We start from the raw sequence: 88,426 nt of genomic DNA, 5'->3' as shown, positions 1-88,426 counted from the left end.
TCCGTGGGCCCGCCGCGAATGGGCCATCCATGGCCCACGCGGCTCTCGCGGCATCCATGCCGCTCGGCCCACTGCGCATCGCCTGCGTTCGGCCTGCTGGGACGGGACCCCAAGATCAAGATCAAAAGCTCTGTGTCCGGCTTGCCAGCGGTTGCGATTTCACGGACGCCACCGCCGGCAAGCCGGACTGCTACGGGCCGGTGTGTGCCATCTGCCTTTGATTCTGGCCGAAGGCCGTGGGAGGGATCCGAGTTTGCGAGGGTCGCGAAGGCGGTATGTCAGGCAAACTGCTGTCGTCCGTAGGTAACCTCAGCCCCGTCCGATACCCTCCGCCCCCATGTCAACTACGCTGCTGCCTACCATCTTTGTAGGATCCTGCGACATCTTCGCGGTTGGTGATGACACACCCCGACACGTATGATTTCTGACATTTTTTTGCAGATTAGAAGCCTATGTCCCTGATAGTTCTACTGCTTCTGCCGTTCATTGGCAGCTGTCTGGCGGCGTTGTTGCCGCACAATGCGCGTAACGCCGAATCCATTCTGGCCGGTCTGATTGCCCTGACCGGTGCGGTTCAGGTTGCTCTCTGGTATCCGCAGATCGCTCACGGCGGGGTGATTCGCGAGGAGTTTTTCTGGCTGCCGAGCCTGGGCCTGAATTTCTCGCTGCGGCTGGATGGCTTCGCCTGGCTGTTCTCCATGCTGGTACTGGGCATCGGCACGCTGGTGTCGCTGTATGCGCGCTATTACATGTCGCCGGACGATCCGGTGCCGCGGTTTTTCTCGTTTTTTCTCGCGTTCATGGGGGCGATGCTGGGGCTGGTGATGTCCGGCAACTTGATCCAGATCGTGTTTTTCTGGGAGTTGACCAGCGTCTTCTCGTTCCTGTTGATCGGCTATTGGCACCACCGCGCCGATGCTCGACGGGGCGCTTACATGGCGTTGATGGTCACCGGCGCCGGGGGCCTGGCCTTGTTGGTGGGGGTGATGCTGCTCGGGCATGTGGTCGGCAGTTACGACCTGGATCGGGTGCTGGCTGCTGGCAATGTCATCCGTGCCCACGCGCTGTATCCGGTGCTGTTGACCCTGATCCTGCTCGGCGCACTGACCAAAAGCGCGCAATTTCCCTTCCATTTCTGGCTGCCCCACGCCATGGCCGCGCCGACGCCGGTGTCGGCGTATCTGCACTCGGCGACGATGGTCAAGGCCGGGGTATTTTTGCTGGCGCGCTTGTGGCCGGCGTTGTCCGGCAGTGAACAGTGGTTCTGGATCGTCAGCGGTGCCGGCGCCTGTACGTTGGTGATCGGCGCCTACGCGGCGATTTTCCAGACCGACCTCAAGGGCCTTCTGGCCTACTCGACCCTCAGCCATCTCGGCCTGATCACTCTGCTGCTGGGCCTGAACAGCCCGCTGGCGGCAGTCGCTGCGGTGTTTCATATCCTCAACCACGCCACCTTCAAAGCGTCGCTGTTCATGGCCGCCGGGATCATCGACCACGAAAGCGGCACCCGCGACATCCGCAAGCTCAGCGGGCTGGCGAAACTGATGCCGTTCACTGCGACCCTGGCAATGGTCGCCAGCGCCGCCATGGCCGGTGTGCCACTGCTCAACGGTTTCCTGTCCAAGGAAATGTTCTTCGCCGAAACCGTGTTCATCACCTCCACCGCCTGGGTCGAAGCGGCGTTGCCGGTGATCGCCACCGTGGCCGGGACGTTCAGCGTCGCCTACTCGCTGCGTTTTACCGTCGATGTGTTTTTCGGCCCGAAGGCTACCGACCTGCCGCACACGCCCCACGAACCGCCGCGCTGGATGCGTGTGCCGGTGGAATTGCTGGTGCTGGCGTGCCTGATCGTCGGCATCTTTCCGGCGCACTCGGTCGGGCCTTTGCTGGCTGCCGCCGCGCAGCCCGTAGTGGGTGGCACGTTGCCCGAATACAGCCTGGCCATCTGGCACGGTCTGAATGCGCCGATGGTCATGAGCCTGATCGCCATGGCCGCCGGTATCACCCTTTATCTGCTGCTGCGCGGGCCGTTTCGTCGTGAGCGTTTCGTCGGCCCGCCGTTGATGTGGCGCCTCAACGGCAAGCGTCTGTTCGAGCGCGTGCTGGTGATCAAGATGCTCTCGGCACGTCGCCTGGAACAACTGCTGACCACCCGCCGCCTGCAGGCGCAGCTGTTTCTGATGGTGTTCGTCGCCGTCGTCGCCGGTTTCGTGCCGATGTACGACGGCGGACTGACCTGGGGCGACCGGCCGAAGATTCCGGGTTCCGGGGTGTTCGTCATGCTCTGGCTGATCGCGATTGCCTGTGCCCTCGGCGCGGCGTGGCAGGCCAAGTATCACCGCCTAGCGGCCGTGACCATGGTCGGCGTCTGTGGCCTGATGACCTGCGTGACCTTCGTCTGGTTCTCGGCGCCGGACCTGGCACTGACCCAACTGGTGGTGGAAGTGGTCACCACGGTGCTGATTCTGCTCGGCCTGCGCTGGCTGCCACGGCGTAACGAAAACGTCGCCCCGCCAATCCGCTCGCGCAATCGCGCCCGGGTTCGCCGGGTGCGCGACTTCATTCTGTCGGTGGCGGTGGGTGGCGGCATGGCGCTGCTCTCCTACGCCATGCTGACCCGACCAACGCCCAACACGATCTCGGAGTTTTACCTGAGCCGCGCGTTGAGCGAGGGCGGCGGCACCAACGCGGTCAACGTCATGCTGGTGGACTTCCGCGGCTTCGACACCTTCGGCGAAATCACCGTGCTGGCGGTGGTGGCGTTGACCGTGTTCGCCCTGTTGCGACGCTTCCGCCCGCCGAAGGAAAGCATCCTGTTGCCTGCGCAGCAGCGTCTGCTGGCGCGGGACGTGGTGACCGATCTGGTCAACCCGCGCCATGCCACCGACACCGCACTGGGCTTCATGATGGTGCCGGCGGTGCTGGTGCGCTGGTTGCTGCCGGTGGCCTTCGTGGTGTCGATGTACCTGTTCATGCGCGGCCACAACCAGCCGGGGGGCGGCTTTGTCGCCGGGCTGGTGATGTCGGTGGCGTTCATCCTGCAATACATGGTCGCCGGCACGCAGTGGGTCGAGGCGCACATGAGCCTGCGACCGCTGCGCTGGATGGGCACCGGTCTGTTCTTCGCCCTGGCGACGGGCATGGGTTCGATGGCCCTGGGTTATCCGTTCATGACCACCCACACCGCGCATCTGCACCTGCCGCTGCTGGGCGACGTACACATTGCCAGTGCGCTGTTCTTCGACATCGGCGTGTACGCCGTGGTGGTCGGTTCGACCCTGCTGATCCTCACCGCGCTGGCTCACCAGTCGGTGCGCGCCCATCGGCCGACCTCGCTGCCACAGCCCGTCGAGCCAGCCGCCCCCACCTCTTCACAAGGAGCCCTGTGATGGAAGAAGTCATCGCGATTGCCATCGGCGTGCTCGCCGCCTCCGGTGTGTGGCTGATCCTGCGCCCCCGGACATTTCAGGTGGTCATGGGCCTGTGCCTGCTGTCCTACGGCGTCAACCTGTTCATTTTCAGCATGGGCAGCCTGTTCATCGGCAAGGAGCCGATCATCAAGGACGGCGTGCCGCAAGACCTGCTCAATTACACCGACCCGCTGCCCCAGGCGCTGGTGCTGACGGCCATCGTCATCAGCTTCGCCATGACCGCGCTGTTTCTGGTGGTGCTGCTCGCGTCCCGTGGCCTGACCGGCAACGACCATGTCGACGGCCGGGAGGGCAGTGAATGAGTGTGATGAATCAGTTGATCGTCGCGCCGATCCTGCTGCCGGTACTGACCGCCGCGCTGATGCTGTGGCTGGGGGAAAGACACCGTCCGCTGAAAGCGCGGATCAACCTGCTGTCCACCGCGCTGGGCCTGGGCATCGCCGTCACCCTGATGATGTGGGTGCAGAAAACCGGCACCACCGGCGCCATCGGCGTGTACCTGCCGGGCAACTGGGAATCACCGTTCGGCATCGTGCTGGTGGTCGATCACCTGTCGGCGCTGATGATGGTGCTGACCGGCATCGTCGCCTTCTGTGCCTTGCTGTTCGCCCTGGCCCGCTGGGACCGCGCCGGGGCCAGTTTTCATGCGCTGTTCCAGATTCAATTGATGGGCCTGTACGGCGCTTTTCTCACCGCCGACCTGTTCAACCTGTTCGTGTTCTTTGAAGTGCTGCTGGCCGCTTCCTATGGCCTGATGCTGCACGGATCGGGACGCGCGCGGGTGTCGGCGGGCCTGCACTACATCACCATCAACCTGCTGGCTTCGTCGCTGTTTCTGATCGGCGCAGCGCTGATCTACGGCGTCACCGGCACGCTGAACCTGGCCGATCTGGCGGTGAAAATTCCACAGGTCGCGCAGGCAGATCTGGGCCTGCTGCATGCCGGCGCGGCGATTCTGGCAGTGGCATTTCTGGCCAAGGCCGGCATGTGGCCGCTGAACTTCTGGCTGGTGCCGGCCTACTCGGCAGCCAGTGCGCCGGTGGCCGCACTCTTCGCCCTCATGACCAAGGTCGGCGCCTATACCCTGCTGCGCCTGTGGACGCTGCTGTTCTCCGGGCAGGCTGGCGCCTCGGCGTTCTTCGGCGGTGACTGGCTGATCTGGGGCGGCATGGCGACACTGGCGGTGGCGGCGATTTCCGTGGTCGCCGCTCAGCGTCTGGAGCGCATGGCCAGCCTGAGCATCCTGGCGTCGGCGGGCATCCTGCTGGCGGCCATCGGTTTTGCTCAGCCGAGCCTGACCGCCGGCGCGCTGTTCTATCTGGTCAGCTCGACCCTGGCCCTGAGCGCGCTGTTCCTGCTGGCCGAACTGGTCGAACGCTCGCGCTCGGCCAACGACCTGGCTCTGGAAGACGACGCCGACCAGTTGCCCAAGGCGCTGGAGTCGTTGCACCCGGTGCCGGGCACCAACCTCGACGACGAACAGAAAGCCGTGGTCGGCCAGGTGATCCCCTGGACCATGGCCTTTCTCGGCCTGAGCTTCATTGTCTGCGCGCTGCTGATCATCGGCATGCCGCCGCTGTCGGGCTTTCTCGGCAAGCTGACGTTGATCAGCGCCCTGCTCAACCCGCTGGGGCTGGACGTCGCCAAGGACGAAGCGATTCGTGGCGACAGCTGGACGCTGGTGGCGCTGTTGATCATCTCCGGGCTGGCGTCGCTGTTCGCCTTCGTGCGCGTTGGCATGAAGCGTTTCTGGACGCCTCAGGAGCGGCCGTCGCCCGCCCTGCGCCTCAACGAATGCATCCCCATCGTCCTGCTGCTGGGCGCCTGCATCGTGCTGACCTTCCAGGCCCAGGCGCTGCTGCGCTACACCCAGGACACCGCCCAGGCGCTGCATGACCCGCAGCAGTACGTGCTGTCGGTCACCGCTGCGCGTCCGGTGCCGGGGCCAGACACCGCCGCCGTGGAGGTGCAGCCATGAAGCGTCTGTTTCCCGCGCCACTGTTGTCGCTGGCCCTGTGGGGGTTGTGGTTGTTGCTGAACCTGTCGCTGAGCGCGGGCAATCTGCTGTTCGGCGCCCTGCTGGCGTTCCTCGCCCCGCTGATGTTCGCGCCGCTGCGCCCGCAACCCGCACGGCTGGGCAAGCCTTTAGTGGCGATCAAGCTGTTTTTCCGGGTCGGTCACGACGTGCTGATTTCCAACCTGCAAGTGGCCTGGGGCGTGTTGCGTGCCGGCCAGCGACCGCCGCGTTCGGCCTTCGTCAAGGTGCCGCTGGACCTGCGCGATGCCCACGGCCTGGCCGCCCTGTCGATGGTCTGCACCGTGGTGCCCGGCACCGTCTGGTCGGAGCTGGCGCTGGATCGCAGCGTGTTGTTGATGCATGTCTTCGATCTGGATGACGAAGCGCGTTTCATCGAGCACTTCAAGACCACCTACGAACGCCCGTTGATGGAGATCTTCCAATGAGCGAGCTGCTCGCCAACACGATTCTGTTCAGTCTGTTCGTCTTTGCCATCGCCATGGTCCTGACCCTGATCCGCCTGTTCAAAGGCCCCTCGGCGCAGGACCGCGTGCTGGCGCTGGATTACCTGTACGTCCTGGCGATGTTGATGATGCTGGTTCTGGGCATCCGTTATGCCAGTGACACCTACTTCGAGGCGGCGCTGTTGATTGCCCTGTTCGGCTTCGTCGGGTCGTTCGCCCTGGCCAAATTCCTCCTGCGTGGCGAGGTGATCGAATGAATGCCCTGCCGATGTGGGTCGAGGCGCTGGTCGCCCTGCTGTTGCTGCTCGCCAGCCTGTTCGCGCTGATCGGAGCGCTGGGGCTGCTGCGCATGAAGGACTTTTTCCAGCGCATGCACCCGCCGGCGCTGGCCTCGACCCTCGGCGCCTGGTGCGTGGCGCTGGCGTCGATCCTTTACTTCTCTGCGCTGAAAGAAGCCGTGGTCCTGCACGCGTGGCTGATTCCGATCCTGCTGGCCGTGACCGTACCGGTCACCACCCTGCTGCTGGCGCGCACCGGTCTGTTTCGCAAGCGCATGGCCGGCGATGCCGACGTGCCGCCAGAGGTGAGCGAAGGGTCGCGGGAGGGGCATTGATTTCGGAATCGACAGCAGCGGCTGCACGCTGCTTTTGATTCTGGCCGCAGGCCGTGGGAGCCGGCTTGCTGGCGAATGCGGTGGATCAGTCAACGCTGCAGCGTCTGGCCTGACGGGTTCGCCAGCAAGCCGGCTCCTACAGATTGGTTGGCGGGCCTGACCCACTTGCGCCACTTTGTCGCACCCCGTCCATCGTAAAACTTCTGTTACATTCCCCGGCCATGAAAATGGCCCGTTCAGACCGACACCTGATTGCATGGATGCTCTATTGCTGCGTCCTGTTCAACGTGTTCGCCTGCAGCATCGGTCATGGTCAGATGGTCGGCATGCAGCTCAACGGTATCGGCGGCGAAGTCTGTTCCACCGATGGCCGCGCCTTGAAGACCGTCGATGCCTTCAAGCCCGGCGAGCAAAAGCTGCCGACGCTGTCCGCCGCCTTCGGTTGCCCGCTGTGCTCGACCGGCGGCATGGGGCCGGCGCTGAATTCCAGCCTGACCCTGGCCATCCTCCCCGAGCAACACAGCCCGCCGCCTGCGGTGGTGGCCTCCCTCGACATCCCTCCGGCCTTCCATTGGCCTGCGGCCCATCCACGCGCGCCGCCCTTCGCCTGATCTGACTCCAGCACTCAATCGACCCGTTTTCCGGATGCCGTGAACGCCGCGATTTCCCGTGGATATCGTTTTGGCGACACCGACGAAAAGTCAGACATCAATCTCTGTGGGAGGGAGCCCTGCTCGCGAAGGCGTCAAGTCAGACGCCACAGTATCGACTGGCACGACGCTTTCGCGAGCAGGGCTCCCTCCCACATTGGGACTGGTATTGGCTGATCAGTTCGGCGTCTCCAGAAGCGCCGTTACAGGCGCGCGCTGCACACACCGAAAAACCGGGTTCCGCTCGACCTCATTTCAGGTTTTCACCATGAAACGTATCCCCCTGCTCGCCGGTCTGATCGGCGGCCTGTCTCCGCTCGTCCACGCACAATCGGCCATCGACCTGGCCCCCGTCACCATCAACGACGAACAGAGCGCCGCCCCCACCGGGCTGAACCTCGAACAACAGGCCGCCAGTGCCACCCGCCTCGGCCTGAGCCTGCGCGAAACACCCGCTTCGGTTGCCGTGGCCAGTCGCGCCGACATCGAACGTCACGGCGCGGAAAACTTTCAGGACGCGGCCAACTTCCTGCCCGGCGTCAACGCCAGTGCGCCGCCGGGCTTTGGCGGGTTCATTTCCTATCGCGGTTTCACCAGCAGCCAGGTGACGCAGATGTTCAACGGCATCAACGTCGCCACCGGTCTGGCGCGGCCGGTGAACAGTTGGATCTATGACCGGGTCGAGTTGCTGGGCGGCCCGTCGTCATTGATGAACGGTGCGGGCTCGGTCGGCGGCTCGCTGAATTACGTGACCAAACTCGCCAGCCGCGACGAAGAGCACGCCGAAGGCCGGGTCAGCTACGCCAGCTTCGACACCACGCAGACTGCCTTCGGCGTCAACCACGCACTCAGCGACCCGACCGCCGAGGTGCAGCATTACGCCCGGCTGGACATCAGCCACAGCACCAGCAACGGCTACATCGACCGTCAGGAAAACGATGCGTGGAACGTGGCGTTTTCCCTGCTCAGCGATATCACGCCGAACCTGTCCCACACCCTGGCGCTGGAATACCAGGACGAACACGAGGACAGCCCGTACTGGGGCACGCCGGTGCTCAACCCCAAGGCCGGCGAATTGAAGATCGACAGGCACAACCGCTTTCGCAACTACAACGTCGACGACGGCCTGTACGAACAGCGCACGCGCTGGGTGCGCTCGATCATCGATTACCGCCTCGACGACGCCACCACCCTGCGCAACACGCTGTATCACCTGGACAGCCAGCGCGATTACCGCAACCTGGAAACCTACCAGTACAACGCCGACAACAGCGCGATCAACCGCTCGACCGCCTACCTGGTGCGGCACGAAGGTACTCAGGGCGGTGATCAGTTCGAACTGCGTCATGAAGGCACATGGCTGGGCCTGCCGACCACCTGGGCCGGCGGTTTCGAATACAAGATCAACAGCACCACCAACAATCCATGGAACGTGACGGCGCCCAACAGTGTCGATCCGGATCATTTCGATCCTGGCCATTTCTACGATCTGCCGGGCACCCGCCAGGGCTTCGTCAAGGACAAGACCAACGAAGTGACCACCCGAGCGGTTTTCGTGGAAAACCGTCTGGCCCTCACGCCACAGTTGTCGCTGGTAACCGGGCTGCGCTACGACGATATCGACCTGGACGTGACCAACCACCGCGAGATCACTGCCAGCAACCCGCGTCACCTGCGCCGCGACTGGCAGCCTGTCACCGGGCGTGCCGGGTTGACCTGGCAATTCCTGCCCCAGGCCAACGTCTATGTGCAGTACAGCACCGCCGCCGAGCAGCCGAACGGCACGCAGAATTTCGACGTTTCCACCGGCAAACAGTGGGAAATCGGCAGCAAGTTCGATTATTTGCAAGGGCGCGGCTCGGCCACCGTGGCGGCCTACACCATCGAGCGCAAGGACTTCGCCGTCACCGACCCGCAGGACCCGACGTTGAGCATTCCGGTCGGTCAGCAGTCTTCCCACGGCATGGAGCTGGCCAGCTCGCTGCACCTCACGCCGAGACTGCTGCTGGAAGGCAATTTTGCCTGGGTCGATGCGCAATACGACGAGTTCAACGAAAAGAACGCCGCCGGGGTGGTTGTGTCACGCAAGGGCAATACGCCAACCAACGTGCCGGAGCGGGTCGGCAATCTGTGGCTGACCTACGATTTTTCTCCGGCCTGGCAGGGTGGCATCGATGCGCGCTACGTGGCGTCGGTCTACGCCGACAATGCCAATACTCAGACCGTACCGTCGTACACGCTGTACGGAAGTTTTCTGACCTTCAAGGTGGATAACCACACATCGATCACCGGGCGCGTGCGCAACCTGACCGACGAGGTCTACGCTCGCTTCGCCCACGTCTCACCGGCGTATTACCTGGGAGAACCGCGCACCTTCGAACTGGCCGTGCAGACGCGCTTCTGACGCGACACAGCCGTTCAGGGCCGGCGTATCACTCGCTGGCCTTGAACGCCAGTTCGCCCTTGCGCCATTTGGCGGCCTTGGCGGTCGCGGCCTTGAGCACCTTGCTCAGGCCCAGCTGGATCTGCTCATGGGCGGCAAACACCATGAACACGCTGTTGGATTCCTTGAAAACGATGCCGTGGCCTTCCGGCACATCGACGAAGGCATATTCGCCCAGACCGTAGACGGTCATCTTGATTTCGCGAAAACGGATTTCGAACTTGCCGCCTTCACGGCTCGGCAATACCGCCGCGCGGAAGTGATCGCCGACTTTCAGTTCCAGACGCGGTTTGTCATCGACCACCAGAGCGCTTTCGGTGTCGATTTCGGACATGTAAACGCCTTCGGGGGATTGCTCGATGACATAAACGAAACGTGCCTGGAACTGTTTCACCAACTTCGCGCGCAGATCCCCGAGCACGAATAACGCATGGGTATCCAGATTACTGACTGCCAATGTACCAACTCCCAACCTGATATGAGCTCGCCCGGCGTCGAGGCCAGGCAAGGAAAAAACGAGAAAACGGTGCGCCCCGGATGCCGGGCGCTGGCATGGGCAAGGATTCTACCGGCTGAGAGTCTATACGGGATATATACCTTTCGTCCGTTGAATCGCTGTTTTTTGTACACGAATCCAGGGCAGAAACGGTATGCAGTCCGCACCTGTGCCCGAAAAACACGCGCTGAATCGTTAACGCCGATATTTAGAACTCCCGGCCTTGCCAGACACTCACATGCAGCACAGAGTTGTAACTCCCCACGCCCATGCGGGCCACGCGCCCGAGGAGGAACAGATATGGAACTGCATACCCCGACACTGGTGACACTGTTTGAACAACTGGGTCTTGCTTCGGATCAGGCCAGTATCGATGCCTTCGTCGACAAACATGCGCTGCCGGAAAACGTGAAAGTGTCCGAAGCCGATTTCTGGACGCCGCAACAGGCGCGCTTCCTCAAGGAAGAACTGCGCGAAGACGCCGACTGGGCGCCGGTTGTGGATGAACTGAACGCATTGTTGCACCCGCACAGGTAAATCGGTGGGAGCGGGCGTACGACAAATATCCTGAACCCGCCATAACCGTGTAGGAGCCGGCTTGCTGGCGAACGCGGTGGATCAGTCAACCTTGTGGTGTCTGACCTGACGGGTTCGCCAGCAAGCCGGCTCCTACGAGTTCAGTCTCGGGCAAAAATTCTGACCCCACCACAAAACCTGTGGGAGTCGGCTTGCCGGCGAATGCGCTGGGTCAGTCAATCAATGTGTCTCAGACCGATTGCAATCGCGGGCAAGCGCGCTCCTACAGGGATAACGGCGGCGCCCCTTGCGTCTGGCCCATATTGAAAAACATCTCCCGCCCATTCCGGGCCGGGGCATGCACAAACAGCACCTCGGCCAGGGTTCCGCGGCGGAACAGAGTGCGATTCCAGTGCGACGAACAATGGATGTATCGCCGGTACAGCATCTGCATTTCAGCGTCGCTCAGCGGCTCGCCACGGCCACGGGCGAACGCCACCAGCTTGAGCGCGATGTCCTGCAGTTCGGCGGGCAGGCTCAACTCCGGGGTATCCGGCACTGGTTCGAACGGCACCCCTTCATCAAGGGCCAGCGCATGCATGACCCGCAGATAGACCCGTGACAGATGCCCGAACACCTGACGTTCGAGCACCACACTGGCTACCACGGTTTTCACCCCATGACTGCGTTGCCCCATGCGCTCCACGCACTCCACCGCAATCGAGGCGCTGGCATCGTCGGCGTCGAGCCAGTGCTGGCCGTCGACATCGGCGAGGTCGGCATGGGTCTGCAACCACACCTCGGTTTCATCGAACGGCGTACCCACGCTGACCAGACTGCGCCGCGGCCGGGTCAGCGCGACCTTTTCCCGGGCCTGAGGGTGATAACCACCGCCGATATCGGAGTGGCTACCCGGTAGCACGATTTCCTTTGGCCAACTCGGCGTCACACTGTTGAGGGCGAAATTGCGCCGGTGCTCGTCGGCCGCCACAAGATGCAGCACCTGTTGCGCACAACCGGGCGACAGGTACAGGTTGACCCGGGAATTCACACTGTCGCGCACATTGCCCAGATCGGCGATGCCGCCGATAGCGGCCACGGTATCGAACAGGCCGATGACCTTCAGCCGGACGCTGCCATTGCCCCAGGAAAAGTCCGCAGCCAGTGGCAACTTGCGCTGATCGAGTACCGCATCCATTGCGCCACGGCATTGTTTGAGTACTTCGTTGGCCAGATGGCGGGCCGATGCGGCGCCTCGGCTGAAGCCGAAAATGTCCAGTTCCAGAGCGGCAATCACGCACCCCGGATTGTCCTGTTCGAACCCCGCCAGCACCTCGGCGATCTTTTTTACCGCCCGCGACACCTTGGCCAGCACACCGGTCGCCCCTCGCCCCCAGCCCAGCCCCGACACCGAATCACGGCGACCGGACGTGGTACCGGCGCCGCTGACATAGACGGCGGCGTATACCTTGAACCCCTCGCCCCGATTGATCGCCTTGGGTTGTTGCCGATAAAGCGTTACCAATCGGGCGATATTGGTGAAGTCATTGCTGTAACTGCTGTTGGGGTCGCTGTGCCGACCGCCGCACTCCTTGATATGTGCATGGTTGTAAATCTCTGCCATGGCCTGACAATCGGCGCCAATCTGGCTGTTGACACGATTGTTTCCGGTTCCGTCGAAAAATATGCCGATCCGCACTGTAACGCCCAGCGCACCGGCCGCAGAGCCTGAGCTCCGGGTTGAACGGTGTAGTGCTGTCATTTGAAAAACCACCTGTGAACACAATTAACACCCGAACAGTTAAATATTCGGAAATATGTTTCACAGAATGATGTATTGACCCCAGCGTCAACAGGCAGAACGGAACTTCAGAAACTTCCCACCGATATTTAGGACACATAAACAACAAGTAGAAAACAGCCTTACAACAGCACAATGGTGCTGTACAGCCCGGACATCGTTGTCTGTCGGAAAGGGTAAAAAAACTGCGATCTGTCTGGCATTGCGCACAGCAGCGGGAAAACCGGGCGGGAAACCGATCGACTGCCCGGTGAGGGCAGTCGATCCAGAGAATCAGATCTGACGCTGGTGGCGATCGATCTGTTCGTGACGCTCCTGCGCTTCGATGCAGTAGCGGGTGGTCGGGCTGATCAGCAGGCGTTTAAGGCCGATAGGCTCGCCGCTGTCGTCGCACCAGCCGAAGGTGTCTTCGGCAATCCGGGTCAGGGCCATTTCCAGCTGCGGCAACATGCGCTGGTCACGGTCAATCACGTTCACCAGCCAGTGACGCTCTTCTTCCACGGAAGCGGCGTCGGCAGGATCGGCCGGGGTGTCCAGGCTTTCGATGGCAATTCGGCTCTGCTCGATGCGCTCGTGGATTTCCACCTTCATGTTTTGCAGCAGCTCAATGAAGAAAGCGTGCTGCTCGGCGTTCATGTAGTCATCGGCCGGCATCGCCAGCAACTTTTCCTTGGTCATTGATTTCTCTATAAAAAAACGTGCGTTAAGGCGAATCAAAGGAGCGCCTTGACGTCACCGTAAAAGCGCCATGCTCTCCAAGCGCCACCTGGCACTCAATTTACGAGGGGCGGCAGTCTAAGGCCGGGTTCCGTACTCGGCAACATAATTGAACAGAAATCGCCCAACAAGCCCCCAAAACCCCGTAAGCGTTGGCCGAAAACGTTGTCTTCCGCACCATTTGTGGGGGACCCCACCCTCGTCATCGCGGGCAAGCGTGCTCCTACAATCATGCGCGCACCTTTGTAGGAGTGAGCTTGCTCGCGATAGCGACAGATCAGGCAACACGTCATCACAACGCCTGAAGGGGTTGTCTGACCGGCCATCGTCCATTCGGTTCACGCCTGTGGCAAAAACAAAAAGGGCCAATGAAGGCCCTTTTCGATGAACGGCAAGTTTAACGTTTTAGCTTGCGCTTGTTACGGTACTGGTCGATGACCACTGCCACCACGATGATCAGGCCCTTGATGATGTCCTGCACGTAGGCATCGACGCCGACGAAGGTGAAACCGCTGGCCATCACGCCGAGGATCAGCGCGCCGATCACCGTACCGGTAATCCGCCCCACGCCGCCAGCCAGACTGGTACCGCCGATCACCGCAGCGGCAATCGCGTCCAACTCGTAGGACACACCCATGCCGGCCTGGCCGGTCGCGGCCCGTGCCGATGCCACCACGCCGGCCAGCCCCGCCAGCAGGCCGGCGATGCTGTAAACAATCACCAGGTGGCGCTTGACGTTGATCCCCGAGGTGCGCGCCGCCTGCATGTTGCCGCCGATGGCGTAGGTGTATTTGCCGTACTTGGTATAGCGCAGGGCGATGTGGAAGATCACCGCCACCACCAGAAAGATGATCACCGGCATGGCGCCCTGCCCGATGGCGGTATAGGAGTCGTTGAGCATGCTCACCGGCTGGCCTTCGGTGTAGAAGCGCGCCAGGCCCCGGGCCGACACCATCATGCCGAGGGTGGCAATGAACGGTGGAATACCGGTGATGGCGATGATGCTGCCGTTGATGGCCCCGGCCAGCAGACCGACCCCGAGCCCAGCCACGATGGGTATCCACACTGGCAAATCGGTCAGCGAAGGGAACACTGCGCGGGTGTAGTCAGAGGACTGCGCCAGACTCGCGGCGATCATCGCTGACAGCGCCAGCACCGAGCCGGACGACAGGTCAATGCCGGTGGTGATGATCACCTGGGTCACGCCGATGGCCAGCAGACCGATGATCGACACTTGCAGAATCATCAGCACCAGACGCTGGGAATTGAGCAGGAAGCTCTGATCGCGAACGATCCAGCCGAACACCTCGAAGATCAGACCGATACCGATCAACACCAGGAAGATGCTCAGTTCCGTGGGCATCCGGCGCTTGTGCCGGTTCGGGGCCAGAGCGGGTTTGTTTTCCAGTATCGCGTTCATTTTCATACCTGCCTCTTGTTCTTGTTGCGACCCGGCAACGGGTCGTCGGCCAGCCTGTCGTCAGTGCACGGCGTTTCCCGATGCCAGGTGCATCACCCGCTCCTGCGTCGCATCGGCGCGGTCGAGGGTGCCCATCAGTTCGCCTTCGTGCATGACCATGACCCGATCGCTCATGCCCAGCACTTCCGGCAGTTCCGAAGAAATCATGATCACCGCCATGCCTTCGCTGGCGAGCAGCGAAATCAGTCGGTAGATTTCCGCCTTGGCGCCCACGTCGATGCCACGGGTCGGCTCATCGAGGATCAGCACCCGCGGGTTGGTCATCAGCCAGCGCGCCAGCAGGGCTTTCTGTTGGTTGCCGCCGGACAGCGTGTCGATGCACTGCTCCAGCGACGGGGTCTTGACCCGCAGCTTCTTGCACATGTCTTCACAGAGCGCGCGCAGGGCCTTCTGGTGCACGAAACCCTTGCCGACGTAATGCGGCAGCACCGCCATTTCCATGTTTTCCAGCACTGACAGGCAGGGGAACAGGCCGGTCAGCTTGCGATCCTCGGTCAGCAGGGCGAAGCCCTTCTCGATGGCGAAGTGCGGATCAGTGACATTGATCGGCACGCCGTCCAGGCGAATCTCGCCCCGGCTGCACGGGGTGATGCCAAAAATGGTTTCCGCCACGTTGGTGCGCCCGGAGCCCATCAGCCCGGCGATGCCCAGCACTTCGCCAGCATGCAGGTCGAACGACACGCCGTCGAACACACCGTTCAGTGACAGGTCGCGGACCGACAGCAACAGCTCGCCTACCGGCTTTTCCCGCTCGGGGAACAACTGGGTCAGTTCGCGGCCGACCATCATCGAGATCAGCCCGTCGCCGTCCATGCTGTCGGCGCGTTGCAGGCCGATGTAGGCGCCGTCGCGAAACACCGCCACTTCGTCGGCGATGGCGAACACTTCGTTCATCTTGTGGGTGATGTAGATGATGCCTTTGCCCTGCGCCCGCAGGTCGGCAATGATCGAAAACAGGTGGGCCACTTCCTTTTCGGTAATGGCCGAGGTCGGCTCGTCCATGATCAGCACGTCGGAGTCGTAGGACACCGCCTTGGCGATCTCGACCATCTGCCGTTCGGCGATGCTCAGGTTGCCGACCTGCTCTTCAGGATCGAGGTTGATGCGCAGCCGCTCCAGCAACTCGGCGGTGCAGCGGTGCATGGCGCGGTGATCGACCATGTGCAGGCTGTTGAGCTGCTCGCGGCCGATCCAGATGTTCTCGGCGATGCTCATGTGCGGCATCAGGTTGAGTTCCTGGTGAATCATCGCGATGCCCGACTGCAAGGCCGCCAGCGGCGTCTCGAACACCACCGGTTTGCCGCGCAGGCGGATCTCGCCGCTGTCGGGCTGGTAGATGCCGGCGATGATTTTCATCAGGGTCGATTTGCCCGCGCCGTTTTCGCCCATCAGCGCCAGCACGCTGCCGGGACGCACGCGCAGTTCCACGTTATCCAGCGCCACCACACCGGGGAAGCCTTTGCTGATGTTGCTGATTTCCAGCAGGTAAGGATGCTCGGCAGCGCTGACCGCGAGCTCGGGGGTTGCGTCGGTTCTGCCGGCAGTCGAAGCAGTAGCTGAAGCGAACATGGTCACAGGCTCCTCAAGTGACAGCGGATGCAGAGGCCCGGCGGGCCGGGCTCTGCGTCCGGTCAGTTGTCGTGATGTGAACGTTATTTGAAGGTGCTGACGTTGTCGGGGGTGATCAGCTTGAACGGAATCACGATGGCCTGTTCAGGCAACGCTTCCTTCTTCGCCATCTTCACCGCTGCGTCGATGGAGCCTTCGCCCTGCCCCTTGGCGTCCTGGAACACCGAAACCGTCAGGTCGCCCTTTTTCACCGCGCTCAGGCCGTCCGGCGTACCGTCGACACCGGCCACCAGCACGTCACCCTGTTTCTTGCCGGCCTGTTTCAAGGCCATGGCGGCGCCGATGGCCATTTCGTCGTTGTTGGAAACCACCGCCGAGAAGTCACGACCCTGGGTCAACCAGTCGTTGGTGATGTCCATGCCCTTCTGCCGCCCCCAGGCACCGGTCTGCTCCTGGGCGATCTTGATGTCCGGGTATTTCTTCAGGACTTCCTTCACCCCTTCGGTGCGGTCGCGGGTGGAGTTGTTCGACAGCTCGCCCAGCAGGATCACGATGCTGCCCTTGCCGTCCATTTTCTTCGCCAGGTACTCCATCTGCAGCCGGCCGGCTTCCTTGTCGTCGGACGTCACCGAGGCGACACCGGCCGGCAGCTTCGGATCATCAGGACGACGGTTGACGTACACCAGCGGGATGCCGGCAGCCGTGGCGGCCTTGGTGATGCGCGCCGTGGCAGCGGTGTCGACCGGGTTGACGATCAGCGCGTCGACTTTCTTGCCGATCAGCTCCTGCACTTGATCGAGCTGCTTGTTCACATCGTTGCGGCCGTCGACGAATTGCAGATCGACGCCGCCCATGGCCTTGGCCTTGTTACCCATGTCTTCGCGCATGTAGGTCAGGTAGGTGTCGTCGAACTGCGACATGGCCACGCCGATTTTCAGATCGGCCGCCAGGGTGGCGCCGCTGCCGAGCATCAGGGCCAGTGCCAGAGAGGTAAAACGGAGCTTGGTGTTCATGAACGGTCTTTCTCCAAATTCTTTTGTTGTTGTAGTGAATTGGCTAACGACTGCGGGTGATCACTGGGTATTGCGGTGATTCGTCAGATGCGCGACCGAAGCCGACGACGGGCCGGCGGTCATCACCCCGTGGCTTTCCACGCACAGCACACGGGCGGCGGTGTGCAGCGAACGGTCAATGGCGGTCTCGAAAGCGGGGCGGATACGGGAAACGAAAAGAGGGGAACGTGATGCGGATCGGCAAGCCTGGACGGCATGTTTAAGGATGTTCATCGACGGTACCTGTCTACTGTTGGCGTTCTTGTTTTTGTGTCGCTCGCCGTGCCCGTTGTCTGAAGATTCCGACAGCGGACCGACGTCGATAGTCGGCAACCTGGAAATGACTCTATTGGAAAATAATTTCTACTTCAACAAATTTTAGAATTTATTTCTATTTTGTTTTTCTAGCGCATTTTGCACGCGATTCATGGATGCCACACGGCCCCTTGTGGGAGGGAGCCCTGCTCGCGAAGAGGCCGGATCAGACACCACTGCGTTGCCTGATCCTGCGCCTTCGCGAGCAGGGCTCCCTCCCACGGGGATCGGTTAAACCGTTACAGACTCACCACCCTGCCCTGCAACGCACTGACCCGCGCCGCATCGAGGATCTTCGCCGAGGCCACGGCATCCCGCGCGTCCACCGGGTTGCGGCCACGGTTCATCACCGCCTCCTGCAACTGCCGATAGAACTCGGTCCAGCAACCGCGCTCGGACGGCACCCGTTCGCGGTGCTCGCCCTGCTCGAACCAGCCCCAGCGTCGATGCTCCTCGACACCCCAGCGATCCCCCTCGGATTTTGGCGACAGGCCGGCCAGCGCCGCGTCCTCCTGACCGTCCAGCCCGTCAACGGTATAGCAGCCCTGGGCGCCATTGACCCGGAAGCGCGGCCCCTTGGCGTTTTGCAGACAATTGCCCCACAGGTGGGAAATCACGCCATTGGCGTGGGTTAACGAGACAAAAAAGCCGTGATCGACTTTTTGTGTCGGCGTGGCGAATTCCAGTTCCGCGTACACCCGCGTCACCGGGCCGAACAGCAACAGCGCCTGGTCCACCAGATGGCTGCCCAGATCGCGGAGGATGCCGCCGCCGCTTTCCTTGCCCACCGACGACGGCGAGTAGCGCTCGACCCGCGATTCGAAACGGCTGACCTCGCCCAACACACCCTGATCGATCAGTTTGCGTACGGTGAGGAAATCCGAGTCCCAGCGACGGTTCTGATAAACCCCGAGCAATACGCCACGGCGTTCTGCGGCATCGACCAGTTCCTGGGCTTGTTGTGCATCGGGGGCGAAGGGCTTGTCGCTGACCACCGGCACGCCCAGCTCGATGGCTTGCAGAATCAGTTCGCGGCGAGAGGCCAACGGCGTGGAGATCACCACGGCATCGACGCCAGCGGTGACCAGATCGGCGAGGCTGTCGAAGGCCGGCACCTTGGGATGATCGTTGCGCAGTTCCGCGCGACGCTCGGGGGAGCGTGTCACCACCCCGGCAAAGGTGGCGCCGGCCATGCTGGCGATCAGCGGCGCATGGAAATAACGCCCGCCCTTGCCGTAGCCGATGAGTCCGATTTTCATATCAACCCCTCTATCCACTTTTCTGGATGAATGCTTGCAACTGTGGGAGCCGGCTTGCTGGCGAAAGCGGTGTTTAATTCAATATCGCAGCGTCTGACCTGACGCATTCGCCAGCAAGCCGGCTCCCACAGGCTGTGTCTCGTCAGTATTTACGGGCCTTGGCCAGCATCGTCATTTGCCGCTGGTACGCCTCGGCGGTCTTGTCGCTGGTCGACACCTCGGCCACGCCCACGCGCCACCACGACAGGTAGCCGTGGATCATGGTTTTCGGCAGCACCTTGATGTCGATCAGGGTCGACACCGTCTGTTTGCGCGCATCGGCCAGCGCCGCCTGCAACTCCTCGACCGTCTTCACCTTGTAGGTCTTGCAGCCATAGGCCGCCGCACTCATGGCGAAATCCACCGGCACGAAGTCACCGTCCAGCTGCCCGGTTTCAGGATTGCGGAAACGGAACTCGGTGCCGAAGCTGCCCATGCCGTTGCCCATCTGCAGGTTGTTGATGCAACCGAAGGCCATGTTATCCAGCAGCACCACGTTGATCTTGCGTCGCTCCTGGATAGAGGTCGCCAGTTCCGAGTGCAGCATCATGTAGGAACCGTCGCCGACCAGTGCGTAGACCTCACGCTCGGGCGCAGCCATTTTCGCGCCCAGCGCGGCGTTGACTTCATAGCCCATGCACGAATAACCGTATTCGACGTGGTAGCTGTCGACGCTGGTGCTGCGCCAGGCTCGCTGCAAGTCGCCCGGCAGACTGCCCGCCGCTGCGACGATCACCGCATCGGTCGGCAACTGCTGGTTGAGCAGGCCGAGCACGCGGCTCTGGGTCAAGCACGAACCGGTCATTTCAATGAAATCGCGCAGCACCTGTGGGTCAAGGTGGCCGCTGACTTCCGGCTCGAAATCCTGGGTCTGGTATTCCACGGCATACAGCCGGTCGACTTCAGCATCCAGCGCTGCCCGCGCCTGCCGAGGCTGCTCGCCCCAGGCCGCACGGTAATCGCCGAGACGATCGGCCAGCGCCGTCAACGCCACCTTCGCGTCGGCCAGCACTTGCACGCCGTCGAGCTTCTGCACGTCGAAGGCACCGACATTGAGGTTGAGGAATTGCACCTCAGGGTTCTGGAACAGCGATTTGGAACCGGTGGTGAAGTCGCTGTAACGGGTGCCGACGCCGATGATCAGGTCCGCCTCGCGGGCCAGGGTGTTGGCGGCCAGCGAGCCGGTTTCACCGATGCCGCCCATGTTCAACGGATGGGCCGACACGATGGCGCTCTTGCCGGCCTGGGTTTCCGTGAAGGGGATGTCAAAGCGTTCGGCAAACGCCTGCAACTCGGCCGCCGCACCCGAGTAACGCACGCCACCGCCACAGATCAGCAGCGGCTTGCGCTTGCCCTTGAGCAGCGCCAGCGCGTCACCGAGCATGGCTTCGCTCGGTGGACGGCGGTCGATGCGGTGCACGCGCTTTTGCAGGAAGGTGTCGGGATAATCGTAGGCCTCGCCCTGCACATCCTGCGGCAGGGCCAGGGTGACTGCGCCGGTTTCCGCCGGGTCGGTGAGCACGCGCATGGCATTCAGCGCCGCGCTCATCAGTTGCTCGGGCCGGTTGACGCGGTCCCAGTATTTGCTGACGGCCTTGAAGGCATCGTTGGTGCTGATGCTTAGGTCATGGAACTGTTCGATCTGTTGCAGCACCGGGTCGGGTTGGCGACTGGCGTAGACATCGCCGGGCAGCAGCAACAGCGGAATGCGGTTGGCCGAGGCGGTTGCAGCGGCGGTGATCATGTTCGCCGCGCCCGGCCCGACCGAGGAAGTACAGGCGTAGATCTTGCGCCGCAGGTGCTGCTTGGCGAAGCCCATGGCCGCGTGGCACATGCCCTGCTCGTTGCGGCCCTGGTGGACGATCAGGTCGCCGCTGTCCTGTTCCAGCGCCTGACCCAGGCCCAATACGTTGCCATGACCGAAGATGGTGAACACCCCGGCGACGAACTTGCTCTGCACGCCGTCGACTTCGACGTACTGGTTATCGAGAAACTTCACCAGGGCCTGGGCCATGGTCAATCGTGTCGTGGTCATGCTTGCACCTTGTTTTTATTGGAGGCAGCTTTCGAAAATCTGTGGCTGTCCGGCTTACCGGCGGTAGCGATTTCAAAGCTGCCACCGCTGGCAAGCCGGACGACTACCTGTGGGAGCGAATTCATTCGCGAGAGGCAGGGGCAATAGATACACATGTTGCGCTTGTACCGCCGCCTCGCGAATGAATTCGCTCCCACAATCAATCGCGTTTCAAATGGAGACCGCGATCACTTCGCCGTCGGCATGCTGAATTCCGCGCCCTTGGCGATGCTGTCCGGCCAGCGTTGCATCACGCTCTTGTAGCGGCTGTAGAAGCGCAGGCCTTCTTCGCCGTAGGCGTGATGGTCGCCGAACAGCGAGCGTTTCCAGCCGCCGAACGAGTGCCAGGCCATCGGCACCGGAATCGGTACGTTGATGCCAACCATGCCGACCTTGATGCTGCGGGCGAAGGCCCGGGCGATGCCGCCGTCGCTGGTGAAGCACGACACACCGTTGCCGAATTCATGCGCGTTGATCAGCGCCACGGCGGAAGCGAAGTCCGGCACATGAACGATGCCCAGCACCGGGCCGAAAATTTCTTCCTTATAGATAGTCATCTCGGGGGTCACGTCGTCGAACAGCGTGGCGCCTACGAAGAAGCCATTTTCCGCCCCCGGCACCTTGAAGTTGCGGCCGTCGACGATCAGCTTCGCGCCCTCTTTCACGCCTTGGTCGATGTAGCCTTCGACCTTGGCCTTGTGGATGGCGGTGACCAGCGGGCCCATGTCGGAATCGGCGTTCATGCCGTTGCCGACCTTGAGCGAGTCGATGCGCGGCAGCAGCTTGTCGATCAGTTTCTGGCCGACATCGCCGACCACCACGGCAATCGAAATCGCCATGCAGCGCTCGCCGGCCGAACCGTAGGCAGCGCCGATCAGTGCATCGGCGGCCTGATCCAGATCGGCATCGGGCATGACGATCATGTGGTTCTTCGCCCCGCCCAGCGCCTGCACACGCTTGCCCTGCGCGGTGCCTTGCTGGTGGATGTACTCGGCAATCGGCGTCGAGCCGACAAAGGACACCGCTTCGATGTCCGGGTGCTGCAACAGCGCGTCCACCGCCACCTTGTCGCCCTGCACCACGTTGAACACGCCGTCCGGCAGCCCGGCCTGCTTGAGCAGGCGTGCCATCAGCAGGCTGGCGGACGGGTCACGCTCAGACGGTTTGAGGATGAAGCAGTTACCGGTGACCAGCGCCATGGGAATCATCCACAGCGGCACCATCACCGGGAAGTTGAACGGCGTCACACCCGCGCACACGCCCAGCGGCTGACGCAGGTTCCAGTTGTCGATGCCGCCGCCGATGTTGTCGCTGAAATCGCTTTTCAGCAGGCTCGGCGCACCGCAGGCGAACTCGACGATTTCGATGCCGCGCACCACTTCGCCCTTGGCGTCGGCGAACACTTTGCCGTGTTCGCGGCAGATGATTTCGGCCAGTTCGTCGTGGTGCTGGTCGAGCAATTCCTTGAACTTGAACATCACCCGCGCGCGGCGCAGCGACGATTGATCGGCCCATGCCGGGAATGCGGCTTGAGCGGCGGCGACCGCCTCGTCGACAGTCTTCAGTTCAGCCAGCGCCACCCGCGCCTGCACCGCGCCGGTGGCCGGGTTGAACACGTCGCTGAAACGCTCGCTGGCGTCCTGTACCTGGCCATTGATGTAGTGGCCGATGATCGGGGTATTGCTCATTACAGAACTCCTTGAAAAAAGGTCAAGCCTCTTTGAATGCTGTTTTTTTTGCCTCTGGCCGCAGGCCGTGGGAGCCGGCTTGCTGGCGAATGGCGTTGAGTCAATTAATGTTGTGCTGCCTGATCCGACGCCTTCGTCCGGATGCGGCCCAGACCCTCGTAACCTCGGATCCCTCCCACAGGAAAAGGTGTAACCGACCGATCTGCGCCATCACACCACTCCTCCCATAGAAAAGCCTGTGATGACACCGATCTGCCCCATCACACCATCCCTTGTGGGAGAGAGCCCTGCTCGCGAAAGCGTTAGTGCATTCACCGTTGTGCTGCCTGATCCGACGCCTTCGCCAGCAAGCCGGCTCCTACACACAGGATTCGTGAGCGTTTTAGAGATCCAGCAGCCACTCATGCTGCGGGTCGTTGTGGAACTGCCAGGCGCGTTTCGGGCCGGCCATCACGTTCAGGTAATACGACTCGTAACCGTACGGCACGCTGACTGGATGGTAGCCCCTGGGCACCGTGACCAGATCGTTGTTTTCCACGGCCATGGCCTGATCGATGCTGCGGTCGTCGGTGTAGACGCGCTGGAAGATGTAGCCCTGGGGCGGGTTGATCTGGTGGTAGTAGGTTTCTTCAAGAAAGCTTTCGTGGGGCAGATCATCCTTGTCGTGTTTGTGCGGCGGGTAGCTGGAGGAATGGCCCGACGGCGTGCGCACTTCCACCACCAGCAGCGAATGGGCCGGTTCGGAATCCGGCAGGATGTCGCAGACATAACGGGTATTGGCCGCCTTGCCGCGCACGCTGCGTTTCATGGTTTCCGGACGAATCAGCCGCGCCGGCAAGTCTTTGCCGGCATCACCGGGCGCTGCGCAGACGGCGATCTGCACCGCGCTCAAGGCGGTGACCTGGGCCTGGCTGTTCGGCGGCAGGTAAACCGCGAACGGCGATTTGTCCTCGAACACCGATTGCCGGTCGCCGATGTTGTCCCAGGCGAAACCGCCCTGCCCCGGCGCTTCGCCGCTGACGCTGACCCGGCCGCTGAGCAGCACCAGGCACAGTTCCTTGTCCGCCGAATGAACCGGCAGACGCTCACCCACCGTCAGGCGGTGGGCGGAAAAACCGACGTACTCCAGCACGCCTTCGCCCAGCGCCACGACATCACGGCCCTCGGCCTTGCTCTTGACCAGCAGATTCATGTTCACAGGCTCCTTTGTGCAGGGTTCTGTTCCTGCGCGGCCGCAAGCAGGTTGCGCAGGGTCTCATAGCCTTTTTTGGCGTAGACGTAACTCGGCGCCACTGCCGGATCCTGCTCGGCCTCGACCACCAGCCAGCCTTCATAACGTGCCTGCAGCAGCACATCCAGCAACGCCGCGAAATCGATGTCGCCATCACCGGGCACGGTGAAGGTGCCGTTGACGATGCAATCCGGGAAGCTCCACAGGTTGTTGCGCGCCAACTGCACCACCGGCTTGCGCACGTCCTTGAAGTGCACATGGCAAACCCGATCAATGTGCTTGCGCAGCACCTGCAACGGATCGCCACCGCCCATGTAGCAGTGGCCCGAATCGAACAGCAGGCCGACTTCGCTGCCGGTCAGGACCATCAACCGGTCGATGTCTTCCGGCGACTCGACGTAAGCGCCCATGTGATGGTGATACGCCAGACGCACGCCCTGAGACAAGGTGAAACGCGCAAGCTCTGTGAGCTTGTCGGCGTATGCCTGCCACGCCGCGTCGCTGTGAAAGCGCGGGCGCTCGACCAGGCGGATGCGCTGGCCCTGAATCGAATCGGCCACCTCGCCATACACCAGCACCTTGGCGCCGTTGTGCTTGAGCAGTTCGACGTGCCCGGCGATGGCGTCGATTTCCTCGGCCACCGAACGCTGCGCCAGACGGCTGGAGTACCAGCCCGACACCAGCGCCAGATCGTAGGGCCGCAGCACATCGGCCACGCCCTTGGCGTCCTTGGGAAACTTGCCGTTGAGTTCGAAACCTTCGTAGCCGATTTCCTTGCCTTCGCTCAGCGCGGTGCTCAGCGGCGTTTCACCACCGAGCGCCGGCAGGTCGTCGTTGCTCCAGGAAATCGGGTTGATGCCAATTCGGATTGCGGAAGCGGGCATGGCTGCACCTTTTATTGTGTACTGCGGTCTTTCTGTACCGCAGCATTGTTGTTCTGCCGTGAAAATGATCCTGCAATGCGGCGGCTCAGGACCGCGCATCGCGCCACGATTCGATGAGGAAACCAAAGGTGCTCTGCACCCGGCTGATCAGGCCGGCGTCATCGATTTCACCTTCCAGCCACGCACGGCTCGGTTCGTGGAAAATCGTCCGGCCCACGGCGAAACCACGGCAGGTGGTGCTGCGCCCGGCCTGACGGAAACCGGCGGCGAGTTCTTCGGCCGGTGCGTTGAGGCCCAGCAGTACCACGCCACGGCAATAAGGATCGCGTTCCTGAATCAGCGCATCGAGCTGCTCCCAGACCTCGGCCGGTTGCGACTCGATCTTCCACCACGCCGGGTAAATGCCAAGGTTGTACAGGCGCTTGAGCGAGCGGTAGATCACGTCCGGGTGCGGCGACGGATGATCCTTCGGCGGGATGATTTCCAGCAGCAGTTCATGACCGCTGGCCTGGGCCGCCTGATACAGACCCATCACCTGCGCTTCCTGCTCCAGGCGCAGCATCGGCTCGTCGTCGGGGTGGTATTGCACCAGACACTTGATGATCTGCTCTTTCGGCCAGGCCATCAGGTTGCTGCCGATGGAGCGGCCATGCTCGAAGGCCAGCGGCCGCGAGCCCTGCACTTCAACCGGACGGGCAATCCACCAGTCGCGCCCGGTGGCCGCGTTCAACGCGTCCTGACCAAAGCGCTGGTCAGCCAGCAGCCCGACATCGGCGGCGATGCCGCGCTTTGCCAGATCGGCTTCGACCCGCTCCACCGCCTGAATGAACAATTGCTTGAGTTTCGGCAGGCAGGACAGATCGCGGCCGGCCTTCTGCGCCAGCTCCACCAATTGTCCGCGATGGTCGAAGGCAAAGATGAACAGTTGCTGCCATTGCTTGCGCGGCACGCTGACCTGATGCAGGCGCTGCAGGGTGACGTCCTGATCCGGGCGGGTGATCGGCACCGGGCTGTTGAACAGGTATTCCAGTTCCACCGGGGTCGGCATGGCCGGCGCGCAAGCGTGGCGCGACACCACCAGACCGCCGCAGGCATTGGCCAGCTGACAGCAGCGCTCGTCGCTTTCATCGTTGAGCCAGCCCTTGAGGAAGCCGGACATGAACGCGTCGCCGGCCCCCAGCACGTTGAGCACTTCCACCCGCACGCCGGGATAGATCGCGCCGTCTTCCAGATTCGCCGGAATCGCGCCATGAATCACCGTGCAGCCCTGCGGGCCGAGCTTGACCACCAGCGTCGCGGCGGTCAGTTCGCGGACCTTGCGCAGCGCGGTCAGCAGGTCGGTGGAACCACCGGCGATAAGGAATTCTTCTTCGGTGCCGACGATCAGGTCGAAACGCGGCAGGATGCGCTGCACGTGCTGGCTGACGTTCTGGTCGGCGACGAAACGGGTTTCACCGTCGGCCTTGCCGGTCAGCCCCCAGAGCACCGGGCGGTAGTCGATGTCGAGGACGCGGCGCACGTTGTGTTTCTCGGCGTAGTCCAGCGCCTGACTGCTGGCCTTGAACACCTGATCGGTGGAGAAATGCGTGCCGGTGATCAGCAGCGCCTTGCTCGACGCGATCTGCGCTTCGTCGATGTCGTCGCTGGCAAGAGCCATGTCGGCGCAGTTTTCCCGGTAGAACACCAAGGGGAAGGTTTCGCGGTCCTTGATGCCGAGCAGGACCATGGCGGTCAGGCGTTCGGCATCGACCTTGATGCCGCTGACGTCACAGCCTTCGCGGGCCAGGGACTCGACCAGAAAACGGCCCATGTGGTCGTTGCCGACACGGGTCAGCATGGCCGACTTCACACCCAGCCGCGCGGTGCCGAAGGCGATATTGGCGGACGAGCCACCCAGGTATTTGGCGAAACTGCTGACATCTTCCAGACGCGCACCGATCTGCTGCGCGTACAGGTCGACACCCAGACGCCCGAGACAAATCACGTCCAACTGACGCCCACTGGCAAAACGAGTCTGGCCCATGCCGGCTCCTCTTATTCTTATTAAGCCCTGCCCCGGGCGTGAGTGCCCGGTGCCTTGTTCGTGGATGCAGACTAGAACGCCGTGCGACAAGGATCAATGATTTTTTCTAATTTCTTTTCATGTGGAATATTTTTTCCACTTTGTGCAAATGCTGGCACAGCGTGCTAAACAGGCAGGATATAAATGCGAACACCTGTAAACTGCGCGCTCGGCGGAACCAGCCCATGACCTTGTGGGTGCGAATGCATTCGCGATGCGATTTCTGCCGATAGATGGGGTACCTGTGCCAGCTCTTCGCGAATGAATTCGCTCCCACAGCAATGTCTGTTGAACTGGCCACCTGCGTTTCACAAGAACAAGCCAGAGGATGCATGCGTATGTCCAGCACTGATCAGTCTTCCGTCGAAGCCGCCGCCGATGATGCGCAGGCTGGCCTCGCGCCGCCGTCCAGCGCCGAAGCGCTGCTCAAGCTGATCACTGCCGAATACGACAGCCTGCCGCGCCAGCTCAAGCGCATCGCCAGCTACATGAGCCAGCAGAGCGACCGGATCATGGTCGACCGCATCAGTGATATCGCTCGCGAATGCGAGGTGCATCCGTCGGCCATCGTGCGTTTTTCCCAGCGTTTCGGCTTCAGCGGTTTCAGCGAAATGCAGGCGCTGTTCCGCGAGGCGTATACGCACAAGGCCACGCCGGTGCAGAACTATCAGCAGCGCATCCGCAGCATGATCGCCAACAAGTCGCAGAAGGCCAGCGGCGGCGACCTGGCCCGTGAGTGCGTGAACGCGACGCTGTCGGGGCTTGAGCGCCTGGCCCTGGAGCTGGATGACGAGGCCTTTGAGAAGGCGGTGGATCTGGTGGTCAATGCCGACAACATTTATGTGGTCGGGGTGCGTCGTTCGTTCGCGGTGGCGGATTATCTGGTTTACAACCTGCAGCACACCAACAAGCGTATCCATCTGATTTCCGGTCTGGGCGGCAGTTATCGCGAGCAGATGCGTAGCGTGCGTGCCAACGATCTGGTGATCGCCATCAGCTTCACGCCGTACGGCAAGGAAACCCAGCATTGCTTGCGTATTGCCCAGCATCATCAGGCGAAGACGCTGATCATCACCGACAGCAACCTGTCGCCACTGGCCAAGCGGGCCAATTCGGTGTTGTTGGTCAATGAGGGCAGCTCGTTTGCGTTCCGTTCCTTGAGTGCGACGTTGTGCCTGTGTCAGGCGCTGTTTATTGCAGTGGCCTACCGGTTGGAGCTGAAGGTGGATGAGATGTCGGAGCAGGTGGGGTTTGAGGATTGACTGACGTCGCTCAAACGCCATCCGGCTTCTGAACGAACGCAATCCCCTGTATCTGACACGCAACCTTGTTTCGCCTGGCGGCGAGTTACGCGGACCCTTGTAGGAGCTGGCTTGCCCTGCGAGCGGCGAGGCACTCGTCGGTCGCAGGGCAAGCCAGCTCCTACAGACCGGCGGTTAAGCTACCGTTCCCGTGCCTCATTCCTGCTGCGCAGCGTCTTCGCGCGGTTTTCCAGGATCAAATACACCACCACTGCCAGCAGCAGCGGAATCAGGAAATAAATCACCCGATAGCCAATCAGCGCCGCCAGCAATTGGCCTTTGCTGAACTGGTGCTGCATGAGGGTGATGAACACTGTTTCCAGCACGCCGAGCCCCGCCGGGATGTGGGCGATGACGCCAGCGATGCTGCTGATCAGCAGTATTCCCAGCACCGCGGGATAGAACGCTTTTTCCGGCAGCAGCACGTAGATCAGCAGCGCCATCAACCCCCAGTTCAACGCACCGAGGCTGGCCTGGCGCAATGCCTGGTTAAGCGAAGGCAACACCAGTTGCTGCCCCCTGATCGTCCAGGTACGGCGGCGAGAAAAGCGACACGCGAGGAAGTAACCGAAGCACACCGCCAGCAGCACAAAGCCGATGGCCTGCAAACCGGTGTCGCCGATTTTCCAGCCTTCGGGCAGGTCGATGAAACCGCCAGCAAACACAAAACCGGCCAGCAGCATGTAACCCAGCCAGTTGGTGATCAGGCTCAGGCTCAAAATGCGGGTGATGGTCGGCACGTCCAGCCCCAGCCGCGAATACAGCCGGTAACGCAGGGCGATGCCGCCGACCCAGGAGCTCAGGTTGAGGTTGAACGCGTAGCAGACAAACGTCACCGGCACGATCTGCAGTACCGACAGTTTGTGTTCGGTGTAGCGCCGCGCCAGCACGTCGAAACCGCAGTAGGTCAGGTAACTGGCGAAGGCGATGAGAAACCCGAGGATCAGGGTCATGGCCTTGTACGACGCCAGCGCGTGGGTCACTTCCTTCCAGTCGAGGTTCTTCACCAGCATGAACAACAGCACCGGCACGGCGATGAAGAAAAACAGGGTCAGGCCGCGCTTGGCCCAGGTCAGCCAGATCGAGTGGTGGCCGCTTGCAGAGGTTTTGCCCCGCTCTGCCGAGGCGTGTGACAGACCGCTCATAGCGACTTCTCCTGATCAACGGAAAGCTCTTGCTTGAGGGCCGCCGCTTCCGGCATGACGTCCGGAGTGCGCACCGGTTTCAGCCGTGGGCCGTGTACCGGAAACAGCCCGGCCAGCGCCGGAAAATGCCGCAGAAAGTGAAAGCTCAAAAAGATCATCGGCGCGCGCCACCACTGCCCTTTCGCCAGGCCCTTGAGGCTGGCCTGTTTGCTGTGGGCAGCGATCAGTTCCTGCAGATGCTCGTGCAGTTGCCGGTTAAGGGCGCGGTCATGAATGAACAGATTGGCTTCCAGATTCAGCGCCAGGCTCAGCGGGTCGAGGTTGCTGGAACCGACCGTCGACCATTCCTGGTCGATCAGCGCCACCTTGCCGTGCAGGGCGCGCTGTTTGTATTCGTGGATGACTACCCCTTCGCGCAGCAGCCAGGTGTAGGTCAGCCGCGAACACATGCGCACGAACGGCATGTCCGGCTGGCCCTGCAGAATCAGCGTGACCCTGACCCCGCGCCGGGCAGCGCTGCGCAGTTCGCGCAGGAAGCGGTAGCTGGGGAAGAAATAGGCGTTGGCGATGGTGATGCGCTGTCGGGCGTTGCGCATCGCCAGCAGGTATTGCTCTTCGATATCGGTGGTGTGGCGATGGTTGTCGCGCTCGGCCAGCAGCATGCGCGCACTGCCCGTCTGACGGCTCTGCACCTTGAGCGGGGTGAAGGTCTTGCGCACTGTCGGGCCGAGCATGTTCAGGGTCGAGCGGTAGATGTCGGCGACGATCGGCCCGCGCACGCGCACGGCGTAGTCCTGTTTGGCGGTGATGCCGGTGTCGGCCATGTGGTCGACGCTGTAGTTGATGCCACCGACATAGGCCAGTTCACCGTCGATCACCACCACCTTGCGGTGCAGACGGCGAAACAGGTTGGTACGCATGCCCATGAGTTTCGGGCGCGGATCGAACAGTTGTATCTGCACACCGGCGGCCAGCATCTGCGCGACGAACGCCGAGCTGAGGTCGCTGGTGCCGTAATCGTCCACCGTGATCACCACGCGCACGCCTCGTGTCGCAGCGTCGATCACCGTCCGTTGCAAAGCCTCACCGATACGGTCTTCGAAGATGATAAAGGTCTCCAGCAGCACTTCCTCGCGGGCGCCGCGGATGCTGTCGAAGACGCTGGCGAAAAAGTCCTCGCCATTGATCAGCAGCTCCACAGCATTGCCGTCCTGCCATACACCACAGCGGTCATCGAGGGACTTCACAGGGTGACCTCCACTGCCAGCGGCGCATGATCGGACAGGTGCGACCAGGGTCGATTGGACAGCACCAACGGCCCGCGACAACTGACATTGCGCACATAGATGCGGTCCAACCGCAGCAGAGGGAAACGCGCCGGAAAGCTTTTTGCCGGAGCGCCGAAACGCTCAACGAACACCTCGCGCAGGCCCACCGGTTCGAGCACGGCATCGGCCTTCTGCCGCCAGTCGTTGAAGTCGCCGGCGATCACCACGGGCGCGTCCGCTGGCAGGCGCGTCACCAGATCGGCCAACAGGCGCAGTTGCTGCTGGCGGTGAATTTCCTTCAGGCCCAGATGCACGCAGATCGCATGCAATTCACCAAAACCCGGCACCTGCAGTACGCAATGCAACAGACCGCGCTCTTCAGTGCCGAGGATGGAGATGTCGAGGTTTTCGTGGCGCAGGATCGGGTATTTCGACAGCAGCGCATTGCCGTGATGGCCATGGGGATACACGGCGTTGCGGCCGTAGGCGAAGTCGTTCCACATGCTGTCGGCGAGGAACTCGTACTGGGAAAGGGTCGGCCAGTTCTTGACCGTCTGTGCGTGGTTTTGCTGCTCGCCATGGACCTCCTGCAAAAACACCACATCGGCGGACACGCTGCGCACGGCGTCGCGCAGTTCCGGGAGGATGAAGCGCCGGTTGAGAAAGCCGAAGCCCATGTGCATGTTCATGGTCAGCACGTTGACGGTGACCGCAGCCGCCGTGGGTTGTCGTCGGTTGTCCAGATGGTCGGGGGTCAATGCGCTGGTCACAGGCTCACTCCTTGCAGATCGCCGGGGGCGACTTCCAGTTGTCCGGCCAGGTCGAAACGCTCCAGCAGACGGCGGGCGTCGTAGGGCGCGCGGACTTTGATGTCGTTGTCGAAGTAGCAGTAGATGTCCCGCGACTTGCGTGGCCTGGGTTTGCGGCTGGAAACCAGTTGCGCGTCGTCGGGTTGCCCACCGTGCCGCCAGGCCTCGATGCGGTCGCCCCAGCGGTTCAGCGCCTTGGCGGTGTAGCCACTGGCGTAGAGTGCTTCGTCACCATGCAGGCGCAGGTAGACAAAATCGCTGGTGAGGTCTTCCAGATAAGGCCACTTGCCAGCGCTGTCGGCCACCACCAGGGCGACCTTGTATTTGCGCAGCAGGTCGATGAAGGCGGCCACGGCGAAGCTTTCATGGCGTATCTCCACGGCATGGCGCAGGCGGGCTTTCGCGGGGATATCCAGATAGCCGGGCTTTTCCATGCGGGTCGCGCAGTGTTTCGCGCAAGCCTTGGCGGCCTCGCCGTCGTGGGGCAATTGGGCGAGAAAATGCTCGAAACGGTCGGCATCGAAACGAAAACTCGGGGGAAATTGCCAGAGGATCGGGCCCAGTTTCTGGCGCAGCTGGAAGATGCCCGAGGCGAAGAAGTTGGCCAGCGCTTCCTCTATCCCGTTCAGGCGGCGGACGTGGGTGATGTAGCGCGGTGCCTTGAGGCTGAACACGAAGTCTCGCGGTGTGTCGGCGAACCAGCGGGCGTAGAGATCCGGCGACTGCAGGGAGTAGAACGAGCCGTTGATTTCGATGCTGTTCACCGCCCGGGAGGCGAATTTCAGTTCATTTTTCTGCGCCAGTTTTTCCGGGTAGAAATCGCCGCGCCAGGGCACGTAGCGCCAGCCGGATATGCCGATACGGATATCGCCCATGCTTCTGCTCTCTGCCTGTGGGGCCGTGCCGACCGCAACGGCCCTGAACAAGAGATATGAAGCCTGGGGTTTTGAGCGGTTCCCTGTTTTTGTCGTTGGGCGGGTGGGCGGTGGTTTGGCAGGTCGCCCCCGGCACATTCCGCAGCCCCTTGTAGGAGCTGGCTTGTCCTGCGACCGGCGACAAAGTCGTCGTAAAACCTGTGCACTCGGTTTGTCTGATGGATTGCTGATCTGCTAACGCAGCTCTGTTTCGCCTGACGGCGAGTTACTTGGACCTGTAGGAGCGTGGCTTGCCCGCGATCGGCGACGAAGTCGTCGTAAAACCTGCGCACTCGGTTTGTCTGATGGATTGCTGATCTGCTAACGCAGCTCTGTTTCGCCTGACGGCGAGTTACTTGGAAAAGCCCCAAGTAACCAAGGGCTCTCTACCCCGCCATACGGCACCTCGCCTAGGCTCGGTGTTCCCTCACTCCGGCGACGCTCCGTGGGCACGCCGCGAATGGGCCATCCATGGCCCACGCGGCTCTCGCGACATCCTGTCGCTCGACCCACTGCGCATCGCCTGCGTTCGGCCTTCTGGGACGGGGCCCCAAGATCAAAAACCAAATCAAAAGCCAGATCAAAAGCCGGCGAAACCCACACTCCCTGTGGGAGCGGGCTCGCCCGCGAAGGCGCCCTCAACATCGCCGCCGCCGGCAAGCCGGACTGCTACGGGGTTCGGCGGCGTGCTGAAACCAGCCAGACATCCTGAATTCGCTCCCACAGTAGATCGGCGTAACACAGCCCTGTAGGAGCCGGCTTGCTGGCGAATGCGCCGTATCAATCAACCGTGCGCCGTCAGGCCTGACGCGTTCGCGACCCTCGTAACCTCGGATCCCTCCCACAGAGGTCTGCGGTGATTCTGCCGAATGCATTGCCATGCCGAGATCCCGCAAACACCACATACCTGTGGGAGGGAGCTCTGCTCGCGATAGCGTCAATCCAGACAACGCTGCATCCACTGCCCCACCGCTATCGCGAGCAGAGCTCCCTCTCACATGGATTTGTGCTGATCTCAACTTTGCTGATCTGCGCAAAATCAACACCGCCGGCAAGCCGGGCTGCTACAGATTCACAAACGCCGCTGCACTGGCTTCTGGCCGAAGGCCGTAGCAGAAAGCCCTCAGCTCACGCCTGTTCCAGCGCCCGCCTGGCTTTCTCCCGCGCGCCGCAGACGTTCATCTGGCACCAGCGGCGTCGGCCGTTTTTCGAGGTGTCGATGAACAGCCAGTCGCAGTTGGGGGTGCCGCAGACTTTGAGGCGGAGGATGTCGGGGGATGTGAGCAATGCCGCCGCCTGCACCGCCAGCCGGCTGATGAAACCGTCGGTCATGGCTTGCAGGCTGTCGCAGGGGCGCCAGTGCCAGAGGGCGCCCAGGGGGGTGGGCACGAGGATGCGCTGGCCGGCAGTGCGGGCCAGTTCGGCGTTGAGGGTGTCGAGCTTGAGCGGGTCGACGCCATGGCCCAGTGCAACCGGCAGCAGCAGTTGGTACAACGACTCGCGAAAGTCGATCAACTGGCGGAACGCCGTCAACCCGTGCCATGACGCCGCCTCGACCGTGCCGAGCAGGTGTTCGTGCTCGTCGGCCTCGATCAGGCCGGCGTGCAGGAACCAGTGCACGATGTCTTGCAGACACGACAGTTTGTCGACCACCTCCCCCAGCGCGCTGCCCGGGCGGCGGCCGTCGCAGGTGTTCAGGTAGTCGAGCACGCCGACGCCACCCACCAAACGGATGGCGTTGATCTTCAATTGGCCGATAGACATCGCACATCCTCGGAGTCGAGTGCAGAAATTAATCATGGCAGAGAAAATCATTCTCACCGGACTTTCTGACTAACACTTTCGCGGGATGTGCCCTGTACGACGCCGTTCGCTCTACATCGCCGCTGATCGCCTCAACCATTCGTCGATCATATCCGCGGCAACCGCCGCACTGACCCGGTCGCTACGGATATGCACTTCCGGGAAGACCGGCGTCTCATACGCCGAATCCACCCCGGTGAAGCCTTTGATCTCGCCACTGCGTGCCCGCCGGTACAGGCCTTTGGGGTCGCGGGCTTCGGCCACCTTGAGCGGCGCATCGACGAACACTTCGACGAACCGCTCGGTGCCGACGATCGAGCGTGCGTAATGCCGGGCCGCGCGCGTCGGCGAAATCAGCGCGACCATCACCGTCAGACCGGCATCGGCCATCAGGGCCGCGACTTCCGCGACCCGCCGCACGTTTTCATCGCGGTCGTCGGCGGAAAAGCCCAGATCGCGGCACAGCCCGGTGCGCAACGAATCGCCATCGAGAATGCAGGTCGCCACACCACGCGCTCGCAGCAGCGGGTTGAGGCTGTCGACGATCGTCGATTTGCCCGCCGCCGACAGGCCGGTGAGCCAGACCACGTGGGACTTTTGCGCAGCAACCGGCATCAGGCTGCTGAACGGGTGTGGAAACAGGTTACGTTCCGGGGCCATGACCCCGCTGTCGATGTTCATGACAACTCTCCTCCTTGAGCCAGGCCCCAACGTTCAAACGTGGGCCTGGTGAATGATGAAATCAGCGCGCATCGGGTCGTAGATGCATTTGAAATCGCCGTAACTCTTGTCCACGACAAAGCCAGCCGACATCAATTCACTGCGCAGTTGCCGTGGCCGCACCGGGAACACCCGCAGGCGGTACACCGCGCCGTCGGCGAAGCTGTAGACGAACTCGCACAGCGAGTCGTGCAGCTCGCCCAAGGTGACCTTGGCGGTCTTGCCGCAGTAGTAATACTGACCGGAGGACGAGAAGCGGCCTTCCAGAATCGCCTGAAAGTTGCGCTGATCGACCAGCATCAAGCCACCGGGTCGCAGCAGGCGGCGAAAGCCCTTGAGCACCGCGATGCGTTCGTCTTCGTCGAAGACATGGCACAGCGAACTGCCCAGACACAGCACTGCATCGAAGGTGCCTAACTGGCGCGGTTCGAGGTCGTGCCAGTCGCTGCACAGCAGCGGGATGTCGACGTCGTGTTTGATGAAGTTGGCCCGCGCCCGCTCGACCATGGTCGGGCTGCCGTCGCAGGCGGTGACGTTGAACCCGGCCTTGCGCAGTTGCACGGCATGAAAGCCGCTGCCGGTGGACACATCGAGGACTCGACAGACGCCGGCCTTGAGCAGCAGGTCATTGAAGAATCCGCTCTCGCCGGCGGCACGTTTGTCCCAGTCGATCAACTCGTCCCAGCGGCTGACGAAGTCGGCGTTGTATTGCCGGGCGTAATCCCGGTCACGGCTCTCAGCCGTACTGACGGGCGAGGATGAGCGGCGAAGGAACATGGCGTGGTACTCCCTTTTGAGCGACGCTGGCGGCGAATGCCTGATATTTGTGGCCCAGTTCCCGGGCACGGTCAGCGGCTTCGCTGACTTTCATGTCGGTCACCCGGTAATTCAGGTATTGACTCATCACATCCATCTGTTGCGCGGCAAACAGCACCGTGCCATCGGCCATGATCGACTTGATGCCGTCCTGGCGCTGTCCGGCTTCATTGACCCGGATCGCCTCGTCGCGCTTGACGCCGTACGGCAGATCGAGCAACACCTGGCCCATGCCGACCTTGAGCGGATAGCCACCGGGCAAGCCGTGAGGACCGGGGGCATGGACATGGACCTCCTTGTCGGCGAAGAGGTTTTCCAGCACCGAAATCGCCGACATCGCGGTCAGGTACTGGCCGTCCACGCCACCCAGACGGCGGAAGTTGTCGGCCACGCGGCCAAAGATCGCTTCGGCGCTGAACTCGTCGCTGCACTCATGCCCGTCGACCCAGTAACACAGGCTGAAATTGGCTTGGGTCGGCAAGCCGAGGCGCGGCACGTAATGACTGAAATAGTGCTGACCGACCAGCTTGACCTTCACCTGCATCGGCTCGCAGCTCGCCAGCCGGGCGATGGCACAGCGGGTCGCCGGGATCAGGTTGGCGACGTTGCCGATGCCGATGTCCGGCGCCATGCCGACCTTGTACAGCACCGCGTTGACCGCATCGGGGAACGCCGCGTTGACCACCAGGCATTTCGGGCAGGCCTGTTTGACCGCGCGCATCAGCGCATAGGCCGGCGCCAGGTGCATCGGCAGCCATGGCCCCAGTTGCGCCTGATCCAGCTCGTCAAAGGTGGCCTTGGGCAACTGGGTGATGACCCGCCACGATTGCAGCGACGCGCAGTTGAGGATGATGTCCGGTCTGATCTTGGCCAGCGTTTCGGCATTGCGCTCGATATTGGCCTCGGTCAGGTTCATCTCCCAGCCGTGGACCTGTGCCGGTACGTCCTGTTGCAGCGCCGCCAGGCGCACCAGATTGCACAGCCGTCCGGTCTGTTCCGGATTGCGGCTGGCGACGTGGAACTCGAACTGATTGCGCGGCACCAGAATCTGCAGGATCTGCAGACACAGGTTGCCCCCACCGACGATAAGCAGCTTTTTCCGTTGCATGAAACTGTCTCCCTGAAAGGTCCGGGTGCTGCGCGACTAGCGCGGGTAGGCACCGTTATCCACCGCAATGACTTTTCCGGTCAGATGGCGACTCTGGTCAGACAGCAAGAACATGATCACATCGGCCACGGCGCCGGGTTGAATCGGCTCATCGAGGACTTCCTGTCGTTCGTACTCCTTGCGTCGATGCTCGGGGATCCGGTCATGGATCGACGTATTGCGGACCAGCCCCGGCGACACCGCATTGACCCGCACGCGGGGCGCGAAATTCCAGGCGTTGGCTTTGGTCAGGCCGATGACCCCGGCCTTGGTCGCCCCGTAAAGGGCATCCATACTGCCCACCTCGCCCGCCACCGAGGTGATGTTGACGATGGCACGGGCATGGGGTGCCTGCGGCTCCTGGCGAGCGAAATCCCTGGACAGGTAGACCAGCGACTTGAGGTTGACCGCCCAGATTTCCTCGATGTCTTCATCGCTGTAGTCGTACACGCTTTTGCCGTGATACAGCCCGGCGTTGTTCACCAGCCCGTGCAAGGCGCGATGTTTGTGGATTTCGTAAAGGTCGCTGATGAAGGTCTGGTATACCTCGGGCCGGGAAAAATCCACCAGATGGGTTTCCAGCCGGTGCGACGGCAGATTGCTCTGCAAATCCTGCAAGCCCTGGCGATCCTTGTCGGCCGCAATCACATAAAAGCCGGCTTCCACACAGGCGACAGTGGTCGCTTTGCCGATGCCGTGAGCAGCACCGGTGATGACGATCTTCTTCATGTTCATGCGCTCGTCCCCTGAGCAAACTGGTTCATGCGTTCGTAGAAAGGCCGATGGGCCTGATAAAAGCCGAGCAGGCGTGGGTGCGGGTCGAGCTGGCGTGCATCGAAATCATCCGTCGGCGCCACGATGCCGGTGCTCTGCTCCGCCGTCGCGTGCCAGCTGCGCCAGGCCTGCCATTGCGGCGGGCAACACGGCTCCCAGTGCAGCGCTTGCGGGCAGTATTCCAACTGCAGGTGGTCGCAAAGCCGGCGCAGGGTGTCTTCAGGCTGGCGGGCGAGGTCTTCGGCGTTGATCACATAGGGGATCTTTCCACTGAGCCGGGTGACCTGGCAGAACACTTCATACAGCGCCTTGTGGCCGATGGCCTGCTCCGGCATCTGCTCATAGATGGCGAAGTGCGAGAGGATGGCGCGCCCCGGCTCGCGAATGATGAAAACGTTCTGCTGTTCGAGCAAAAATTCAGCGTCCGCTTTCAGCGCATCCAGGCAGTGGTAACCCATGTCCTTGTGGAACACGTGGTGGTGCTGACGGCTTTTGCGCAGCAGCGCCTTGACCCCTTCGTAGGTGCGCGGCAGGCCGCAGTCCAGATCGTCGTGGGGAATCGCCGACTGCTCGTTGAAGGCGACATGGGCGAAGGGTTCGTGGAACACCTCGAAATCGCCGCGCTCGATGAACACGCGCTCAAGCACCGTGGAGCGGGAACGGGGGTGGGCCCAGAGGGCGATCATGCGATTCATCGCACACCTCCCGCCATTGCCTGAGCTCTGGGGGCGGCCACTGCAGCGACCGGTCCGGCGTCGGCCGATTCGATGAAATCCAGCAGGCGATGCTGGCCGAGGCTTGCGTCGTAACCTGCGGTCCTGAAGGCCGGGTGTCCGGCAAAGCTTGCGGGCGGCAGTTCGCCGTCGAAGTAGGCTTGGGTGAAATAAGGGATCGCCATCAGCCGGTTCATGATCCGTTTGGGCACCTGCACCCAATCGAGGGCAGGCAGAATCGGCCGTTTGCATTGCTGGCGGCGGATCAGGAATTCGATGATCTGCGGGGTCATGGTGTAGAGCGTGGTGTCCGCGCCGGTGCGCTGCAGGTGCCAGCAGTGCTCGCGGCCCTGGGCATCGGTGTCGACTTTAAGGCTGCACAGCAACAGCCGTGCCGGTGTCTGTGAACGCCGCAGCATCGCCTGCATGGCCTGATAGACCGCCAGTTCGCCCCAGCGCCGGTCGTCGTCGGTCAGCCGTAGACGCCGGGTTCTGGCCTGATCGGCGAAGGCGCTTTCGGCGCCCAGCCGACCGATCATGTAGGAGATGACATAGCGCGCCTTGTCGGTGTCGATGCCGTGAATGCGCGCCCGCAAGCGGCCGTTATGCACGGCTCTGAGGCCTGCCGAGAATTGCGACACGGTGAAGCAGAAGGTGTTGTTGACCGAACAGCCCCATGACACCAACTGCTCCATCGCCTGATAGCCCTGCTCGCTGCCGGGCACCTTGACCATCACGTTCGGCGCCAGTGCCGCCAGCTGCAGCCCGCGCGCCACAATATCTTCGGCGCGCATGGCGTGACCGTTTTCGACTTGCGCCGACAGCCAGCCGCAGCGCTGCTGCGAGGTGATCCACAATGGCCGCAGCTGTGCGGCGCCCAGGCGGATGGCCCGGTCGTACACGTCACGGGCCTTGTCCTGGCAGGACAGGCCCGTGGGCAACGTGTCGATGTAGCTCTGCCATTGCCGTGGTTGTTCAACAATGGCACGACTGATGAGTCCGGGATTGGTGGTGGCCCCGCTGATACCTGAAAGAGCGCCGATAAAGTTATCCGGCAATAAACTCTCGATGGCATCGAACATGTCCGGGTACTGCTGAATCAATTTAGTTTTATAGTCGCCATATAAAGCGGGAGATGAATCCCACCAGACTTCCGAGTCAACCGTGTGTTGTTTTAATAGACGAGCAAACCCCGGAACATCCATGAGAAGGTCCTTTTGCCGATTACCAGGATGTGGTGAAGAGGGTCCCGGAAACATTCGGGCAATAATGCCAACCCTTTCAGGCTGATAGTCAGACAAACTGAACCTTCGGCGTTAAAGATGGATCCAAGCGGATCCCCTGTCAAATCCATTTCAGTGGATTGTTAATCACGAATACGTCTAAAAAAAGAATATTTGATACCTCAAAAAATATCGGCTATTGCCCGTTTTCAAACATACTCATTTGAATAACTTCAATTGAATACTTCAGGGTATCGACGGCGATATAACAATAAGCGTGCTAACAAAAGTGCAAAGCTCTTCTGCATTCGTCTTTTCGCGAATGCGTTTTTTGAAAAAACCGTCGACGCGTTCAACTATAAAAAATTATTTAATTTTCACTGTGCATATTTTTCCTGACTGGCGTGTTCTTTTACCTTCGGGCACAGATGTTGCGAGCATTCCATGCCTGTTGTGGTCCGAATCCGGAGCGAATGGCGCGCCAAGACGTCTGAGCTTTACTCTGAAGAAAAACGAGGAACCCCTACCGTGAATACACCGTCCGACCGCTTCACCTCGAAAGCCCGCTGGTTTCACTGGGTCATGGCCATCCTGATCGTGCTGGCCTACGTCCTGATCCTCAGCCGCAGTCAGTTCGCCAAGGGCAGCGATCCGCGGCTGTTCGTGATACAGAGCCATTTCTGGGTAGGGATCGTGGTACTGGTGCTGGCGTTCTTTCGCCTGGCCGAACGGCGCCGTCATGCACCACCGGCCATTACGCCGCCCCTTGAAGGTGCCTTGCACACCGCGGCGACCGTGACCCATTACGCGCTGTACGCGTTCTTCTTCGCCCAGCCGCTGCTGGGACTGTTCACGGTTTTGCTGGAACGCGGCGCGCTGCCGATACCGCTGACCTCGATCACCATCCCAGCGCCCTTCGGCATTTCCAAGGACACCGCTGAAGTGCTGGAGCACTATCACGTGCTGCTCGGCACTATCTTCTACTACGTGATCGGCCTGCATGTGATTGCCGCGCTCTGGCATCACTTCGTGCGCAAAGACAACACCGTGCGGCGCATGGTGTGAGAGATCGTCTGGCCTGCTCCGGGGAATATCTGTTCCCATGATGTGAGCGCGATCCATTGTGGGAGCGAATTCATTCGCGATTCGGTGTTCCAGTCGCTGTATCGGCTCGACCGGAAACCTTTTCGCGAATGAATTCGCTCCCACAGGCCCCCATACGGCGGATCGGAGGTCGTTGTTACTGCTGGCTTTCCTTGAGCAATTGCTGGATCACCTGCTCCTGGGTGTCATAGCCGCCTTCGCCGAAATGGGTGTAACGGATCTGCCCCTTGGCATCGATGATGTAGTGCGCCGGCCAGTACTGGTTGTTGAAGGCGCGCCAGATTCTGTAGTCGTTGTCGATGGCGATCGGGTAGTTCAGGCCCAGCTTCGCAACGTTCTTGCGCACGTTGTCGATGACCCGTTCATAGGGGTATTCGGGGCTGTGCACTCCGATCACCACCAGACCGTCCTTCTCGTACTTCTTCGCCCACTCGTTCACGTACGGAATGCTGTGCTGGCAGTTGATGCAGTCGAAAGTCCAGAAATCCACCAGCACCACCTTGCCGCGCAACGACTCCTTGCTCAGCGGCGGCGAGTTGAGCCACTCGACGGCGCCCGACAGCGACGGCATTTCGCCTTTGGCGCTGACATCCGGCGCGGTCGCAGCCTTGACGCTGTCGACCAGGTAGTCGATGACCTTCGGCACGCCGCTCAACACGCCCTGCTCCAGCGCCGCAGCGCCCTGAGACGAGGTTCCGGCAAGCAACTGACCCTGGGAACCGCTGGCGATCGTCACCGCCACCAACAGCGCAGCCAGACCGGCGCCGCGACGCAGCCAGGCGGTGACCGGCAGCGACAGTTTCATCCGCGTCAGCAGGCCACGTCCGGCAAAGATCAATGCCCCCAGCGACACGGCACTGCCCAGACCGTAAGCGAGCAACAGCAGGCTGGTCTGCGCGCTCGGCCCTTGCAGCATGGCGCTGGTCAGAATGATGCCGAGGATGGGTCCGGCGCACGGTGCCCACAGCAGGCCGGTGGCGACACCGATCAGCAGCGACCCCAGCGGCCCGGACAGGCGACGCGTTGCCGGATCGAGGCGATTGCCCAGCGCCACCAGTGGCCAGGTCAACCAGTGACCGACCTTCGCCGACAGCAGCGACACCGCGAACAGCACCAGCACCACCAGCGCAACCTGACGGCCGATGCCGTTGGCGGTTACCACCCAGTCACTGCTGACCACCGCCAGGCTCGACACCAGGGCGAAGGTCAGGGCCAGACCGAGCAGGGTCAGCAGCACCGAGGACGCCGAGCGGTCGGCGCGGGCGAACAGAAACGGCACCACGGGAAGGATGCAGGGGCTGAGAACGGTCACGATCCCGCCCAGAAATGCGATGAGGAACATGGGGGCTACCTGCGATCAGTGAGAGGGTCAGGGGCGAATCAGTTGTCGTGGCAGCCGCCGGAGAAGCTCTGGTAATCCAGCACACGCACCTGGTCGGTGGAGTCGAGGTAGGTCAGGCGCGAGGTGACCACGCTGCAGGCCGGGGTGGTGCCTTCTTGCGAGGACAGGACCTTTTTGATGTCGAGGTGAGTGCCGTAGCGGTAGGTCTCTGGCTTGACCTCTTGCGCCTGTGCCGACAGGGCACCCAGGCTGAAGGCGGCGAACAGGGTGGCGATTGTCAGGTTTTTCCAGTTCATGGCGGTTCTCCAGGACGTTGTGATCACGGCGGGATGTGATCTCTCGATGGCGCCTATTGAACGTTCCGGAGGTATCGCGGATGTGTCGGTAAAGCGGTCAATTTAATCGGTACGTGTCCGTGGGGGGCGGGGATACATTGGGATACAAAAAGCGCTCTCGGGTTGCGTCAGGTTACGCGGCCCCTTGTAGGAGCTGGCTTGTCCTGCGGCCGGCTGTAGGAGCTGGCTTGCCCTGCGACCGGCGACGAAGTCGTCGTAAAACCTGTTCATGCGGTGTGTCTGGTGTATTGCTGGTCTGCTAACGCAGCTCTGTTTCGCCTGACGGCGAGTTACTTGGAAAAGCCCCAAGTAACCAAGGGCTCTTCTCCCCGCCATACGGCACCTCGCTAATGCTCGGTGTTCCCTCACTCCGGCGACGCTCCGTGGGCCCGCCGCGAATGGGCCATCCATGACCCACGCGGCTCTCGCGGCATCCATGCCGCTCGGCGCCACTGCGCATCGCCTGCGTTCGGCCTTCTGGGACGGGGCCCCAAGATCAAAATCAAAAGCCAGATCAAAAGCTGGCGATACACACACTCCTTGTGGGAGCGGGCTCGCCCGCGAAGGCGTCCTCAAGATCGCTACCGTCGGCAAGCCGGACTGCTACGGGGCGGTGTGTGCCATCTGCTTTTGATTCTGACCGAAGGCCGTGGGAGGGAGCTCTGCTCGCGAAAGTATCTCCAGACAACACCGCATCAACCGCCCCTCCGCCATCGCGAGCAGAGCCCCCTCCCACATGGATTGATGCTGGCGCCAGCCTTGTTTGGCGCCCATGAAATCGCCACCGTCGGCAAGCCGGGCCGTTAAGGAATGAAGGGTGTCGTCAATGCTGCGTATCAATCGTCCCGTCCACCGGATCCGGCGGCACCGGGCCGTCCTGGCTGGTGTCGATGCTGACCACCACCGACATCCCCGGGCGCAGTCTGTCGACGGCTTCCTGATCGTTGTCGACGGTGATGCGTACCGGGATCCGCTGGGCGATCTTGACGAAGTTGCCGGTGGCGTTGTCCGCCGGCAGCAGGCTGAATTCGGAGCCGGCGGCTGGCGAGATGCGTTGCACGCGGCCACGCATCTTGCGGTTTTCCAGCGCATCGACGGTGAAGCTCACCGGCTGGCCCAAACGCACGTTGGCCATCTGGGTTTCCTTCATGTTGGCGATGATCCAGCGCGGTTTCGGCACCAGCGCCATCAACTGCGCACCGGAGTTGACGTAGGCGCCCAGGCGCACGCCGATTTGCCCCAACTGGCCGTCACGGGGCGCGGTGATGCGGGTGTTGCTGAGGTCGATGCGCGCCAGTTCGATGGCCGCTTCGGCGTTCTTCACCGAGGCTTCCAGCGAGCCGCGATTGACGATCACCGTTTGCAGATCCTGCCGGGCGATTTCCAGCGTGGCCTTGGCTTCGGCCAGTGCGGCACGGGCCTGGGCGTCGGCGGCGCGGGTCACGTCCAGTTCGCTTTTCGACACCGAACCGTCGGACACCAGCGCAGTGCTACGACGCAGATCGGCGGCGGCTTTTTCGCTCTGGGCCTGAGCGTTGGCCACGGTGGCCTGACGCTGCACGATGGTGGCCTCGGCACTGCGCCGTTGCTGCAGGTTGTTTTCCAGCGCGGCCTGCTGCACGCCCAGTTGCGCCAGGCCCTGATCCAGATGCTGCTGGTAGATGCGGTCGTCGATACGCACCAGCAAATCGCCCTCCTTGACCCACTGGAAATCCTGCACCGGCACCTCGTAAACGTAGCCGCTCAGTTGCGGGCCGATGATGGTGGTCTGGCCGCGTACCTGGGCGTTTTCGGTGCTTTCGATGGGGCTGCTGAACGGCGGCAGTTGCCAGGCATAAAGCACCACCAGCACACCGGCCAGGGCCACGCCGCCAAAGAGGATCGACGAGACGAAACGGATCCGCGCCGAACGCGGTTGCGTCGTGGCCGGCATGGTTGCCGGGGGTGGCGCGGCAGCCGGCGCAGAAGTCTGGGGCGGGTTCGGGTTACTCGGTTCGGTCATGAAGATTGGGCGCCGGAAGGTTGAACGGGAGCGGCGGTCGCTGTTGGGGCCGCAGGACTGAAGGGGGCCACCGGTTCGGTGGTGATCCACAGCCAGGTCGCGCGGCTGGTGATCCAGATCATGGTCAGGATGGCGATCAACGCGATGAGCATGAAGACGTCGTTGTAGGCCAGCGTGTTGGCCTCACGGGTGGCCGCAGCAGCCAGCGAACGGATGCCTTGATTGGTACGCGCCGACGGATCGGCAATCGCCGAAATGTACGAGGCGCTGGTGCCGGTCAGGCGCGATTGCACCTGCGCATCGAACAGGGTCACGTGCTCGACGATATGCGCTGAATGAAACTTTTCGCGCCAGACCTGGAACGTGCCGAGCAGCGCCGAACCGATCAGGCTGCCGACGTTCTGGCAGATCCCGAACATCACCGAAAAACTGACCATGTTGCGCGGGTTGCTGAGCACCCCGCTCATGCCCAGCACCAGGGTCGGACCGAGGAAGAAGGTGCCGCCGAAGGCCAGCAGGAACTGGCTGAAATACATCTGCGGGCCACGGGTAAGACTGGTGGAAAAACTGTCCATGATCGCCCCGGCCGCCACCATGCCCAGCGAGATGATCAGCGGCTTGAACAGATGCTGTGGATCGATCGTCAGGGCGCTGACCGCCAGCCCCGCCACGCTGCCCAGCAGCATGAACAGGTACAGCGTATGCAGTTGCTCGGTGCCCTGATTCATCCCTTGCAGAAAACCCACCGCGCCGGTGGCCTGTTCCGACAGCACCAGGCGGGTCAGGGTCACGCCCAGAGCGAAACGCAGCATGCGTCCGCTGCCCAGCCAGCGAGTGATCAACAACGGGCGCGTGCGGTTGTGTTCGATGCCGATGCCAATCACGATCAGGGCAATCGCTGCCGCCAGCGCAACGCCGATCCAGGGTTCCTCCAGCCACCATTCGATACGCCCCAGCGACAGCACCGCACACAGCGCGGCAAAGCCCGAGGCAAGGATGGCGAAGGTCAGAAAGTCGAGTTTTTCAAAAGCCTTGAAGCGATCTCCCGGCGGCAGTTTCAGGAGCAATACACAGCCCAGCGACAACAGACACATGCCCAGCTCGAACAGATACAGGCCGCGCCATTCGGCGATCTGCAGCAGGTCTTCGGACACCAGTCGCGCCAGCGGCGTGGCCAGTTGCGCGGTGCCGAGGCCGAGCACCAACGCCTTCATCCGCCACCTCTGCGGGAAGGCCTGGATCATGTAATACAGGCCCAGCGAGCTGAGCGCGGCGCCGACCATGCCATGGGCAGCACGCACGGCGATGGCCGAGTTGATGTCGTTGACGAACAAGTGGGCGAAGGTCACCAGTGCGTAGAGCAGCAGGAACACTTCGGTGAAGGCGCGCAGGCCGAACTGTTGGCGGAATTTCACCAGCAGCAGGTTGATGGAGACGTTGGTCATCACGTACGCCGCCGGCAACCAGGCGATTTCGGCCTGGGTCGCGCCCAGCGCGCCTTGCAGGTATTGCAGGTTGGCGACGACCAGCGCATTGCCCAGGCCGCCGGTCAGCGCGACGATCACGCCGACAACGGCGAACGCCAGACGTTTGGGTGTGGGATGCAGCGGCGTCGACGGTGAGCCGGGGATCGACGGTCGTTCGTGGGGCGCCCATTCATGGGGTTTGTATTTGTCGTTCATCGAGCAGGCCTGATGGATTCTGTGCTGAGACCGTGACCGAGGGGAAATGACTCACCGCTCGGTCCTGCCCTGTGACGATTCGGGGTGTTGGGAGTTTAGTTAATCGTTGGCAGACTGCAGGGCGGTTACAACCGATGATCTGTAGACGCGGGCTTGCCGGTGATCGTAGCCGGTTTGATCTTCGGCGATCTACGCAAACCTGTAGGAGCGCGCTTGCCCGCGACCGGCTGTAGGAGCTGGCTTGTCCTGCGAGCGGCGACGGAGTCGTCGTAAAACTTGTGCATGCGGTGTGTCTGATGGATTGCTGATCTGCTAACGCAGCCCTGTTTCGCCTGGCGGCGAGTTACTTGGAAAAGACCAAGTAACCAAGGGCTCTTATCCCCGCCATACGGCATCTCGCTGATGCTCGATGTGCCCTCACTCCGGCGACGCTCCGTGGGCCCGCCGCGAATGGGCCATCCATGGCCCACGCGGCTCTCGCGACATCCTGTCGCTCGGCCCACTGCGCATCGCCTGCGTTCGGCCTTCTGGGACGGGGCCCCAAGATCAAAACCCAAATCAAAAGCCAGATCAAAAGCCAGATCAAAAGCTGGCGAAACACACACTTCCTGTGGGAGCGGGCTCGCCCGCGAAGACGTCCTCAAGATCGCTACCGCCGGCAAGCCGGACTGCTACGAGACGGCATGTACCATCTGCTTTTGATTCTGGCCGAAGGCCGTGGGAGCCGGCTTGCTGGCGAAGGTGGTGCGTCATAAAGACCGCCTTCGCGACCCTCGTAATCTCGGATTCCTCCCACAGGGGTTGTGGTGTGCGGGTTGTGTTGCCGTACCAAGACTGTGCAAACACAACACATCCGTGGGAGGGAGCTCTGCTCGCGATGACGTCACTTCAGCCATTGCGACATCCACTGACACACCGCCATCGCAAGCAGAGCCCCCTCCCACAGGTTTCCATCGTACCCAATCGAACCCCTACCCAATCATCCGCAATCCCGGCGCCTGGGCCATTCGTGGGTCGACTGCATGAATACTCGCCTGACGATGCCGCAGCATGCCGCCTTCGCGGTCGTTGAAGACGGCGTTGATCTCGGCAAGGATCGACAGGGCCACGCTGTGCGGTGCGTCGCCGCCCAGGTCGAGGCCGACCGGGTAATGCAGGTTGGCGCTGGCCACCGCTTCGCGGGTGTGCTCCGGGAGTTCGTCGAGCAGGCGTTCGGTGCGGCTGCGTGGGCCGAGTTGACCGATGTAGCGCGGTGCCCCTTGCAGCACCTGGCCCAACCAGTGGCGGTCTTGGGTCAGGCTGTGGGTCATCAGCACCACGGCGGCATCGGCGACCATCGCCTGCAGTCCCGCCAGTGGCGCCAACGGAACAGCCAGCACCGCATCGGCCTCGGGGAAACGCGACGCACGGGCGTAGTGCTGGCGAGCGTCGATCACCGTGATGTGCCAGCCCTGTACACGGGCCATGTTCACCAAAGGGACGGCATCGTGACCGGCACCGAAAATCACCAGTCGGCGCGGCGCCGGAATGTACTCCAGCAGCACCTCGACTTCGCCGCCCGCCGTTTCATACGTACGTGTCGCCGAGCGTCGCGCCGCGCGCACGGCGTACAGGTCTTCGGCAATCGACGCGGCCAGCCAGCGGTCGCGCATACCGCTTTTCACGCCCTGCTCAGCGGTCAACGCGACCCGCTCGCCCGGTGCGGTAAAACGCTCGTTGTGCGAACCGATCACCGTTGCCAGCGCCCCATGCCGGCCGCTGTCGCGCACGCCTCTGAGCACGTCCACCACCAGTGAAACGCTCCCCGCTGGCACACGCTCGAACAGGATGTGCACCGTACCGTTGCAGCCCAGACCGAAACTCAGCTCGGCCTCTTCCAGATCGTCATCGTCCTGGCCAGTGGTGTAAACCCTGATCGACGGTTTGCCGCTGGTGGTCAGCCACCAGGCTTTTTTGCTGACATCGCTTTCCAGGCAACCGCCACTGACGGTGCCGGTAAATGCGCCCATCTGCCCGATGACCATGCGCGCCCCGGGGCGTCGGTAGGCCGAGCCTTCGACCTTGACCACGGTGGCGATCACCGCGTCCTGCTGCCCGGCCTGCGCTTCGTCGAGCGCGGCGAGCAGGCTGGATAAATCATTCATGCGCCCCTCCACACGGGTATCTGGCCGGTCGTATATTCAGCGTATACGCTAGATATCTGCAAAGGGATAGCAGATTGCGTGCCGGATTCAAAACCCTCCTGCTTCACCTGTTTACCCTGTGGGGGCGAATTCATTCGCGAGAGGGCTGTCCGGGCCGACACATCCCCGTCGCCTTACACATCCCATCGCGAATGAATTCGCTCCCACAGTTGAGAAGCCTGTGTGTATCAACCAATCAGCTGACCATGAAGCCTCACGCCCTCGACCGTACATCCCGCCATTCCCAAAAATACGGGCGTCCATATTCATCCCGTCTACACTCCCCAACCTCACCTGAACGCCTGTGTTGCAGGAGTTGCCGCCATGAAAATCCCCGGTCCCGACCACCCCATCACCATCGCCCCGCTCAAGGGCCGCGTCACCGTGCAATTCAAGGGCGTGCGCGTGGCCCAGAGCGACCGCGCGCTCGAATTGCGTGAGTCCAGCTATCCCCCGGTGATCTACATCCCCCGCTCGGACATTTCGATGGAACATTACGAAAGCAGCGAGCATCGAACCCATTGCCCCTACAAGGGCGATGCCAGCTATTTCACCCTCAACGCCAACGGTGAAACGGCAGTGAACGCAGTCTGGACCTACGAACAGGCGTACCCGGCGGTCAAGGAGATCGAGGGGCACGTGGCGTTCTATCCGGACAAGGTGAGCCTGGAAGTTCACTGAGCGGTTCCACGGTAGGACGGTTTCAGTTTCAACGTTGCATGACACGCCGCCAGGCCGCGAACCCCATGTCGCGCTGGCGATGAGACGACCTCTGCGCCCGGCGGCCCTTGGCCTACCGGCGCCGGCAGACTCCGGAGAAGCACCGATGACGCGCCCTTCACGCCAGCTACGCGAAACACCTGCCAGCCACCCGCTCTGCCAGCGCTACCAAAGCGTACGCAGCCACACCGAGCGGCTGGTGGCGCCGCTCAGTGCCGAGGACATGGTCGTACAGTCGATGCCCGACGCCAGCCCGGCCAAGTGGCACATGGCGCACACCACCTGGTTCTTCGAGACCTTTCTGCTGGCCCCGAACATTCCCGATTACACCGCGTTCGATCCTGCATTCGGCTACCTCTTCAACTCCTATTACGAAGCTGTCGGCCCGCGTCATCCGCGTCCGCAGCGCGGCTTGATGACCCGCCCCGGCGTCGAGCAGGTGCTTGCCTATCGCAAACATGTCGACGAACACATGGCGGCGTTGCTGATGAGCGGCGTCTCTGCCGAAATGACCAGCCTGATCGAGCTGGGTCTGGCCCACGAAGAGCAGCATCAGGAATTGCTGCTGATGGACATCCTTCACCTGTTCAGCCTGTCCTCGCTCAAGCCGGCCTACAACCGTGACTGGCCGGCGGACCAGGGTGGCCGGCGTGGTCGCTTCAAGCCGCTGAGCGCGGGCCTGACCCAGATCGGCCATGGCGGTCGCGGGTTTGCCTTCGACAATGAAGGGCCGCGGCACACCACCTACTTGCAATCGTTCGAGATCAGCGACCGGCTGGTGACCAATGGCGAATGGCTGAGCTTCATCGCCGACGGCGGCTACCACACCGCCGCGCTGTGGCTGTCCGAAGGCTGGACGCTGGTTCAGGAAAACGGCTGGAATTCCCCGCTGTACTGGCAGCATGACGACACCGGCTGGAAGCGCATGAGCCTGCGCGGCCTGGAAGCGATCGACCCGACTGCGCCGGTGACGCACATCAGCTATTACGAGGCCGCCGCTTTCGCCACTTGGGCCGACGCGCGCCTGCCCACCGAAGCCGAGTGGGAAGCGGCCGCCCGGGCCGGTCTGCTGGAGCAGGTCGACGATGTCGCCTGGCAATGGACCCAGAGCGCCTACAGCCCCTACCCCGGCTTCAAGCCGTCAGCCGGTGCGGTGGGCGAGTACAACGGCAAGTTCATGGTCAATCAGATGGTCCTGCGCGGCGGCGCCAGCATTACCTCGCCCGACCATTGCCGGCTGACCTATCGCAACTTCTTCCATGCGGAAAAACGCTGGATGGTGTCCGGCCTGCGTCTGGCCCGCGACAGTCGCCAGCCAGGGGTGGTCAACGCCCATGACAGCGAATTCGCCCGCGACGTGCTGGCCGGGCTGTCGGCGCCGGAAAAGCAGCTGTCGCCGAAGTATTTCTACGACGCCACCGGCTCGGAACTGTTCGAGGCGATCTGCGAGACGCCGGAGTATTACCCGACCCGCGCCGAAACCGGTCTGCTGCAGGAGATCGCCGGACAGATCGCCGATTCGATTCCGGTCGGCGCCGCGCTGGTGGAGTTCGGCAGCGGCGCCAGTGAAAAGACCCGGCTGCTGCTCGACGCCGCACCGCACATTGCGGTCTACGTGCCGATCGACATCAGCGCCACTGCGCTGAACAAGGCTGCCAAGACGCTGCGCCAACAATATCCGGCCCTGACCGTGGCGCCCCACGTCGACGACTTCACCCGTGTGCTGACGCTGCCCGACGCCGCCAATGGCCACACCCGCGTAGGCTTCTTCCCCGGTTCGACCATCGGCAATTTTACCCATGAGCAGGCGGTGGAGTTTCTTCACTCGGTGCATGACGTGCTGGGCGAGAACGCTCACTTCATCGTCGGCGTGGACATGGTCAAGGACGCCGCCACACTGGTCGCCGCCTACGACGACGCTGCCGGCGTGACCGCGCGTTTCAACAAGAACCTGCTGACCCGCATCAACCGCGAGCTCAGCGGCAATTTCGACGTCGACGCTTTCCAACATCTGGCGCAGTGGAACGACGCCCAGGCGTGCATGGAAATGTATTTGGTCAGCCAGCGCGACCAGCAGGTCAAGGTGGCCGGGCACAGCTTCCACTTCGCCGCCGGCGAGAAACTGCACACCGAAAACTCGCACAAATTCACCGTGGCGTCGTTCACCGCGCTGGCGGCACTGGCGGGCTGGACAGTCAGTGAATACTGGCTCAGCGAGGCGCCGCAGATGGCGCTGTTCAGCCTGCGCGCCTGAAGGTGGCTGCGGCGCGTGATCGGGCGCGCCGCAGTCGCTCATCCGCCAGTCGACGAGGTCAAGCCCGACCTGCTAACGTCCCGCGACTTTTTTTCACGGATGACTCACCACGCCATGGCCAAGCCCTCGCATCGCGACAAGATACTCACGGAAGGACTGAAAATCGTCCACGAGCGCGGGTTCGCCGGTGCCAGTGTGCGCGACATCGTGCAGGCGGCCGGCGTACCGCAAGGCTCGTTCACCAACCACTTCGTGTCCAAGGAAGCCTTTGGCCTGGAGATCATCGACCTGTATTTCGACAGCGCCCGACAACTGGCCGCTGCCACCCTGCTCGATGCGCGGTTGACGCCGGTGGCGCGGGTGCTGGCGTACGTCGATGCGCACCGGAGCCTGCTCGAAGGCGGCAGCCTGAACAAGGGCTGCCTGTTCGGCAATTTCGCTGCAGAAAGCAGCGAGCACAGCGAACCGATCCGCGCCCGGCTGGTGGAGATTTATGCCTGGATGACCGACACCGTCGCCGTCTGTCTGGACGACGCGATTGCCGTGGGCGAGTTGCCGGCAGGTTTCGACAGCCGGCAGGTGGGCGCTTTCATCATCGCCTCGCTGCAAGGCGCCGTATTGCTGGCCAAGGCCCAGCGCAATCTGGCGGCGCTGGAGAGTTTCGCCACCGTGCTGGCGACCCGCGTGCTGCACTGAAGGCGGGCTTCGCAAGCACGGAACCATGCAAGAATGCGCAGCCGCACTGCACGATTCTGTCATTGTCATTTGCAAAAACGCGCTGTTAGCATCCTTGTCGAACCTCACGGAAGGCGGATCGAACGATATCGCCTTGAAGAGCCAAAACAAGAAAGCCACAGGGAGGCTGCGATGACCGCACAGGTAGTATCGGCCAGAGCTTCAGGTCAGGAACCGGCCTGCGACAGTGTTCTGTCCGACGTCCGCAATCACATTGGTCACATCACCCTCAATCGTCCGCAAGGACTGAACGCCATCGATCTGGACATGGTCCGCACACTCCAGCAGCAACTGGACGCCTGGGCTTCGGACGACAATGTTTACGCCGTGGTCCTGCGTGGCGCTGGCGAAAAGGCCTTCTGCGCCGGCGGCGACATCCGCGCGCTGTACGACAGCTTCAAGCACGGCAAGACCGAGCATCAGACCTTCTTTGTCGAGGAATACGCCCTCGACCTCACCCTGCATCACTACCGCAAGCCGGTCATGGCGCTGATGGACGGCTTCGTCCTCGGCGGCGGCATGGGCCTGGCCCAGGGCGTCGACCTGCGCGTGGTCACCGAACGCAGCCGGCTGGCGATGCCGGAAGTCGCCATCGGCTATTTCCCGGATGTCGGTGGCAGTTACTTCCTGCCGCGAGTGCCGGGCGAGCTGGGCATCTATCTGGGCGTCACCGGCGTGCAGATCAAGGCCGCCGACGCGCTGTACTGCGGCCTGGCCGACTGGCACCTGCCGAGCACCCAGTTGCCGGAGCTGGATCGCCAGCTCGACAGCCTGAAATGGAGCCTGACCCCGCTCAAGGACATGCAGGGCGTGCTGGCGAAGATCGGCGTGCAGCAACTGCCGGATGCGCCGCTGGCCGAATTGCGTCCGGCCATCGACCACTTCTTTGCCCTGCCGGACATCCCGAGCATCATCGAACAACTGCTGGAAGTGACCGTGGCCGATACCCATCGCTGGGCCGTCGACACCGCCAACCTGATGCAGACCCGTTCACCACTGGCCATGGCCGTGACCCTGGAACTGCTGCGCCGGGGCCGCCATCTGCCGCTGGAGGCCTGCTTCGACCTGGAGCTGCACCTGGACCGCCAGTGGTTTGAGCGCGGTGACCTGATCGAAGGCGTTCGCGCCCTGATCGTAGACAAAGACAAGAAACCGCACTGGAACCCGTCCAGCGTGCAAGGCTTGAATGCCGAGCACGTGGCGAGCTTCTTCAGCGGTCATGAGGCCTGACCATGCAAGACCTGGAACTGAGCGAAGAACAGATCATGATCCGCGACATGGCCCGCGAGTTCGCCCGCCATGAAATTGCCCCCCACGCCCAGGCCTGGGAAAGCGCCGGCTGGATCGACGACGCGCTGGTGGAAAAACTTGGCGAGCTGGGCCTGCTGGGGATGATCGTCCCGGAACAATGGGGCGGCACCTACATCGACTACGTGGCGTACGCGCTGGCGGTGGAGGAGATTTCCGCCGGCGACGCGGCCACCGGCACGCTGATGAGCGTACACAGTTCGGTGGGTTGCGGGCCGATTCTCAATTACGGCAGCGAAGCGCAGAAGCAGCAGTGGCTGGCAAAACTCGCCAGCGGCAAGGCCATCGGCTGTTTCTGCCTGACCGAACCTCAGGCCGGTTCCGAGGCCCACAATCTGCGCACCCGCGCCGAACTCAAGGACGGTGAATGGGTGCTCAACGGCGCCAAGCAGTTCGTCAGCAACGGCAAGCGTGCGCAACTGGCGATCGTGTTTGCGGTCACCGATGCGGCGTTGGGCAAGAAAGGCATCTCGGCGTTTCTGGTGCCCACCGACAACCCCGGTTATCGCGTCGAGCGCATGGAACACAAGATGGGCATCCGTGCCTCGGACACCTGTGCGGTGACCTTGAGTGACTGCCGCATCCCGGCGGACAACCTGTTGGGTGAGCGCGGCAAGGGGCTGGCGATTGCCCTCTCCAACCTGGAAGGCGGCCGCATCGGCATTGCCGCCCAGGCCTTGGGCATCGCCCGCGCCGCGTTCGATGCGGCGCTGCTCTACGCCCGTGAGCGGGTGCAGTTCGACAAGCCGATCATCGAACACCAGAGCGTTTCCAACCTGCTGGCCGACATGCACACCCGCATCAACGCCTCACGCCTGCTGGTCCTGCACGCCGCCCGCCTGCGCACGGCGGGCAAGCCGTGTCTGTCGGAGGCGTCGCAGGCCAAGCTGTTCGCCTCGGAAATGGCCGAATGGGTATGCTCCAAAGCCATTCAGATTCATGGTGGCTATGGGTATCTGGAAGACTATCCGGTGGAAAAATACTACCGCGACGCGCGCATCACCCAGATCTACGAGGGCTCCAGCGAGATCCAGCGCCTGCTGATTGCGCGGGAGTTGAAGAACTACTCGCTGTAGCAGCGATCCTGTGGGAGGGAGCCCTGCTCGCGAAGGCGTCAGATCCAGCAACATCGTGCTGGCTGACACACCCCATCGCGGGCAGAGCGCCCTCCCACAGGGATCGGTGATTACCGAAGCTGTTGCGCTGTCCCAATCAACCTCAGGTACGCAACACCTTCATGTCCTGCACCGGCGCTTGCGGCTCAGGTACATCCACCACCGCCGGGCGGCTGTTCCAGTGCGGCACCAGCACCAGCGCAGAAAACATCGCGCAGCCGGCGAAAACGATGAACACCGTGACGGTATCGAAGTAACCCGGCAGCAAGCCGCCCAGCACCGCCCCCACCGAACCGCAGCCATTGACGAAACCCGACGCCGTCGCCGCTGCCCGCGCGGTGCCGAAGTCGATGGCCGCCGTGCTGCTGATCATCGAGTCCGGTCCGTACAGGGTCAGCCCCATCACGAACAACAGGCTGACCACCAGCAACACGCTGCCGGTGTGCATGGCGCCCATGAACAACGCCAGGGCCAGAGTCAGCACCACCAGACTTAGCACACAGGCCGGCATGCGGCGGGCGCCGAACAGCTTGTCCGAGGCCAGACCGATCATGATCGGCCCCAATAGACCTGCCAGCTCAAACGCCGTCGGCACAATCGCTGCGCCGACCTTGCCGACTTCGGGCATCTGCTCGAAGACGATCACCGGCCCCCACAGCAGAATCGCGTAACGCGCAGGCTTGAGCAGAAAGTACGCCAGCCCCAGGGTCAGTACGGTGCGGTTGCGCAGGATTTCCTTGAGTGGTGTCCATACGCTGACGGTCTGGCCGTCAACCTCGGCTGCACGCAGGTCAGCCTCAGGCTCCACAGCAGGCAAGCCGACATCCTGCGGCGTGTTGCGCTGGAAGATGAAAAACAGCACCGCCACCAGCGCCACCACCGCCGCGCTGGAAAAGAACGCCGCATGCCAGCTGCCGATCAAGTCATACGCCCACCAGCCGGCAAACGGCGATGCGACCAACCCGCCAAAGGCATAACAGGAACTCCACAGCCCCAGCACCCGGCCACGCTGCACCGCCGGAAAAAACGCGCCGATGTTCTTGCACAGCCCCGACCAGCCGGTGGACTGCGCCAGGCCCTGGATCAGCATGCAGGTGGCAAAGATCGGCAAGGTGGCAAAGCTGCCCATCACCACCGCCGCCGCTGCGGAAATCAGCAGGCCGCCGAGGACCACCACCCGCGGACCGAAGCGGTCGGCCAGCATGCCCCAAGTGAACTGGCCCACGGCATAGGCGGTGAGGTAGATGGCGTCCATGTTGGCCATGGCCATCTTGTCGAGGTGGAAGGTCGGGTCTTCGCCGATGCCCAGCTTGGCGACGGAAAACGCTTTGCGGGTGAAATAGAACGCGGCGTAGGCAAGCCAGGTGATGGCGAAAATCTGCACGCGCCAGCGTTTGAACGATGCGACGGAATGCTTCATTGGATCTGACCTCGGGATGTGAGTGTGCCGGCAGGTATTCAAGGGAATGGGCGCCGTTTGTTTTTATTGATGTGGCACGGCATTCGCGGCCCCGATCAGGCAGCGAATGGTCAGATGAATCGCCGCTGCGCCGGTGCACGCACAGCCGATACGCAGTGGCGCTCATGGCCTCGACCAGCCGGTCGGTGTACGACCGTCGCTCGGGCTGAAGCGGATAAAAGCAAGTGCAGACTAATAAGTGAAATCGATTTATCGTATTTTCGATATAAGCCCAGCTTGTAAGAGATCACCCCATGTCGGTGTCACACGCTCAACTGAAAGCCTTTCACGCGGTCGCCCAGCACGGCAGCTTCACGGTCGCGGCCCAGCGTCTGTTCCTGACCCAGCCGGCGATTTCCGACCAGGTGCGCAAGCTCGAAGAGCGCTACGGCGTGATGCTGTTTCATCGCAACAAGCGTTCAGTGCGGCTCACCGATCTGGGCGAGCGCCTGCTCGGCATCACTCAACGGCTGTTTGCGGTGGAGACCGAAGCCGAGGAATTGCTGCAGGACTCCCAGGCCCTGCAGACCGGCAGCCTGACCCTGGCGGTGGATGCGCCGGTGCATGTGCTGCCGCAGATAGCCCGCTTCTGCCAGCGTTATCCCGGCATCAGCGTGAAGATCGAAACCGGCAACACCGATGAGTCCCTGCACCGGCTGTTCAACTACCAGGCCGATCTGGCGTTGCTGGGTCGAGAGGTCAGCGACGACCGGCTGCTGGCGATCCCGCTGCGCAGCGACCCGTTCGTCGCCTTCGTGGCGCTGAGCCATCCATGGGCGACACGGGACTCGATCACGCTAGCGGATCTGCACGACACGCCACTGGTGCTGCGCGAGCCCGGTTCGGTGACCCGGCAGGTGGTGGAAGAAGAAATGAACCGCCTCGGTCTGAAAATCCGCCCGGCGATTCAGGTCGAAGGCCGTGAGGCGGCGCGCGAAGCCGTGGTGGTGGGGATTGGCGTGGGCGTGGTGTCGGCGGCGGAGTTTGGCGCCGACTCGCGAGTGGTTGCCCTGCCAATCACCGACTGCACCCGACGCATGAGCGAAACCCTGGTGTGTCTGCCGGATCAGAGTTCACGGCGGGTGGTGGCGACGTTTTTACAGATGGTCAATGAAACCCTGGGGCATGCCGTGCTGTAGGTATTTTGCTGCATTGGCCGAACTGACGCCTTCGCGAGCAGGGCTCCCTCCCACAGGTTTAGCGGTCATCCACACACTTGTGGCTGGCAGCAATCCTGTGGGAGGGAGCCCTGCTCGCGATGGCGTCAGGCCCGGCAACATCGCGCTGACTGACACACCGAATCGCGGGCAAGCGCGCTCCTACAGGTTTGGCGGTGATTCACAGAACTTGTGGCTGGTAGCGATCCTGTGGGAGGGAGCTCTGCTCGCGAAGTCGTCAGGCCCGGCAATATCGCGCTGGCTGACACACCGCATCGCGAGCAAGCTCACTCCTACAACGACGACACCGTCATCCTATCGCCAACTCAAAAAACGCCTTGATCAGGCGCAGTTCCCGGCGCCGCTCCAGGCAGCCGATGAAGTGCCGGTTAGTCAGCCCCTCCCCGGTCAGCGGCAGCGCCACCACCCGTGGGTCATGGCTGGTCTCGACCGATGACACGATGCCAATGCCCAGATCAGCCGCCACCGCTTCGGTCACCGCCTCGCGGCTGTCCAACTCCAGCAACACCCGTGGGCTGATCGCCGCTGCGCTGCAAGCCTGATCAAAGGTGCGACGGGTGATCGAACTCGGTTCGCGCAGCACCATGATCTGCTGATCCAGCCGCTCCAGCGCCATTTCACGCTCCGTTGCCCAGGCATGCTGCGCCGGCAGCAAGGCGCACATCCGCGATTGCGCCAGCGTGTGCAGGTACAACCCGTTGCGCGGCTCGCCCTCGGTCAGCACCGCCACATCGGCATGTTCCGAGACCAGCGCGGCCAGAGTTTCCTGAGCATTGCCCAGGCGCAGATTGACGGTAATGCCGGGAAACTTCGCCCGCAACTTCGCCAGCATCGGCATGACCAGATGCGGCCCGTCCGCCGCTACCTCCAGGCGCCCGACCAACAATTGCCGGTTGGCCTCCAGCAGCGCCTGCGCCTCTTCGGCCATACCGAACATCGCGCGGGTGATCGCCGCCAGCTTGATGCCCTCCTCGGTCAGCTCGACCCGACGAGCGGTACGGCGCAACAGGGTGATCTGGTAATGATCCTCCAGCGCCTTGACGTGACCGGTGACCGCCGGCTGGCTGATGAACAGCCGCTCGGCAGCGCGGGTGAAGCTGCCCTCACGGGCTACGGCATCGAATGCGCGCAGTTGAAACAGGTTCATTGCTATCGGCCTGACTTATAGTTCGGATAACAACAAGCAATTTGATTGATAGATGCTCGCAGGTCAACGTATGCCCGTCGCTTCCGGACAAGCCCCCAAGCATCGAGGACCCTTCCATGAGCATCGCCCAACCGATCCTGCTGACTCCCGGCCCGCTGACCACTTCCGCCCGCACCCGTCAGGCGATGATGGTGGATTGGGGCTCGTGGGATGACCGCTTCAACAAACTCACCGCCAGCCTCTGCTGGCAATTGCTGGACATCATCAACGGCCACGAAAGCCATCGCTGCGTGCCGTTGCAGGGCAGCGGCACCTTCGCCGTGGAAGCGGCCATCGGCACCCTGGTGCCCCGCGACGGCAAAGTGCTGGTGCTGATCAACGGCGCCTACGGCAAGCGCCTGGCGAAAATCTGCGAAGTGCTGGGCCGCGATTTCTCCACCTTTGAAACCGCTGAAGACGAGCCGACCACCGCCGCCGATGTGGAAACCATGCTGCGCACCGACCCGCGCATCACCCACGTGGCGCTGATCCACTGCGAAACCAGCACCGGCATTCTCAACCCGCTGCCGGAGATCGCCGAGGTGGTCGCCCGCTTCGGCAAACGCCTGATCATCGACGCCATGAGCTCCTTCGGCGCGCTGCCGGTGGACGCCGCCAAGGTGCCGTTCGATGCGCTGATCGCCGCCTCCGGCAAATGCCTGGAAGGCGTGCCGGGCATGGGCTTCGTTTTCGCCCGCAAGGAGGCGCTGGACGCTGCCGCCGGCAACTCGCACTCGCTGGCGATGGACCTGCAGGATCAGTACGCCTACATGGCCAAGACCGGCCAGTGGCGTTTCACCCCGCCGACCCACGTGGTCGCGGCGCTGCACGAAGCCCTGCTGCAGTACAAGGAAGAAGGCGGCCTGCCCGCCCGTAATGCGCGCTACGCCGACAACTGCAAGGCGCTGCTCGACGGCATGGCCGAACTGGGCCTGCGCAGCTTCCTGCCCGCCGCCATCCAGGCGCCGATCATCGTCACCTTCCACGCCCCGCGCGATGCCCGTTACCAGTTCAAGGACTTCTACGAGCGGGTCAAAGCCAAGGGTTTCATCCTCTATCCCGGCAAGCTGACTCAGGTCGAGACGTTCCGCGTCGGCTGCATCGGCCATGTCGATGCCAAAGGCATGCAGGCTGCGGTCAACGCCATTGGCGAAGTGTTGCGGGAAATGGAAGTGCTGGAAATCTGATCGTCACACCACTCTGAAACCCTGTGTCCGCTTTGATCTTGAGGATTCACCGATGAACTACAGCAACCCCGTGCAACTGCAGGCCGCGATTCTTGACTGGGCCGGTACCGTGGTCGACTTCGGCTCGTTCGCGCCGACCCAGATTTTTGTCGAAGCCTTCGCCGAATTCGATGTGCAGGTATCCATCGAAGAAGCCCGTGGCCCGATGGGCATGGGCAAGTGGGACCACATCCGCACCCTGTGCGACCAGCCGCAGATTGCCGAGCGGTACCGCAAGGTGTTCGGCCGCGCACCGAGCGACGATGACGTCACCGCCATCTATAACCGCTTCATGCCGCTGCAGATCGAGAAGATCGCCGAACACTCGGCGCTGATTCCCGGCGCGCTGGACACCCTCACCGGCCTGCGCAAGGAAGGTCTGAAAATCGGTTCGTGCTCGGGTTACCCGGCGGTGGTGATGGCAAAGGTCGTCGAGCTGGCGGCGAAGAACGGCTATGTCGCCGACCACGTCGTCGCCACCGACGAAGTGCCGAACGGGCGCCCGTGGCCGGCTCAGGCACTGGCCAACGTGATTGCACTGGGAATTGATGACGTGGCGGCGTGCGTCAAGGTCGACGACACCGTGCCGGGCATTCTCGAAGGCCGTCGCGCCGGCATGTGGACCGTGGCACTGGTGTGCTCGGGCAACGCGCTGGGGCTGACTTGGGAGCAGTATCAGGCGCTGGCGCCGGAAAAGCTGGACGCCGAACGCAAGCGCATCCACGCGCTGTTCGAGGGCTCGCGTCCGCACTATCTGGTGGACACCATCAATGATCTGCCAGCGGTGATTGCCGATATCAACCGGCGTCTGGCCAAAGGTGAGATGCCGCAGGGCGTTTGACTCGCGAGGCTGCCCTCCCATTGATGGTCTGAGGGTGGCTATTGTGGGAGGGAGCCCTGCTCGCGAAAGCGTCGTGTCAGTTGGCCCGGCAGTATCTGACCTGGCGCATTCGCGAGCAGGGCTCCCTCCCACGGTATCTGCACTGCCTGATTGATCCCGCAAGCAGCAAGACTGCTACCGGTGTTCAGCTCACTTCTTGACCGTGCGCTCCACATGCGCAGCAAACCCGTCGATGATGCCCTGCAGGAACGGTTTGGACTTCTCGCTCAGCGTGCCCTGTTCGTCGAACAACGTACCGGCGTGGCCCAGGTAGGCTTCCGGTTGTTGCATGCACAGCACGTCGAGGAACACGAAGGACTGACGCAGATGCTGGTTGGCACCGAAGCCGCCGATTGCACCCGGCGAAACACTGACCACCGCCGCCGGCTTGGCCTTGCCCCAGGCGCTCTTGCCATACGGACGCGAGCCGACATCGATAGCGTTTTTCAGCACGCCCGGCACCGAGCGGTTGTATTCAGGGGTCACGAACAAAAAGCCATCCGCCGATTGCAGCGCCTGACGGAACGTGGTGTAGGCTGCAGGCGGCGAATCGAGGTCGATGTCTTCGTTGTACAGCGGCAAGTCGCCGATTTCGACGATGTTGAGTTTCAGGCTGGCGGGCGCCAACTCGGCCAGCGCGCGGGCGACTTTGCGGTTGATCGAGTCTTTTCTCAAGCTGCCGACGATCACTGCAATCGAATGAACCTGGCTCATGAAACTGACCTTCTTCTGAATGGAGGAACCGACAGTTATAGATGAAACAGGCGATTTCCACAGGACGGTTTTCTGGATTTTATCTATCGATTTATTCAATCTTTGCCAGACGCCGGCACCGGGGCATCGGACATGCCCGGTGACTATTTTTTTGCGCCGCGAAAACTCCCCCGGAAAAAGGCGGTCTGACAGCCGTGAGCAACGACAGCAGCCAGGGACGCAACGCAACGACCTTGCCGGCGAACAGGGATTTACCGCCTGCGCCGATACGCGCGACGCAGGCAAACATGAGCAGTTTTTCCAGAGGTTACAAAGCAGATGGCTTCAGTTCTAGTTGGGCAGTTCCATGCCAGAGACGCGGAAGGCCGCATCTACCCGGTGCAGGAATTCCGCGAATCACAGCCCGATGAGGCGAACGGCCAGCAACCGGTGTCGACCTATCGACTGGCCATTGGCGACCGCGTCAATCACCTGGGTGGCGACGAATTCGAGCTGGTCCAGTCGGGGACAAAGCTGACGCGGGTGTATTGAGCCCTGCAGATCTGGCTCCAGAAGCCGGTCACGTGGGAGGGAGCCCTGCTCGCGAAAGGGGTGGGTCAAACACCTCGACAGTGACTGAACTGACGCTTTCGCGAGCAGGGCTCCCTCCCACATCGGTTCCAGTCGGCCCGGATTTCATCTACAGGGCATCAGCAAACACCAGATACCAGAAAATCGCCGCCTCGGCGGTCGCCGGATCGATGGCGCGATAGCGCAGATAGTCCACTCCGCCCACCACGAACCCGTAGCTCTCGTACAACCGGCACGCTGCCAGGTTGTTGTTTTGGGTTTCCAGCATGATCCCCGGCAGGTTGCGCTCGCGACTCCAGGCCCGGGCCACGTCCAGCAGATACCGCGCGATACCGTTGCGCCGGGCAAACGTGTCCACCGCCAGTTCGTCGATATGCGCGAAACCGTTCCAGTGCTTGCTGATGACGATATGCCCCACCGGCTGCTCGTCGAGCCAGGCCACCAGCACGGTGCCATCAGCGGAATCGCGGTAGTTGCAGAACTCTTCCGAATCGATGCCGTAGTTCTTGAGGTAAGGCTCGACCGGGTCGATGCGCCACTGCGCCACCGGCGTGCCGATCTGCACCTGGGCATAGCCGGTCACGGTGAAGGTGAATTCGCTGTTGAGGATGTAATCCTCGAAGCATTCGTCTGCGGCACGAATGCTCAAGGTCGGGCTCACCATTGTCATCACGGGCCTCCTGCGCCATTGATGAAAGGGTCACACCTGGGGCCGATCAGGCCTGCTGGGTCTGCGCTTCGAGCAACTGCGTCCACAGCGCCGGCGCACCGGCCGACTTGGCGATCACCGCCAGCCGCGCCTCATGCTCGGCCAGTTCGGCTTCCGACGCGAGAATCACCGGGCCACGGCTGCGACCGGTGATCCGGCTGATTTCCGAAGGCCGCTCAGCACCACCTTCACCGTCGCTGTTGCCAGCCAGGGACAGGGTGGTCTGGCCACCGGTCATCGCCAGATAGACGTCAGCCAGAATCTCCGAGTCGAGCAACGCGCCGTGCAGTTCACGGTTGGAGTTGTCGACGTCGTAGCGTTTGCACAGGGCATCGAGGCTGTTGCGCTGGCCCGGATGACGCTCACGGGCCATGGCCAGGGTGTCGAGCACCGAGCAATAGCTGCTGATGTCCGTACGGTCGTGCTGGCCGATCAGGGCGAATTCGTTGTTGAGGAAGCCGACGTCGAACGCCGCGTTGTGGATGATCAGCTGCGCGCCTTTGATGAACTCATAGAATTCATCGGCGACTTCCGCGAAGCGCGGCTTGCCGATCAGGAACTGGTCGGTGATACCGTGAACGCCGATCGCGCCCTCGTCACTCTCGCGGTCCGGCTGCAGGTAAACATGGAAATGCCGCCCGGTCAGACGCCGGCCGATCAATTCCACACAACCGATCTCGATCACCCGGTGACCGTCGGTGACGGGCATACCGGTGGTTTCGGTGTCGAGTACGACTCTTCGTTCAGTGTTGGTGTTTTCTGCTGTCATTGCCTGGCGCCTCGGTTTCAGGCGCGAATACTAGCATGGGTGACCAAAAGTGATCCTCTATTGAGGATGTATGGGATGTAGGAGTGAGCTTGCTCGCGATGACGTCAAGACAGACGACACAATGCTGAATGCCCAATCGCAATCGCGAGCAAGCTCACTCCTACAAGATCGATGTTTATTTCTTCGATCACCCGTGCTTGATCCCGCGCACCTCATCCACCCCACGGTTGGCCAACTGGTCGGCGCGTTCGTTGCCATGATGGCCGATATGACCCCGCACCCATTTCCAGGTGACGTTGTGGCGGTTGACCTGCTCGTCCAGCTGCATCCACAGGTCGGCGTTCTTCACCGGTTCCTTGGCGGCGGTCTTCCAGCCGCGCTTCTTCCAGTTGGTCATCCACTCGGTGATGCCTTTCATCACGTACTGCGAGTCGGTGACCAGGATCACTTCGCAAGGGCGCTTGAGCTCTTCCAGCCCGCGAATCGCAGCAAGCAGCTCCATGCGGTTGTTGGTGGTGTTGGCTTCACCGCCCCAGAGTTCCTTTTCCACGCCTTTGCACACCAGCAGCGCGCCCCAGCCGCCAGGGCCGGGGTTGCCTTTGCAGGCGCCATCGGAGAAGAGTTCTACGGTATCGCTCATGACCACTTATTCCACAATTGAGAAGGCTTGCACCCTCATGGCTCGGGGGTGCGCCGGTTGACCTTGGCCATCGGCAGCGGCAGCAGTTTGCCCATAGGTTCGCGGCGCGGCATGCGCACCGGGCGCAAGCCGACCACCAATTTGCGTGCCACTAATAAATAGAAGCCGCCACCCGGGCTCTGCCAGCCGTCGCCCAGGCGCTCGAGACCCGCCAGACGGGCCTGCCAGGTCGGCGAGGCAAGCGGCGGACGATAGCACCCGAATCTGCGTTTCTCCAGCGCGAAGCCCAGCAGGTTGAGCCAGTCGCCGACCCGTGACGGCGAAATGCAACGCGCCCGGCGCAACGCGTCGTTGGCAAAAACGTGACGGATACCCCAGGTGCTCCACGGGTTGATGCCGATGATCAGCAAATGGCCACCAGGGCGCACACTGCTCGCCGCTTCGCGCAACAGACCATGGGGCGACAGACAGAAATCCAGGCCATGCTGCATCACCACCACATCGGCAGCGTGCTCGCTGAGCGGCCAGGCCTGTTCTTCGCAGACGATCTCGACCCCCGGCAGCGGCGCGCCGAGACGCACGTTGCGCTGCACCTGCTTGGCCGCCGGCGGGGTCTGCGCCGACGGACCGTAATGCACCAGATAGCCGCCGAAGAAACGTTCGAGTTCCTCTTCAAGCACCCGCCGTTCTTCTTCCAGCAGCAATTGCCCCACGGGCCCGGACAACCATTCGCGGGCAGAGCTGATCAACGCAAGCCATTCGGGGTCGGCCTGGGCGAACGCTTCATCGGTCATTTCCGGTCTCCATAAGAGGTCCTGCTTGCGAGGTACTCGCCTGGAACCTGTTCAGACTCTAAGATTGCTCTTTGTTTCCAGACAAGTGAATCGCGCCATGATACAGATCGATGCCCTGCCTGCTTTCAGCGACAACTACATCTGGTTGTTACAAGACAATGCCAGCAAGCGTTGCGCGGTGGTCGATCCGGGCGATGCGGCGCCGGTACTGGCCTGGCTTGAGCGCAATCCGGGATGGCAACTGAGCGACATCCTGGTCACTCACCATCATGCCGATCATACCGGCGGCGTCGAACAACTGAAAAATGCCACCGACGCCCGGGTCTACGGCCCGGCCGGCGAGAAGATTCCGGCCCGCGACGTGGCCCTGGACGACAAGCAGCAGATCAGTGTGCTCGGCCTCGACTTCATTATTTACACGGTGCCGGGCCACACCCTCGGCCACATCGCCTATTACCACGCCGATGCACAGGCCCCACTGCTGTTCTGTGGCGACACCCTGTTTGCTGCCGGTTGCGGTCGCCTGTTCGAAGGCACGCCGGAGCAGATGCATCAATCGCTGAGCCGACTGGGCGCCCTGCCGGACAGCACGCTGGTCTACTGCACCCACGAATACACCCTGAGCAACCTGCGTTTTGCAGTGGCCGTCGAGCCGAACAACCCGGACGTCGTCGCCCGATTCGAGCAAGTGACGCAATGGCGCGCGGAAAACCGCATGAGCCTGCCGTCGAATCTGGCCCTGGAGCACCGCACCAATCCTTTCCTGCGGGCTTCGCAACCTGCGGTAAAACAAAAAGCGGACGAACGGACCGGCACCGACAACGCCTCTGCCGTGGCGGTTTTTGCCGCCTTGCGGGCCTGGAAAGATAAGTTCTAAACCGGGGGTGGATCGGCACAAAAATTCTGAAAGGTTGACCACTTTAGAGTCGCTTTCTAGAATCGCCCGACATTTTCGACTGGAACTATCCACCAGCCAATGTCGTCATCCATACGCAAAACCTTTAATTCCGACGCATTGACTCGGTTGGCTCAAGCGCTCGCGGTTGTCGCGAGCGCCACTTTGGCAGGCTGCCAGACCACCGGCAGCCTGGAGCCGAGCGGTTCCGCCAGCGCGTCTCATCCCTCTGCCAACGTCAAGCCCAAACCGGTCTTCGTCGCCCGTAAACCTGTACCGCAAGCGCCACCTCATGACGTCTGGGAACGCATGCGTCAGGGCTTCCAGCTGCAGGACGGCAACGATCTCAACCCGCGCATCGACCAGCAACGTCTGTGGTTCGCCAACAACCCGTCGTTCCTTGAAAACGCCGGCGAGCGCGGCAGCCTGTACATGCATTACATCGTCGAACGCCTCGAAGAGCGCAATATGCCGCTGGAACTGGCACTGCTGCCGGTCATCGAGAGCGCTTACAACCCGATGGCCCTGTCGCGCAGCGATGCAGCCGGTATCTGGCAGTTCATCCCGTCGACCGGGCGCTACTTCAACCTGCGTCAGACCAATTTCTACGACGGCCGCCGTGACATCACTGCGTCCACCACCGCAGCGCTGGACTACCTGACCAAGCTGCACGACATGTTCAACGGCGACTGGCTGCTGGCCCTGGCGGCCTACAACGCCGGCGAAGGCACGGTCAGCCGCGCCATCGAGCGCAACGAAAAGCTCAATCTGCCGACCGATTACTGGAACCTGCCGCTGCCGCAGGAAACCCGCGACTACGTGCCCAAGCTGCTGGCCCTGTCGCAAGTGGTCATGTCGCCGGATGCCTATGGCGTCAACCTCAGCCCAATCGACAACAAGCCTTACTTTGAAGTCGTCGAACTGAACAAGCGCATGGACCTGTCGAAAGTCGCGGCCATGGCCGACATCGACGAAGACGAACTGGTCCAGCTCAACCCGGCCTTCAAGAAACGCCTGACCATCGACGGCCCGCAGCATCTGCTGGTGCCGACGTCCAAGTCGCAATTGCTGACCGCCAATCTGTCGAACATGAAGCCCGAAGAGCTGGTGGACTGGCAGCAATACCGCGTGCGTCCGGGTGACAGCCTGGCCAGCATCGCCAGCCGCTACAAGGTGTCGACCACGACGATCAAGGACTTGAACAAGCTGTCGAGCAATCACCTGCGCCGTGGTCAGGCCCTGACCATCCCGGTGCAGCCGGGCATGAAAACCGCCATGCCGGTGTTCGAGGAAGTCGCCGAGAACGACGAAAAACCGACCCGCACTCGCACTTATAAAGTGAAGAAAGGCGACAACCTGGGCCAGATCGCCCGCATCAACAAGGTTGAAGTCAAGGATCTGCAACACTGGAACAAGCTGTCCGGCCAAAACCTCAAGGTCGGCCAGACCCTGGTCATGCAGGACACCAGCAAGCCCGCCAAGGCCAGCTCCCGTGCCGTTGCGAAAAACGACAGCAAGGCCAAGGGCCAGGACGCCGAAGGCAAGGCCACGCAGTACAAGATCCAGAAAGGCGACTCGCTGTATCTGGTGGCCAAACGTTTCAACGTCGAGATGCAGCACCTCAAGCGCTGGAACCCGCGCAGTGGTCAGGCGCTGAAACCGGGACAGACACTGACGGTTTATCTGCCGCATTGATCTGAAGGCATCGACCTGCCTTGAATCACCCGTGGGAGCGAATTCATTCGCGAGACGCCGGTACAGCCGATACACATGTGTCGCCTGATCGAATGCATCGCGAATGAATTCGCTCCCACCGTGTGTCACATCGCCCTGCAGGAGCCGCCAAGCCTCTCCCCCACCCTTTTTCCAGCCCATACAAGCTGCTACTGTGACCGACCGCTGCCTGGATCGAACGCCGACTTGATACGTCCCCTGTTGCTGATATTCAGCCTGGCCTTGAGCACGACAGCCGCCGCGACCATCAGCGAAAGCCATGGTTACGCCCAGTTCGGTGTCCTCAAGTATCCGGCCAGCTTCACCCATTTCGACTGGGTCAATCCCGAGGCGCCGAAGGCGGGCACCTTGCGGATCATGGCCAACGGCACGTTCGATACGCTCAACCCCTACACCTTTAAAGGCAGCAGCCCGATTTCGACGCCGAATTTCGGTCAATACGGGGTCAGCGAACTCAACGAGCCGCTGATGATCGGCACCGGCCAGTACGATCCTTCCGGCGATGAACCGACCTCCAGTTACGGCCTGATCGCCAAGACCGTTGAATACAGCGAAGACCGCAGCTGGGTGGTGTTCAACCTGCGTCCGGAAGCGCGCTTTCACGACGGCAAACCGATCACCGCGTACGACGTGGCCTTTTCCTACCGCACGCTGCTCAAGGACGGCCACCCGCAGTACCGCACGGCATTGCAGGAAGTGCAGCGGGTGGACATCCTCAATCGCCACCGCATTCGCTTCGTGTTCAAGCGCTCCGGCAACCCATTACTGATTCTGCGCCTTGGCGAACTGCCGGTGCTGCCACAGCATTACTGGAAAAACCGCGACTTCAAGGCAACCACCTTCGAAGCACCGCTGGGCAGCGGGCCCTACCGCATCACTCAGGTGCGCCCGGGGCGCAGCCTGGTGTTCGAACGGGTCAAGGATTACTGGGGCAAGGACCTGCCGGTCAATCGCGGCAAATACAACTTCAATCGCGTCGAAGTCGAGTTCTATCGTGATGCCGATGTGGCCTTCGAAGCATTCAAGGCCGGCGAATTCGACATCTACATCGAGCACCAGGCGAAGAACTGGTCCACCGGTTACGACTTCCCGGCGGTGGCCGATGGCCGCGTGATCAAGGCGCAGATTCCGCACCGGATCCCGACGCAGACCCAAGGCCTGTTCATGAACACCCGCCGTGCGACGTTCAGCGACATCAGAGTCCGCGAAGCGCTGGGGCTGATGTTCAACTTCGAGTGGACCAACCGCACGCTGTTCAACGACGCCTATCAGCGCTCGACCAGCTACTACCCCAACAGCGAGTTTTCCGCGACTGACTTGCCGGCCGGCCACGAATTCCTGCTGCTGGCGCCATACCGCGAACAACTGCCGCCGGCCCTGTTCACCCAACCGTTCAGCGTGTCGAAGACCGACGGCGGCGGCGTGCCCCGCGACACCCTGCGCAAGGCCCTGGGCCTGTTGGCCGAAGCCGGCTGGAAGTACACCGAACGCGGCCTGACCAATCGCGTGGGCCAACCGCTGCGCTTTGAGATCCTGCTGGTCAACCCGAACCTCGAACGCATCCTGCAACCGTACATCGAAGACCTGACCCGCATCGGCATCGACGCGCGCCTGCGCACTGTCGACCGTGCGCAGTACAAGCAGCGGCTCGATCAGTTCGACTTCGACATGATCCTGATGACCCTCAACCAGACCCTCAGTCCGGGCCTTGAGCAATGGCAGTATTTCCACTCCAGCCAGGCCAACATCAAGGGCAGCAAGAATTACGCAGGCATCGCCAATCCGGTGGTGGACAACCTGCTCAACCAGCTACTGGCGGCCAAGACCCGCGACGATCAGGTCGCGGCGACCAAAGCACTGGACCGTGTGCTGCTCTGGCAGCACTACATGATTCCCAACTGGTACCTGAACAATCACCGTCTGGCGTACCGCAACCGCTTTGCCATGGTCACCACCCCGCCCTACACCCTGGGTCTGCGTGCGTGGTGGCTCAAGCCTTCGGAGAAAAATCAATGACTGCCCTCCGCACCCTCTCGCGGGCTGGCGGCCTGTTCCTGCTGGGCCTAGCCTGTGCAACTCAGGCAGCCCCGCAACATGCCATCACGCTGTACAACGAAGCGCCGAAATACCCGGCCGACTTCAAACACTTCGACTACGCCAACCCCGACGCGCCCAAGGGCGGCATCCTGCGCAGCGCCGGTTTCGGCAGTTTCGACAGCCTCAACCCGTTCATCAGCAAGGGCGTGCCGGCCGATGACATCGGCCTGATCTATGACACCCTCGCCCGCCAGGGCCTGGACGAGCCGTTCACCGAATACGGCCTGATAGCCGGCAAGATCGAGAAAGCCCCGGACAACAGCTGGGTGCGCTTCTATCTGCGCCCCGAGGCGAAATTCAACGATGGCCATCCGGTGCGTGCCGAAGACGTGGTGTTCAGTTTCGAGACACTGATCAAGGACGGCTCGCCGCTGTACCGCAGCTACTACGCCGACGTCGATCAGGTGGTCGCCGAAGACCCGCTGACGGTCCTCTTCAAGTTCAAGCACAACGACAACCGCGAGCTGCCGCTGATCATCGGCCAGTTGCCGGTGCTGCCGAAACACTGGTGGGCCAGCCGCGACTTCAGCAAGAGCAATCTGGAAATCCCGCTGGGCAGCGGACCGTACAAGGTGGTCGAGGTCAAGGCCGGGCGCTCCATTCGCTACGAGCGGGTCAAGGATTACTGGGGCAAGGACCTGCCGGTGAACAAGGGCTTCTACAACTTCGACAAGCTCTCCACCGACTACTACCGCGACAACACCGTTGCCCTGGAAGCCCTGAAAGCCGGTGCGTTCGACTTCTGGCAGGAAATGACCGCGAAGAACTGGGCCACCGCCTACGACGTGCCGGCCGTGCGCGAAGGCCGGTTGATCAAGGAAGAGATCCCCAATGGCAACCCGCAGGGCATGCAGGGCTTCATCTTCAACCTGCGCAAACCGATGTTCCAGGACGCCCGCGTGCGTCAGGCGCTGAGCCTGTTGCTGGACTTCGAATGGACCAACAAGCAGCTGTTCTTCGGTTCCTACACCCGCACCAAGAGCTATTTCGACAACTCCGACATGGGCTCGCGCGGCCTGCCTACCGAAGCCGAGCTGAAAATCCTCGAACCGCTGCGCGACAAGCTGCCGCCCTCGGTCTTCACCGAAGAATTCAAATTGCCGGTCACCGATGGCAGCGGCATCATCCGCGATCAGCAGCGCAAGGCCTTTGCACTGCTCAAGGAAGCAGGCTGGAAGATCGTCGGCGACAAGATGGTCGACACCGAGGGCAAGCCGGTCAGCATCGAATTCCTGCTGGCCCAGACCGAATTCGAGCGAGTATTGCTGCCGTTCAAGCGCAACCTCGCCGACATCGGCATCAACCTGGAAATCCGCCGGGTCGACGTCTCGCAATACGTCACCCGCCGCCGCTCGCGGGATTACGACATGATCGTCGGCAGCTTCCCGCAGTCCAGTTCGCCGGGTAACGAACAGCGCGAATACTGGGACTCGTCGGCCGCCGACAAACCGGGCAGCTATAACCTGATCGGCCTGAAAGATCCGGCCGTCGACGCGCTGGTCAGCGGCCTGATCAACGCCGATTCGCGGCAGAGCCTGATCGACCATACCCGCGCCCTCGACCGTGCGCTGCTCTGGGGCTACTACGTGATCCCCAACTGGCACATCAAGACCTGGCGCCTGGCCTACTGGGATCATCTCGGTCATCCAAAACGCACACCGCTGTACGACATCGGCAGCATGACCTGGTGGGTCAAGCCCGACGCGAAACCGGCCATTCCGGTGCAGACCGCCGCCGATCCGGCCGCGTCCGAAGCTGCCCCTGCAAGCGGCACGGAGCAATAACATGCTGGCGTACATTCTGCGGCGTCTGCTGCTGATCATTCCGACCCTGTTCGGCATCCTGCTGATCAACTTCGTGATCATCCAGGCCGCCCCCGGCGGCCCGGTAGAACAGATGATCGCCAAGCTGGAAGGCTTCGAAGGCGCCACCAGCCGCATTGCCGGCGGCGGTGCCGAGGTTTCGGTGGCGGGCTCGACCTACCGCGGCGCCCAAGGCCTGGACCCCAGCCTGATCAAGGAAATCGAGCACATGTACGGCTTCGACAAATCGGCGCCGGAACGCTTGTGGATCATGGTCAAGAACTACTCGCGGCTGGACTTCGGCGAGAGCTTTTTCCGCGATGCCAAGGTCATCGACCTGATCGCCGAGAAGATGCCGGTGTCGATCTCGCTCGGCCTGTGGAGCACGCTGATCATGTACCTGGTGTCGATCCCGCTGGGGATCGCCAAGGCGACCCGCCACGGCAGCCAGTTCGACGTCTGGACCAGTTCGGCGATCATCGTCGGCTATGCCATCCCGGCGTTCCTGTTCGCCATCCTGTTGATCGTGGTGTTCGCCGGTGGCAGTTACTTCGACTGGTTCCCGTTGCGAGGCCTGACATCGAGCAATTTCGACGAGCTGACCTGGGCTGGCAAGATCGGCGATTACTTCTGGCATCTGGTATTGCCGATCACCGCACTGGTGATCGGTAACTTCGCCACCATGACCCTGCTGACCAAGAACAGCTTCCTCGACGAAATCGGCAAGCAGTACGTGATCACCGCCAAGGCCAAGGGCCTGACCCAAAGCCGCGTGCTCTACGGCCATGTATTCCGCAACGCGATGCTGCTGGTGATCGCCGGTTTTCCATCGGCGTTCATCGGCATCTTCTTCACCGGCTCGCTGCTGGTGGAGGTGATCTTCTCCCTCGACGGCCTGGGCCTGATGAGTTTTGAAGCCGCGATCAACCGTGACTACCCGGTAGTGTTCGGCACTCTGTTCATCTTCACCCTGTTGGGGCTGGTGGTGAAGCTGATCGGTGACCTGACCTACACCCTGGTTGATCCACGTATCGACTTCGACCGCAGGGAGCATTGATATGAGTCTGTCCCCTCTCAACCGCCGACGTTTCGAGCGGTTCAAGGCCAACAAACGTGGCTGGTGGTCGCTGTGGCTGTTCCTGATCCTGTTCGTCCTCAGCCTGGGCGCCGAACTGATCGCCAACGACAAGCCGCTGGCGGTGCGCTACGACGGCCACTGGTACTTCCCGGTGCTCGAACGCTACCCGGAAACCACCTTCGGCGGCGAATTCCCGCTGGAAGCCAACTACAAGAGCCCGTACATCAAGGAGCTGATCGCGGCGAAAGACGGCTGGACCCTGTGGGCGCCTATTCCGTTCAGCTACCAGAGCATCAACTACGACCTGAAAGTCCCTGCCCCGGCACCGCCGTCCCGGGACAACTTGCTGGGTACCGACGATCAGGGCCGTGACGTGCTGGCACGGGTGATCTACGGCTTCCGCGTGTCGGTGCTGTTCGCCCTGACCCTGACCCTGCTCAGCTCGGTCGTCGGCGTGATCGCCGGCGCCCTGCAAGGCTTCTATGGCGGCTGGGTCGATCTGGTTGGTCAGCGCTTTCTGGAAATCTGGTCGGGCCTGCCGGTGCTGTACCTGCTGATCATCCTCGCCAGCTTCGTGCAGCCCAACTTCTGGTGGCTGCTGGGCATCATGCTGCTGTTTTCGTGGATGAGCCTGGTCGACGTGGTGCGCGCGGAGTTCCTGCGCGGTCGCAACCTGGAATACGTGCGCGCAGCACGGGCGCTGGGCATGCAGAACGGCGCGATCATGTTCCGCCACATCCTGCCCAACGCCATGGTCTCGACCATGACCTTCATGCCGTTCATCCTCACCGGCGCCATCGGCACCCTGACCGCGCTGGACTTCCTCGGCTTCGGCCTGCCCGCCGGCTCGCCGTCGCTGGGTGAACTGGTGGCGCAGGGCAAATCCAACCTGCAAGCCCCGTGGCTGGGCATGAGCGCTTTTGCCGTGCTGGCAATCATGTTGAGTCTGCTGGTGTTCATCGGCGAATCCGCCCGTGACGCGTTCGACCCGAGGAAATGAGATGAATCAGGACAATCTGATCGAAATCCGCGACCTGGCCGTCGAATTCGTCACTGGCCAAAAAACCCAGCGCGTGGTCGAAGGCATCAGCTTCGATATCCGCAAGGGCGAAACCCTGGCGCTGGTGGGTGAAAGCGGCTCGGGCAAGTCGGTCACCGCCCACTCGATCCTGCGCCTGCTGCCTTACCCGTTGGCGCAGCATCCGACCGGCACGATCCAGTACGCCGGCAACGAGCTGCTGACCGTCAGCGAGAAACGCATGCGCGCCATTCGTGGCAACCGCATCGCGATGATCTTCCAGGAGCCGATGACCTCGCTGAACCCGCTGCAATCGATCGAAAAGCAGATCAACGAGGTGCTGGGCCTGCACAAGGGCCTGACCGGCAAAGCCGCGACCCGGCGCACCCTGGAGTTGCTGGAGCTGGTCGGCATTCCCGAACCGACAAAACGTCTCAAGGCCCTGCCCCATGAGCTGTCTGGTGGTCAGCGTCAGCGGGTAATGATCGCCATGGCCCTGGCCAACGAGCCGGAACTGCTGATCGCCGACGAGCCGACCACGGCGCTGGACGTCACGGTACAGCTGAAAATCCTCAAACTGCTCAAGGAATTGCAGGCGCGTCTGGGCATGGCGCTGTTGCTGATCAGCCACGATTTGAACGTGGTTCGACAAATTGCGCACAGAGTATGTGTCATGCAGCGCGGTTGCATCGTCGAACAGGCATCGTGCGAAGAGCTGTTCCGTTCGCCGCAGCATCCGTACACCAAAGAATTGCTCAGTGCCGAGCCCAAAGGCGGGCCGGCAAACAACGTGCCGGGCGCGCCGTTGCTGGAAGTCGATGACCTGCGAGTCTGGTTTCCGATCAAGAAAGGCGTGTTCAAACGCACGGTCGATCACGTCAAGGCCGTGGACGGCATCCACTTCAGCCTGCCCCGTGGGCAGACGCTGGGGATCGTCGGCGAAAGCGGCTCGGGCAAGTCGACATTGGGGCTGGCGATTCTGCGGCTGATTCGCAGCGAAGGCGAAATCCGCTTTCAGGGCGAGTCGCTGGCCTGCCTCAAGCAGCAACAGGTACGCCCATTGCGACGGCAGATGCAGGTGGTGTTTCAGGACCCGTTCGGCAGCCTGAGCCCGCGCATGTCGGTGTGTGACATCGTTGGCGAAGGCCTGCGTATTCACAAGATCGGCACGCCGGTCGAGCAGGAAGCGGCAGTGATCGAAGCGCTCAAGGAGGTAGGTCTGGATCCGGCAACCCGGCACCGCTACCCCCATGAATTTTCCGGTGGTCAGCGGCAAAGGATCGCCATTGCAAGGGCATTAGTGTTAAAACCGGCGCTGATTTTACTGGACGAGCCAACTTCGGCCCTCGACCGGACGGTTCAGCGTCAAGTGGTGGAGCTTTTGCGCTCCCTGCAAACCAAGTACAACCTGACATATTTGTTTATCAGCCATGACCTGGCGGTAGTCAAAGCACTGAGCCACCAGTTGATGGTGGTCAAGCAAGGCCAAGTGGTCGAACAGGGTGTGGCAGAGGATATCTTCGCCGCACCGCAACATCCTTATACACAGCAGCTGCTGGAGGCCGCCTTCCTGGCGCCGGCAGCTGTCGATTTAACCTGAAGAGGAAAAAACCATGGGTTTTCTCGCCGGTAAGCGCGTCCTGATCGTCGGTGTCGCCAGCAAACTGTCCATCGCATCCGGCATCGCCGCCGCCATGCATCGCGAGGGCGCCGAGCTTGCCTTCACCTACCAGAACGAAAAACTGCGCGGCCGCGTGGAAGAGTTCGCCGCAGGCTGGGGTTCGAGCGCCGAGCTGTGCTTCCCTTGCGACGTGGCCAGCGATGAAGAAATCGCCAAGGTCTTCGAAGAGCTGAGCAAGAAGTGGGACGGCCTGGACTGCATCGTGCACTCCGTAGGCTTCGCCCCGGGCGACCAACTGGATGGCGACTTCACCGAAGCCACTACCCGTGACGGCTTCCGCATTGCCCACGACATCAGCGCCTACAGCTTCGTCGCGCTGGCCAAAGCCGGCCGCGAGCTGATGAAAGGCCGCAATGGCAGCCTGCTGACACTGTCCTACCTGGGCGCCGAGCGCACCATGCCGAACTACAACGTCATGGGCATGGCCAAAGCCAGCCTGGAAGCCGGCGTTCGTTACCTGGCCCGCAGCCTCGGCCCGGACGGCACCCGCGTCAACGCCGTATCCGCCGGCCCGATCCGCACCCTGGCCGCTTCCGGCATCAAGAACTTCCGCAAGATGCTGGATGCCAACGAAGCCCAGACCCCACTGCGCCGCAACGTGACCATCGACGAAGTCGGCAACGCCGGCGCCTTCCTGTGCTCCGACCTGGCCTCTGGTGTCAGCGGTGAAATCATGTACGTCGACGGTGGCTTCAACACCACCGCGATGGGTGATCTGCAGGACTGACAGACGCTGATCGACTCTGTAGGAGCCGGCTTGCTGGCGATTTGCGGAGCGTCAGTCGACATCTGTGTGACTGACCCGACGCATTCGCCAGCAAGCCGGCTCCTACAGGATCAGTGTAAAACCGGATGCAAACAAAAAGCCCCGGCTCTCACGAGCCGGGGCTTTTTGTTGTCAGCGTGACGCGAGGATCAGTATTTCTCGATCTTCGCGGCCGCTTCCAGTTGCGCACGGTACGCGGCGAAGTCCTGCTGGCCCTCACGGGACGCCAGGAAGCGACGGTACTGCGATTTCTCGGCATCGCTGGCAGGCGTCGCCTGATTCACGCCATTGAGGCGCACGATCACGAAACTACCGTCTGCGGCGGTCAGGCTGGCGTAAACCGGCTTGTCCTTGCCTTCCGGCTTGGGCATGCGGAACAGCGCCTGCAGGACTTGCGGATCGACGCCTTCCTGGCCACGGGAGGCCGCTTCGACGACTTTCCAGTTCTGACCTTCCTGCTTGGTCGCGCTGTACGGCACCTTGCCGTCACGCAGACCCGCCAGCAGGGTCTCGCCCTTGCCCTTCACCGCGTCGCTGGCGTGGTTCTTGACCAACTGCGCACGAATGGCATCGGAAACGGCTTCCAGCGGCAGTTGCTCCGGTTGACGGTGCTCCTTGACGCGAACCACCACTACGGTTTCAGGATCAAGTTCCAGCGCCGAGCTGTTGGACCCTTCTTCCATCACCTCGGTGCTGAACGCGGCTTGAATCACGGCACGGTTGGCCGCAATGCCTTCGCCGCCTTCACGACCGAATGGCGCAGTCGTCTGCACTTTCAGGCCCAGGTCCTGCGCAGGCTGCGCCAGGTCGGACGCTTCGAATGCGGCGTCTTCCAGCTTCTTGCTCGCTTCGACGTACTTCTGCTCGACCTGTTGCGACTTCAGTTCGCGGGTCAGCTTGTCCTTCAGGCTGGCGAAGGTCGGCACCGACGGTGCTTCGACGCCCAGCAGCTTGATCAGGTGCCAGCCGAACTGACTGCGCACCGGCGCCGACACCTGGTCCTTGTTCAGCGCGTACAGCGCGTCTTCGAAGGCCGGGTCATAGACACCCTTGCCGGCATAGCCCAGATCGCCGCCCTTGCTCGACGAGCCCGGGTCCTGCGAGAACTCCTTGGCCAGCGCGGCGAAGTCTTCACCCTTGGCCAGACGCTGCTGGACTTCTTCCAGCTTGGCCTTCGCCTGGGCATCGCTGGTCTTGTCGTTGACTTCGATCAGGATGTGAGCGGCGCGGCGCTGCTCGGCCAGGTTGGCGATTTCTTTTTGATACGCCGCCTGCAGGTCTTCATCCTTCACCGACACCTTATCGAAGAACGACGACTTCTTCAGCTCGATGTAGTCGACCACGACTTGCTCAGGGCTGAGGAATTCCTTGGCGTGCTGGTCGTAGTGCGCCTTGATTTCGTCATCGCTGACTTTGACGTTCGACGGATCGGCCGGCAGGGTCAGGGTGGCGAAATCACGGGTCTGTTTTTCCAGACGGGCGAAAGCGTCGACCTGAGCGTCGGTGATGAAGGCACTGCCTGCGATACCGGCACGGATCTGGCCGATCAGCATTTCCTGACCGAGGATCTGGCGGAACTGCATGCGGCTGTAGCCGAGCTGGCGAATGACCTGATCGAAACGGTCGGCACTGAATTTGCCGTCGACCTGGAATTCAGGCGTCATCAGGATCTGTTGATCCAGCGCCGCTTCAGAGAAGCCGAACTTCGAATCGGCTGCACCTTGCAGCAGCAGCTTGCGATCGATCAGGCCCTTGAGCGCCGAGTCACGCAGCATCTTTTCGTTGAGCATGGCCGGATCGAAATCCTTGCCCAGCTGTTGCATGAGCTGACGGCGTTGCATTTCGACCGCCTGGCCCAGGTCGTTCAGGCTGATTTCGTCGCCGTTGACCTTGGCAGCGTCCTGAGAGTGACTGGTTGCCCTGAAAATGGCATCGAAACCGGTCAGGGCCATCAGAACCACGATGACTCCGATGATGGTCTTGGCAATCCAGCCTTGTGAATTGTCCCTGATATTCTGCAGCATGCGTCCCCCAGAGGGCTTTACTCGACTCACCAAGCTGCGGCACACGGTAAAGCGGAGCGTGGGTAGATTCCGGATAGAAGAAAGGCGCATCCGAGGATGCGCCTTCTCGTAACGTGTGGAGCGGACAGGGTTCGAATGTGCGTTCCCTGAGGTGACAGGCCGGCGCTGGACCAACCGCACTTGCCGCTTCACCACCAGAACAGAGGTAACGCTGTCCTGGCTGGGCAAAGATAAAAAGAAACTTAGTTGACCGCTTCTTTCAGAGCTTTACCGGCTTTGAAGCCTGGTTTCTTGGCAGCCGGGATTTCCAGAGTCTTGCCGGTCTGTGGGTTACGGCCGGTACGGGCAGGACGATCAGTCACGGAGAAGGTGCCGAAGCCAACCAGTACAACAGAGTCGCCAGCCTTCAGAGCGCCAGTGACGGATTCGATTACTGCGTCCAGCGCACGGCCAGCAGCAGCTTTCGGGATGTCAGCGGATGCGGCGATAGCATCAATCAGTTCCGACTTGTTCACTCTAAGTCCCCTTATATCTATATTGAGTATATTTCTAAGTTTTTTGGTGTAGCCAAACGAACACTGTATGGCCTGCTGATGCTTGAAGAGCCGCTTTATAACAAGGGCTCTAAAAAGCTGTCAAGGAAGGCCCCCCAGACTTAATGCGTGCTAATTCTTTCCTTTGAATCAGTCTCGCGTTTTTCATCCTTCGCAACCATCTCGGGAGCCACATCCGGCAAGGGCTCCGGCGCGTATTGCAGCGCAATTTGCAGGACTTCGTCAATCCATTTAACCGGTTTGATTTGCAGATCCTGCTTGATATTGTCAGGAATTTCTTTCAAATCCCGTACGTTTTCTTCCGGAATGATCACGGTCTTAATTCCACCGCGGTGTGCGGCCAGAAGTTTTTCCTTCAAACCGCCGATCGCCAGCACCTGACCACGCAGGGTGATTTCACCGGTCATTGCCACATCGGCACGCACCGGAATCTGCGTCAGCGCCGAAACCAGCGCCGTGCACATGCCTACGCCTGCGCTCGGACCGTCTTTCGGCGTCGCGCCTTCCGGCATGTGGATGTGCGTGTCGCGCTTCTCGTGGAAGTCCAGTGGAATGCCCAGGCTCTTGGCCCGGCTGCGTACCACGGTCAGCGCGGCGGTGATCGATTCGACCATCACATCGCCCAGCGAGCCGGTCTTGATCAACTGACCCTTGCCCGGCACCACGGCCGCTTCGATGGTCAGCAGTTCGCCACCCACCTGGGTCCATGCCAGGCCGGTGACCTGACCGATCTGATCCTGCTGCTCGGCCAGGCCGTAGCGGAACTTGCGCACACCGAGGAAGTTTTCCAGCATCGCGGCGGTCACCGTGACGGTGAAGCGCTTCTCGTGGGCATGCTCCTTGACCGCCTTGCGGCAGACCTTGGCAATCTGGCGCTCCAGGCTACGCACGCCGGCTTCCCGGGTGTAGTACCGGATAATGTCGCGAATGGCGTCTTCTTCGAACTCGATTTCGCCCTTCTTCATGCCGTTGGCCGCGATCTGCTTCGGCGACAGGTATTTGGTGGCGATGTTGATTTTTTCGTCTTCGGTGTAGCCCGGCAGACGAATCACTTCCATACGGTCCAGCAGCGCCGCCGGGATGTTCATCGAGTTGGCGGTGCAGAGGAACATCACATCCGAGAGGTCGTAATCGACTTCCAGGTAGTGGTCGTTGAAATTGTGGTTCTGCTCCGGATCGAGCACTTCGAGCAGTGCCGAGGCCGGATCGCCGCGCATGTCGCTACCCATCTTGTCGATTTCGTCGAGCAGGAACAGCGGGTTGCGCACACCGACCTTGGTCATTTTCTGGATCAGACGACCCGGCATCGAACCGATGTAGGTACGACGGTGACCACGGATTTCAGCTTCGTCCCGTACGCCGCCCAGGGCCATGCGCACGAACTTGCGGTTGGTGGCGTGGGCGATGGACTCCGCCAGCGAGGTTTTACCCACGCCAGGCGGGCCGACCAGGCACAGCACCGGACCGCGAATCTTCTTCACGCGCTTCTGCACGGCGAGGTATTCGAGAATCCGCTCTTTGACTTCTTCAAGGCCGTAGTGATCGGCGTCAAGGATGTCTTCGGCGCGAGCAAGGTCCAGACGCACCTTGCTCTGAGCCTTCCACGGCACCTGCACCAGCCAGTCGATGTAGGAGCGCACCACGGTGGCTTCGGCCGACATCGGCGACATTTGCTTGAGCTTGTTCAGTTCGGCGGTGGCCTTGGTCATCGCGTCTTTCGGCAGACCGGCCGCATCGATGCGCTTTTTCAGCTCTTCGATTTCGTTGTGGCCTTCGTCGCTGTCGCCGAGCTCTTTCTGAATGGCCTTCATCTGCTCATTCAGGTAGTACTCGCGCTGGCTGCGCTCCATCTGCTTTTTCACGCGGCCACGGATGCGCTTCTCGACCTGCAGCAGGTCGATTTCGGCATCCAGCAACGCCAGTACGTGCTCGACCCGCATGGCCAGGTCGATGATTTCCAGAATTTCCTGCTTCTGCTCGATCTTCAGCGCCATGTGCGCGGCCATGGTGTCGACCAGACGACCCGGCTCATCGATGCTGTTGAGGGAGGACAGGACTTCGGCAGGGACTTTCTTGCCCAGCTGCACATATTGTTCGAACTGCGCCAGCAGGCTGCGCACGAACACTTCGGATTCGCGGTCAGGGGCGTCGACTTCATCGATCAGTGCCACTTCGGCACGGCAGTGGCCTTCCACTTCGATGAAGCGCTCGACGGAACCACGCTGCTCGCCTTCGACCAGCACCTTGACGGTGCCGTCCGGCAGTTTCAGCAGCTGCAATACGGTTGCAACGGTACCCACGCTATAAAGGGCGTCTTCACCCGGATCATCGTCTGCTGGGTTTCTTTGCGCGAGCAACAGGATCTGTTTGTCGCCGGTCATCGCGGCTTCCAGCGCCTCGATGGATTTCTCGCGCCCCACGAACAGTGGGATCACCATGTGCGGATACACCACTACATCGCGCAATGGCAAAAGAGGCAATTCAATGGTCGTCTTCATGATTTCGCCTCTACGGCGGCCTTCAGGCCATGGACAGATAGAAATAAGCTGAAAACCAAGATGGGGGTAGCTACCCAAAAAAACAAGCGTCGTTTCGAGTTAATACGCCAGAGGGCTGAAAATGCAAAAAGGGGCCCGAGGGCCCCTTTGCTTTCCAGTCGCCCGGTGCGTAGCCCGCAGGCTTACGCGTCGGGAGCCGCCTTGGCAGGTGGCTCGCTGTTTTCGTAGATCAGCAACGGCTTGGAAGATCCGTCGATCACGCTTTCGTCGATCACCACTTTGCTCACGTCGGTTTGCGACGGGATTTCGTACATGGTGTCGAGCAGCACGCCTTCGAGGATGGAGCGCAGGCCACGGGCACCGGTCTTGCGCTCCAGCGCACGACGGGCAACCGATTTCAGCGCATCGGTACGGAACTCCAGGTCCACACCTTCCATTTCGAACAGCTTGGCGTATTGCTTGGTCAGCGCGTTCTTCGGCTCGGTCAGAATCTGCATCAGCGCAGCTTCGTCCAGCTCGTCCAGAGTCGCCAGTACTGGCAGACGGCCCACGAACTCCGGAATCAGACCGAACTTGACCAGATCGTCAGGCTCGACTTCACGCAGGGATTCGCCAACCTTCTTGCCCTCTTCCTTGCTGCGCACTTCGGCGTTGAAGCCGATGCCGCCTTTGGTGGAGCGGTTCTGGATGACCTTTTCCAGGCCAGAGAACGCACCGCCGCAGATGAACAGGATGTTGCGCGTGTCCACTTGCAGGAATTCCTGCTGCGGATGCTTGCGACCACCTTGCGGCGGAACGGAAGCCACGGTGCCTTCGATCAGCTTCAACAGCGCCTGCTGCACGCCTTCGCCCGACACATCGCGGGTGATCGAAGGGTTGTCGGACTTGCGCGAGATCTTGTCGATTTCGTCGATGTAGACGATACCCATCTGGGCCTTTTCGACATCGTAATCGCACTTCTGCAGCAGCTTCTGGATGATGTTTTCCACGTCCTCACCCACATAACCGGCTTCGGTCAGGGTGGTGGCGTCGGCGATGGTGAACGGCACATTGAGCAGACGAGCCAGCGTCTCGGCCAGCAGGGTCTTGCCGGAGCCGGTAGGCCCGATCAGCAGGATATTGCTCTTGCCCAGTTCAACGTCGTCATTTTTCTTGTCGCGCTGGTTCAGACGCTTGTAGTGGTTGTACACCGCTACTGCGAGAACCTTCTTGGCACGCTCCTGACCGATGACGTACTGGTCAAGGATGCCGCTGATTTCTTTCGGCGATGGCAATTTATGCGCGCTGCTTTCTGCCTGTGCTTCCTGCACCTCCTCGCGGATGATGTCATTGCACAGGTCGACGCACTCGTCACAGATAAATACCGAGGGGCCGGCAATCAACTTGCGTACTTCATGCTGGCTTTTGCCGCAGAAGGAGCAATAAAGCAGTTTGCCGTTGTCCTCGCCGTTGCGGGTGTCAGTCATTCGATCGATCCAATCCGGTAGGCTTGCAACACAAGATGAAGGCAATTGCGGGCTTTTTCAAGTCCGCAGGTGGCAGGCAGGCCCGCCACCCGGGGTAAGTGCCTGTCAGGCGGTCATTTGCCGCTTGTCGATAACGGAGTCCACCAGACCGTATTCTGCAGCGCGGGCCGCGCTCATGAAGTTGTCGCGGTTGGTGTCTTTCTCGATGGTTTCCAGCGACTGGCCTGTGTGATACGCCAGCAGCTCGTTCAGACGCTGACGGATGTACAGGATTTCCTTGGCATGGATGTCGATGTCCGACGCCTGCCCCTGGAAACCGCCCAGTGGCTGGTGAATCATCACGCGCGAGTTCGGCAGCGCGAAACGCTTGCCCTTGGCGCCGCCGGCCAGCAGGAATGCACCCATGCTGCAGGCCTGACCGATCACGGTGGTGGACACGTCCGGCTTGATGAACTGCATGGTGTCGTAGATCGCCATGCCGGCAGTCACCGAACCGCCTGGGGAGTTGATGTAGAGATGGATGTCCTTGTCCGGGTTTTCCGCTTCAAGGAACAGCAGTTGCGCCGAAATCAGGTTGGCCATGTAGTCTTCTACCGGACCCACCAGAAAGATCACTCGCTCCTTGAGCAGGCGGGAGTAGATGTCATAGGCGCGTTCGCCACGGGCGGACTGCTCGATAACCATCGGGACCAGACCGCCAGCGGCCTGGATGTCAGAGTGCTGCTGAATATAAGAATTGCGGGACATGTCCTGCATTCACTCCCAAATAGTCATGTCTTGAATACGCATAAGCCAGCACGAAGGCTGGCTTATGGTGTTTTCGAACGAGAGAAGGAAATCAGTCGGCTTTTGGAGCTTCCACCGGCTTGACAGCCTCTTCGTACGAGACCGCTTTATCGGTCACGCTCGCTTTCTGCAAAACAGTATCCACAACTTGTTCTTCCAGCACAACCGAACGAACTTCGTTCATTTGCTGTTCGTTCTTGTAGTACCACGCCACGACCTGCTCTGGCTCCTGGTAGGCGGAAGCCATTTCCTGGATCAGCTCGCGAACGCGGGCTTCGTCAGGCTTGAGGTCGAACTGCTTGACCACTTCAGCAACGATCAGGCCCAGCTCGACGCGGCGCTTGGCCTGCTCTTCGAACAGCTCGGCCGGCAGTTGGTCAGGCTTGATGTTGCCGCCGAACTGCTGAACAGCCTGCACGCGCAGACGGTTGACTTCGTTTTCCAGCAGCGCTTTTGGCACTTCGATCGGGTTGGCGGCCAGCAGACCGTCCATGACCTGGTTCTTGACCTTGGACTTGATGGCCTGACGCAGTTCGCGCTCCATGTTCTTGCGAACTTCAGTGCGGAAACCTTCCAGGGTCGCTTCCTTGATGCCGAACTGGTTGAAGAACGCTTCGTTCAGCTCTGGCAGAACCGGTGCCGAAACGGTGTTCACGGTCACGGTGAACTCGGCGGTCTTGCCAGCCAGTTCCAGGTTCTGATAGTCCTCAGGGAAGGTCAGGTTCAGAACGCGCTCTTCACCGGCTTTGGCGCCGACCAGACCGTCTTCGAAACCAGGGATCATGCGGCCCGAACCCAGCACCAGCTGAGTGCCGGTCGCCGAACCGCCTGCGAACGCTTCACCGTCGATCTTGCCGACGAAATCGATGTTCAGCTGGTCTTCGTTGGCAGCAGCGCGGTCGGCCGCTTCGTAACGAACGTTCTGCTTGCGCAGGATTTCCAGCATATTGTCCAGGTCCGCATCAGCCACGTCGGCAGACAGACGCTCGACAGCTACGGATTCGAAACCGGCAACCGAGAACTCGGGGAACACTTCGAAAGTAGCGACGTACTCGAGGTCCTTGCCTTTTTCGAAGGATTTCGGCTCAACCGAAGGTGCGCCAGCCGGGTTCAGCTTTTGTTCTACGACTGCTTCGTAGAAGGTGGCCTGGATCAGGTCGCCCAGAGCTTCCTGACGGGCACCGTCTTCATAACGCTGGCGGATCACGCTCATAGGCACTTTGCCTGGGCGGAAGCCCGGGATCTTGGCTTTACGTGCGGTCTGCTGCAGACGCTTGTTGACTTCGGTCTCGATGCGCTCAGCTGGCACGCCAATGGTCATGCGGCGCTCGAGAGCGGAAGTGTTTTCAACAGAAACTTGCATGGATATTCCTCGTTGCACAGACGTTAGCCGGCCGTTTCCGACCCCAGAATCAAGGGCAAGCATTCTAGTGGGTCAATCTCAAGAAGTCACCCTGCCGAGCAAGGGTAAATAACGTGGAATGCAACCGGGGAAGGACAGGTGCCGATCGGCATCCCTGCGAAGTGTCTGAAATGCACCTTGCGCGCTTCCTTATATAAGGAAGCAAGGTACCGCCGGACGTCGGTCCAATCCCTGGAAACACGCCGTACGAACTCGCCAACGACCGTAATGACGGGTTCGCACCATCATGAAACCAATACGCTGAAACAAAAAAAGCCGCACGTGGCGGCTTTTTGATCCTGTCGACCGCCGAAGCGTACCTCAGGGTTGTAGCTGGTGCGGACGAAGAGACTCGAACTCTTACGCCTCGCGGCGCTGGAACCTAAATCCAGTGTGTCTACCAATTCCACCACGTCCGCGTTTGAAGCGCTTAAAGCAAAGGCGCCAGATTATGCATCTGGCGCCTTTTTCGAATATGGGGTGGACGATGGGGATCGAACCCACGACAACAGGAGTCACAATCCTGTGCTCTACCAACTGAGCTACGCCCACCATATTGCGTTGTAACCGACGCATTCACTTGGAATGCTACTTGTGCCAAAGCTGCCTTGACTGGCGCACCCGGCAGGACTCGAACCTGCGACCATCCGCTTAGAAGGCGGATGCTCTATCCAGCTGAGCTACGGGCGCTTATTTAATTTGCAATCCAACGAGTACAAATTAAGAGCTTTCAATCACGTCGAGTCGATCTGAACTCTACCTGACCTAATCAACCTTTCGACCTGAAAAACCGCTTCCGGTTAATCCTGTGTGGGGTTGTGCCCGACAAGTGCGACGAATCTTATAGACGAGCCTTGGGGTCGTCAACACTTTTTTTCTAAAAAATTCAGTTAATTAAAGGGGTTAGCTTATTAAGCAGACCAACCGCCTTTGCCCGTGCCTCAGGTCATGCGAGAATGCGCGCTCTTTTTCCCTCCCTTCCGATGGTTAATCACGCGTAATGACTGCAAAACTAATAGACGGCAAAACGATCGCAGCCAACCTGCGCCAGCAGATCGCCCAACGAGTCGCCGAACGTCGCGAGCAAGGCTTGCGCACCCCGGGCCTCGCGGTGATTCTGGTCGGTAGCGACCCCGCCTCTCAGGTTTACGTCTCGCACAAACGCAAAGACTGCGAAGAGGTCGGCTTCATTTCCCGAGCTTATGACCTGCCCAGCGAAACCACCCAGACCGAACTGACCAATCTCATCGACCGCCTCAATGATGACCCGGCCATCGATGGCATCCTTCTGCAACTGCCGCTGCCCGAGCACCTGGAATCCTCCAGCCTGCTGGAGCGCATTCGTCCGGATAAAGACGTCGACGGCTTCCACCCTTATAACGTCGGCCGCCTGGCTCAGCGCATCCCGCTCCTGCGCCCCTGCACACCAAAAGGCATCATGACCCTGCTGGAAAGCACCGGTGTCGATCTGTACGGCAAAGATGCCGTGGTGGTCGGTGCCTCCAACATCGTTGGCCGGCCAATGGCCATGGAACTGTTGCTCGCAGGCTGCACCGTCACCGTGACCCACCGCTTCACGCAGGATCTGGCCGGCCATGTCGGCCGTGCCGATCTGGTAGTCGTCGCTGCCGGCAAGCCGGGGCTGGTCAAGGGTGAGTGGATCAAGGAAGGCGCCATCGTCATCGACGTCGGCATCAACCGCCAGGAGGATGGCAAGCTGGTGGGTGATGTGGTTTACGAGACCGCCCTGCCCCGCGCTGGCTGGATCACTCCAGTGCCGGGCGGCGTCGGCCCGATGACCCGCGCCTGCCTGCTGGAAAACACGCTGTACGCGGCGGAAACGCTGCACGCCTGACTCTGAGGCGAGCGAACAGGAACGGCACCTCAGGGTGCCGTTTTTTATTGGCAAGCCCGGTAGCAGACGATGCTTTTGATTCTGGCCGAAGGCCGTGGGAGGGAGCCCTGCTCGCGAAGGCGGTAGATCAGGCGACATCTGTTGCCAGTAATGACGCTTTCGCGAGCAGGGCTCCCTCCCACGGGCTGTCAGTCTGGCCTGCCAGCGGTGCCAGCCATATCCCCCAATAAAAAACGGCACCCGAAGGTGCCGTTTCTGCTTACTACGACCGCTTATTTCTTGGCCGCTTCCCAGCTTTTCAGCAGATCCGAGTAGGCGATGGTTTCGCCTTTCGGTTTCTCGTTGGCCAGCTTGCGTTGTGGGGCAAGGAACTTGCCGCCGCTCTTCTCAGCCTTGGAGTACCACTCTTCTGCCGAGGTTTCCGGGTTCATCTTCGGCGCACAGCCGCTGGCGTCCTGAACCTTGGAGCGCTCGATACGGGTCATGATCGCGTCCTGGTCTTTGGCCAGACCATCAAGCGCCGCCTGCGCAGACTTCTCGCCGGTGACCGCTTCGGCGACGTGGCTCCACCACAGCTGCGCCAGTTTCGGATAGTCCGGCACGTTGGTACCGGTCGGCGACCACTGCACACGCGCAGGGCTGCGGTAGAACTCGACCAGACCACCCAGCTTCGGCGCCAGAGCCGTCATTTCCTTGGAGTTGATGTCCGACTCGCGGATCGGCGTCAGACCGACGATGGTCTTCTTCAGCGATACCGACTTGGAGGTCACGAACTGTGCGTACAGCCACGCAGCCAGGCGCTTCTTCTCGTCAGCCGACTTGAGGAAGGTCCAGGAACCCACGTCCTGATAACCCAGCTTCATGCCTTCTTTCCAGTACGGACCTTTCGGCGACGGCGCCATACGCCATTTCGGCGTGCCATCGGCATTCATCACTGGAAGACCCGGTTTGGTCATGTCGGCGGTGAACGCGGTGTACCAGAAGATCTGCTGCGCGACGTTGCCCTGCGATGGCACTGGCCCCGACTCGGAGAAGGTCATGCCGGCAGCTTCTGGCGGCGCGTAGGCCTTCAGCCAGTCGATGTATTTCTGCGTGGCATAAACCGCTGCCGGGCCGTTGGTGTCGCCGCCACGGGTGATGCTGGAGCCGACCGGATGGCAGTCTTCGACGCGGATGCCCCACTCGTCCACCGGCAGACCGTTCGGCAGGCCCTTGTCGCCGCTGCCGGCCATGGAGAACCAGGCATCGGTGAAGCGCCAGCCCAGAGACGGGTCTTTCTTGCCGTAGTCCATGTGGCCATAGACTTTCTTGCCGTCGATTTCCTTGACGTCTTCGCTGAAGAACTTGGCGATGTCTTCATACGCCGACCAGTTCACCGGTACGCCCAGCTCATAGCCGTACTTGGCCTTGAATTTCTCTTTCAGATCGGGACGCTCGAACCAGTCGGCACGGAACCAGTACAGGTTGGCGAATTGCTGGTCAGGCAGCTGATACAGCTTGGCCGGGGTGATGACTTTGCCGGATGCGTCCTTGACCTCGGGCGAGGTGGTGAAGGAGGTGCCGATGAAGTCCTTGATATCCAGCGTTGGCGAGGTGACTTTGGCACCTTCGGGGCTGGCCATCATGTCAGTCAGCGCCAGCGCCTTGCCATAACGGAAGTGCGTGCCGATCAGGTCGGAGTCGTTGACCCAGCCGTCATAGATGCTTTTGTCCGACTGCATGGCCGTCTGCAGCTTCTCGATGACGTCGCCTTCCTGCAGCAGGTCGTGGGTGACCTTGATGCCGGTGATTTCGGTAAAGGCCTTGGCCAGTACCTTGGACTCGTATTCGTGGGTGGTCAGGGTTTCGGAAACCACCTTGATGTCCATGCCGCGAAAAGGCTCGGCGGCCTTGATGAACCACTCAAGCTCCTTGAGCTGATCAGCATCGGACAAGGTGGTCGGCTTGAACTCGCTGGCCGCCCATTTCTTCGCCGCATCTTCGTACTGATCGGCGAATGCCGAAACGCTCAATCCGCTGAGCATCACCATCGTCGCCAGCGTCACGCTATGTCGCAGCTTGTTTTTCTTATTGAACATAGACACCTCCAGTGTTGATTCTTATGTATTCCCGCTTTGCATTGCTTCTGTAGGAGTGAGCTTGCTCGCGATAGCGATCTTTAAGTCGATGATGTCGTTTCCGACAGATCGCTATCGCGAGCAAGCTCACTCCTACAGGTGTTCAACAATCCCCGCTCAACCCCAACGCATTACCACCAACAGCCAGACCAGGGACAGCCCGGAGGCAACCCAGATGCTCCAGTCGGTGGCGCCGATCACCAGCAGGTGCAGGTAGGCGCTACCGAGAAGACCGATGAACAGCCGGTCGCCACGGGTGGTGGCGATCGGCAGAAAACCGCGACGCTCGATGCTCGCCGAGCGCAATTCCCAAA

General features: G+C 61.6%; 73 protein-coding genes and 3 tRNA genes (1 of these 76 only partly in view). 29 read left to right on the top strand and 47 right to left on the bottom strand.

What is annotated here, in order from left to right:
* Nucleotides 1-452: 452 nt before the first annotated feature.
* From ACIPL0_RS18545 to ACIPL0_RS18510, 8 genes are all read left to right on the top strand, one after another.
* Complete coding sequence (locus ACIPL0_RS18545; RefSeq protein WP_400601834.1) at nt 453-3,389, top strand: monovalent cation/H+ antiporter subunit A; 2,937 nt, start codon at nt 453-455, stop codon at nt 3,387-3,389.
* On the top strand, nt 3,389-3,733 hold the full coding sequence (locus tag ACIPL0_RS18540; RefSeq protein WP_108237088.1) for a Na+/H+ antiporter subunit C: 345 nt from the start codon (nt 3,389-3,391) through the stop codon (nt 3,731-3,733). Before ACIPL0_RS18545 ends, ACIPL0_RS18540 begins: the two co-directional genes overlap by 1 nt.
* Nucleotides 3,730-5,409: a monovalent cation/H+ antiporter subunit D gene (locus ACIPL0_RS18535; protein WP_400601836.1), complete on the top strand. Its 1,680-nt coding sequence runs from the start codon at nt 3,730-3,732 to the stop codon at nt 5,407-5,409. The genes ACIPL0_RS18540 and ACIPL0_RS18535 overlap by 4 nt, the downstream gene beginning before the upstream one ends.
* Nucleotides 5,406-5,894 carry a Na+/H+ antiporter subunit E gene (locus tag ACIPL0_RS18530; protein ID WP_400601838.1) on the top strand — a complete coding sequence of 163 codons (489 nt, stop codon included), beginning with the start codon at nt 5,406-5,408 and terminating at the stop codon, nt 5,892-5,894. Before ACIPL0_RS18535 ends, ACIPL0_RS18530 begins: the two co-directional genes overlap by 4 nt.
* Nucleotides 5,891-6,169: a K+/H+ antiporter subunit F gene (locus ACIPL0_RS18525; RefSeq protein WP_400601840.1), complete on the top strand. Its 279-nt coding sequence runs from the start codon at nt 5,891-5,893 to the stop codon at nt 6,167-6,169. Before ACIPL0_RS18530 ends, ACIPL0_RS18525 begins: the two co-directional genes overlap by 4 nt.
* Nucleotides 6,166-6,525 (top strand): Na+/H+ antiporter subunit G, encoded by a 360-nt coding sequence (locus ACIPL0_RS18520; protein WP_400601842.1) that lies wholly within the window; start codon nt 6,166-6,168, stop codon nt 6,523-6,525. Before ACIPL0_RS18525 ends, ACIPL0_RS18520 begins: the two co-directional genes overlap by 4 nt.
* Before the next feature lie 221 nt (nt 6,526-6,746).
* Nucleotides 6,747-7,136, top strand: coding sequence for a DUF2946 domain-containing protein (locus tag ACIPL0_RS18515; RefSeq protein WP_400601844.1), 390 nt, complete (start codon nt 6,747-6,749; stop codon nt 7,134-7,136).
* Between the two features lie 307 nt (nt 7,137-7,443).
* Complete coding sequence (locus ACIPL0_RS18510) at nt 7,444-9,579, top strand: TonB-dependent receptor (protein ID WP_400601846.1); 2,136 nt, start codon at nt 7,444-7,446, stop codon at nt 9,577-9,579.
* Between the two features lie 28 nt (nt 9,580-9,607).
* Here the strand turns inward: ACIPL0_RS18510 and ACIPL0_RS18505 are convergent, their stop codons facing one another.
* Entirely contained in the window at nt 9,608-10,075 is a 468-nt protein-coding gene (locus ACIPL0_RS18505; RefSeq protein WP_400601848.1) for a hypothetical protein, read from the bottom strand.
* Nucleotides 10,076-10,414: 339 nt separating this feature from the next.
* On the opposite strand from ACIPL0_RS18505, the gene ACIPL0_RS18500 reads away from it, so the two are divergent.
* Entirely contained in the window at nt 10,415-10,651 is a 237-nt protein-coding gene (locus ACIPL0_RS18500) for a DUF2789 domain-containing protein (protein ID WP_400601850.1), read from the top strand.
* A 262-nt stretch (nt 10,652-10,913) separates the two neighbouring features.
* Here the strand turns inward: ACIPL0_RS18500 and ACIPL0_RS18495 are convergent, their stop codons facing one another.
* The 12 genes from ACIPL0_RS18495 to iolC form a co-directional block, all read right to left on the bottom strand.
* The gene (locus ACIPL0_RS18495) at nt 10,914-12,392 is read right to left on the bottom strand and encodes a T6SS phospholipase effector Tle1-like catalytic domain-containing protein (protein ID WP_400601852.1); all 1,479 of its coding nucleotides are present in this window, start codon (nt 12,390-12,392) and stop codon (nt 10,914-10,916) included.
* Between the two features lie 312 nt (nt 12,393-12,704).
* Nucleotides 12,705-13,109 carry a TraR/DksA family transcriptional regulator gene (locus ACIPL0_RS18490; RefSeq protein ID WP_400601854.1) on the bottom strand — a complete coding sequence of 135 codons (405 nt, stop codon included), beginning with the start codon at nt 13,107-13,109 and terminating at the stop codon, nt 12,705-12,707.
* A gap of 436 nt (nt 13,110-13,545) precedes the next feature.
* On the bottom strand, nt 13,546-14,568 hold the full coding sequence (locus ACIPL0_RS18485) for an ABC transporter permease (RefSeq protein ID WP_400601856.1): 1,023 nt from the start codon (nt 14,566-14,568) through the stop codon (nt 13,546-13,548).
* A gap of 60 nt (nt 14,569-14,628) precedes the next feature.
* Nucleotides 14,629-16,197 (bottom strand): sugar ABC transporter ATP-binding protein, encoded by a 1,569-nt coding sequence (locus ACIPL0_RS18480; protein ID WP_400601858.1) that lies wholly within the window; start codon nt 16,195-16,197, stop codon nt 14,629-14,631.
* An 83-nt stretch (nt 16,198-16,280) separates the two neighbouring features.
* Nucleotides 16,281-17,210, bottom strand: a complete 930-nt coding sequence (locus ACIPL0_RS18475; protein ID WP_400601860.1) for a sugar ABC transporter substrate-binding protein — start codon at nt 17,208-17,210, stop codon at nt 16,281-16,283.
* Nucleotides 17,211-17,270: 60 nt separating this feature from the next.
* Nucleotides 17,271-17,483, bottom strand: coding sequence for a hypothetical protein (locus ACIPL0_RS18470; RefSeq protein WP_400601862.1), 213 nt, complete (start codon nt 17,481-17,483; stop codon nt 17,271-17,273).
* Nucleotides 17,484-17,803: 320 nt separating this feature from the next.
* Entirely contained in the window at nt 17,804-18,823 is a 1,020-nt protein-coding gene (locus tag ACIPL0_RS18465) for a Gfo/Idh/MocA family oxidoreductase (RefSeq protein ID WP_400601864.1), read from the bottom strand.
* A 142-nt stretch (nt 18,824-18,965) separates the two neighbouring features.
* On the bottom strand, nt 18,966-20,897 hold the full coding sequence (gene iolD, locus ACIPL0_RS18460) for a 3D-(3,5/4)-trihydroxycyclohexane-1,2-dione acylhydrolase (decyclizing) (protein ID WP_400601866.1): 1,932 nt from the start codon (nt 20,895-20,897) through the stop codon (nt 18,966-18,968).
* Nucleotides 20,898-21,124: 227 nt separating this feature from the next.
* On the bottom strand, nt 21,125-22,624 hold the full coding sequence (locus ACIPL0_RS18455) for a CoA-acylating methylmalonate-semialdehyde dehydrogenase (protein ID WP_400601868.1): 1,500 nt from the start codon (nt 22,622-22,624) through the stop codon (nt 21,125-21,127).
* Between the two features lie 382 nt (nt 22,625-23,006).
* Nucleotides 23,007-23,816, bottom strand: coding sequence for a 5-deoxy-glucuronate isomerase (iolB, locus tag ACIPL0_RS18450; protein ID WP_400601870.1), 810 nt, complete (start codon nt 23,814-23,816; stop codon nt 23,007-23,009).
* Between the two features lie 2 nt (nt 23,817-23,818).
* A complete protein-coding gene (gene iolE / locus ACIPL0_RS18445; protein WP_400601871.1) occupies nt 23,819-24,739 on the bottom strand; it encodes a myo-inosose-2 dehydratase in 921 nt (306 codons plus the stop codon).
* An 85-nt stretch (nt 24,740-24,824) separates the two neighbouring features.
* Entirely contained in the window at nt 24,825-26,762 is a 1,938-nt protein-coding gene (iolC, locus tag ACIPL0_RS18440; protein ID WP_400601873.1) for a 5-dehydro-2-deoxygluconokinase, read from the bottom strand.
* A 377-nt stretch (nt 26,763-27,139) separates the two neighbouring features.
* On the opposite strand from iolC, the gene ACIPL0_RS18435 reads away from it, so the two are divergent.
* Nucleotides 27,140-28,063 carry a MurR/RpiR family transcriptional regulator gene (locus ACIPL0_RS18435; protein ID WP_400601875.1) on the top strand — a complete coding sequence of 308 codons (924 nt, stop codon included), beginning with the start codon at nt 27,140-27,142 and terminating at the stop codon, nt 28,061-28,063.
* Between the two features lie 179 nt (nt 28,064-28,242).
* On the opposite strand, the gene ACIPL0_RS18430 is transcribed toward ACIPL0_RS18435, so the two are convergent.
* The 11 genes from ACIPL0_RS18430 to ACIPL0_RS18380 form a co-directional block, all read right to left on the bottom strand.
* Nucleotides 28,243-29,247 (bottom strand): lysylphosphatidylglycerol synthase domain-containing protein, encoded by a 1,005-nt coding sequence (locus ACIPL0_RS18430; protein ID WP_400601877.1) that lies wholly within the window; start codon nt 29,245-29,247, stop codon nt 28,243-28,245.
* The gene (gene clsB / locus ACIPL0_RS18425; RefSeq protein ID WP_400601879.1) at nt 29,244-30,494 is read right to left on the bottom strand and encodes a cardiolipin synthase ClsB; all 1,251 of its coding nucleotides are present in this window, start codon (nt 30,492-30,494) and stop codon (nt 29,244-29,246) included. The genes ACIPL0_RS18430 and clsB overlap by 4 nt, the downstream gene beginning before the upstream one ends.
* On the bottom strand, nt 30,491-31,204 hold the full coding sequence (locus ACIPL0_RS18420; RefSeq protein ID WP_400601958.1) for an endonuclease/exonuclease/phosphatase family protein: 714 nt from the start codon (nt 31,202-31,204) through the stop codon (nt 30,491-30,493). The genes clsB and ACIPL0_RS18420 overlap by 4 nt, the downstream gene beginning before the upstream one ends.
* Before the next feature lie 77 nt (nt 31,205-31,281).
* The gene (locus ACIPL0_RS18415; RefSeq protein WP_400601883.1) at nt 31,282-32,199 is read right to left on the bottom strand and encodes a DUF72 domain-containing protein; all 918 of its coding nucleotides are present in this window, start codon (nt 32,197-32,199) and stop codon (nt 31,282-31,284) included.
* Between the two features lie 1,167 nt (nt 32,200-33,366).
* On the bottom strand, nt 33,367-34,002 hold the full coding sequence (locus tag ACIPL0_RS18410) for a CGNR zinc finger domain-containing protein (RefSeq protein ID WP_400601885.1): 636 nt from the start codon (nt 34,000-34,002) through the stop codon (nt 33,367-33,369).
* Between the two features lie 111 nt (nt 34,003-34,113).
* The gene (cysC, locus tag ACIPL0_RS18405; RefSeq protein ID WP_400601887.1) at nt 34,114-34,722 is read right to left on the bottom strand and encodes an adenylyl-sulfate kinase; all 609 of its coding nucleotides are present in this window, start codon (nt 34,720-34,722) and stop codon (nt 34,114-34,116) included.
* A gap of 33 nt (nt 34,723-34,755) precedes the next feature.
* Nucleotides 34,756-35,538, bottom strand: coding sequence for a class I SAM-dependent methyltransferase (locus tag ACIPL0_RS18400; protein ID WP_400601889.1), 783 nt, complete (start codon nt 35,536-35,538; stop codon nt 34,756-34,758).
* Nucleotides 35,498-36,685, bottom strand: a complete 1,188-nt coding sequence (locus ACIPL0_RS18395; RefSeq protein WP_400601891.1) for a hypothetical protein — start codon at nt 36,683-36,685, stop codon at nt 35,498-35,500. Before ACIPL0_RS18395 ends, ACIPL0_RS18400 begins: the two co-directional genes overlap by 41 nt.
* 36 nt (nt 36,686-36,721) lie before the next feature.
* A complete protein-coding gene (locus ACIPL0_RS18390) occupies nt 36,722-37,453 on the bottom strand; it encodes an SDR family NAD(P)-dependent oxidoreductase (RefSeq protein WP_400601960.1) in 732 nt (243 codons plus the stop codon).
* Between the two features lie 2 nt (nt 37,454-37,455).
* On the bottom strand, nt 37,456-38,193 hold the full coding sequence (locus ACIPL0_RS18385) for a sulfotransferase family protein (protein ID WP_400601893.1): 738 nt from the start codon (nt 38,191-38,193) through the stop codon (nt 37,456-37,458).
* The gene (locus ACIPL0_RS18380) at nt 38,190-39,512 is read right to left on the bottom strand and encodes a transaldolase family protein (RefSeq protein ID WP_400601895.1); all 1,323 of its coding nucleotides are present in this window, start codon (nt 39,510-39,512) and stop codon (nt 38,190-38,192) included. The genes ACIPL0_RS18385 and ACIPL0_RS18380 overlap by 4 nt, the downstream gene beginning before the upstream one ends.
* Before the next feature lie 450 nt (nt 39,513-39,962).
* On the opposite strand from ACIPL0_RS18380, the gene ACIPL0_RS18375 reads away from it, so the two are divergent.
* Nucleotides 39,963-40,499: a cytochrome b gene (locus ACIPL0_RS18375; protein ID WP_400601897.1), complete on the top strand. Its 537-nt coding sequence runs from the start codon at nt 39,963-39,965 to the stop codon at nt 40,497-40,499.
* 175 nt (nt 40,500-40,674) lie between these two features.
* On the opposite strand, the gene ACIPL0_RS18370 is transcribed toward ACIPL0_RS18375, so the two are convergent.
* The 5 genes from ACIPL0_RS18370 to ACIPL0_RS18350 all read right to left on the bottom strand — a co-directional run bounded on the left by ACIPL0_RS18370 (nt 40,675) and on the right by ACIPL0_RS18350 (nt 48,043).
* The gene (locus tag ACIPL0_RS18370; RefSeq protein ID WP_400601899.1) at nt 40,675-41,880 is read right to left on the bottom strand and encodes a cytochrome c biogenesis protein DipZ; all 1,206 of its coding nucleotides are present in this window, start codon (nt 41,878-41,880) and stop codon (nt 40,675-40,677) included.
* A 38-nt stretch (nt 41,881-41,918) separates the two neighbouring features.
* A complete protein-coding gene (locus tag ACIPL0_RS18365; protein ID WP_400601901.1) occupies nt 41,919-42,176 on the bottom strand; it encodes a DUF2790 domain-containing protein in 258 nt (85 codons plus the stop codon).
* An 862-nt stretch (nt 42,177-43,038) separates the two neighbouring features.
* Nucleotides 43,039-44,217, bottom strand: coding sequence for an HlyD family secretion protein (locus ACIPL0_RS18360; protein WP_400601903.1), 1,179 nt, complete (start codon nt 44,215-44,217; stop codon nt 43,039-43,041).
* Entirely contained in the window at nt 44,214-45,899 is a 1,686-nt protein-coding gene (locus ACIPL0_RS18355) for an MFS transporter (protein ID WP_400601905.1), read from the bottom strand. The genes ACIPL0_RS18360 and ACIPL0_RS18355 overlap by 4 nt, the downstream gene beginning before the upstream one ends.
* 971 nt (nt 45,900-46,870) lie before the next feature.
* Nucleotides 46,871-48,043, bottom strand: a complete 1,173-nt coding sequence (locus ACIPL0_RS18350) for an XdhC family protein (RefSeq protein ID WP_400601907.1) — start codon at nt 48,041-48,043, stop codon at nt 46,871-46,873.
* 363 nt (nt 48,044-48,406) lie between these two features.
* Here ACIPL0_RS18350 and ACIPL0_RS18345 point away from each other — a divergent pair, with 363 nt between their 5' ends.
* From ACIPL0_RS18345 to ACIPL0_RS18325, 5 genes are all read left to right on the top strand, one after another.
* Nucleotides 48,407-48,763: a DUF427 domain-containing protein gene (locus ACIPL0_RS18345; protein WP_400601909.1), complete on the top strand. Its 357-nt coding sequence runs from the start codon at nt 48,407-48,409 to the stop codon at nt 48,761-48,763.
* Nucleotides 48,764-48,908: 145 nt separating this feature from the next.
* Nucleotides 48,909-51,056: an ergothioneine biosynthesis protein EgtB gene (gene egtB / locus ACIPL0_RS18340; RefSeq protein ID WP_400601911.1), complete on the top strand. Its 2,148-nt coding sequence runs from the start codon at nt 48,909-48,911 to the stop codon at nt 51,054-51,056.
* Nucleotides 51,057-51,170: 114 nt separating this feature from the next.
* Nucleotides 51,171-51,752, top strand: a complete 582-nt coding sequence (locus ACIPL0_RS18335) for a TetR family transcriptional regulator C-terminal domain-containing protein (RefSeq protein WP_400731565.1) — start codon at nt 51,171-51,173, stop codon at nt 51,750-51,752.
* Nucleotides 51,753-51,923: 171 nt separating this feature from the next.
* Nucleotides 51,924-53,021, top strand: coding sequence for an enoyl-CoA hydratase/isomerase family protein (locus ACIPL0_RS18330; protein ID WP_400601915.1), 1,098 nt, complete (start codon nt 51,924-51,926; stop codon nt 53,019-53,021).
* A gap of 2 nt (nt 53,022-53,023) precedes the next feature.
* The gene (locus ACIPL0_RS18325) at nt 53,024-54,175 is read left to right on the top strand and encodes an acyl-CoA dehydrogenase family protein (RefSeq protein WP_400601917.1); all 1,152 of its coding nucleotides are present in this window, start codon (nt 53,024-53,026) and stop codon (nt 54,173-54,175) included.
* Nucleotides 54,176-54,317: 142 nt separating this feature from the next.
* Here ACIPL0_RS18325 and ACIPL0_RS18320 read toward each other — a convergent pair whose 3' ends face one another.
* Nucleotides 54,318-55,634, bottom strand: coding sequence for an MFS transporter (locus ACIPL0_RS18320; RefSeq protein ID WP_400601919.1), 1,317 nt, complete (start codon nt 55,632-55,634; stop codon nt 54,318-54,320).
* A gap of 293 nt (nt 55,635-55,927) precedes the next feature.
* On the opposite strand from ACIPL0_RS18320, the gene ACIPL0_RS18315 reads away from it, so the two are divergent.
* Nucleotides 55,928-56,812 carry a LysR substrate-binding domain-containing protein gene (locus tag ACIPL0_RS18315; protein WP_400601921.1) on the top strand — a complete coding sequence of 295 codons (885 nt, stop codon included), beginning with the start codon at nt 55,928-55,930 and terminating at the stop codon, nt 56,810-56,812.
* 328 nt (nt 56,813-57,140) lie between these two features.
* Here the strand turns inward: ACIPL0_RS18315 and ACIPL0_RS18310 are convergent, their stop codons facing one another.
* The gene (locus tag ACIPL0_RS18310) at nt 57,141-57,998 is read right to left on the bottom strand and encodes a LysR substrate-binding domain-containing protein (protein ID WP_400601922.1); all 858 of its coding nucleotides are present in this window, start codon (nt 57,996-57,998) and stop codon (nt 57,141-57,143) included.
* A 116-nt stretch (nt 57,999-58,114) separates the two neighbouring features.
* Here ACIPL0_RS18310 and ACIPL0_RS18305 point away from each other — a divergent pair, with 116 nt between their 5' ends.
* Both ACIPL0_RS18305 and phnX read left to right on the top strand, forming a co-directional pair.
* A complete protein-coding gene (locus ACIPL0_RS18305; RefSeq protein WP_400601924.1) occupies nt 58,115-59,224 on the top strand; it encodes a 2-aminoethylphosphonate--pyruvate transaminase in 1,110 nt (369 codons plus the stop codon).
* A 52-nt stretch (nt 59,225-59,276) separates the two neighbouring features.
* Nucleotides 59,277-60,104, top strand: coding sequence for a phosphonoacetaldehyde hydrolase (phnX, locus tag ACIPL0_RS18300; protein ID WP_400601926.1), 828 nt, complete (start codon nt 59,277-59,279; stop codon nt 60,102-60,104).
* A 189-nt stretch (nt 60,105-60,293) separates the two neighbouring features.
* On the opposite strand, the gene ACIPL0_RS18295 is transcribed toward phnX, so the two are convergent.
* Nucleotides 60,294-60,857 (bottom strand): NADPH-dependent FMN reductase, encoded by a 564-nt coding sequence (locus tag ACIPL0_RS18295; RefSeq protein WP_400601927.1) that lies wholly within the window; start codon nt 60,855-60,857, stop codon nt 60,294-60,296.
* A gap of 318 nt (nt 60,858-61,175) precedes the next feature.
* Here ACIPL0_RS18295 and ACIPL0_RS18290 point away from each other — a divergent pair, with 318 nt between their 5' ends.
* Nucleotides 61,176-61,388 carry a hypothetical protein gene (locus ACIPL0_RS18290; protein ID WP_400601928.1) on the top strand — a complete coding sequence of 71 codons (213 nt, stop codon included), beginning with the start codon at nt 61,176-61,178 and terminating at the stop codon, nt 61,386-61,388.
* Nucleotides 61,389-61,536: 148 nt separating this feature from the next.
* Here the strand turns inward: ACIPL0_RS18290 and ACIPL0_RS18285 are convergent, their stop codons facing one another.
* The 4 genes from ACIPL0_RS18285 to ACIPL0_RS18270 all read right to left on the bottom strand — a co-directional run bounded on the left by ACIPL0_RS18285 (nt 61,537) and on the right by ACIPL0_RS18270 (nt 64,339).
* Nucleotides 61,537-62,097, bottom strand: a complete 561-nt coding sequence (locus tag ACIPL0_RS18285; protein WP_400601930.1) for a GNAT family N-acetyltransferase — start codon at nt 62,095-62,097, stop codon at nt 61,537-61,539.
* Nucleotides 62,098-62,143: 46 nt separating this feature from the next.
* The gene (gene dnaQ / locus ACIPL0_RS18280) at nt 62,144-62,905 is read right to left on the bottom strand and encodes a DNA polymerase III subunit epsilon (protein ID WP_400601932.1); all 762 of its coding nucleotides are present in this window, start codon (nt 62,903-62,905) and stop codon (nt 62,144-62,146) included.
* A gap of 187 nt (nt 62,906-63,092) precedes the next feature.
* Nucleotides 63,093-63,545, bottom strand: coding sequence for a ribonuclease HI (gene rnhA, locus ACIPL0_RS18275; protein WP_400601934.1), 453 nt, complete (start codon nt 63,543-63,545; stop codon nt 63,093-63,095).
* A gap of 35 nt (nt 63,546-63,580) precedes the next feature.
* Complete coding sequence (locus ACIPL0_RS18270; RefSeq protein ID WP_400731564.1) at nt 63,581-64,339, bottom strand: class I SAM-dependent methyltransferase; 759 nt, start codon at nt 64,337-64,339, stop codon at nt 63,581-63,583.
* A gap of 97 nt (nt 64,340-64,436) precedes the next feature.
* On the opposite strand from ACIPL0_RS18270, the gene gloB reads away from it, so the two are divergent.
* The 8 genes from gloB (at nt 64,437) to fabI (ending at nt 75,371) form a co-directional block, all read left to right on the top strand.
* On the top strand, nt 64,437-65,216 hold the full coding sequence (gene gloB, locus ACIPL0_RS18265) for a hydroxyacylglutathione hydrolase (protein WP_400601937.1): 780 nt from the start codon (nt 64,437-64,439) through the stop codon (nt 65,214-65,216).
* A gap of 99 nt (nt 65,217-65,315) precedes the next feature.
* On the top strand, nt 65,316-66,929 hold the full coding sequence (locus tag ACIPL0_RS18260) for a LysM peptidoglycan-binding domain-containing protein (RefSeq protein WP_400601938.1): 1,614 nt from the start codon (nt 65,316-65,318) through the stop codon (nt 66,927-66,929).
* 225 nt (nt 66,930-67,154) lie between these two features.
* Nucleotides 67,155-68,984 (top strand): extracellular solute-binding protein, encoded by a 1,830-nt coding sequence (locus tag ACIPL0_RS18255; RefSeq protein WP_400601940.1) that lies wholly within the window; start codon nt 67,155-67,157, stop codon nt 68,982-68,984.
* Nucleotides 68,981-70,849 (top strand): extracellular solute-binding protein, encoded by a 1,869-nt coding sequence (locus tag ACIPL0_RS18250; protein WP_400601941.1) that lies wholly within the window; start codon nt 68,981-68,983, stop codon nt 70,847-70,849. The genes ACIPL0_RS18255 and ACIPL0_RS18250 overlap by 4 nt, the downstream gene beginning before the upstream one ends.
* Nucleotide 70,850: 1 nt before the next feature.
* Nucleotides 70,851-71,924 carry a microcin C ABC transporter permease YejB gene (locus tag ACIPL0_RS18245; protein WP_400601942.1) on the top strand — a complete coding sequence of 358 codons (1,074 nt, stop codon included), beginning with the start codon at nt 70,851-70,853 and terminating at the stop codon, nt 71,922-71,924.
* A 1-nt stretch (nt 71,925) separates the two neighbouring features.
* On the top strand, nt 71,926-72,945 hold the full coding sequence (locus ACIPL0_RS18240; RefSeq protein WP_400601943.1) for an ABC transporter permease: 1,020 nt from the start codon (nt 71,926-71,928) through the stop codon (nt 72,943-72,945).
* A gap of 1 nt (nt 72,946) precedes the next feature.
* Nucleotides 72,947-74,563: an ABC transporter ATP-binding protein gene (locus ACIPL0_RS18235; RefSeq protein WP_400601944.1), complete on the top strand. Its 1,617-nt coding sequence runs from the start codon at nt 72,947-72,949 to the stop codon at nt 74,561-74,563.
* 13 nt (nt 74,564-74,576) lie between these two features.
* Nucleotides 74,577-75,371, top strand: coding sequence for an enoyl-ACP reductase FabI (gene fabI, locus ACIPL0_RS18230; RefSeq protein WP_400601946.1), 795 nt, complete (start codon nt 74,577-74,579; stop codon nt 75,369-75,371).
* 188 nt (nt 75,372-75,559) lie between these two features.
* Here fabI and ACIPL0_RS18225 read toward each other — a convergent pair whose 3' ends face one another.
* The 9 genes from ACIPL0_RS18225 to ACIPL0_RS18185 all read right to left on the bottom strand — a co-directional run bounded on the left by ACIPL0_RS18225 (nt 75,560) and on the right by ACIPL0_RS18185 (nt 84,830).
* Nucleotides 75,560-77,434, bottom strand: a complete 1,875-nt coding sequence (locus tag ACIPL0_RS18225; protein ID WP_400601948.1) for a SurA N-terminal domain-containing protein — start codon at nt 77,432-77,434, stop codon at nt 75,560-75,562.
* 242 nt (nt 77,435-77,676) lie between these two features.
* Entirely contained in the window at nt 77,677-77,949 is a 273-nt protein-coding gene (locus ACIPL0_RS18220) for an HU family DNA-binding protein (protein WP_003183171.1), read from the bottom strand.
* 140 nt (nt 77,950-78,089) lie between these two features.
* Nucleotides 78,090-80,486 (bottom strand): endopeptidase La, encoded by a 2,397-nt coding sequence (gene lon, locus ACIPL0_RS18215; RefSeq protein ID WP_400601950.1) that lies wholly within the window; start codon nt 80,484-80,486, stop codon nt 78,090-78,092.
* Between the two features lie 182 nt (nt 80,487-80,668).
* Complete coding sequence (clpX, locus tag ACIPL0_RS18210) at nt 80,669-81,952, bottom strand: ATP-dependent Clp protease ATP-binding subunit ClpX (protein WP_400601952.1); 1,284 nt, start codon at nt 81,950-81,952, stop codon at nt 80,669-80,671.
* 105 nt (nt 81,953-82,057) lie between these two features.
* Nucleotides 82,058-82,699: an ATP-dependent Clp endopeptidase proteolytic subunit ClpP gene (clpP, locus tag ACIPL0_RS18205; RefSeq protein ID WP_400601954.1), complete on the bottom strand. Its 642-nt coding sequence runs from the start codon at nt 82,697-82,699 to the stop codon at nt 82,058-82,060.
* A gap of 91 nt (nt 82,700-82,790) precedes the next feature.
* A complete protein-coding gene (gene tig / locus ACIPL0_RS18200) occupies nt 82,791-84,101 on the bottom strand; it encodes a trigger factor (protein WP_400601956.1) in 1,311 nt (436 codons plus the stop codon).
* A gap of 373 nt (nt 84,102-84,474) precedes the next feature.
* A tRNA-Leu gene (locus tag ACIPL0_RS18195) sits at nt 84,475-84,559 on the bottom strand.
* Nucleotides 84,560-84,616: 57 nt separating this feature from the next.
* A tRNA-His gene (locus ACIPL0_RS18190) sits at nt 84,617-84,692 on the bottom strand.
* A gap of 61 nt (nt 84,693-84,753) precedes the next feature.
* Nucleotides 84,754-84,830 (bottom strand) — tRNA-Arg (locus ACIPL0_RS18185).
* A 310-nt stretch (nt 84,831-85,140) separates the two neighbouring features.
* Between ACIPL0_RS18185 and folD the strand changes: the two genes are divergently transcribed.
* Entirely contained in the window at nt 85,141-85,995 is an 855-nt protein-coding gene (gene folD, locus ACIPL0_RS18180; protein WP_400591956.1) for a bifunctional methylenetetrahydrofolate dehydrogenase/methenyltetrahydrofolate cyclohydrolase FolD, read from the top strand.
* Nucleotides 85,996-86,267: 272 nt separating this feature from the next.
* Here folD and ACIPL0_RS18175 read toward each other — a convergent pair whose 3' ends face one another.
* Together ACIPL0_RS18175 and ACIPL0_RS18170 are read right to left on the bottom strand one after the other, a co-directional pair.
* The gene (locus ACIPL0_RS18175; RefSeq protein ID WP_400591958.1) at nt 86,268-88,073 is read right to left on the bottom strand and encodes an ABC transporter substrate-binding protein; all 1,806 of its coding nucleotides are present in this window, start codon (nt 88,071-88,073) and stop codon (nt 86,268-86,270) included.
* Between the two features lie 156 nt (nt 88,074-88,229).
* Nucleotides 88,230-88,426, bottom strand: partial view of a DUF2160 domain-containing protein gene (locus tag ACIPL0_RS18170; protein ID WP_400591960.1) — the 3' portion only. Its footprint extends 76 nt past the window's final position; 197 of the gene's 273 nt are visible here — the last part of the coding sequence; its start codon lies off the right edge, out of view — the gene reads right to left on this strand; the stop codon is at nt 88,230-88,232.

The organism is Pseudomonas sp. NPDC090208 (assembly GCF_044746785.1).
Taxonomy (GTDB): domain Bacteria; phylum Pseudomonadota; class Gammaproteobacteria; order Pseudomonadales; family Pseudomonadaceae; genus Aquipseudomonas.
This window is presented reverse-complemented; position numbering and strand designations above follow the sequence as displayed.

Coding starts and splice junctions, on each gene's coding strand:
- ACIPL0_RS18545 (WP_400601834.1), top strand. CDS start 453: ATGTCCCTGATAGTTCTACTGCTTCTGCCGTTCATTGGCAGCTGTCTG.
- ACIPL0_RS18540 (WP_108237088.1), top strand. CDS start 3,389: ATGGAAGAAGTCATCGCGATTGCCATCGGCGTGCTCGCCGCCTCCGGT.
- ACIPL0_RS18535 (WP_400601836.1), top strand. CDS start 3,730: ATGAGTGTGATGAATCAGTTGATCGTCGCGCCGATCCTGCTGCCGGTA.
- ACIPL0_RS18530 (WP_400601838.1), top strand. CDS start 5,406: ATGAAGCGTCTGTTTCCCGCGCCACTGTTGTCGCTGGCCCTGTGGGGG.
- ACIPL0_RS18525 (WP_400601840.1), top strand. CDS start 5,891: ATGAGCGAGCTGCTCGCCAACACGATTCTGTTCAGTCTGTTCGTCTTT.
- ACIPL0_RS18520 (WP_400601842.1), top strand. CDS start 6,166: ATGAATGCCCTGCCGATGTGGGTCGAGGCGCTGGTCGCCCTGCTGTTG.
- ACIPL0_RS18515 (WP_400601844.1), top strand. CDS start 6,747: ATGAAAATGGCCCGTTCAGACCGACACCTGATTGCATGGATGCTCTAT.
- ACIPL0_RS18510 (WP_400601846.1), top strand. CDS start 7,444: ATGAAACGTATCCCCCTGCTCGCCGGTCTGATCGGCGGCCTGTCTCCG.
- ACIPL0_RS18500 (WP_400601850.1), top strand. CDS start 10,415: ATGGAACTGCATACCCCGACACTGGTGACACTGTTTGAACAACTGGGT.
- ACIPL0_RS18495 (WP_400601852.1), bottom strand. CDS start 12,392: ATGACAGCACTACACCGTTCAACCCGGAGCTCAGGCTCTGCGGCCGGT.
- ACIPL0_RS18490 (WP_400601854.1), bottom strand. CDS start 13,109: ATGACCAAGGAAAAGTTGCTGGCGATGCCGGCCGATGACTACATGAAC.
- ACIPL0_RS18485 (WP_400601856.1), bottom strand. CDS start 14,568: ATGAACGCGATACTGGAAAACAAACCCGCTCTGGCCCCGAACCGGCAC.
- ACIPL0_RS18480 (WP_400601858.1), bottom strand. CDS start 16,197: ATGTTCGCTTCAGCTACTGCTTCGACTGCCGGCAGAACCGACGCAACC.
- ACIPL0_RS18475 (WP_400601860.1), bottom strand. CDS start 17,210: ATGAACACCAAGCTCCGTTTTACCTCTCTGGCACTGGCCCTGATGCTC.
- ACIPL0_RS18470 (WP_400601862.1), bottom strand. CDS start 17,483: ATGAACATCCTTAAACATGCCGTCCAGGCTTGCCGATCCGCATCACGT.
- ACIPL0_RS18465 (WP_400601864.1), bottom strand. CDS start 18,823: ATGAAAATCGGACTCATCGGCTACGGCAAGGGCGGGCGTTATTTCCAT.
- iolD (WP_400601866.1), bottom strand. CDS start 20,897: ATGACCACGACACGATTGACCATGGCCCAGGCCCTGGTGAAGTTTCTC.
- ACIPL0_RS18455 (WP_400601868.1), bottom strand. CDS start 22,624: ATGAGCAATACCCCGATCATCGGCCACTACATCAATGGCCAGGTACAG.
- iolB (WP_400601870.1), bottom strand. CDS start 23,816: ATGAATCTGCTGGTCAAGAGCAAGGCCGAGGGCCGTGATGTCGTGGCG.
- iolE (WP_400601871.1), bottom strand. CDS start 24,739: ATGCCCGCTTCCGCAATCCGAATTGGCATCAACCCGATTTCCTGGAGC.
- iolC (WP_400601873.1), bottom strand. CDS start 26,762: ATGGGCCAGACTCGTTTTGCCAGTGGGCGTCAGTTGGACGTGATTTGT.
- ACIPL0_RS18435 (WP_400601875.1), top strand. CDS start 27,140: ATGTCCAGCACTGATCAGTCTTCCGTCGAAGCCGCCGCCGATGATGCG.
- ACIPL0_RS18430 (WP_400601877.1), bottom strand. CDS start 29,247: ATGAGCGGTCTGTCACACGCCTCGGCAGAGCGGGGCAAAACCTCTGCA.
- ACIPL0_RS18420 (WP_400601958.1), bottom strand. CDS start 31,204: ATGAACATGCACATGGGCTTCGGCTTTCTCAACCGGCGCTTCATCCTC.
- ACIPL0_RS18415 (WP_400601883.1), bottom strand. CDS start 32,199: ATGGGCGATATCCGTATCGGCATATCCGGCTGGCGCTACGTGCCCTGG.
- ACIPL0_RS18410 (WP_400601885.1), bottom strand. CDS start 34,002: ATGTCTATCGGCCAATTGAAGATCAACGCCATCCGTTTGGTGGGTGGC.
- cysC (WP_400601887.1), bottom strand. CDS start 34,722: ATGAACATCGACAGCGGGGTCATGGCCCCGGAACGTAACCTGTTTCCA.
- ACIPL0_RS18400 (WP_400601889.1), bottom strand. CDS start 35,538: ATGTTCCTTCGCCGCTCATCCTCGCCCGTCAGTACGGCTGAGAGCCGT.
- ACIPL0_RS18395 (WP_400601891.1), bottom strand. CDS start 36,685: ATGCAACGGAAAAAGCTGCTTATCGTCGGTGGGGGCAACCTGTGTCTG.
- ACIPL0_RS18390 (WP_400601960.1), bottom strand. CDS start 37,453: ATGAAGAAGATCGTCATCACCGGTGCTGCTCACGGCATCGGCAAAGCG.
- ACIPL0_RS18385 (WP_400601893.1), bottom strand. CDS start 38,193: ATGAATCGCATGATCGCCCTCTGGGCCCACCCCCGTTCCCGCTCCACG.
- ACIPL0_RS18370 (WP_400601899.1), bottom strand. CDS start 41,880: ATGTTCCTCATCGCATTTCTGGGCGGGATCGTGACCGTTCTCAGCCCC.
- ACIPL0_RS18365 (WP_400601901.1), bottom strand. CDS start 42,176: ATGAACTGGAAAAACCTGACAATCGCCACCCTGTTCGCCGCCTTCAGC.
- ACIPL0_RS18360 (WP_400601903.1), bottom strand. CDS start 44,217: ATGACCGAACCGAGTAACCCGAACCCGCCCCAGACTTCTGCGCCGGCT.
- ACIPL0_RS18355 (WP_400601905.1), bottom strand. CDS start 45,899: ATGAACGACAAATACAAACCCCATGAATGGGCGCCCCACGAACGACCG.
- ACIPL0_RS18350 (WP_400601907.1), bottom strand. CDS start 48,043: ATGAATGATTTATCCAGCCTGCTCGCCGCGCTCGACGAAGCGCAGGCC.
- ACIPL0_RS18345 (WP_400601909.1), top strand. CDS start 48,407: ATGAAAATCCCCGGTCCCGACCACCCCATCACCATCGCCCCGCTCAAG.
- egtB (WP_400601911.1), top strand. CDS start 48,909: ATGACGCGCCCTTCACGCCAGCTACGCGAAACACCTGCCAGCCACCCG.
- ACIPL0_RS18335 (WP_400731565.1), top strand. CDS start 51,171: ATGGCCAAGCCCTCGCATCGCGACAAGATACTCACGGAAGGACTGAAA.
- ACIPL0_RS18330 (WP_400601915.1), top strand. CDS start 51,924: ATGACCGCACAGGTAGTATCGGCCAGAGCTTCAGGTCAGGAACCGGCC.
- ACIPL0_RS18325 (WP_400601917.1), top strand. CDS start 53,024: ATGCAAGACCTGGAACTGAGCGAAGAACAGATCATGATCCGCGACATG.
- ACIPL0_RS18320 (WP_400601919.1), bottom strand. CDS start 55,634: ATGAAGCATTCCGTCGCATCGTTCAAACGCTGGCGCGTGCAGATTTTC.
- ACIPL0_RS18315 (WP_400601921.1), top strand. CDS start 55,928: ATGTCGGTGTCACACGCTCAACTGAAAGCCTTTCACGCGGTCGCCCAG.
- ACIPL0_RS18310 (WP_400601922.1), bottom strand. CDS start 57,998: ATGAACCTGTTTCAACTGCGCGCATTCGATGCCGTAGCCCGTGAGGGC.
- ACIPL0_RS18305 (WP_400601924.1), top strand. CDS start 58,115: ATGAGCATCGCCCAACCGATCCTGCTGACTCCCGGCCCGCTGACCACT.
- phnX (WP_400601926.1), top strand. CDS start 59,277: ATGAACTACAGCAACCCCGTGCAACTGCAGGCCGCGATTCTTGACTGG.
- ACIPL0_RS18295 (WP_400601927.1), bottom strand. CDS start 60,857: ATGAGCCAGGTTCATTCGATTGCAGTGATCGTCGGCAGCTTGAGAAAA.
- ACIPL0_RS18290 (WP_400601928.1), top strand. CDS start 61,176: ATGGCTTCAGTTCTAGTTGGGCAGTTCCATGCCAGAGACGCGGAAGGC.
- ACIPL0_RS18285 (WP_400601930.1), bottom strand. CDS start 62,097: ATGACAATGGTGAGCCCGACCTTGAGCATTCGTGCCGCAGACGAATGC.
- dnaQ (WP_400601932.1), bottom strand. CDS start 62,905: ATGACAGCAGAAAACACCAACACTGAACGAAGAGTCGTACTCGACACC.
- rnhA (WP_400601934.1), bottom strand. CDS start 63,545: ATGAGCGATACCGTAGAACTCTTCTCCGATGGCGCCTGCAAAGGCAAC.
- ACIPL0_RS18270 (WP_400731564.1), bottom strand. CDS start 64,339: ATGACCGATGAAGCGTTCGCCCAGGCCGACCCCGAATGGCTTGCGTTG.
- gloB (WP_400601937.1), top strand. CDS start 64,437: ATGATACAGATCGATGCCCTGCCTGCTTTCAGCGACAACTACATCTGG.
- ACIPL0_RS18260 (WP_400601938.1), top strand. CDS start 65,316: ATGTCGTCATCCATACGCAAAACCTTTAATTCCGACGCATTGACTCGG.
- ACIPL0_RS18250 (WP_400601941.1), top strand. CDS start 68,981: ATGACTGCCCTCCGCACCCTCTCGCGGGCTGGCGGCCTGTTCCTGCTG.
- ACIPL0_RS18245 (WP_400601942.1), top strand. CDS start 70,851: ATGCTGGCGTACATTCTGCGGCGTCTGCTGCTGATCATTCCGACCCTG.
- ACIPL0_RS18240 (WP_400601943.1), top strand. CDS start 71,926: ATGAGTCTGTCCCCTCTCAACCGCCGACGTTTCGAGCGGTTCAAGGCC.
- ACIPL0_RS18235 (WP_400601944.1), top strand. CDS start 72,947: ATGAATCAGGACAATCTGATCGAAATCCGCGACCTGGCCGTCGAATTC.
- fabI (WP_400601946.1), top strand. CDS start 74,577: ATGGGTTTTCTCGCCGGTAAGCGCGTCCTGATCGTCGGTGTCGCCAGC.
- ACIPL0_RS18225 (WP_400601948.1), bottom strand. CDS start 77,434: ATGCTGCAGAATATCAGGGACAATTCACAAGGCTGGATTGCCAAGACC.
- lon (WP_400601950.1), bottom strand. CDS start 80,486: ATGAAGACGACCATTGAATTGCCTCTTTTGCCATTGCGCGATGTAGTG.
- clpX (WP_400601952.1), bottom strand. CDS start 81,952: ATGACTGACACCCGCAACGGCGAGGACAACGGCAAACTGCTTTATTGC.
- clpP (WP_400601954.1), bottom strand. CDS start 82,699: ATGTCCCGCAATTCTTATATTCAGCAGCACTCTGACATCCAGGCCGCT.
- tig (WP_400601956.1), bottom strand. CDS start 84,101: ATGCAAGTTTCTGTTGAAAACACTTCCGCTCTCGAGCGCCGCATGACC.
- folD (WP_400591956.1), top strand. CDS start 85,141: ATGACTGCAAAACTAATAGACGGCAAAACGATCGCAGCCAACCTGCGC.
- ACIPL0_RS18175 (WP_400591958.1), bottom strand. CDS start 88,073: ATGTTCAATAAGAAAAACAAGCTGCGACATAGCGTGACGCTGGCGACG.